The 111,897-nt window shown below is 61.4% G+C and carries 109 protein-coding genes and 1 tRNA gene (2 of these 110 cut by a window edge); 43 read left to right on the forward strand and 67 right to left on the reverse strand.

Annotation, left to right across the window (positions count from 1 at the left end; genetic code table 11):
* From RLCC275e_RS05405 to RLCC275e_RS05420, 4 genes are all read left to right on the forward strand, one after another.
* Positions 1-271, forward strand: the end of a protein-coding gene (locus RLCC275e_RS05405) for a response regulator transcription factor (RefSeq protein WP_017993454.1). The gene continues 485 nt to the left of window position 1, outside the view; only the last 271 of its 756 coding nucleotides appear in the window; its start codon lies beyond the left edge, outside the window; the stop codon is at positions 269-271.
* Positions 268-1,677, forward strand: coding sequence for a sensor histidine kinase (locus tag RLCC275e_RS05410; protein WP_003557949.1), 1,410 nt, complete (start codon positions 268-270; stop codon positions 1,675-1,677). The genes RLCC275e_RS05405 and RLCC275e_RS05410 overlap by 4 nt, the downstream gene beginning before the upstream one ends.
* Positions 1,678-1,912: 235 nt before the next feature.
* Positions 1,913-4,870, forward strand: coding sequence for a bifunctional [glutamine synthetase] adenylyltransferase/[glutamine synthetase]-adenylyl-L-tyrosine phosphorylase (locus tag RLCC275e_RS05415; RefSeq protein WP_033180525.1), 2,958 nt, complete (start codon positions 1,913-1,915; stop codon positions 4,868-4,870).
* Positions 4,871-4,965: 95 nt separating this feature from the next.
* Positions 4,966-5,616, forward strand: a complete 651-nt coding sequence (locus RLCC275e_RS05420) for a glutathione S-transferase family protein (RefSeq protein ID WP_033180524.1) — start codon at positions 4,966-4,968, stop codon at positions 5,614-5,616.
* A 12-nt stretch (positions 5,617-5,628) separates the two neighbouring features.
* Here the strand turns inward: RLCC275e_RS05420 and RLCC275e_RS05425 are convergent, their stop codons facing one another.
* The 3 genes from RLCC275e_RS05425 to RLCC275e_RS34595 form a co-directional block, all read right to left on the reverse strand.
* A complete protein-coding gene (locus tag RLCC275e_RS05425) occupies positions 5,629-7,938 on the reverse strand; it encodes a PAS domain-containing sensor histidine kinase (protein WP_003557955.1) in 2,310 nt (769 codons plus the stop codon).
* A gap of 192 nt (positions 7,939-8,130) precedes the next feature.
* A complete protein-coding gene (pepN, locus tag RLCC275e_RS05430; RefSeq protein ID WP_033180523.1) occupies positions 8,131-10,779 on the reverse strand; it encodes an aminopeptidase N in 2,649 nt (882 codons plus the stop codon).
* A 188-nt stretch (positions 10,780-10,967) separates the two neighbouring features.
* Positions 10,968-12,074, reverse strand: a complete 1,107-nt coding sequence (locus RLCC275e_RS34595) for a methyl-accepting chemotaxis protein (RefSeq protein ID WP_033180522.1) — start codon at positions 12,072-12,074, stop codon at positions 10,968-10,970.
* A 345-nt stretch (positions 12,075-12,419) separates the two neighbouring features.
* Here RLCC275e_RS34595 and RLCC275e_RS05440 point away from each other — a divergent pair, with 345 nt between their 5' ends.
* A complete protein-coding gene (locus tag RLCC275e_RS05440) occupies positions 12,420-13,358 on the forward strand; it encodes a DMT family transporter (RefSeq protein WP_033180521.1) in 939 nt (312 codons plus the stop codon).
* Between the two features lie 245 nt (positions 13,359-13,603).
* Positions 13,604-14,476, forward strand: coding sequence for a hypothetical protein (locus tag RLCC275e_RS05445; protein ID WP_033180520.1), 873 nt, complete (start codon positions 13,604-13,606; stop codon positions 14,474-14,476).
* Here RLCC275e_RS05445 and RLCC275e_RS05450 read toward each other — a convergent pair whose 3' ends face one another.
* From RLCC275e_RS05450 to RLCC275e_RS05475, 6 genes are all read right to left on the reverse strand, one after another.
* Positions 14,477-14,635 carry a hypothetical protein gene (locus RLCC275e_RS05450; protein WP_003557965.1) on the reverse strand — a complete coding sequence of 53 codons (159 nt, stop codon included), beginning with the start codon at positions 14,633-14,635 and terminating at the stop codon, positions 14,477-14,479.
* Positions 14,636-14,681: 46 nt separating this feature from the next.
* Complete coding sequence (locus RLCC275e_RS05455) at positions 14,682-14,873, reverse strand: hypothetical protein (RefSeq protein ID WP_003557967.1); 192 nt, start codon at positions 14,871-14,873, stop codon at positions 14,682-14,684.
* Positions 14,874-15,004: 131 nt separating this feature from the next.
* Complete coding sequence (locus RLCC275e_RS05460) at positions 15,005-15,904, reverse strand: uracil-DNA glycosylase (protein ID WP_033180519.1); 900 nt, start codon at positions 15,902-15,904, stop codon at positions 15,005-15,007.
* A gap of 70 nt (positions 15,905-15,974) precedes the next feature.
* On the reverse strand, positions 15,975-17,267 hold the full coding sequence (locus RLCC275e_RS05465; protein ID WP_033180518.1) for an Hsp70 family protein: 1,293 nt from the start codon (positions 17,265-17,267) through the stop codon (positions 15,975-15,977).
* Positions 17,268-17,485: 218 nt separating this feature from the next.
* On the reverse strand, positions 17,486-20,602 hold the full coding sequence (locus RLCC275e_RS05470) for an efflux RND transporter permease subunit (protein WP_033180517.1): 3,117 nt from the start codon (positions 20,600-20,602) through the stop codon (positions 17,486-17,488).
* Positions 20,599-21,909, reverse strand: coding sequence for an efflux RND transporter periplasmic adaptor subunit (locus RLCC275e_RS05475; RefSeq protein WP_033180516.1), 1,311 nt, complete (start codon positions 21,907-21,909; stop codon positions 20,599-20,601). The genes RLCC275e_RS05470 and RLCC275e_RS05475 overlap by 4 nt, the downstream gene beginning before the upstream one ends.
* 295 nt (positions 21,910-22,204) lie before the next feature.
* Here RLCC275e_RS05475 and RLCC275e_RS05480 point away from each other — a divergent pair, with 295 nt between their 5' ends.
* A complete protein-coding gene (locus RLCC275e_RS05480; RefSeq protein WP_033180515.1) occupies positions 22,205-23,083 on the forward strand; it encodes a phosphotransferase family protein in 879 nt (292 codons plus the stop codon).
* A gap of 10 nt (positions 23,084-23,093) precedes the next feature.
* Here RLCC275e_RS05480 and RLCC275e_RS05485 read toward each other — a convergent pair whose 3' ends face one another.
* Positions 23,094-23,882 carry an SDR family oxidoreductase gene (locus RLCC275e_RS05485; RefSeq protein WP_033180514.1) on the reverse strand — a complete coding sequence of 263 codons (789 nt, stop codon included), beginning with the start codon at positions 23,880-23,882 and terminating at the stop codon, positions 23,094-23,096.
* Positions 23,883-24,134: 252 nt separating this feature from the next.
* Here RLCC275e_RS05485 and RLCC275e_RS05490 point away from each other — a divergent pair, with 252 nt between their 5' ends.
* Positions 24,135-25,799, forward strand: a complete 1,665-nt coding sequence (locus tag RLCC275e_RS05490; RefSeq protein ID WP_033180513.1) for an electron transfer flavoprotein-ubiquinone oxidoreductase — start codon at positions 24,135-24,137, stop codon at positions 25,797-25,799.
* 135 nt (positions 25,800-25,934) lie between these two features.
* Positions 25,935-26,549, forward strand: a complete 615-nt coding sequence (locus RLCC275e_RS05495) for a L,D-transpeptidase (RefSeq protein ID WP_033180512.1) — start codon at positions 25,935-25,937, stop codon at positions 26,547-26,549.
* Positions 26,550-26,631: 82 nt separating this feature from the next.
* Here the strand turns inward: RLCC275e_RS05495 and RLCC275e_RS05500 are convergent, their stop codons facing one another.
* Positions 26,632-27,537: a DMT family transporter gene (locus RLCC275e_RS05500; protein ID WP_033180511.1), complete on the reverse strand. Its 906-nt coding sequence runs from the start codon at positions 27,535-27,537 to the stop codon at positions 26,632-26,634.
* 96 nt (positions 27,538-27,633) lie between these two features.
* Between RLCC275e_RS05500 and RLCC275e_RS05505 the strand changes: the two genes are divergently transcribed.
* A complete protein-coding gene (locus RLCC275e_RS05505) occupies positions 27,634-28,155 on the forward strand; it encodes an Lrp/AsnC family transcriptional regulator (protein ID WP_171816905.1) in 522 nt (173 codons plus the stop codon).
* A 24-nt stretch (positions 28,156-28,179) separates the two neighbouring features.
* Here the strand turns inward: RLCC275e_RS05505 and mgtE are convergent, their stop codons facing one another.
* A complete protein-coding gene (gene mgtE / locus RLCC275e_RS05510) occupies positions 28,180-29,553 on the reverse strand; it encodes a magnesium transporter (RefSeq protein ID WP_033180510.1) in 1,374 nt (457 codons plus the stop codon).
* Positions 29,554-29,864: 311 nt separating this feature from the next.
* On the reverse strand, positions 29,865-30,878 hold the full coding sequence (locus RLCC275e_RS05515; protein WP_033180509.1) for a zinc-binding alcohol dehydrogenase family protein: 1,014 nt from the start codon (positions 30,876-30,878) through the stop codon (positions 29,865-29,867).
* 103 nt (positions 30,879-30,981) lie between these two features.
* Here RLCC275e_RS05515 and RLCC275e_RS05520 point away from each other — a divergent pair, with 103 nt between their 5' ends.
* Positions 30,982-31,386, forward strand: a complete 405-nt coding sequence (locus RLCC275e_RS05520; protein ID WP_003557995.1) for a winged helix-turn-helix transcriptional regulator — start codon at positions 30,982-30,984, stop codon at positions 31,384-31,386.
* On the opposite strand, the gene RLCC275e_RS05525 is transcribed toward RLCC275e_RS05520, so the two are convergent.
* A complete protein-coding gene (locus tag RLCC275e_RS05525; protein WP_130707420.1) occupies positions 31,345-32,571 on the reverse strand; it encodes an MFS transporter in 1,227 nt (408 codons plus the stop codon). The genes RLCC275e_RS05520 and RLCC275e_RS05525 overlap by 42 nt on opposite strands.
* 292 nt (positions 32,572-32,863) lie before the next feature.
* Between RLCC275e_RS05525 and RLCC275e_RS05530 the strand changes: the two genes are divergently transcribed.
* Complete coding sequence (locus tag RLCC275e_RS05530) at positions 32,864-33,808, forward strand: diacylglycerol/lipid kinase family protein (RefSeq protein ID WP_033180507.1); 945 nt, start codon at positions 32,864-32,866, stop codon at positions 33,806-33,808.
* Between the two features lie 18 nt (positions 33,809-33,826).
* Here RLCC275e_RS05530 and RLCC275e_RS05535 read toward each other — a convergent pair whose 3' ends face one another.
* Positions 33,827-35,179, reverse strand: coding sequence for a glutamine synthetase family protein (locus RLCC275e_RS05535; RefSeq protein ID WP_033180506.1), 1,353 nt, complete (start codon positions 35,177-35,179; stop codon positions 33,827-33,829).
* Positions 35,180-35,262: 83 nt separating this feature from the next.
* Between RLCC275e_RS05535 and RLCC275e_RS05540 the strand changes: the two genes are divergently transcribed.
* On the forward strand, positions 35,263-36,630 hold the full coding sequence (locus tag RLCC275e_RS05540) for an aspartate aminotransferase family protein (protein ID WP_033180505.1): 1,368 nt from the start codon (positions 35,263-35,265) through the stop codon (positions 36,628-36,630).
* A gap of 69 nt (positions 36,631-36,699) precedes the next feature.
* Here RLCC275e_RS05540 and RLCC275e_RS05545 read toward each other — a convergent pair whose 3' ends face one another.
* The 6 genes from RLCC275e_RS05545 to RLCC275e_RS05570 all read right to left on the reverse strand — a co-directional run bounded on the left by RLCC275e_RS05545 (position 36,700) and on the right by RLCC275e_RS05570 (position 43,132).
* The gene (locus tag RLCC275e_RS05545; protein WP_082229728.1) at positions 36,700-37,002 is read right to left on the reverse strand and encodes a type II toxin-antitoxin system RelE/ParE family toxin; all 303 of its coding nucleotides are present in this window, start codon (positions 37,000-37,002) and stop codon (positions 36,700-36,702) included.
* 4 nt (positions 37,003-37,006) lie between these two features.
* Positions 37,007-37,258 carry a ribbon-helix-helix domain-containing protein gene (locus RLCC275e_RS05550; protein ID WP_018071003.1) on the reverse strand — a complete coding sequence of 84 codons (252 nt, stop codon included), beginning with the start codon at positions 37,256-37,258 and terminating at the stop codon, positions 37,007-37,009.
* A gap of 225 nt (positions 37,259-37,483) precedes the next feature.
* Positions 37,484-38,971 (reverse strand): ArnT family glycosyltransferase, encoded by a 1,488-nt coding sequence (locus RLCC275e_RS05555; protein ID WP_033180503.1) that lies wholly within the window; start codon positions 38,969-38,971, stop codon positions 37,484-37,486.
* A gap of 1 nt (position 38,972) precedes the next feature.
* Entirely contained in the window at positions 38,973-40,472 is a 1,500-nt protein-coding gene (locus RLCC275e_RS05560; RefSeq protein WP_033180502.1) for a glycosyltransferase family 39 protein, read from the reverse strand.
* Positions 40,473-40,484: 12 nt separating this feature from the next.
* Positions 40,485-41,501: a glycosyltransferase family 2 protein gene (locus RLCC275e_RS05565; RefSeq protein ID WP_003558009.1), complete on the reverse strand. Its 1,017-nt coding sequence runs from the start codon at positions 41,499-41,501 to the stop codon at positions 40,485-40,487.
* Between the two features lie 137 nt (positions 41,502-41,638).
* Positions 41,639-43,132 (reverse strand): ArnT family glycosyltransferase, encoded by a 1,494-nt coding sequence (locus tag RLCC275e_RS05570; protein ID WP_033180501.1) that lies wholly within the window; start codon positions 43,130-43,132, stop codon positions 41,639-41,641.
* 198 nt (positions 43,133-43,330) lie between these two features.
* Between RLCC275e_RS05570 and RLCC275e_RS05575 the strand changes: the two genes are divergently transcribed.
* Positions 43,331-44,293 carry a lysylphosphatidylglycerol synthase domain-containing protein gene (locus RLCC275e_RS05575; RefSeq protein ID WP_033180500.1) on the forward strand — a complete coding sequence of 321 codons (963 nt, stop codon included), beginning with the start codon at positions 43,331-43,333 and terminating at the stop codon, positions 44,291-44,293.
* On the opposite strand, the gene RLCC275e_RS05580 is transcribed toward RLCC275e_RS05575, so the two are convergent.
* From RLCC275e_RS05580 to RLCC275e_RS05595, 4 genes are read right to left on the reverse strand one after another with little or no spacing between them, the layout of a single operon-like run.
* Positions 44,261-45,502 (reverse strand): RNA polymerase sigma factor, encoded by a 1,242-nt coding sequence (locus tag RLCC275e_RS05580; RefSeq protein WP_033180499.1) that lies wholly within the window; start codon positions 45,500-45,502, stop codon positions 44,261-44,263. The two genes, RLCC275e_RS05575 and RLCC275e_RS05580, sit on opposite strands and share 33 nt — an antisense overlap.
* Positions 45,503-45,511: 9 nt before the next feature.
* Complete coding sequence (locus RLCC275e_RS05585; RefSeq protein WP_033180498.1) at positions 45,512-45,871, reverse strand: YciI family protein; 360 nt, start codon at positions 45,869-45,871, stop codon at positions 45,512-45,514.
* A gap of 2 nt (positions 45,872-45,873) precedes the next feature.
* Positions 45,874-46,233, reverse strand: coding sequence for a YciI family protein (locus tag RLCC275e_RS05590; protein ID WP_033180497.1), 360 nt, complete (start codon positions 46,231-46,233; stop codon positions 45,874-45,876).
* A gap of 10 nt (positions 46,234-46,243) precedes the next feature.
* Positions 46,244-46,600 (reverse strand): YciI family protein, encoded by a 357-nt coding sequence (locus RLCC275e_RS05595; protein WP_033180496.1) that lies wholly within the window; start codon positions 46,598-46,600, stop codon positions 46,244-46,246.
* Between the two features lie 155 nt (positions 46,601-46,755).
* On the opposite strand from RLCC275e_RS05595, the gene RLCC275e_RS05600 reads away from it, so the two are divergent.
* Complete coding sequence (locus RLCC275e_RS05600) at positions 46,756-46,971, forward strand: hypothetical protein (protein WP_245483459.1); 216 nt, start codon at positions 46,756-46,758, stop codon at positions 46,969-46,971.
* 9 nt (positions 46,972-46,980) lie between these two features.
* On the opposite strand, the gene RLCC275e_RS05605 is transcribed toward RLCC275e_RS05600, so the two are convergent.
* From RLCC275e_RS05605 to RLCC275e_RS05615, 3 genes are all read right to left on the reverse strand, one after another.
* Positions 46,981-48,483 carry an AMP nucleosidase gene (locus RLCC275e_RS05605; RefSeq protein WP_033180494.1) on the reverse strand — a complete coding sequence of 501 codons (1,503 nt, stop codon included), beginning with the start codon at positions 48,481-48,483 and terminating at the stop codon, positions 46,981-46,983.
* Between the two features lie 184 nt (positions 48,484-48,667).
* Positions 48,668-48,847: a hypothetical protein gene (locus RLCC275e_RS05610; protein ID WP_012756756.1), complete on the reverse strand. Its 180-nt coding sequence runs from the start codon at positions 48,845-48,847 to the stop codon at positions 48,668-48,670.
* Positions 48,848-49,119: 272 nt separating this feature from the next.
* Positions 49,120-49,458, reverse strand: a complete 339-nt coding sequence (locus RLCC275e_RS05615) for a DUF2147 domain-containing protein (RefSeq protein ID WP_033180493.1) — start codon at positions 49,456-49,458, stop codon at positions 49,120-49,122.
* A 442-nt stretch (positions 49,459-49,900) separates the two neighbouring features.
* Here RLCC275e_RS05615 and RLCC275e_RS05620 point away from each other — a divergent pair, with 442 nt between their 5' ends.
* Entirely contained in the window at positions 49,901-50,170 is a 270-nt protein-coding gene (locus RLCC275e_RS05620) for an SEL1-like repeat protein (protein WP_033180492.1), read from the forward strand.
* Between the two features lie 136 nt (positions 50,171-50,306).
* Here RLCC275e_RS05620 and RLCC275e_RS05625 read toward each other — a convergent pair whose 3' ends face one another.
* From RLCC275e_RS05625 to RLCC275e_RS05635, 3 genes are all read right to left on the reverse strand, one after another.
* The gene (locus RLCC275e_RS05625) at positions 50,307-51,422 is read right to left on the reverse strand and encodes a pyridoxal phosphate-dependent aminotransferase (protein WP_033180491.1); all 1,116 of its coding nucleotides are present in this window, start codon (positions 51,420-51,422) and stop codon (positions 50,307-50,309) included.
* Between the two features lie 98 nt (positions 51,423-51,520).
* On the reverse strand, positions 51,521-51,922 hold the full coding sequence (locus tag RLCC275e_RS05630) for a pilus protein PilZ (RefSeq protein WP_003558031.1): 402 nt from the start codon (positions 51,920-51,922) through the stop codon (positions 51,521-51,523).
* A gap of 320 nt (positions 51,923-52,242) precedes the next feature.
* The gene (locus RLCC275e_RS05635) at positions 52,243-52,644 is read right to left on the reverse strand and encodes a DUF2177 family protein (protein WP_033180490.1); all 402 of its coding nucleotides are present in this window, start codon (positions 52,642-52,644) and stop codon (positions 52,243-52,245) included.
* Between the two features lie 162 nt (positions 52,645-52,806).
* Between RLCC275e_RS05635 and RLCC275e_RS05640 the strand changes: the two genes are divergently transcribed.
* Complete coding sequence (locus tag RLCC275e_RS05640; RefSeq protein WP_033180697.1) at positions 52,807-53,253, forward strand: baeRF12 domain-containing protein; 447 nt, start codon at positions 52,807-52,809, stop codon at positions 53,251-53,253.
* 65 nt (positions 53,254-53,318) lie between these two features.
* Here RLCC275e_RS05640 and RLCC275e_RS05645 read toward each other — a convergent pair whose 3' ends face one another.
* Positions 53,319-54,185: a LysR family transcriptional regulator gene (locus RLCC275e_RS05645; protein WP_033180489.1), complete on the reverse strand. Its 867-nt coding sequence runs from the start codon at positions 54,183-54,185 to the stop codon at positions 53,319-53,321.
* Between the two features lie 91 nt (positions 54,186-54,276).
* Between RLCC275e_RS05645 and RLCC275e_RS34200 the strand changes: the two genes are divergently transcribed.
* A complete protein-coding gene (locus tag RLCC275e_RS34200) occupies positions 54,277-54,540 on the forward strand; it encodes a hypothetical protein (protein WP_033180696.1) in 264 nt (87 codons plus the stop codon).
* Here the strand turns inward: RLCC275e_RS34200 and RLCC275e_RS05650 are convergent.
* A complete protein-coding gene (locus tag RLCC275e_RS05650) occupies positions 54,491-54,823 on the reverse strand; it encodes a hypothetical protein (RefSeq protein WP_003558042.1) in 333 nt (110 codons plus the stop codon). The genes RLCC275e_RS34200 and RLCC275e_RS05650 overlap by 50 nt on opposite strands.
* 355 nt (positions 54,824-55,178) lie before the next feature.
* On the opposite strand from RLCC275e_RS05650, the gene RLCC275e_RS05655 reads away from it, so the two are divergent.
* The gene (locus RLCC275e_RS05655; RefSeq protein ID WP_033180487.1) at positions 55,179-55,619 is read left to right on the forward strand and encodes a glyoxalase superfamily protein; all 441 of its coding nucleotides are present in this window, start codon (positions 55,179-55,181) and stop codon (positions 55,617-55,619) included.
* Positions 55,620-55,703: 84 nt separating this feature from the next.
* On the forward strand, positions 55,704-57,071 hold the full coding sequence (locus tag RLCC275e_RS05660) for an MATE family efflux transporter (protein ID WP_033180486.1): 1,368 nt from the start codon (positions 55,704-55,706) through the stop codon (positions 57,069-57,071).
* Between the two features lie 43 nt (positions 57,072-57,114).
* On the opposite strand, the gene RLCC275e_RS05665 is transcribed toward RLCC275e_RS05660, so the two are convergent.
* The 8 genes from RLCC275e_RS05665 to RLCC275e_RS05700 all read right to left on the reverse strand — a co-directional run bounded on the left by RLCC275e_RS05665 (position 57,115) and on the right by RLCC275e_RS05700 (position 65,632).
* Positions 57,115-57,276 (reverse strand): hypothetical protein, encoded by a 162-nt coding sequence (locus tag RLCC275e_RS05665; RefSeq protein ID WP_165418912.1) that lies wholly within the window; start codon positions 57,274-57,276, stop codon positions 57,115-57,117.
* 102 nt (positions 57,277-57,378) lie between these two features.
* Positions 57,379-58,215 carry a helix-turn-helix transcriptional regulator gene (locus tag RLCC275e_RS05670; protein WP_033180485.1) on the reverse strand — a complete coding sequence of 279 codons (837 nt, stop codon included), beginning with the start codon at positions 58,213-58,215 and terminating at the stop codon, positions 57,379-57,381.
* A gap of 66 nt (positions 58,216-58,281) precedes the next feature.
* A complete protein-coding gene (locus RLCC275e_RS05675) occupies positions 58,282-58,491 on the reverse strand; it encodes a DUF1127 domain-containing protein (RefSeq protein WP_033180484.1) in 210 nt (69 codons plus the stop codon).
* A gap of 89 nt (positions 58,492-58,580) precedes the next feature.
* On the reverse strand, positions 58,581-59,378 hold the full coding sequence (gene iolB / locus RLCC275e_RS05680) for a 5-deoxy-glucuronate isomerase (protein ID WP_033180483.1): 798 nt from the start codon (positions 59,376-59,378) through the stop codon (positions 58,581-58,583).
* 210 nt (positions 59,379-59,588) lie between these two features.
* On the reverse strand, positions 59,589-60,509 hold the full coding sequence (iolE, locus tag RLCC275e_RS05685; RefSeq protein ID WP_033180482.1) for a myo-inosose-2 dehydratase: 921 nt from the start codon (positions 60,507-60,509) through the stop codon (positions 59,589-59,591).
* 168 nt (positions 60,510-60,677) lie between these two features.
* The gene (iolD, locus tag RLCC275e_RS05690) at positions 60,678-62,528 is read right to left on the reverse strand and encodes a 3D-(3,5/4)-trihydroxycyclohexane-1,2-dione acylhydrolase (decyclizing) (protein ID WP_033180481.1); all 1,851 of its coding nucleotides are present in this window, start codon (positions 62,526-62,528) and stop codon (positions 60,678-60,680) included.
* 201 nt (positions 62,529-62,729) lie between these two features.
* Positions 62,730-64,664, reverse strand: a complete 1,935-nt coding sequence (locus RLCC275e_RS05695; protein ID WP_130707421.1) for a bifunctional 5-dehydro-2-deoxygluconokinase/5-dehydro-2-deoxyphosphogluconate aldolase — start codon at positions 64,662-64,664, stop codon at positions 62,730-62,732.
* Positions 64,665-64,756: 92 nt separating this feature from the next.
* Positions 64,757-65,632: a MurR/RpiR family transcriptional regulator gene (locus tag RLCC275e_RS05700; RefSeq protein ID WP_033180479.1), complete on the reverse strand. Its 876-nt coding sequence runs from the start codon at positions 65,630-65,632 to the stop codon at positions 64,757-64,759.
* A gap of 206 nt (positions 65,633-65,838) precedes the next feature.
* Between RLCC275e_RS05700 and RLCC275e_RS05705 the strand changes: the two genes are divergently transcribed.
* The 4 genes from RLCC275e_RS05705 (at position 65,839) to RLCC275e_RS05720 (ending at position 70,179) form a co-directional block, all read left to right on the forward strand.
* On the forward strand, positions 65,839-66,954 hold the full coding sequence (locus tag RLCC275e_RS05705) for a Gfo/Idh/MocA family protein (RefSeq protein WP_033180478.1): 1,116 nt from the start codon (positions 65,839-65,841) through the stop codon (positions 66,952-66,954).
* Between the two features lie 184 nt (positions 66,955-67,138).
* On the forward strand, positions 67,139-68,356 hold the full coding sequence (locus tag RLCC275e_RS05710) for an NAD(P)/FAD-dependent oxidoreductase (RefSeq protein ID WP_033180695.1): 1,218 nt from the start codon (positions 67,139-67,141) through the stop codon (positions 68,354-68,356).
* Positions 68,357-68,525: 169 nt separating this feature from the next.
* Positions 68,526-68,616 (forward strand) — tRNA-Ser (locus RLCC275e_RS05715).
* A gap of 555 nt (positions 68,617-69,171) precedes the next feature.
* Positions 69,172-70,179, forward strand: coding sequence for a porin (locus tag RLCC275e_RS05720; RefSeq protein ID WP_033180477.1), 1,008 nt, complete (start codon positions 69,172-69,174; stop codon positions 70,177-70,179).
* Between the two features lie 101 nt (positions 70,180-70,280).
* On the opposite strand, the gene RLCC275e_RS05725 is transcribed toward RLCC275e_RS05720, so the two are convergent.
* The gene (locus tag RLCC275e_RS05725) at positions 70,281-71,177 is read right to left on the reverse strand and encodes an alpha/beta fold hydrolase (protein WP_033180476.1); all 897 of its coding nucleotides are present in this window, start codon (positions 71,175-71,177) and stop codon (positions 70,281-70,283) included.
* A 65-nt stretch (positions 71,178-71,242) separates the two neighbouring features.
* On the reverse strand, positions 71,243-73,318 hold the full coding sequence (locus tag RLCC275e_RS05730) for a lytic transglycosylase domain-containing protein (protein ID WP_033180475.1): 2,076 nt from the start codon (positions 73,316-73,318) through the stop codon (positions 71,243-71,245).
* A gap of 214 nt (positions 73,319-73,532) precedes the next feature.
* On the opposite strand from RLCC275e_RS05730, the gene dapA reads away from it, so the two are divergent.
* Both dapA and smpB read left to right on the forward strand, forming a co-directional pair.
* Positions 73,533-74,417 carry a 4-hydroxy-tetrahydrodipicolinate synthase gene (dapA, locus tag RLCC275e_RS05735; RefSeq protein WP_033180474.1) on the forward strand — a complete coding sequence of 295 codons (885 nt, stop codon included), beginning with the start codon at positions 73,533-73,535 and terminating at the stop codon, positions 74,415-74,417.
* A gap of 212 nt (positions 74,418-74,629) precedes the next feature.
* Positions 74,630-75,109, forward strand: a complete 480-nt coding sequence (gene smpB / locus RLCC275e_RS05740) for an SsrA-binding protein SmpB (RefSeq protein ID WP_003558077.1) — start codon at positions 74,630-74,632, stop codon at positions 75,107-75,109.
* 68 nt (positions 75,110-75,177) lie between these two features.
* Here smpB and RLCC275e_RS05745 read toward each other — a convergent pair whose 3' ends face one another.
* Positions 75,178-75,759, reverse strand: coding sequence for a LabA-like NYN domain-containing protein (locus RLCC275e_RS05745; protein WP_003558079.1), 582 nt, complete (start codon positions 75,757-75,759; stop codon positions 75,178-75,180).
* Between the two features lie 297 nt (positions 75,760-76,056).
* On the opposite strand from RLCC275e_RS05745, the gene rpoZ reads away from it, so the two are divergent.
* The 12 genes from rpoZ to RLCC275e_RS05805 all read left to right on the forward strand — a co-directional run bounded on the left by rpoZ (position 76,057) and on the right by RLCC275e_RS05805 (position 86,571).
* On the forward strand, positions 76,057-76,461 hold the full coding sequence (rpoZ, locus tag RLCC275e_RS05750; RefSeq protein WP_003558080.1) for a DNA-directed RNA polymerase subunit omega: 405 nt from the start codon (positions 76,057-76,059) through the stop codon (positions 76,459-76,461).
* A 202-nt stretch (positions 76,462-76,663) separates the two neighbouring features.
* Positions 76,664-78,898, forward strand: a complete 2,235-nt coding sequence (locus RLCC275e_RS05755) for a RelA/SpoT family protein (RefSeq protein WP_033180472.1) — start codon at positions 76,664-76,666, stop codon at positions 78,896-78,898.
* A 194-nt stretch (positions 78,899-79,092) separates the two neighbouring features.
* Positions 79,093-79,242 (forward strand): DUF3563 family protein, encoded by a 150-nt coding sequence (locus RLCC275e_RS05760; RefSeq protein ID WP_071414341.1) that lies wholly within the window; start codon positions 79,093-79,095, stop codon positions 79,240-79,242.
* A 161-nt stretch (positions 79,243-79,403) separates the two neighbouring features.
* Positions 79,404-79,994 carry a DUF2062 domain-containing protein gene (locus RLCC275e_RS05765; protein ID WP_033180471.1) on the forward strand — a complete coding sequence of 197 codons (591 nt, stop codon included), beginning with the start codon at positions 79,404-79,406 and terminating at the stop codon, positions 79,992-79,994.
* Between the two features lie 38 nt (positions 79,995-80,032).
* Positions 80,033-80,437 (forward strand): holo-ACP synthase, encoded by a 405-nt coding sequence (acpS, locus tag RLCC275e_RS05770; protein WP_033180470.1) that lies wholly within the window; start codon positions 80,033-80,035, stop codon positions 80,435-80,437.
* Positions 80,438-80,573: 136 nt separating this feature from the next.
* On the forward strand, positions 80,574-81,317 hold the full coding sequence (gene lepB / locus RLCC275e_RS05775) for a signal peptidase I (RefSeq protein WP_003558090.1): 744 nt from the start codon (positions 80,574-80,576) through the stop codon (positions 81,315-81,317).
* Positions 81,314-82,033: a ribonuclease III gene (rnc, locus tag RLCC275e_RS05780; RefSeq protein ID WP_003558092.1), complete on the forward strand. Its 720-nt coding sequence runs from the start codon at positions 81,314-81,316 to the stop codon at positions 82,031-82,033. Before lepB ends, rnc begins: the two co-directional genes overlap by 4 nt.
* 7 nt (positions 82,034-82,040) lie before the next feature.
* On the forward strand, positions 82,041-82,982 hold the full coding sequence (gene era, locus RLCC275e_RS05785; protein ID WP_003558094.1) for a GTPase Era: 942 nt from the start codon (positions 82,041-82,043) through the stop codon (positions 82,980-82,982).
* 150 nt (positions 82,983-83,132) lie between these two features.
* On the forward strand, positions 83,133-83,885 hold the full coding sequence (locus RLCC275e_RS05790; RefSeq protein ID WP_003558095.1) for a Crp/Fnr family transcriptional regulator: 753 nt from the start codon (positions 83,133-83,135) through the stop codon (positions 83,883-83,885).
* 208 nt (positions 83,886-84,093) lie between these two features.
* On the forward strand, positions 84,094-84,579 hold the full coding sequence (locus tag RLCC275e_RS05795; RefSeq protein WP_033180469.1) for a response regulator: 486 nt from the start codon (positions 84,094-84,096) through the stop codon (positions 84,577-84,579).
* Between the two features lie 123 nt (positions 84,580-84,702).
* Positions 84,703-85,473, forward strand: coding sequence for a DNA repair protein RecO (gene recO / locus RLCC275e_RS05800; RefSeq protein ID WP_033180468.1), 771 nt, complete (start codon positions 84,703-84,705; stop codon positions 85,471-85,473).
* Positions 85,474-85,575: 102 nt separating this feature from the next.
* Complete coding sequence (locus RLCC275e_RS05805) at positions 85,576-86,571, forward strand: aldo/keto reductase (RefSeq protein ID WP_033180694.1); 996 nt, start codon at positions 85,576-85,578, stop codon at positions 86,569-86,571.
* Between the two features lie 65 nt (positions 86,572-86,636).
* Here the strand turns inward: RLCC275e_RS05805 and RLCC275e_RS05810 are convergent, their stop codons facing one another.
* The 3 genes from RLCC275e_RS05810 to RLCC275e_RS05820 all read right to left on the reverse strand — a co-directional run bounded on the left by RLCC275e_RS05810 (position 86,637) and on the right by RLCC275e_RS05820 (position 90,202).
* Positions 86,637-87,494 (reverse strand): MOSC domain-containing protein, encoded by an 858-nt coding sequence (locus tag RLCC275e_RS05810; protein ID WP_033180467.1) that lies wholly within the window; start codon positions 87,492-87,494, stop codon positions 86,637-86,639.
* A 9-nt stretch (positions 87,495-87,503) separates the two neighbouring features.
* Positions 87,504-88,163 carry an HD domain-containing protein gene (locus RLCC275e_RS05815; RefSeq protein ID WP_171816904.1) on the reverse strand — a complete coding sequence of 220 codons (660 nt, stop codon included), beginning with the start codon at positions 88,161-88,163 and terminating at the stop codon, positions 87,504-87,506.
* Between the two features lie 137 nt (positions 88,164-88,300).
* Positions 88,301-90,202: a putative bifunctional diguanylate cyclase/phosphodiesterase gene (locus RLCC275e_RS05820; RefSeq protein ID WP_033180465.1), complete on the reverse strand. Its 1,902-nt coding sequence runs from the start codon at positions 90,200-90,202 to the stop codon at positions 88,301-88,303.
* 425 nt (positions 90,203-90,627) lie between these two features.
* On the opposite strand from RLCC275e_RS05820, the gene RLCC275e_RS05825 reads away from it, so the two are divergent.
* Both RLCC275e_RS05825 and RLCC275e_RS05830 read left to right on the forward strand, forming a co-directional pair.
* Entirely contained in the window at positions 90,628-90,981 is a 354-nt protein-coding gene (locus RLCC275e_RS05825) for a hypothetical protein (RefSeq protein WP_020397447.1), read from the forward strand.
* 139 nt (positions 90,982-91,120) lie between these two features.
* Positions 91,121-91,636, forward strand: a complete 516-nt coding sequence (locus RLCC275e_RS05830) for a superoxide dismutase family protein (protein WP_033180464.1) — start codon at positions 91,121-91,123, stop codon at positions 91,634-91,636.
* A 102-nt stretch (positions 91,637-91,738) separates the two neighbouring features.
* Here RLCC275e_RS05830 and RLCC275e_RS05835 read toward each other — a convergent pair whose 3' ends face one another.
* The 8 genes from RLCC275e_RS05835 to RLCC275e_RS05870 all read right to left on the reverse strand — a co-directional run bounded on the left by RLCC275e_RS05835 (position 91,739) and on the right by RLCC275e_RS05870 (position 96,813).
* Positions 91,739-92,623 (reverse strand): mechanosensitive ion channel family protein, encoded by an 885-nt coding sequence (locus RLCC275e_RS05835; protein WP_033180463.1) that lies wholly within the window; start codon positions 92,621-92,623, stop codon positions 91,739-91,741.
* Positions 92,624-92,681: 58 nt separating this feature from the next.
* On the reverse strand, positions 92,682-93,212 hold the full coding sequence (locus tag RLCC275e_RS05840; RefSeq protein ID WP_033180462.1) for a tyrosine phosphatase family protein: 531 nt from the start codon (positions 93,210-93,212) through the stop codon (positions 92,682-92,684).
* Positions 93,209-93,817, reverse strand: coding sequence for an HD domain-containing protein (locus RLCC275e_RS05845; protein ID WP_011651215.1), 609 nt, complete (start codon positions 93,815-93,817; stop codon positions 93,209-93,211). Before RLCC275e_RS05845 ends, RLCC275e_RS05840 begins: the two co-directional genes overlap by 4 nt.
* Positions 93,814-94,686, reverse strand: coding sequence for a CAF17-like 4Fe-4S cluster assembly/insertion protein YgfZ (gene ygfZ / locus RLCC275e_RS05850; protein ID WP_033180693.1), 873 nt, complete (start codon positions 94,684-94,686; stop codon positions 93,814-93,816). Before ygfZ ends, RLCC275e_RS05845 begins: the two co-directional genes overlap by 4 nt.
* Positions 94,687-94,783: 97 nt before the next feature.
* A complete protein-coding gene (locus RLCC275e_RS05855; protein WP_033180461.1) occupies positions 94,784-95,536 on the reverse strand; it encodes a hypothetical protein in 753 nt (250 codons plus the stop codon).
* Between the two features lie 18 nt (positions 95,537-95,554).
* Positions 95,555-95,812, reverse strand: a complete 258-nt coding sequence (locus RLCC275e_RS05860) for a hypothetical protein (protein WP_003546972.1) — start codon at positions 95,810-95,812, stop codon at positions 95,555-95,557.
* Positions 95,813-95,915: 103 nt separating this feature from the next.
* Complete coding sequence (locus RLCC275e_RS05865; protein WP_033180460.1) at positions 95,916-96,338, reverse strand: TIGR02301 family protein; 423 nt, start codon at positions 96,336-96,338, stop codon at positions 95,916-95,918.
* A 58-nt stretch (positions 96,339-96,396) separates the two neighbouring features.
* Positions 96,397-96,813: an NUDIX hydrolase gene (locus RLCC275e_RS05870; protein ID WP_033180459.1), complete on the reverse strand. Its 417-nt coding sequence runs from the start codon at positions 96,811-96,813 to the stop codon at positions 96,397-96,399.
* Between the two features lie 71 nt (positions 96,814-96,884).
* On the opposite strand from RLCC275e_RS05870, the gene RLCC275e_RS05875 reads away from it, so the two are divergent.
* Both RLCC275e_RS05875 and RLCC275e_RS05880 read left to right on the forward strand, forming a co-directional pair.
* The gene (locus RLCC275e_RS05875) at positions 96,885-97,205 is read left to right on the forward strand and encodes a YnfA family protein (protein WP_003558128.1); all 321 of its coding nucleotides are present in this window, start codon (positions 96,885-96,887) and stop codon (positions 97,203-97,205) included.
* A 41-nt stretch (positions 97,206-97,246) separates the two neighbouring features.
* Positions 97,247-98,011, forward strand: coding sequence for an SOS response-associated peptidase (locus tag RLCC275e_RS05880; protein WP_033180458.1), 765 nt, complete (start codon positions 97,247-97,249; stop codon positions 98,009-98,011).
* A gap of 224 nt (positions 98,012-98,235) precedes the next feature.
* Here the strand turns inward: RLCC275e_RS05880 and RLCC275e_RS05885 are convergent, their stop codons facing one another.
* From RLCC275e_RS05885 to RLCC275e_RS05905, 5 genes are all read right to left on the reverse strand, one after another.
* Positions 98,236-98,382 (reverse strand): hypothetical protein, encoded by a 147-nt coding sequence (locus RLCC275e_RS05885; RefSeq protein ID WP_003558132.1) that lies wholly within the window; start codon positions 98,380-98,382, stop codon positions 98,236-98,238.
* 311 nt (positions 98,383-98,693) lie between these two features.
* Positions 98,694-99,539 (reverse strand): CDP-diacylglycerol--serine O-phosphatidyltransferase, encoded by an 846-nt coding sequence (gene pssA / locus RLCC275e_RS05890; RefSeq protein WP_033180457.1) that lies wholly within the window; start codon positions 99,537-99,539, stop codon positions 98,694-98,696.
* A gap of 79 nt (positions 99,540-99,618) precedes the next feature.
* A complete protein-coding gene (locus RLCC275e_RS05895) occupies positions 99,619-100,317 on the reverse strand; it encodes a phosphatidylserine decarboxylase (protein ID WP_017963685.1) in 699 nt (232 codons plus the stop codon).
* A gap of 133 nt (positions 100,318-100,450) precedes the next feature.
* Positions 100,451-102,328, reverse strand: coding sequence for an ABCB family ABC transporter ATP-binding protein/permease (locus RLCC275e_RS05900; RefSeq protein WP_033180456.1), 1,878 nt, complete (start codon positions 102,326-102,328; stop codon positions 100,451-100,453).
* Between the two features lie 202 nt (positions 102,329-102,530).
* Positions 102,531-104,561, reverse strand: a complete 2,031-nt coding sequence (locus RLCC275e_RS05905) for a LysM peptidoglycan-binding domain-containing protein (RefSeq protein ID WP_033180455.1) — start codon at positions 104,559-104,561, stop codon at positions 102,531-102,533.
* Between the two features lie 155 nt (positions 104,562-104,716).
* Here RLCC275e_RS05905 and RLCC275e_RS05910 point away from each other — a divergent pair, with 155 nt between their 5' ends.
* Positions 104,717-105,340 (forward strand): LOG family protein, encoded by a 624-nt coding sequence (locus RLCC275e_RS05910; protein WP_082229727.1) that lies wholly within the window; start codon positions 104,717-104,719, stop codon positions 105,338-105,340.
* Positions 105,341-105,452: 112 nt separating this feature from the next.
* Here the strand turns inward: RLCC275e_RS05910 and rarD are convergent, their stop codons facing one another.
* The 7 genes from rarD to cysS all read right to left on the reverse strand — a co-directional run.
* Positions 105,453-106,367 carry an EamA family transporter RarD gene (rarD, locus tag RLCC275e_RS05915; protein ID WP_033180453.1) on the reverse strand — a complete coding sequence of 305 codons (915 nt, stop codon included), beginning with the start codon at positions 106,365-106,367 and terminating at the stop codon, positions 105,453-105,455.
* A gap of 219 nt (positions 106,368-106,586) precedes the next feature.
* Entirely contained in the window at positions 106,587-108,200 is a 1,614-nt protein-coding gene (gene cimA / locus RLCC275e_RS05920; RefSeq protein ID WP_033180452.1) for a citramalate synthase, read from the reverse strand.
* A gap of 165 nt (positions 108,201-108,365) precedes the next feature.
* Positions 108,366-109,325: a prolyl aminopeptidase gene (gene pip / locus RLCC275e_RS05925; protein ID WP_033180451.1), complete on the reverse strand. Its 960-nt coding sequence runs from the start codon at positions 109,323-109,325 to the stop codon at positions 108,366-108,368.
* Positions 109,322-109,798, reverse strand: a complete 477-nt coding sequence (locus RLCC275e_RS05930; RefSeq protein ID WP_033180450.1) for a GFA family protein — start codon at positions 109,796-109,798, stop codon at positions 109,322-109,324. The genes pip and RLCC275e_RS05930 overlap by 4 nt, the downstream gene beginning before the upstream one ends.
* A complete protein-coding gene (locus RLCC275e_RS05935) occupies positions 109,795-110,283 on the reverse strand; it encodes a GFA family protein (protein ID WP_033180449.1) in 489 nt (162 codons plus the stop codon). Before RLCC275e_RS05935 ends, RLCC275e_RS05930 begins: the two co-directional genes overlap by 4 nt.
* Complete coding sequence (locus RLCC275e_RS05940; RefSeq protein ID WP_033180448.1) at positions 110,280-110,756, reverse strand: GFA family protein; 477 nt, start codon at positions 110,754-110,756, stop codon at positions 110,280-110,282. The genes RLCC275e_RS05935 and RLCC275e_RS05940 overlap by 4 nt, the downstream gene beginning before the upstream one ends.
* A protein-coding gene (gene cysS, locus RLCC275e_RS05945; RefSeq protein ID WP_033180447.1) for a cysteine--tRNA ligase crosses the window boundary here: on the reverse strand, positions 110,753-111,897 show its 3' portion. Its footprint extends 247 nt past the window's final position; only the last 1,145 of its 1,392 coding nucleotides appear in the window; its start codon lies off the right edge, out of view; the stop codon is at positions 110,753-110,755. The genes RLCC275e_RS05940 and cysS overlap by 4 nt, the downstream gene beginning before the upstream one ends.

The raw sequence follows: 111,897 nt of genomic DNA on the forward strand, positions 1-111,897 counted from the left end.
CCGGCTCTCCCACGAGGTGCGCCGCGGCGGCAAGGAGATCCCGCTGCAGCCGCGCGAATTCCGCCTGCTGGAATATCTGATGAAGAATGCCGGTCAGGTGGTGACCCGCACCATGCTGCTCGAAAATGTCTGGGACTATCACTTCGACCCGCAGACCAACGTCATCGACGTCCATGTCTCGCGTCTGCGCTCGAAGATCGAGAAGGACTACAGCCAGCCGCTCCTGAAGACCATTCGCGGCGCGGGGTACATGATCAAGGACGAGGGATGAGCCGTTTCAAGGTTCTCTTCAAGTCCACCGCAGTCCGCCTTTCGGCACTCTACATCCTGCTTTTCGCCATCTGCGCCGCGACGCTCGTCTTCTATGTGACGGCGATGTCGGAGCGGCTGCTGACAGGCCAGATCCGCGACGCCGTCAGGCAGGAGGTGGAGCAGGTGCAGCGCGCCTTTGACACCGGCGGCATGAACCTTCTGCTGCGCACGATGGAGCGACGTGCCCGCCAGCCGGGCGCCAACCTCTACATCATCGCCGGTCCCTCGGGCGATATTCTCGCCGGCAACGTCGCCTCGGTGCAGCCGGGTGTCTTCGAGGAGATCGGCTGGACCTCCGCGCCCTTCGGCTACCAGCGTTATACCGACAGCGGCGTCGAGCGCCGCCACAGGGCGATTGCCAATATCTTCGTGCTCGACAATGGTCTCAGAATCCTGATCGGCCGTGACCTCGGCGATCCCGAGCGTTTCCGTCTGCTGGTGCGCCAGGCGCTGATGGTGGCCCTGGCGATCATGGGGCTCGGCGCCGTCATCATCTGGTTCGCCATCGGCCGCAACGCGCTGAAACGCATCGACCGCATGTCGGATGCGAGCAAGAAGATCATGGCCGGCGACCTGTCACAGCGCCTGCCGGTGGGCGGATCCGGCGATGAATTCGACCGGTTGTCGATGTCTTTGAATACCATGCTGGAGCGCATCGAGAAGCTGAACGAGGGCCTGCGTCAGGTCTCCGACAACATCGCCCACGATCTCAAAACGCCGCTGACGCGGCTGCGCAACAAGGCGGCCGATGCGCTCGATATCGCCGATGGCGAGACGCGGCGCACCGCGCTCGAAGGGATCATTTCCGAATCGGACCAGCTGATCCGCACCTTCAACGCCCTGTTGATGATCTCCCGCGTCGAGGCCGGATCGGTCGCAGCCGAGATGTCGCCGGTGGAGCTTTCGGCCATCGTCTCCGATAGCGCCGAGCTTTACGAGCCGGCGGCGGAGGAGGCAGGGCTCGGCCTGAGCTTCAGCATCGAGCCCGATGTCGAGGTGCAGGGCAATCGCGAGCTGATCGGCCAGGCAATCTTCAACCTGCTCGACAATGCCATCAAATATTCCTCCGATACCGAAGGGGCGGGCAAGGTGTCGCTGAAGCTTTCCCGCCGCCCGGATGGCATCTGCCTCTCGGTCGCCGACCATGGGCCCGGCGTTCCGGCCGACAGGCGCGACGACGTGGTGAAGCGCTTCGTCCGCCTCGATGAAAGCCGGTCGAAGCCGGGAACGGGGCTCGGGCTTTCGCTGGTGGAAGCGGTGATGGAGTTGCACAACGGCCGGTTGGAACTCTCCGACACCGATCCCGACAAACCCGAAAAGCGCGGATTGACCGTCAGCATGATCTTCCCCGCCAAGGCTGCCTGATTGCCGAGACCGATGATCGGCTGAATCGCGTATTGGCGGTTTTCCACCAAGACCCTAGTTTAATGCTGATCGAAGGAGGCGTTCCCGCGATTCTGCGTGGTCGTTTCCCTCGAGCATGTCGCGCAAAACTGTGCAGCGGTTTTGCGATAACGGCATGCGTAAAACAAAGGCTTAAAGCGCAAGGAGCGAATCTGAAAGATCGCGATGCGCTTTAGGTGCTAAAGCAGGAGAGCGCATGCTGACGAAATCGACGCATGGTCTGAAGGATGTCGCTGAAGGGCTGCTGCGTCCGCTGAACCAGACGGAGCTGAAGCTGGCGCTGGCCGACCTTCAGGAGGCCGGCGGACACGAGCCGTCGGTGGCTGCGATGCTGAAGACGGAAGGGCCGCTTCGCGATTTCATCGCGGCCGTGCTGACGCTGTCGCCTTATCTGCGCGAAATCGTCAATCTCGATCCCGTCATCCTCGCTGGTGCCATCACCCAACCGTTGGAGCCGCAGATCGAGGCGCTGGTTGCCGAGGCGCGGCGCTGCTGGCAACGGGACGGCGAGGGGGCGGCGCCTTCGGAATCCGTGGTGATGAGCAGGCTGCGTATCATCAAGCGCAAGGTGGCCTTCCTGGTCGCTCTCGCCGATCTCGCGCGCATTTTCGACGGGCGGGCGACGACGGCCTGGCTGAGCGAGCTGGCCGAAGCTTCGGTTGCCGCCGCGATCGACCATTTGCTGCTTTCGGCGCATGAGGGTGGAAAGCTGCGGCTGCGGGATGTGGCGGCGCCGAGCGATGGCTCCGGGCTGATCGTGCTCGGCATGGGCAAACTCGGCGCATCCGAACTCAACTATTCCTCCGATATCGATCTCGTCGTCGTGTTCGACGAACAGGCTGGCATCGTGCCTGACCCCGATGACGCGATCGAGATCTTCCCCAGGATGATGCGGCGGCTGGTGCGCATCCTGCAGGAGCGGACAGCGGACGGCTACGTTTTCCGCACCGATCTCAGATTGCGCCCCGATCCCGGCTCGACGCCGCTGGCGATCCCGGTCGATGCGGCGATGATCTATTATGAGGGCAGGGGCCAGAACTGGGAACGGGCGGCCTTCATCAAGGCGCGCGCCGTTGCCGGCGACTTGACCGCGGGCGGAGATTTCCTGCGCGGGCTCGCCCCTTTCGTCTTCCGCAAATATCTCGACTACGCGGCGATTGCCGATATCCATTCGATCAAGCGGCAGATCCATGCGCATAAGGGCCACGGTGCCATTGCGGTCAAAGGCCATAACGTCAAGCTCGGCCGTGGCGGCATTCGCGAGATCGAATTCTTCGTCCAGACGCAGCAGCTGATCGCCGGCGGCCGCATGCCGGCCTTGCGCGGCCGGGCGACCGAGGAAACGCTCGGTGAACTCACCAAGGCGAAATGGATCGATGCGGAGACCCGTGACGAACTGACGGAGGCCTACTGGTTCCTGCGCGATGTCGAGCATCGCATTCAGATGGTGCGCGACGAGCAGACCCACCTGCTGCCTGAGACGGATGCCGACCTGAAGCGCATCGCCTTCATGATGGGCTTTTCCGACACGCCGAGCTTCTCCGAACGGCTGGTCGGCGTGCTGAAGACGGTCGAGCGGCGTTATGCCCATCTTTTCGAGCAGGAGAGCAGGCTTTCCACAGACACCGGAAATCTCGTCTTCACGGGCCAGGGCGACGACCCGGACACGCTGGAGACGCTAAAGAAACTCGGTTTTACCAGACCGTCGGATATTTCCCGCATCATCCGCACCTGGCACTACGGCCGCTACCGGGCGACGCAATCGGTCGAGGCGCGTGAAAGGCTGACGGAGCTGGCGCCGCAGCTCCTGCGGGTCTTCGGCGAAAGCAAACGCGCCGACGAGGCGCTGTTGCGCTTCGACAGCTTCATCTCGGGCCTTCCCTCCGGCATCCAGCTGTTCTCGCTGCTCGGCAGCAACCCGGCGCTGCTGTCGCTGATCGTCAACATCATGTCCTCGGCACCCCGGCTTGCCGAGGTGATCGCCGCCAAGCCGCATGTCTTCGACGGCATGCTCGATCCCGGCCTGATGGCCGAGCTGCCGACGCGCGATTATCTCGGCGAGCGGCTGAAGGGCTCGCTTGCCCAGGCCCGCCACTACGAAGAGGTGCTCGACCGGCTGCGCATCTTCGCCGCCGAGCAGCGCTTCCTGATCGGCATCCGCCTGCTCACAGGCGTGATCAACGGCGTGATGGCGGCACGCGCCTTCACCCATCTCGCCGACCTCATCATTGCGGCGGCACTCGATGCCGTGGTCGGCGAGATGCGGGCCGCGCACGGCGACTATCCCGGCGGGCGTATCGCGGTCGCCGGCATGGGCAAGCTCGGCAGCTTCGAGCTGACGGCCGGTTCCGACATCGATCTGATCCTGCTCTATGATTATGACGATGCGGCCTCGGAATCCGATGGGCCGAAGCCGCTCGATGCGACGCGTTACTTCACCCGCATCACCCAGAGGCTGATGGCCGCCTTGTCGGCGCCGACCGCCGAAGGCGTGCTCTACGAGGTCGACATGCGGCTGCGCCCATCCGGCAACAAAGGGCCGGTCGCCACCCGCATCAATGCCTTCGGCAAATATCAGCGCGAAGAGGCATGGACCTGGGAGCATATGGCGCTCAGCCGCGCCCGGCTGATTTGCGGTAATGAGAGCCTGATCGCCGAGGCGGAACATATCGTCCGCGAGGTGCTGTCGGCCGATCGCGATATTGCCAAGGTGGCGCATGATGTCGCCGAGATGCGCGAACTGATCGACAAGGAAAAGCCGCCCTCCGGCCCGTGGGACCTGAAGCTCATTCCCGGCGGCGTCATCGATCTCGAATTCATCGCCCAATATCTCGCGCTGATCGCGCCGACCAGGGGCGTCGGCATTGCCGTCAATGGGATGAGTACAGGCGAGGCCCTGAAACTGCTGGGCGACCGGCTGATGGCAACAGTCGATCTCGACATATGCCTCGAGGCTTTCGCGCTTTATACCGGCCTTTCGCAACTGATCCGCCTCTCCATCGACGGCCTGTTCGATCCGCAGGAGGCGCCGGCGGGCCTCGTCGAACTCGTCTGCCGCGCCGGCGACTGCCCTGACATCAAGACGCTGGAAGCGGAGGTGAAGCGGCTTTCGAGAGCAGTTCGGAAAATATTCCTGAATGTCGTGAAGGCCTAGCAATTCCAGCGACTGCGAGGATTATCTCGAGCATGGCCTGTCGGATTCGCCTTCGGCCAGTCGTCTTCAGGACAGGCAAGCTAGGGAGAACGACAATGACGATTACCATTACCGCCTTTGAACGGTCGCCCGATCGCGGCAGGGGTTTGGCGCGCGACATGCGCATTCGCTGGGCGCTCGAAGAAGTGGATCAACCTTACGACGTTCGTCTTGTTTCGTTCAAGACGATGAGAGAACCCGCGCATCTGGCACTTCAGCCTTTCGGGCAGATCCCGACCTATGAAGAAGGCGATCTCGCTTTATTCGAGTCCGGCGCCATCGTCTTCCATATCGGCGAGCGCCATGCGGGCCTGCTGCCGGACGACGCGAATGCCCGGGCACGCGCGCTCACATGGATGTTTGCCGCGCTCAACACGGTGGAACCACCGATCTTCGACCGCGCTCTCGTCATGATCCTCGAGCGCGACAAGCCTTGGTACGAGCATCGCCTTTCCGCCCTTGAGGACAGCATCCGGAAGCGGCTGATCGACCTCTCCCGCCGTCTTGGCGATGCCGACTGGCTCGATGGTGCGTTCAGCGCCGGCGACCTGCTGATGGTGTCGGTGCTGCTCAGGTTGAAGGGATCTGCCATACTGGAGGAATATTCGAACCTCTCCGCCTATGTCGCCCGGGCCGAAGCGCGGCCGGCATATAAGCGTGCTTTCGCCGCTCAGCTGGCGGTTTTCACCGCCGCATCGGCCGGCTAAATGAGGTCGGCTCTAGATATCATCCGGAATGCGCAGCGAGATCACGGTGCCGACCGCTTCGCGTGAGCGGATCTTCATGCGGCCGCCATGCAGCGAGGTCAGGGAGCGCGAGATGGCGAGCCCGAGGCCGGAGCCGCCCTTGCTCTTGGCATATTGGCTCTGCACCTGCTCGAAGGGCTGGCCGATCTTCGACAGCGCCGAGCGTGGAATGCCGATGCCGGTATCGGCAATGGTGACGAAGACGGCGCCGTCGACGCGGCGTGTACGCAACGCAATGCGTCCGCCATTGTCGGTGAACTTCACCGCATTGGAGAGCAGGTTGAGCAGCACCTGTTTCATTGCCCGGCGGTCGGCCATCAGCGTCAGGCCGGAGCAGATGCGCTGTTCGATGACGATGTTCTTTTCAGCTGCGGGCATGGCGGTGAAGCGCAGGCTTTCCTCGATCAGCGGCACAAGATCGATGCGCTCGCAATGCAGCCTGACATGGCCGGCTTCGATCTTCGACATGTCGAGAATGTCGTTGATGACGTTGAGCAGATGTTTGCCGCTGTCATGGATATCGCGGGCATATTCGTCGTATTTCAGCGAGCCGAGCGGCCCGAACATCTGGTTCTGCAAGATTTCCGAGAAGCCGAGGATAGCGTTGAGCGGCGTGCGCAGCTCGTGCGACATATTGGCGAGGAATTCCGATTTCGCCTTGTTGGCGGCCTCGGCGCGTTCCTTCTCCGCCTGGTAGTTGGCGTTGGCCGTCGAAAGTTCGGATTTCTGGATCTCCAGCGTCTGGCGCGAGGCGGAAAGATCGCCGATCGTCGCCATCAGCCGGCGCTCGGATTCGCGCAACCGCTCCTGATGGCGCTTCATCAGCGTGATGTCGGTTCCGACCGAGACCCTGCCGCCGTCGCGGGTGCGCCGCTCATTGATCTGCAGCCAGCGTTCGTCGGCAAGCTGCACTTCCGTCGTGCGCGAATAGCCGGAGCCGTCGGCATCGGAAATCCGCCGCTCGATGACAGGCCGGGCGGCGGCGGCATTGACGGTCGAGCGCTCGGTGCCGGGCACGAGTACGCTGTCCGGCAGGCCATAGGCCTGCTGGAAATGCGTGTTGCACATGACCAGCCGATCGTTCTTGTCCCAGAGCACGAAGGCTTCCGACGTGCATTCGATGGCGTCGGCCAAGCGTTGGTCGGCTTCGGCGTAACGCTGGGCGAGCCGATGCTGTTCGGTCACGTCCATGGCGATGCCGATCAGGTGCATACGGCCGGAATTGCTGCGGATCACCTGGGCACGCGCCCGCATCCAGACATAGTGGCCGCCGGCATGGCGCATGCGGAAGATCTGATCGACCTGGCCGGAAGCGCCCTTGCCGATGGCGCGCGCGATCTCGTAGAGCCCGCCGTCATCGGGATGCATCAGCCGAGCGGCTTCGCCGAAACCCATCGTCTTGTCGGAACCCGGCAGGCCGAGCATGTCGTACATTGAGCGCGACCAGAAGAATTCGCGGTTCTCGAAATCGAAGTCCCAGAGGCCGCAGCGGCCGCGCGACAGCGCCGTCTCGACGCGCAGGTTCGATTCCAGGAAGATGTCGTCGGCGTCGCGGGCACGCTTCACCTGCGTGTAATAGGCATAGAGGATGACGAGCAGGATCGAGGAGATGCCGGCAAACAGCGTGACGTTGAGCGCCAGTTCCTCGCGCCAGAGCCGGCCGATCTCGTCGAGCGAGGTGGCGGCGACGATATAACCGCCGGCATTTCCCATCAGCGTGATCTCGGCATAATGCGGCACGCCGCCGATCGTCGTTTCGATGACGCCGGCGCGATCGCCGAAGCGGCGGATCGCCGAGACTTCAGGGAAGAAGTCGCCGACATTGCTGCCCACATGCGAAAGCCCGGCGGTGGTCGCCGCGAACACCTTGCCGCTTGCCTGCACGAGCAGCACGAAAGCGCCGCTGTCCAGCCGGTCCTGCGGCAGGTATTTGGCGAGGCGGGCCTGCGCCTCGGTGATATCGCCGCTGTCGAAGATGTCGGACGCATCGGCAAACACCGCAGAGGCGGTCGCCGCCGAAAGTGCGGTGGCATGGCGCGCCGAGGCCTCCAGACGGCCGTATTCGCTCATCATGCCGAAGAAATGCGAGGCGGCGACGACGGAGAGGAAGGCGACGATCAGCGCCGGAATGGCCCGCTTCAAGACGAGCTCGGCCTTCGGCAGATAACGCAGAAGTGGTTCCGATGTCGCATGGCCGGAAAGGCTGTCGCGCCAGGCGTTGAGCCCGTCAAAATCGACACGCAGCCGTCCTCCGGCCACGGTTGCCCGCCGCACGTCCATCATCTCTTCGCCTTGTCCCTCATGTGATTCGCGCGCCGCTCGCTCGAACCTGACCTAGAGAATCATGGGTGATTCGCCTTGTCCAGAGGCAAAGGTAAAAATCCGTTAACTATTTATAATTTCGGGCTTTTCCAGGTGATTCGAGATGCTGGGCGACCGGCCGCCGAATTTCTCGTGATGGCCGGTCGAAGCAAATTACCCTTTAAGCGTGCGCTCGACGATATCGCGCACGTCGGTCGAAAGATCGGCGGCTCGCTCGATCTCGATCAGCGCCGAGCGGGCGTGATCGGCTCGCACGGGTTCGAGCGACCGCCAGGAGCGCATCGAGGTGAGAATGCGGGCGGCAAGCTGCGGATTGCGCCCGTCGATATCGAGAATCTGATCCGCGAGGAAACGATAGCCTTCGCCGTCGGCGCGGCCGAATCCGGTCGGGTTGGCAAAGGCGAAGGTGCCGACCAGCGATCGCATCCGGTTCGGATTGGTGCGCTTGAAGAGTGGATCGTCCATCAGGGCGCGGACCCGTCCCAGGGTTTCTGCGCCCGGAATGCCGGCCTGGATCGCGAACCATTTGTCGATGACGAGCGCGTTTTCCGCGAAGCGGTCACGGAAGGTGGCGAGCGCCTCGCTCGTCTCCGCGCTGTCGGGGAAGCGATGGGCGAGGATCATCAGCGCATGGCTGAGATCGGTCATGTTGTTGGCCGCATCGAAGGCAGCCTTGGCGCGCGCCGGCGTCTGTTCGGCATGCGAGAGGTAGGTGAGGGCGCTATTGCGCAGCGCCCGCAGGCCGGCGCTCTTCGCATCCGGGTTGAAATCGCCTGATGTCGTCATCGCTGCGTAGAGGCCGGCAAAGACATCCTTTCCGGCATCGGCGATCTGTTTCAGGACCGCCTGCCGGCCGGCATGGATGGCATCGGGATCGTTGTTGCCGCCAAGTTCCCGGGCGATATCGGATTCGCTCGGCAGAGCCAGCGCCTGGGCACGGAAGGCAGGCTCGAGGCTCTCGTCGGCGGCGGCGGCAATCAGCGTCTCGACGAAGGTCGCCTCGCAGGCGACTGGCTTGCCCTCGCGGGCGTCGCGTGCCGCTTTCAGCAGGTTCGGCAGCGCCAGATCGGTTAGCGCCTGCCAGCGGGCGAAATGATCGGTCTCATGGCGGGCGAGATGGGCAAGATCGGCCGGGCTCTGATCGAAATGCAGGTTGATCGGCGCCGAGAAGCTGCGGTTGATCGAAACGACCGGCCGCGAGCCAATGCCATGGAACACGGCCGTCTGCGTGCGGCCGGTGAGATGCAGCACCTCGCCGGCATATTCCGCGCCGTCGACCGAGGTCGGCTCGATCTTGCCGCCGTTTTCGCCAAACAGCGCGAGGCTGAGCGGAATATGCATCGGCTCCTTGCTCGCCTGGCCGGGCGTTGCCGGGATCATCTGTTCGAGCGACAGGGTGAAGCTCGCGGCCGCCGCATCATAGCTGCCCGATGCGGTGACGAGCGGCGTGCCGGCCTGATGGTACCAGAGCGAAAATTGCGTGAGGTCGCGTCCGCTTGCATCCTCGAAGCATTTGACGAAATCCTCGATCGTCACGGCCTCACCGTCATGGCGGTCGAAATAGAGGTCCATGCCTTTCTTGAAGCCGTCCTTGCCGAGCAGCGTCGCGATCATGCGCGTGACTTCGCTGCCCTTTTCGTAGACGGTCGTCGTGTAGAAATTGTTGATCTCGCGATATGTCGTCGGCCGCACCGGGTGGGCGAGCGGGCCGCCATCTTCCGGGAACTGCTCCGATTTCAGGTGGCGCACTTCGGCGATGCGCTTGACGGCGCGCGAGCGTTGGTCGGAAGAGAATTCGTGGTCGCGATAGACCGTCAGGCCCTCCTTGAGGCACAGCTGGAACCAGTCCCGGCAGGTGATGCGGTTGCCGGTCCAGTTGTGGAAATATTCATGCGCGATGATTGTCTCGATATTGGCATAGTCGGCATCGGTGGCGATCTCTGGATCGGCAAGGACGTATTTGTCGTTGAAGACGTTGAGGCCCTTGTTCTCCATCGCGCCCATGTTGAAGTCGGAGACGGCGACGATCATGAAGATGTCGAGATCGTATTCGCGGCCGAACCTCTCTTCGTCCCACTTCATCGAGCGTTTCAGCGCGTCCATGGCATAGGCTGCGCGCGGCTCCTTGCCGTGCTCGACATAGATCTTCAGCACGACTTCGCGGCCGGACATGGTTGTGAACGTGTCTTCGACGACGCCGAGATCGCCGGCGACGAGCGCAAAGAGATAGCTCGGCTTCGGATGCGGATCGAACCAGGCGGCGAAATGTTTGCCGGGGCCGTAGCCGGCGCCGCCGAGGAAGTTGCCGTTCGACAAAAGCAGCGGGTTGGCGTCCTTGTCGGCGATGATGTTGACCGTGAACGGCGCAAGCACGTCGGGCCGGTCGGGGAAATAGGTGATGCGGCGGAAACCCTCCGCCTCGCACTGCGTGCAGTAGATGCCGCCGGTGCGGTAAAGACCCATCAGCTTGGTGTTGGCCTCAGGGTTGATGACGGTGGTGATCGTCAGTTCGAACGGCGCACTCTCCGGCAGATCGCGCACCGTCAGGTTTTCCGGTGCTGCGTCGTAACGCGAAGGGTCCAGCTCCACCTGGTCGAGCAGCAGCCCCGACAGCGTCAGTTCGTCGCCGTCGAGAACGATCGGCGCTGCCGGATCGGCGCCCGGGCGACGATGAAAGATCAGACGCGCCTCGACCTTTGTCTCCGTCGGGTCGAGTTCGAAGGTCAGGTCCACACGTTCCAGCACGAAGTCGGTGGGACGGTAATCTGCCAGATGAATGACCTGGCCGGTATCTGTTCGCATGGTGTTTCCTGAAGACCGTTATTTGACAACCGCGGAATACAGAGGCGGGCGCACTCTGCCATAAATTTTGCGGGGAATGATTACATTAAAGTCTGAACTAAAGTTAAAGCAAATTGCCCGCGAACACCAAGTTAGCGGGCAAAATATCTTATTGGAAACGAATGAACGCAGCTGAGGGGAGAAGATCTCTACTTCAGATTGAGCGCAGCCTTGATCGTCGCGTCATTTTCCGTCTGCTGCACGACGACACCGTACCAGCCGAGCCCGTCGTAATCCTCGTAGCCGAGGGTGCGCGCGAAGGCGACGATCGAGCCGTTATTGTCGTAGTAGCTGCCTTTCGCCTGACCGGACGGATTGGCGAGCGCGAAATGGGAAAAGAGCAAGGCGGGATTGGTGGTGGCGATGACCCGGCTTTTGCCGTCGAGCAGCATGACCGTCGTTCTTTCCGCCAGCTGCGGCGGCAGGTTGGCCTCTTTCTCGACGATCGCCTGGCCCTGGTTCTGCCAGTCGAAATAGACGCCGAGCGTGCCGACCAGCCGACCGTCGAGCTTGCCCTCTTCGCGGATGCCTGTGGCATAGACGAGCGCATGCCTGGCGTCGTGGAGGGGGCTCGCTTTGACGTCATCGACGATATAAGCGTCGCCGGAGGAGCAGGTCGACGCCGCGCGGAACCACGGATCGCCGGCAAGGCTCGTGCCTGCGATCTTGCGCTGGAACTTGGGATTGGCGGAAGCGATCACCTTGCCCGAGAGATCGGTCATGACGAGATCGAGATAGACGGTGTAGAAGCGGTTGATGGCGCCGAGACGCTCCGCCGCAAAGGCGACGGTTTCGCGGGCCGGGTTCTGCAGCGCCTGCCAGAGCGCCGGATCCGTCGCCCACCAGCGCACATCCGCCGTACGCTCGAAAAGATTGCGGACGATGAGCTGTACCAGCGTCTGTGCCAGATCGGTAAGGCGAACGCCCTCCATCTCCTCGACCAGCGAATCGGCCATGGCGCGGCTGAGGCCGATGCGGCCGAGCACATTGCTCTCGAACCTGCCGGTGATGTCGGTCGCGATCTGCGCCAGCCGCTGCACCTCGTTGGCAACGACCGCAAAGCCCTTTCCGGTCTCGCCGGCTCTGGCCGCTTCGATCAGTGCATTGATCGCCAGCAGCTTGATCTGCTTGACGATATGGGTGTTGTCGGCGCTGAAGCGCTCGAGGTCGGTGCTGATGCCGTCGGTGACGACGCGCATGGAGCGCGGTGTCGCATTCTGCGACTGCGCAATGGTTTCGGCGCTAAGCGGCTTCATCAAATGGGATCCTGGAAGGAGCGGGCAATTGTTCGTGTGGTGAAGAAAATTTCGAGATCAGCGATAAAAACGATGCTTGCCTATGGTTTTCAATTGGTTAACGCCGAGCGCCGCGAGACGAACATTTTCGGGGTGAATGGCTCAAAAAGGGAAATTTCACAGCCGTGGCGCATAAGCAGCACGGTTGAGCCTGCCGCCGAGGCGATTCGGCGATTCTCTGATGTTGCTTGCGGTTTTTTCGCCAATCGGATTTTTCTTTCGCTACGATGGATGACGTCACCCGCTGCGTTCCCGAGTCGAACGCGTCTCCCCGTTCCGGTTAAGTCAGTATCAAGAGCCAGGATCATGCACTCGGTTCTCAGAAACCCGATGAGAGGCATTGCGCTGAAAGTCTCGTCGGTCGTGGTCTTCCTGGCCATGCAGACCTTCATCAAGCTGGCGGGCTCAGACATCCCGCCGGGTCAGGTCACCTTCTGCAGGTCGTTCTTCGCGCTCTTCCCGATCATGGCCTATCTCGCCTATAACAGGCAGCTGCGCGCCGCCTTCTACACGGCCAATCCAATCGGCCACCTGAAGCGCGGCACGATCGGCATCTTGTCGATGGCTTTCGGTTTCTACGGCCTCCTGCATCTGCCGCTGCCGGAGGCGATCGCACTCGGATACGCGTTGCCGCTCGTCGCCGTCATCTTCGCCGCCGTTTTTCTCGGCGAGACCGTGCGCGTCTATCGCTGGAGCGCCGTCCTGGTCGGCATCGTCGGCGTCGCCATCGTTTCCTGGCCGAAACTCACGCTGTTTCGCGATGGCGGCATGGAAGCAGACCAGGCCGTCGGCGCGCTCTGCGTGTTGTTCTCGGCCGTTCTCGGCGGCGTGGCGATGATCCAGGTGCGCCGCCTCGTCGAGGAAGAGAAGACGGCGACGATCGTGCTCTATTTCTCGATCACCGCCTCGGTCTTCTCGCTGGCTTCTCTTCCTTTTGGCTGGCTCATCCTGGCATGGCCAACGGCGCTCTATCTGATCGCCGCCGGCTTTTGCGGCGGCGTCGCGCAGATCCTGCTGACGGAAAGTTACCGCCATGCCGACGTCTCCACCATCGCGCCGTTCGAATATACCTCGATCCTGCTCGGCGGCATCGTCGCCTACCTCGTCTTCGGCGATGTGCCGAGCGTTTCCATGCTGATCGGCACCGTCATCGTCATCGCCGCCGGCATCTTCATCATCTATCGCGAGCATCAGCTGGGCATCGAACAGAGAGAGGCGCGCAAGGCCACGACGCCGCAAGCCTGACGCCTGCAAGCGCATATTTATCAAGGTTTTAACGCAGAGATTGCGGCGCTTTGAAACTTGCGCTCAGAGAGTGAAAAGAATGGTGAATTCTTGGGATATCGCGGAACTGGGGAATATGGTTGTTGAACATGAGAGAGTATCATTTATTCCAAGCTGTGCATGTCTGAATGGCCGCTGATGCCGGAGGAGCTCTGGGTGTCGTTGCTCCGAACGCTGGCCGGCGAGCGGAGGTGGAGAAAAGCATAATGGCATTCACAGCGGAGCAATTGGTGGGGAACTCTTCCTTTCTGATGAGCATTCGCTTTTTGGCTGGGCAGATGCGCGGCATGTTCGACGCCGGTCCGCGGCTGGCGCGACTGCTTGCCTCGCATCAACGCTGGCTTCTGACCCAGACTGCCTATGCTCTCCACCTGGAATATGATCCGCGCGACCCGACGTCGGGATTCACCGCCGTGCGGCTGACCGGGCGCATCACCGCGCACAAGGTGGCGAGCCGCAACACCGTGCTCGCCTTTATCGAAGAACTCTATACCTACCGCTTCATCACCCACACGCCCGGCGACGAGCGGCGGCGGCCACGTCATTTCGAACCGGCCGACGTCAGCCATCAGGGGATGTTTGCCTGGATTCACTCTAATCTCGGCGCGCTCGACCTGCTCGACGGCGGTGAAAGGGCAGCCTTTTTCCAGGCAAATCCATCACTGATGCGGCTCATTCAGCCCCGTATTGCCCGCCATTGCCTCGAAGATGCCGCCTGGCGCGAACCGCCGGATCAGGTGGCGTTGTTCCTCTGGACGGAGGCCGGCGGCCTCGTCGTCGACAACTTCATAGGCCGGATGGATATGGAAAGTAGCGAGCCGGGGCGGCTGTCCGTCGGCCGTGTCGAAACCCGCACGCTTGCGGCCGATTTCATGATGTCGCGCACCCATCTGCAGCGGCTGCTGGCAAAAGCGGCGCAACGCGGCTGCGTCGGCTGGTATGACGAGCCGCGCAAGGCGCACCTATGGATATCGCGGGATTTCGTCGAGGAATATTGCGCCTGGCAGGCGGTCAAGTTCGCCTATGTCGACGAAGCCTTCGAATGGGCGAAAGCCCGGATCGAGGAAATGGCCGTTTGATCAGAGAACGATCGCCGCTGTACCTGCGCCATTGCACGTGGCGACATCGACTGGCTTGACCGAAAGCTCGCGCTCATATTCCCGCGCGGCGCAGACCGCGACGCGGATATGTTCGAAGGTTTCGATGTTGCGCAGAAGCGATATCAGGATCGTCGACATGTTGGGTACTCGTGAAACGAAAGGGCAGGCGAAGTGTGCCTGCCGCTTAATATTGCTGGAAGTCCGAAAAAATGGCGTTCGGGCGCGCCGTACGGCTGTTGATGCCGGTGCCCCGGGCAATCATCTGTTCGTTCGTGGCAAAGCCGAAACGACTGTAGCCCTGAGTCGAACGAACTTGATCGCCGGCGAGGCGAAGGGTTTCAAACCCGCAATGGATAGTACGAAAACGCTTGTTCATGGCCTTGGTTCCTGTGATTCCTCCCAAGACACAGCTGATATTGCGATGCAGCATAGATTCCGCAATGCGTCACGACGGGATGCAGCCATGCGAAAAACGCATGGATTGATTCACAAAATATTCAACCTTGGCTAATTTCTAAGCAAAGAGAGGGACTTAAGCTTCGCTTGAAAGGCGAGCAGGTCGTTCCAGGCCAGCCGCTTGTTTACAGGTGCGGTTAACAGATCCTGCGGATGCAGGCTGGCTATGGCAGGAATGACACAGTCCGCAGCCGCAATCTCCTTCCAACGGCCGCGTAGGCCATGAATCGTATCGTTTTCGCCGAAGAAGAAACGCGCCGAAAAATTGCCGAGCAGCAGGATCGCCTTCGGTTCGGCAAGCGCGATCTGCCGCTCGATGAAGGGTCGGCAGATGTCCATTTCCGCCGCCGAGGGCGCACGATTGCCAGGTGGTCGCCAGGGGATGACCTGCGTCAACAGAATGGCTGAGCGCGTCAGTCCGATTGCCGCCAGCATCTTGTCGAACAACTGGCCGGATTTTCCGGAGAAGGGCAAACCCTCGCGATCGTCTTCGGCGCTCGGCGCCGAGCCGATCACCATGATGCCGCTTTCGGCATCGCCGCTGGCAAAGATGGTCGAGCGGGCGCTGTGTTTGAGGTTGCAGCCGTTGAAGGTTTCGATTGCGGTCTTGAGTTCGGCTAACGATCGCGCAGTTTCGGCGACGAAGCGCGCCTGCTGCACCGCCTCGCCATCCGGGATAGCCGGTTGCGGACCGGACGCCGCGCGTTCGGCAGGTGCTGGGCGCGCCGCTGCATTCGGGCGCGCCGGTGACTGACCTGGGGCAGGGCGCTCCCCAGCGGCGGGACGTTGCTGCTGCGCCTGTGCCGCCGGGCGGCGGGCGGCCTTCATTGCCTCGAATTCGGCGAAGCGGTCGATCGCCTCTTCCTCCAGCAGCCAATCCACGCCAGCATCGGCATGGAAATGCAGAAGCGCTGCGAGCTCGGCTGGGGAAAGGTCGTTGGCGGAGATCATGTGGGTAAGCTTAACGGAGTGACAGGGGCATTGAAAGGGCGGGCGGCAGATTGCCCGTCCTTGTCTGCCTCTATTGCACTGTCCATTGCGCGATGTCGTCGCGTTCGCCGATCAGCGCTAGGCCATGGGCGATCGACAGCAGTTCGCCGCCGCTTTCGATCCGGTCGCGCTCGAAGCGTTCGGTGAAGATGCGACGCACCGCCGGCACGAAGGAGGTGCCGCCGGTCAAGAACACCTTGTCGATCTCCGACGGTTTCGTCTCGGTCTTGTCGAGTACGTCGTCGAGCGCGCCTTCGATTCGAGCGAGATCATCGGCGATCCAGCCTTCGAAGTCGCTGCGCTTGATGCTGCGATGTCCACCGCGGCCAAGCGGCGCGAAATCGAAAGGCGCCTCCTCGGATGCCGAGAGCGCCATCTTCGTCGCCGACACCGCCTGATAAAGCGGGTAGCCCTCGTCGTGGTCGATGAGGTCGACGAAGGTTTCGAGCTTTTCCGGCTCCAGGCTGGTGCGCACCAGCTTCTTCAGATCCTCGAATTCGCGCGTCGTCTTGAAAATCGACAGCTGGTTCCAGCGGCCGAAGCTGGAATAGTAGTTGGACGGCACTTCGAGGATCTTGTCGAAGCTTTTGAAATGGCTGCCCTTGCCGATCAGCGGCGCGACGATGTTGTCGATCATTCGGTAGTCGAAATGGTCGCCAGCGACACCGACGCCGGAATGGCCGATCGGCGTTGCCGTCAGCTTGCCGGCGACGGTCTCGAAGCGGATCAGCGAATAGTCGGTCGTGCCGCCGCCGAAATCGGCGACCAGCACGGTGGCATCCCGCTTCAGGTTCTGCGCGAAATAGAAGGCGGCGGCGACCGGCTCGTAGACATAGTGGATTTCGGGAAAGCCGAAGCGCGACAGCGCCTCATTATAGCGCTCGGTCGCCAGCGCCGGATCGGGGCTGGCGCCGGCAAAATGCACCGGCCGACCGGTGACGATGCGGCTGACATCGGAAGGCCAATTGTCGCCGGCATAGTTGCGCAGCCGCCGCACGAAGACCTCCATCAGATCCTCGAAATTATGGCGCTTGGCGAAGATCAGCGTGCCCTGGAACAGCGCGCTCGCCGCAAAGGTCTTGATCGACTGCAGGAACCGACATTCGCCGGGATTGTCGATGAATTGGCGGATCGCCGCATGGCCCGCTTCCACCTTCAGCGCCGAAGCGCCGAGCTGGGCATCCTTCATGAAGGAAAGCGCCGTGCGCATGCTGTCGGCCGTACCCTCCGTGCTCGTGAACGCCATCGAGCGCGTCGCCCCGCCATCCGCCATGGCGAGAACCGTGTTCGTCGTGCCGAAGTCGAAACCCAGCGCCTGAGCCATGCCCGCACCTCTTCATGCCGATTGTCATTGGAGACGGAGCATCGCTCCGCGAAAGGGCGTAAGCACGCCCCGGAATCAGGAGGGCGGGTGATGCCACAGGGGCGTGACACATTCAAGAGGATTGAAGGCGCATATGTCGCGCAGACATCCTTCTCCTCCCGCCAGGGAGAAGAAGGATGCCGCACGCATATCAGCCACGAAGGTTCAACAGTCCGCCGTTATTCGGCGGCCATCGCCCTTGCCTCTTGCAGCTCCGGCTCCTCGACCTTCTTGTGGCCGATCAGGCGGCCGAGGAAATTGCCGAAGCGGTCCATCTCGACGAAGATGACCGGGGTGATGAAGAGCGTCAGCATCTGCGAGACGATCAGGCCGCCGACGACGGCGATGCCGAGCGGTTGACGCAGCTCCGAGCTTGCGCCGGTGCCGAGCGCGATCGGCAGGGCACCAAGCAGGGCACAGAAGGTCGTCATCATGATCGGCCGGAAGCGTCGCACGCAGGCTTCGTGGATCGCCGCCGTCGCCTTCTCGCCCGTCGTTCGCATGGTCTCCACCGCCACGTCGATCATCATGATCGCGTTCTTCTTGACGATGCCGATCAGCATCAAGAGGCCGATCAGGGCGATGATCGACAGGTCGAAGCCCATGATCTTCAATGCCAGCAGCGCACCGAATGCCGCCGCAGGCAAACCGGAGAGAATGGTGAGCGGGTGGATGAAGCTTTCATAGAGCACGCCGAGCACGACATAGATGGTCAGCACCGCCGCCAGGATCAGATAGGGCGTATTGCCCTGCGACTGCTCGAAGATCTGCGCCGTACCGCCATAGGAGGTGAACACGTCGGCCGGCACGCTGATGTCCTTTTTGATCTGGTCGATCGCTGCCGTGGCGTCGCTGAGCGAGACGCCTTCCGGCAGGTTGAAGGAAACGGTGGTCGAGACCAGCTGGCCCGTCTGGTTGATGGTAACCGGGCCTGTGGTGCGTTGGACATGCGCGAAGTTCGAAAGCGGCACCAGGCTGCCATTGGCCGAGGCGACACGGATCTCCGAGAGCTTTTGGTCGTCCCAGGGTTTGCTGGTGTCGTATTCGACGATGACGTCGTAGCTGTCGCCGGTCGACTGGATTTCCGCAGCGGAATATCCGCTGAAGGATTCCTGCAGCGTCGTGCGCAGCGTGTCGTTGTCGATCCCGTAGGCGGCTGCCCGTTCGGTATCGATGACGATATTGGCCTGCAGGGCGTTGTTCTGGGCGTCCGACGTCACGTCGGTGAACAGCCGGTCCTTGCGCATCGCCGCCTGGATCTTGCCGGCCCAGAGGTTGGTCTGGTCGACGTTCAGCGCCTGCACCACCAGCTGATATTGGCTGGCAGTCTGGCGGCCGCCGAAGCGCAGGCTCTGGTTCGGCGTCACGAAGGCCTGCAAGCCGGGGATCTTGTTGATCGCCGTGCGCAGTTCGCGCAGCGTCTGGTCAAGCGGCGCACGCTGTTTCTTGTCCTTGAGTTCGACGAACATCGAGCCATTGTTCTGCGGCTTGTTGGGGTTGCCGCCGATCGTCGACATCACATGGTTGACTGCCGGGTTCGCTTTCACGACGGCTGCCGCCTGCTGCTGCAGCGCCGACATTGCGGAATAGGAAATGTCCTGCCGGGCCTGCGTGCTGATCGTCAGGCGGCCGATATCCTCCTGTGGGAAGAAGCTCGTCGGCAGCGTCATGAAGAAATAGATCGTCAGCGCGACCGAGGCGAGGAAAACGCCGAGGATCGTGGGGCGGTGGCGAAGGCACCAGCCGACAGCCCTGTCGTAGCCGCGCAGCGTCCGTTCGAAGCCGGCATCAAAGATGCGGATGATGAGCGGCGGGCGGCTCTGGTGGTTGGACAGGCGCGAGGCGAGCATCGGCGTCACGGTCAGCGAGACGATTGCCGAGGAGATGATCGCGATGGCGACCACCATGCCGAATTCGTTGAACACGCGGCCGACGACGCCACCCATCAGCAGGATCGGGATGAAGACCGCGATCAGCGAAACCGACATGGAAATGATGGTGTAGCTGACTTCGCCCGCACCCTTGATCGCCGCTTCCCGCACCGGCATGCCTTCCTCGACATGGCGCAGGATGTTCTCGAGCATGACGATGGCGTCATCCACTACGAGCCCCACCGCCAGCGTTAGCCCGAGCAGCGAGATGTTGTCGATACTGTATCCAAGCACATACATCATGCCGAAAGTCGAGATCAGCGACAGAGGAACGGCAAGCCCGGGAATGATCGTTGCGGTCGCATGGCCGGTGAAGAGGTAAATGACGAGAACGACGAGGCCGATCGTCAGGAGCAGCGTGAATTTCACATCGGAGATGGCATCGCGAATCGGCTTTGCGGCGTCGTTCATGACGACCGTGTTGACCGAGGGCGGGATTTCGGCGTGAAGCTGCGGCAGCTTGGCGTTGATCGCATCGACGACATCGACCGTATTGGCATCCGGCTGGCGCTGAATGGCGAGGATGATGCCACGCTGGCCGTCATACCAGCTGCCGGTATACTGGTTCTCGACGCTGTCCTGCACATCGGCAATATCGCCAAGGTGGATCGGCGCGCCGTTCGGATTGGCAATGACCAGCGAACGGAATTGCTCGGCGCTGGTGCGCTGCGTGTTCGCCGTTATGGTCATGCTCTGCGAATTGTTCTGCAGCGTTCCCACAGGTTGCTGGCTGTTGGCGGCAGCAAGCGCCTTGTTGACGGTGTCGATGCCGATGCCGCGGGTGAGCAGCTTGTTGGGATCGACCTCGACGCGTACGGCATAGGTCTGCGCACCGTAGACGCTGACCTGGGCGACGCCTGGAAGCGTCGAAAGCGACGGCGAGATGATGTTCTCGGCGATGTCGTCAAGCTTGCTGCGCGGCATGGTGTTGCTCTGCACGGAGAGCAGCATGACGGGCGCATCGGCCGGGTTCGTCTTGCGATAACTCGGCGGCGTCGTCAGATTGTCGGGCAGTTGTCGGGTGGCATGCGAGATCGCCGCCTGCACGTCGGCTGCGGCCGCATCGATATTGCGACTGAGGTCGAACTGCAGCACGATGCTGGTGCTGCCGAGCGAGCTGGAGGCGCTGATTTCGGTGATCCCGGGAATGGTCTCGAACTGTTTGATCAGCGGTGTCGAAACCGAGGTCGCCATCGTCTGCGGCGAGGCGCCGCTCAACTGCGCCGAAACGTTGATGGTGGGAAAATCGACCTGCGGCAGGGCCGCGACCGGCACGAGTTGATAACCGGCAAGACCGGCCAGAATGACGCCGATGGCAAGCAGCGTCGTCGCGACGGGACGCTGGATACAGAAATTCGGGATCATTGCTGAGCTCCCACCGCGATCGTCTCGGACGGCTGCTGTTGCCGAGGCTCTTCGGCGGAGGCGACATCAAGCGCCTTTTCGTCGAATTGCTCGTTGATCGCCTGCTGGTCGCTGAGCTGGCCCTGGCCCTCGACGACGACGTGATCGCCTGGCTGAAGACCCGATTCTATGGCGGTGAAGCCGCCATTTGCGCGGGCAATGGTGACGGGCGTCAGATGCGATTTGCCGTCCTTGGCGACGAAGGCGAAGAAACCCTCCGGACCAGGGCTGACGGCAACCGTCGGCACCACCACCTGCTGTTCGTCATTGTTGAAATGCACGACGATGTTGACTGACTGGCCGGGCCAGAGCGCGCCGGAGGCATTCTCGAATTTCGCCTTGGCGAGGATCGTGCCCGAGGCCGTATCGACCGTGTTGTCGTAGAAGCTGATCTCGCCCTTTCGCACCTGTCCCTTGGTGGAATTCGGGGCGGTGCTGACCTCGACTGGACCGCTTTCCAGAGCGCTCTTCAGCTCCCGCAGATATCGTTCCTGCAGGTGGAATTTCACATAGATCGGATCGTATTTCGCGATGGTGACGATTGCCGCCCCGGCACTGAGGAAAGCCCCCTTGCTGACAACGATATCGCCGAGCCGGCCGTCGAAGGGAGCGCGGATATCGGTGTGCTCGAGCAAGATCTGATCGGAGGCCAGCGACGCCTTGTCGGCGTCGACAGTGGCTGCAGCGGTATCGCGGGCAGCGACCGCTTGGTCGAGGCTCTGCTGGGTGCCGGCCTTCTGGTTGAAGAGGTCCTGCGCGCGCGTCAATGCGGTCGCGGCTTCCGAAAGGGTTGCCGCGTCGCGCACGATCATCGCGTTGTCCTTGTCGACGGTCGCCTTGGCCGTCCGATCGTCCAGCTTGGCGATCAGGTCGCCGGCTTTGACGGTCGCCCCGTCCTGCGCATCGATGCTGACGATCAGGCCCTGTTCCTGTGCGGCAATGGTCGTATTGTCATCGGCATCGGCCCAGCCGGTCGCCGTCACGTCCATCGGCAGCGTCGTTTTCACGGCTGCGACTGTTTTGACGACGGTCGGGCCGCCGCCACCGCGTCTGCGCCCGCCGCCCTGATGTTGCCCACCATCCTGCCCCTGATTGGCCTGCCCCTGATCGGCCTGTGCCTGCTGCCCGCCGCCATCGCCGCCGGGCGGCTGCTTGATGAACTGCGAGAGGTAGGGAATGCGAGAGGCATAAGGGACCAGATTCCCGAATTGCCAGACGCCGATGGCGGCAATTGCGATAACGCTGACGGTGATCCAAAATTTCTTCATGGGCGATACCGGTCTTTGGGCAAGGTTGCGGGGGCAAGGTTGCGAATTTTATGCCCCGATTGAGCCACTTATATTGCGGCGCAAAAAAGACATAATTCCCGGCGGGTAATCACTAAGTGGTTATAATGGCTTAAATTTTTGTAATGAATATTCCGTAATATTCAAACTATACTAATATAGAGCCAGTGTAGCCGGTGCCGTCTGACGGCGGCGGCGAGGGTGGTTCGCAGGGCGACGATTTCGGCCCGTAAGCCGACCATCGCCCGGGAGGAAAAACTAGAGAAGGCAGGTCGTCATGACTGAGTTGGACGCCAGCGAATTTCGCTCTCTCATAACAAGCGTGTTTCCTGAACTCACGGCCTCCGTCTTCAAGCTGGCGGCAAAAGGCTGGGATTCGCTTGCCGTCGACGTCGATGACACGCTGATCTTCAAGTTTCCCCGCAATCTCGGCGCAGAAAGAGCGCTTGAGAAGGAAGCCGCCTTGCTCGAGATCGTTCGGCCGTCGCTGTCGATGGCGGTTCCCGACATGCGTATTCACGACGGGCCGCCGATCTTCTCCAGCCATGCCAAGCTCGACGGCGAACATCTCATTGTCGAAGATTACGATGCGCTTGGCGAAAGCGATCGTCAGCGCCTCGCGGAAGATCTCGCGCGTTTTTACGCCGAGCTGCATGTGCTCGATGCCGATCGCATACGATCGGCCGGTGCCGGGACTATCCAGCCATGGCAATCGCCCGAGACGGTACGAATAAAGGGTTTGCCGCTGCTGCCGCCGGACATCAGGAGTTTTGCGGAGGCCATTATTTCGGATTTCGAAGCCTTGCCTGCCGATCCTTACGGCAACATCTACGGCTTCTTCGACGGTCATGGCTGGAATATGGCCTTCGACCATGCGCAAAGGAGGCTCAACGGCATCTATGATTTTGCCGATTCCGGCTTTGGCCCGTTGCACCAGGAATTCATATACTCGAACTTCATCTCGCCCGATCTGACCGCACGCATCGTATCGGCCTATGAAATGCTGACCGGACGCAGGCTCGACCGGCGCCGCATTGCGATCCTGACGGGTTTCCATCGTCTGTCCGAGCTCGCCGAACTTGCGGACGATCCGGCGAACGTCGAACAGATGATCCGAAGTGTGGCGACATGGGCGGCGGGGGCCCGCGTCGGCTGAGAGGGAATGCTCAGACGGATCGTGCCGCGCCGCCGTCGCAGCGGATGAGCGAGCCGGTGATGTAGCTTGCCGGCTGGCTGCACAGGAAGGCCGCGGTTGCGGCGAATTCCTCGACCCTGCCGTAGCGGCCGACCGGAATACGCGCTTCCTTGTCGGTACGGATCTCCTCGAGGCTCTTGCCGGTCCGCTTTGCCGCAGCGCCGTCGAGATCGTCGAGCCGTGCCGTCAGGATGCTGCCCGGCAAGAGCAGGTTGGTGGTGACGCCGAAGCCCGCCACTTCGGAGGCAAGCGTCTTGCTCCAGCCGGCAAGGGCCGGGCGCAGCGTATTCGACAGCGCCAGGTTGGCGATAGGTTCGATCACGCCGGATGAGGCAACCGTCAGGATGCGGCCCCAGCCCTGCGCCTTCATGCCGGGCAGCAGCGCATTGGTGAGCGTGATCACGCGCGCGACCATAGAGAGGAAATAGATTTCGAGCTTTTCGCCCGTCATGTCCTCCGTCGTGCCGGGTGTCGGCCCGCCGGTATTGTTGACCAGGATATCGAGCCCGCCGAACTTTTCCTTTACCGCCGTCGTCACCATCTCGACGAAGCGTTCGTCCCCGAGATCGGCCCAGATCCAGTCGGCCCGGCCGTTGCCTTCGCCATTGATCGCCTTGCAATTGGCCTCCAGCTGGTCGCCGCTGCGCCCGCAGAGCAGCACGTTTGCGCCCTCACGCGCCAGCGCCACGGCGATGCCGAGGCCGAGGCCGCGCGAGGAGGCGAGGACGAGTGCTCGTTTGCCCTTGATGCCGAGATCCATGATTATCCTCCGATAGCTTTGAGCGATGTATAAGGCGCAAGCGGCGGAAAAGGAAAGGGCATGTCAGCGGTTTGATGGCACTTGAAAATTGACGTTGACGTAAACGATATGTAATTCTGCCGCGCGAGGCGTTATCATTGTGCGAATCGGAAGATTGGCTGTCGTATCCCGGCTCGACAATGCTTTCTCGTTTTGACAAGAAAGTGCCATGACGGGGATGACGGCCGCGTGCCGCCAAGCGGAGACGAGTGAATGACCGAGACGACTGAGCTGCCCGAACGCGAGAGCATGGAATTCGACGTTGTGATCGTCGGCGCCGGTCCTGCCGGTCTTGCGGCGGCGATCCGGCTGAAGCAGGTCAATCCGGAACTCTCGGTCGTCGTGCTGGAGAAGGGCGCTGAAGTCGGCGCGCATATCCTCTCGGGCGCCGTGGTCGATCCGATCGGCATCGACCGGCTGCTGCCCGGCTGGCGCGATGAGGCCGATCATCCGTTCAAGACCAAGGTCACCGCCGACCACTTCCTGCTGCTCGGCCCGGCCGGCTCCGTTCGCCTGCCGAATGCGCTGATGCCGCCGCTGATGAACAATCATGGCAACTACATCGTCTCGCTCGGGCTCGTCTGTCGTTGGCTGGCGACCAAGGCCGAAGAACTCGGCGTCGAGATCTATCCGGGTTTTGCCGCAACCGAGGTGCTCTACAATGACGAGGGTGCCGTCATCGGTGTCGCCACCGGCGACATGGGCATCGAGAAGAACGGCGAGCCCGGCCCGAACTATACCCGCGGCATGGAACTGCTCGGCAAATATGTGCTGATCGGCGAGGGGGTGCGTGGCTCGCTCGCCAAACAGCTGATTGCCAAGTTTGATCTGCAGAAAGACCGTGAACCGCAAAAGTTCGGCATCGGCATCAAGGAGCTCTGGCAGGTCAAGCCGGAGAACCACAGGCCGGGCCTGGTGCAGCACTCCTTCGGCTGGCCGCTTGGCATGAAGACCGGCGGCGGCTCCTTCCTCTATCACCTGGAAGACAATCTGGTGGCCGTCGGCTTCGTCGTCCACCTCAATTACAAGAACCCCTATCTCTATCCCTTCGAGGAATTCCAGCGCTTCAAGACCCATCCGGCGATCCGCACCACCTTCGAGGGCGGCAAGCGGCTGTCCTATGGGGCGCGTGCCATCACCGAGGGCGGCTACCAGTCGGTGCCGAAGCTTTCCTTCCCCGGCGGGGCGCTGATCGGCTGTTCGGCCGGTCTCGTCAACGTGCCGCGCATCAAGGGCAGCCACAATGCGGTGCTGTCGGGCATGCTGGCGGCCGAGAAGATCGCCGCCGCGATCGAAGCCGGCCGCAGTCATGATGAAGTGATCGAGATCGAGAATGAATGGCGCAAGGGCGACATCGGCAAGGATCTGAAGCGGGTCCGCAACGTCAAGCCGCTCTGGTCGAAGTTCGGCACGGCACTCGGCGTGGCGCTCGGCGGCTTCGACATGTGGACCAACACGCTGTTCGGCTTTTCCGTCTTCGGCACGCTGAAGCATGGCAAGACCGATGCTGAGAGCCTGGAGCCGGCGTCGCAGCACAAGCCAATCGCCTATCCGAAGCCCGATGGCGTCTTGACCTTCGACCGGCTGTCCTCGGTGTTCCTGTCGAACACCAATCATGAGGAAGACCAGCCGGTGCATCTTCAGGTCAAGGACATGGCGCTGCAGAAGAGTTCGGAACACGACATCTATGCCGGTCCGTCGACGCGCTACTGTCCGGCCGGCGTCTATGAATGGGTGGAGAAGGATGGCAAGGACGTCTTCGTCATCAACGCCCAGAACTGCGTGCACTGCAAGACCTGCGACATCAAGGATCCCAACCAGAACATCAACTGGGTGCCGCCGCAGGGCGGCGAGGGGCCTGTTTATCCGAATATGTGAGGCGGATTATCCCCACCGCTACAATTCTTGCGTGCTGACGCCTTCGTGATCGCCTTCTGCCCGAGGCCGTTAGCCGTTCGTTAACCATAATTTCCTTAGCTTGCGACATCAAGTTGACGCACTAAGGACACATTCATGACGATCTCCCGCCGGGGCTTTCTGATCGCTCTGCCGCTTTTCGTGGCCGGCTGCTCTTCGACCGGTCTGAACAGCCAGACCAATTATGCCGCACTTCCGGACGAAAAATTCCCGTTGAAGCAGGTGCCGATCGACAAGATCAAGCCGGAGCTCCGCCGCCAGGAAGTGGCCTACGAAACCACGCATGCTGCCGGCACCGTGATCGTCGATACACCCACGCGCCGCGCCTATTACGTCCTCGGCGACGGCAGAGCCGTGCGTTATGGCGTCGGTGTCGGTCGCGAGGGGCTGGCCTTTGCCGGCAATGCCTATATCGGCCGCAAGGCGGAATGGCCGAGCTGGACGCCGACCGAAAACATGCAGCGCCGCGAAGAGCGCTATCGCAAGCTTGCCGGCGGCATGCCGGGCGGCCCGAACAACCCGCTCGGCGCGCGGGCGATGTATCTCTATCGCGGTGGCGACGATACGCATTTCCGCATCCATGGCACCAACCAGCCGCAATCGATTGGTCTTGCCATGTCGAGCGGCTGTGTCCGCATGATGAACCACGACGTGATCGACCTCTATAGCCGCGTCGAGGTCGGCGCCAGGGTCGTTGTCATTCAGGCTTAAGCTATAGAGAGACGGCATTTCTCACGAAAAAGCCGCCATAGCGATCGCTGCCGGCGGCTTTCGAATTGTCGGTCCTAGCTGGTTAGCGGCGCGGTGCAGCAATACCGGTCGAAAGCGCCACGCCGATGCCGGTGATCACGGCGGCGCTGATCTCGGTCATGCCGATCGCTTCGCCAAGCAGGAAGCCGCCGCCGAGAGTTGCGAGCACCGGCGTCAGCGCCGTGAAGGCGGCAGCCTGTGTTCCGCCGAGTGTTCTGACGGCGGTGCCGTAGGCGACCATGGCGACGAGGCCGGAAAGAACGCCCTGGCTCAGCACCTGCAGGCCGATCTCGTGAAGAGGAACCTCTGGCAGCGAGATGCCGAAGATGAGGGCCAGCGTGCCCATGATCAGGAAGGACCAGACGGCGATCAGGGCGCTCGCCTGCACGGCGGTCAGACCGGAGCGGCGGAAGGCATGCGTATAGCTTGCCCAGAGGATGGCGCCGGCCGGCAGCAGGACGAAGCTTGTCCATGGCAGCGAGGCGTCGGCAAGGCTGCGCGTGAGCAGGATCAGCACGCCGGCGACGATCGCGACCAGCCCCGCGATGCGCGTACCGTCGGGTCTTTCGCGAAACAGCGCAATCCCGATCAGCGCCGCGGCGAGCGGCATCGAGCCGCCGAGCAGAATCCCCGAAGAGGCAGCCGGCGTGGAATGGATTGCCAGCGTGGTCAGCAGGAAAAAGACGGCGCCCGAACCGGACACCATGATCGCCAGCAGGTGAAGCGGCAGGCCCTTTGGCAGTAGTCCGGTCTTCAGCCAGACAGGCGAAAGCACCAGCGCCGGAATTCCGAAGCGGATCAGCCCGATATCGATCGAGCCGAGCGGCGTTGCGGCGCTGTGGCGGGTGACAAGAAACCATGTCGCCCAGATCAGCACGGTAATAGTGCCGCCGGCATAACCCAGTACCTGCGACGGCGACTTGTCGTTCGTGAAAGCAATGGTGGTCATCGTCCTGTCCTTTCTTTCATCCGGAGCCTGTCCGGTTGAAGAGAAGACTAGCGCCAGAGGCCAGGGCATGTCCTTGCTATCTCTAGCTCAGAAATCATGCTATGCGCAATCTTCTGCCAATTGACGCCGACAGGGATCGCGAAAATGCCAAATCTCGATAAATTCGATATTGCCATCCTGAAGTGCCTGCAGGAGGATGCACGGGCCACCAATGTCGAGATCGCCGAGAAGGTGAACCTTTCGCCGTCGCCCTGCCTGCGCCGCATCCGCAATCTCGAACGCTCCGGCATCATCCGCGGTTATACCGCGGACATCGACCGCAAGGAGGTCGGTCTCGGCCTCACCGTCTTCGTCGAATTCAAGGTCGTCCAGCACAGCCGCGAAAATTCCGAGGCGCAGCAGAAGGCGCTGCTCGCCATCCCCGAGATCGTCTCCTGCTTCCTGATCTCAGGCACGGCCGATTTCCTCGCCGAAGTGGTGGTGGAGGATCTCGCCGCCTACGAACGGCTTCTGACGGAAACGCTGTTGACCCTGCCGAATGTCAGCGACATCCGCTCGAACTTCGCCATCCGCAGCATGAAGACGCATGGGCCGTTGAAGTTGCCCGAGGGAAAATAATTCCCCTCGGGGCTTGCTTGCGGGTTAGAGCAGCGTCCCGCTGAGGATGAGCAGCGCCACCGAGAAGTAGATGACGAGCCCGGTGACATCGACCAGCGTGGCGACGAAGGGGGCCGAGGCGCTGGCCGGATCGAGCCGGAGCTTCTGCAGCACGAAGGGCAGCATCGAACCGCAGATCGAACCGAAGGTGACGATCCCGATCAGGGCGGCAAACACCGTAACGGCGACCATCTGCCAGTGCGGGCCGTAATCGTAAAGCCCGGCCGACTGCCAGAAGACAATGCGGATGAAGCCGACGAGGCCGAGGATCGCGCCGAGCACGACGCCGGTCGGCAGTTCGCGCAAGAGCACCTTCCACCAGTCCGAGAGCTTCAGCTCGCCGAGCGCCAGCGCCCGGATGATCAGCGACGTCGCCTGCGAACCGGAATTGCCGCCCGAGCTCATGATCAGCGGGATGAATAGCGTCAGCACCACGGCCTTTTCCAGCTCGCCTTCGAAATGCTGCATGGCGCTTGCCGTCAGCATCTCGCCGAGGAACAGGGCGGCGAGCCAGCCGGCGCGCTTGCGGATCATGCCGGCGAAGCTGATCTTCATGTAGGGCTGGCCGAGCGCCTCCATGCCGCCGAACCTCTGAGCCGCTTCCGTCGTGTCCGATATCATCGTGTCGATCACGTCGTCGACGGTGACGATGCCGAGAATCTGCCCCTGTTCGTCGGTGACGGGCAGGGCGAGCAGGTCGTGTTTGCGGATCAGCCTGGCGACATCCTCCTGCTTCATCAGCGGATCGGCCGAAACCGGCGCGCCCTTTTGCGCCACTGAGAGGATTGAAGCCTCCGGCTCGCCGGTGATGAGGCGACGCAGCGTCACCACATGCAGCAGCGCATGGCTGACCTCGTCCAGCACATAGATGGCGTAGACGGTCTCGCGCGAGCGTTCGACCTGGCGCACATGGTCGAGTGTGCGGGCGACGGTCCAGCTGTCAGGCACGCTGACGAACTCCGTCGTCATGATGCCGCCGGCCGTGCGCGGCGGATAGCCCATCAGGTGCTGGATCGCGATGCGCACCGGTTCGTCGAGGCTGGAGAACAGCCGGGCGCGGGTCTCGCCGTCGAGTTCGAGCAGCACGTCGGCGACGCGGTCGTTCGACATGCCGTGCAGAAGCCGAGCGGCGTCCTCGGCGCTGATCAGCGCAAGGATCTGTGCGGCGTTGCGAAGCTCCGGCCGGTCGAGAATGTTGACGGCATAGTCGAGCGGCATGCCGGTCAGCACCCGCCCGGCGTCCTGGATGCTCAGCGCATTCAATGATTCGACGCGTTCGGCGATCGTTGCGCCGCGGCTGTTGTTGATGAAGGCACGGGCGGCATGGCCTGCCCGAAGAGGGAAGCGATTGATATTCATTTGAGGCTCGCCTTTCCGTCGATCCGCCGTAGCGTCCGATCGGGCGAGCCGACAGGAGTCGGTCAGCGCACGAGGGCCGCGTACGGCAAAGGCAATCGACTGCTACTGTCGCTTGGCATCGCTATGATGGCTCCGTTAAAATCCGTGGCTGACGAGTGTCATTCACGTGTTGTGCTAGGTGGTCCCGAACGCGGAAAAAGTCAAGCGGGGTAGATGCTTAACGCCAGAATGTCGCACCCTGCGATGCGGCATTCCAGACAGGTATGGTTTATACGACCTTGCGGGAAACACCGGGCCTACTGGCTGCGATCTCAGAATCCTGCAAGCACAGCCTTGCCCTTCATCCTGCCGCTTTCGACCATGGCATGCGCCGTCTTGAGATTCGCAGCATTGATCGGCCCGACGATCTCTGAAAGCGTCGTGCGGATCTTTCCGGCGTCGACGAGTTCGGAAACCCTGTTCAACAGCTTGTGCTGCTCGATCATGTCAGGCGTGCCGTAGAGCGGGCGGGTGAACATCAGCTCCCAATGAACGGAGACGGCCTTGCGCTTGAAGGGCATGATGTCGAGCGCCTTCGGATCGTCGATCAGCGCGAAGCGGCCTTGCGGCGCAATCGCTTCGACGATGTCGTCAATATGACTGTCGGAATTGGTGGTCGAGAATATGAATCCCGGCGCGCCAATGCCGAGCGCTGCCACCTGCGGCGCGATCGGTTTGGAATGGTCGACGACGTGATGCGCGCCGAGTTCCTTCACCCAGTCCTGCGTTTCCGGCCGGGAGGCCGTGGCGATCACGGTCAGGTCGGTCAATGCCCGGGCGATCTGAATGGTGATCGAGCCGACGCCGCCGGCGCCGCCGATGATCAGGATGGAGCGTCCCGCTCCCGAAACCGCGTCCTGCACCTTCAGCCGGTCGAACAGCGCCTCGTAGGCCGTAATCGAGGTTAGCGGCAGGGCAGCTGCGGCCGCGAAATCGAGGCTCTTCGGTTTGGTGCCGACGATGCGCTCGTCGACGAGGTGGAATTCGGCATTGCTGCCCGGGCGGCTGATGACCCCGGAGTAGAACACCTCGTCGCCCGGCCTGAACAGGGTGACGTCAGCGCCGACGGCCTTGACGACGCCGGCGGCATCCCAGCCGAGCACCTTGAGCTCGTCCGCGGGCGGTGCGGAATGGGCGCGCACCTTGACGTCGACGGGATTGACCGAAACGGCTTTGATCTCGACGAGCAGATCGTGACCCTTGGCCTCCGGCATCGGCAGTTCGACATCGATCAGCGAGGTCTCGGCGGAGATCGGTTGGGGCGTTTTATAGGCGACGGCGCGCATGGGAAACTCCTGTGTTCGTTGCACGGAAGCTAGATGCGCACTATGTTCTGACAACGCAAGAATGCACAAATTCTGTACGTAGTTCCCAAAAGGATACTGTAAAATGTCGTTGCCGCGCGCCAAGCTCGTCAAGAATTTCCCCGGCTGCCCGGTCGAAGCGACGCTGACCTACCTCGACGGGAAGTGGAAAGGCGTGATCCTCTTTCATCTGATGGAGGGAACCCTGCGCTTCAACGAATTGCGCCGTAAGCTCCCGGCCGTGACCCAGCGCATGCTGACCAAGCAGCTGCGTGAACTGGAAGAGTCCGGCCTTGTATCACGCACCGTCTATCCGGTCGTGCCGCCGAGGGTCGAATATGCAATGACGCCGCTCGGCTTGACGCTCAAGCCCGTGATCCAGGCGTTGGCCGCCTGGGGTGACGATTATGTCTTCTGCAGCCCGGAAGGCCGCGAGCTGCGCTTGGCCTCAGACGGCCTGCGCGCTCCGGTCGCGGCGCTCGAGGCGTAGCGAGGCTGCAAAGACGAACAGGCCGAGGAAGGACAGCGCCGCGCCGACATAACCGGTCGCCGCAAAACCGTAGCCCCCGGCGATGACGAGACCGCCGAGCCAGGCGCCGATCGCATTGGCGATGTTGAAGGCGGAATGGTTGGAAGCGGCCGCTAACGTCTGCGCGTCGGCGGCGACATCCATCAGCCGCGTCTGCAGCGCCGGGCCGGCGGCAAAACCGCAGCCGACGAGGAAGACGGAGAGACCGAGCATATAGGGATTGGCGGCGGTCAGCGAGAAGATGGTCAGCACGACGATATTATAGACGAGCGACCCGCCGATCGTGCCGAGCAGCGATTTGTCGGCGAGCCAAGAGCCGATGAAATTGCCCGCATTCATGCCGACGCCGAAGAGGACCAGCATGATCGGAACGGCCGTCTCCGGCAGCATCGCCACCTCAGTCGTCGTCGAGGCGATATAGCTGAACATCGCGAACATGCCGCCGTAACCGACAGCGGCAATGCCGAGCGTCAGCCACACCTGCGGCCGGCGGAAGGCGCCGAGTTCGCGCAGGAAACCCGCTTCCGCGGAAACCCTGTCCTTCGGAACGTAGAACCAGATCAGTGCCACCGTCAGCAGGCCGAGCACGCCGACCGAGAAAAACGCCACCTGCCAGTCGAGCGACTGGCCGAAGAAGGTTGTCAACGGCGTGCCGAGAAGTGTCGCGACGGTCAGGCCGAGCATGACGCGGCCGACGGCACGGGCGCGGCGATGCACCGGCACCATCGAGGCGGCGACAAGGGCCGCGACGCCGAAATAGGCGCCGTGCGGCAGGCCGCTAACGAAGCGCAGCAGCGTGAAGCTTTCGAAGGTCGGCGCCATGGCGCTTGATATATTGCCGGCGGCAAAGATCAGCATCAGCGTCAAAAGCAGCGTGCGGCGCGCCATCTTCGCGGCGAGCACGGCAATAACCGGTGCGCCGACGACGACGCCGAGCGCATAGGCGCTGATGACGTAGCCGGCTTGTGGCGTCGTGACCGAGAAGGTCTCGGCGACATTGGGCAGCAATCCCATGATCGCGAATTCGCCGGTGCCGATGCCGAAGCCGCCGCAGGCGAGCGCCAGCTGGACCAGCACCACGGTCATTGCCGACGGCAGCTCTTCATCCTGGCTATCGATGGAAATATTGGCGGCAATCTCACTCACGAGAGCTCCTCGAGGCGGTTTCTGCTTGGCAATGGCCCCTGGCGCAGGCGCAGCCGATCGGTGGAAATGGCGGGAGGTGGAGACGATGTCTCCGATAGACCATCTATCCGTGAGCTCTCGGCTGCCGTCGAGTGCATTTTTTGCAGTGCAGCGTCCTGCTATGTGCATACGTCTATTGCAATTTTTGCACTTCTGTCCTTTGTCAGGAAAGAAGGCTGCGCTTGAAATCGGCGATACCGCAACCATCTCAGGGCAAGGCAGGAGCATTTCCGCGCCAGAGACGGGAGCTCTTATGAAGCTTGTAGGCTTTTTCAATCGCGACGGCGGGACCTTCAAGACCACCGACATGCTGGCCTATGAAAAAAGGGCGGAGGCGGCTTTCCGCGAAGCGGGGCACGATTTTGACGCCATCGTCTTCTCAGGAAAGGAAATCGTTCCCGCCATGGAGCGGGCTGCCAAGCGCGACGATATCGACGGTATCGTTGCCGGCGGTGGTGACGGCACGATTTCGGCGGCGGCATCGATTGCCTGGAAAAACGGCATTGCGCTCGGCGTCGTGCCGGCCGGCACGATGAACCTCTTTGCCCGCTCGCTGCGTGTGCCGCTCGATATCTGGCAGGCGCTCGATGTGCTTGCCTCTGGCGAGGTCGACAATGTCGATATCGCCAGCGCCAACGGCCGGCCCTTCATCCACCAGTTTTCCGCCGGCCTGCATGCCCGCATGGTGCGTTACCGCAACGCCTACAGCTATCGTTCCCGGCTGGGCAAGATCCGGGCGAGTACGAAGGCTGCCTTGGGCGTCATCTTCAACCCGCCGGAATTCGAGGTCGAGTTCGAAGCGATCGGCATGCGCGAGCGCCGCAGGGTGTCGGCGATATCAGTCTCCAACAATCCCTTCGGAGAGAACGCGCTGCTTTACGCCGATAATTTGAGAAGCGGCGAACTCGGCTTTTACACGGCAAATCCGCTGAAGCCGCTTGGTGTCGCCCGCCTCGCCATCGACATGCTGCGCGGCAAGGTCCGCGAGAATGCCGATGTCATGGTGATGCACCCGGCCGAAGTGCACCTGCATTTCCCGAAACTGCGCTCCAAGGCCAATTGCGTCATGGACGGCGAGTTGCTGCCGCTCGAACGCGACGTCTCGATCCGGCTGCATCCGGGCGAATTGAAGGTCCTCGTCAAGCAGGGTCTTGCGGCGCAGGTGGACGCCAGCGAACGCCGCGAGCCGGCTGCCTAAATCGGCCCTGCATTGTCTTCAGAGCCGCGGCAGATAAGTGCGGTAGTCGAAATCCGAAACCGTGCGCAGATGCGCGAGCGCTTCCTTGCGCTTGGTATCGCCATAGAGCGCCTGGTAGCGCGCGCCGAAGATATCGGCGATGAAAGGCGAGGTGCGGAAGGTCTCGACGGCGCTGAGGAAATCATGCGTCAGTCGCGTCGTATTCACCGGCGTGTGCGAGGGCGTCGCCTCTTCGCCGGGGTCGAGTTCGCCGCCGAGACCGGTGAGCATGCCGCCGAGGATCGCTGCGAGCAGCAGATAGGGATTGGCGTCGGCGCCGGCGACGCGGTGTTCGATGCGTGCGGCCGGCCCATCCTTGTCGGGTATGCGGATCGCCGTGCCGCGATGACCGCTGCCCCAGGTCAGATCGACAGGCGCAAACGAGCCCGGCTGGAAGCGCCGGTAGGAATTGGCGAAGGGAGCGAAGATCAGCTGCGCCGCGCGCATGGTGTTAAGCAGGCCCGCTGTCACTGATTTGAGCAGCTTCGGCTCGCCGCCCTTGGCATCGAGGATGTTGCGGCCTTGTCCGTCGATGATGCTCGCATGCACATGCAGGCCGGAGCCGGCATGTTCGGAATAGGGCTTGGCCATGCAGGTCGATTTCAGCCCGTGCCGGCGCGCCGCCTGTTCGGCGATGCGCTTGAGATAGAGGCAATCGTCGGCGGCTGCCAGCGCATCCGGGCGGTGCAGCAGGTTGACCTCGAACTGGCCCGGACCGAATTCCGCCGTCGTCGCATCCGCCGGCAGGTCCTGCGCTCTCGCATAGGCCCTCAGCGTCTGCAAATAGCCGTCGAGCGCGTCGACGGCGCTCATGTCGTAGAGCTGGAAACCGTTCGGTTGGCCGCGATAGGTGAGGCTTTCCGGCGGGGAGGGGCGTCCGGTCTCGCGCCAGTCTCCCGACATCACATAGAATTCCAGCTCGGTGGCGACGACGGGCGTCAGTCCGCGCGCCGAATAGCGCTCGACCACCGAAGCAAGGATGGCGCGTGGATCCATGAAGCTCGGGCTGCCGTCGAATTCGTGCATGGTGGCGAGCACCTGCATCGAGCCCTCGGGCGCCCAGGGCATCGGCGCCAGGCTGCGCCGGTCGGGGATGACCTTGCCGTCGGGATCGCCGATCGTCAGCGATAGGCCGGTGATATCGTCATTGTCGTCGCCCCAGATGTCGAGCGATTGCGTCGAGGTCGGCAGGCGGATGTCACCGGCCCAGACCTTGTCTTCGGTACCAGGTGGAAGCTGCTTGCCACGCAGGTCGCCATTCATGCCGACGATCAGGATCTCGAAGCGCGGATCGCCGCCGTCGGCCTTGCCGTCCATCCTGTCGCTCGCCATGACCTTGAAAATCCTCCGGGACAAGGCCAAGCTCCTATCTCATCGACATCAGCCTTTCAATCCGCGAGGGTCTTTTACCAGTCATGCCCGATACTTACCCACCCTCGAATCTTGCCGCGATCGACGCTGCGCACCACCTGCATCCCTTCGCCGACATGAAGAAGCTGAATGCCGAGGGCGCGCGTATCATCCAACGCGGCGAGGGCGTCTACATCTTCGACAATCACGGCAGGAAATATCTCGATGGCTTCGCCGGCCTCTGGTGCGTCAATATCGGCTATGGCCGCCGGGAGATCGCCGATGCCGCCACCAGGCAGATGAATGAGCTGCCCTATTACAACACCTTCTTCGGCACGACCTCGACGCCGGCGACGCTGCTTGCGCAGAAGGTCACCTCCCATGCCGGGGAGCGGTTCAACCACATCTTCTTCACCGGCTCCGGCTCGGAGGCGAACGACACCTGGTTCCGCATGGCGCGCGTCTATTGGAGCGCCATCGGCAAGCCGTCGAAGAAGATCGTCATATCGAGAAAGAACGGCTATCACGGTTCGACCGTTGCCGGCGCCAGCCTCGGCGGCATGAAATACATGCATGAGCAGGGCGACTTGCCGATCCCCGGCATCGTCCACATCGGCCAGCCCTATTGGTACGGCGAGGGCGGCGATCTCTCACCCGCCGAATTCGGTCTCAAGGTTGCCCGAGAGCTCGAAGCGAAGATCGACGAACTCGGTGAGGAGAATGTCGCCGCCTTCGTCGCCGAGCCGGTGCAGGGCGCTGCCGGCGTCATCATCCCGCCCGAGACCTACTGGCCGGAGATCGACCGCATCTGCAAGGCGCGCAATATCCTGCTGGTGACCGACGAGGTGATCTGCGGCTTCGGCCGTCTGGGCGCCTGGTTCGGCCACCAGTATTTCGGCGTCGAGCCCGATCTGGCGCCGATCGCCAAGGGGCTTTCCTCAGGCTACCTGCCGATCGGCGGCGTGCTCGTCAGTGACCGCATCGCCGATGTGCTGATCAACGATGTCGGCGACTTCAATCATGGTTTCACCTACTCCGGCCACCCGGTCTGCGCCGCCGCCGCCCTCGAGAACCTGCGCATCATCGAGGAGGAAAGACTGGTTGAACGCGTGCGCGACGATATCGGCCCCTATTTCGGCAGGCTCTGGGCAGCGCTGGCAGACCATGATCTGGTCGGCGAAGCCGTCAGCATCGGCCTGATGGGCGGCCTGCAGCTTGCCGCGGAGAAGAGCACACGCACCCGCTATGCCAAGCCCGATCAGGTCGGTGCGCTGGTGCGCAACCACGCGCTGGCGAACGGTCTGGTGCTGCGCGCCACCGGCGACCGCATGCTCGCCTCGCCGCCGCTCATCATCAGCCATGAGGAGGTGGACGAGATGGCGAGGATTACCAAGCTGGCGCTGGATTTGGCCTGGAAGGATCTGAAGTCTTGATTGCTCTCAGCCCATTTTGCTGAGCCAGCCACAGGCAAAGCCTTATCTGTCTAGCGAAAGCCTTCGGGCCTAAAGCTCAAAATCCTGCGGCTTGATATCTTCGGCGCCGTGTTTCACGCGTAGGACCACGATGCGGTCACGATAGGAGCGGAAATAGATGCAGCGGTTCCGATAGGGCAGGCCGCGCAGGCCTTCCGCAATGTGGTCGCGGGGAGATCCGGTAAAGTCCACTTCGGCGATCCAAGCGATCTTCGCGGTCAGATCGGCCAGGAACTCCTGCGCGTAGTGGGGGCTGCTCTCGGCGATATAGCGCCGAATATTCCGCAGATCCTCAATGGCGGATGGAGCGATAATCAGGCGTTTCGGTTTGATGGCCTTAGCTTTCGTTCATGACGTCTTTGAGGAGATCCGCGCCGGTAGCGTACTCCTTGCCGAGGCCGGCTTCGATCTCGGCGTCCGCCGCCTGAATGTCCCTACGCAGCGCCTGTATTTTCAGCTCGTGGTCGGCGAGCATACGGATGCCTGCCCGCACGGCCTCGGTTTCGGTGCCGAACCGGCCATTGCGGACAAGATCCGATAGGATCCCGTCATAGGTATCGCCAAGGGAAAAGGTCTTTGCTCGTGCCATGTAAATTTACTCCCGGCTTTTTACTATATGACAAATACAATACTTTTACAATATTCGACCGTGATGGATAGGCTAACGAACCGATGGTTCAGCTCGTCCGAGCACAGTAGACCGCATGCTGGCCTCGTCATCGCCGGTCATCAGCGACACTGATGTAAATGAGATAGCGAGGATCACGAAACTAGCGCTGGATGTGGCCTGAAGGAGTTGAAATCCTGATGCCGCTTAGCCCGGCTGATTGACCCAGGCGTAGCCGAAACGGTAGCTGTCGCCGCCGCGCCGATAGAAATAAGGCACGTCGATCACCGATGCCTCGGGTGCGGCAACGCCGAGGTTGGCCTGCAACCATTCAGCCATATCAGGCGGAAGCGCTTGGCTTCCCCCCTTCTGCGGGAGGAGCCATACCAGGAGAAGTGGCCGCCGGCTGGAGAGATCCGGGTTGAAGCCGGGATAATCCACGGAGAGGATCGGCACGCCGGGAATATCCTGCCTGAGATTGCCGGCAAGCAGGCTGTCGCCGGCAAGGATCGCCGCCGGTTCGAACTGTTTGCGCAGGATTTCCAGCATGCCGGCATAGGGCCTGTTCAGCCGCTCGTAATGGCCGGTGAAGCGTGCCGTCGCGACGCTGCCGTAGAGGGCCGACGGCACGCCGATCATGATGACGGCGACGATGGGCATGAAACGCCGGAACGCCCTGTCTGTCGCGACGCCCACTGCCTCGATCTTCAGGCAGAAATAGAGCGGCAGGATGAAGAGCATCGGCACCAGCCAGCGATCCTTGATGCCGGCAGCACCCCCGAAGACGATCAGAAGCAGAATGCCGGCCAGGAAGACGAGCATCATCCGCTCGAGCAGCCGCGTCCATTCCGAACCGGAGCCGAGTGCCGGACGAAGGCTCTTGACGAAGACGAGCGCGAATACCGCCACAGTCAATCCGGCAAAGCTGATGGTGGCGAGAGCCAGTGAACTGACGCCCATGGCCACCTGCGTGAGATAGCTCGCATGGCCGCTCGCGGTCATCTTCTCCAGGGTGCGTGCGGTGGCGAAATCGAGATTGTCCTTCAGCCAGAAGAGATGCGGCAGGGTGATGACGAGCGCCACCGCCGCCGTCAGCACCAGCCGCCAGTCGAAGATCCGTGGCCGCAGGCGCGCATCCGAAAGCGCGGCAATCAGGGCTGCCGCCGGCAGGATCGCGAAATTATATTTGGCAAGCAGGCCGAAACCGATGCCGATGCCTGCAATCAGATAGGAGGCAAGGCTCGGCTGCTTCAGGCTGCGGATGAAGCCGTAGAAGAAGATGCTGGCCGAGAAGAACACGGCGACCGTGTGCGTCAGGTCGCGCTGCATCTCGAAAGCCATCTGCGGGATCGTCAGCAGCCCGAGCGTGGCGATCGCCACCAGCGCCTTGTCGCGCAGGATAAGCCGCGCGGTCAGGCCGTAGAGCACGTAGGAGCTGAACAGCAGCAGGTTCTTCACCACCGAAAGCGCGGTTAGCGAGACGCCGGAAAACTGGAAGACGGTATATTGCAGCCAGTTGTAGAAGGGCGGCTGCGGACCGTAGCCGGCGGCAAGCCATTGCGAGCGGAATGCCTGTTCGGCCTCGTCGAGATCGAGCGAATGCGAGGTTGCGAGCCGCACGCCGACCTGAAGCACGAAATAAGCGGCCAGCAGCACAAAGATCCAACTGATGTCGCGACGGTTGCTTTCGGTCATTCTATCTGGCCCCCGGCTGAACCCAGGCGTAGCCGAGCGCGAAATTGTCGCCCCGGCGGCCGAAATAATAAGGAAGCGACAGCGAGCCGATCTCCTGCAGCGCGATATCAGCCGTCGTCAGCGCCGAGGAAAACCGCTCCGGCATGACCGCATCGGCAGCCGTCGCCGTCCTCTTGCCGCGCCAGACGATCAGCACCGGCCCCTTGGCCTCGGCATAGGACGGAATGCCGGGTGCCGGAAAATCCGGAATCACGACCGGCACATCGGGAAATTGCAACCGCATGTTTCCGCCGATATAGGTGTCGGAAGCGATCACCAGCGCCGGTTTCGCCTGTCGGGTCATCTCGCGCGAAAAACCCGCCATCGGCACATTCGGCCGGCTGTAAGTGCCGATCAGCCCGGCGCCGACGACGCGAAAGCCGAGTGCGATCAGCACGCAGGCCATCAGCACCGGCAGCACCGGCCGGAAGCGGCGCAGCCCGGCGGAAAGGTCGAGCCCGGCAGCCTGCATTTTCGCCAGGAAATAGATCGGCAGCACCAGCAGGAACGGGTCGAGCCAGCGCTCGCGCACCGTGGTGGAGCCGGTGAACAGCACGATCAGAACGATGCCGGCAAGACTTGCGAGCATCATCCGCTCCATCATCCCAGTCCAGCGGTTGCCGGCCGAAAGCGCCCGGATAAAATCCCGGCGGAAGGTGGCGGCGAAGATCGCGACCGGCAACGCCGCAAAGGCGATGATGGCGACGAGAAAGGCGAGAAGGCCTTTGCCGATCCGGCCGGCGCCGGCGGGTTCGCTGCCGGCGGCCATCTTGACCAGAGTGTCGGAGGAGGCGAATGCGAGATTTCCCTGCAGCCAGATCGCGTGTGGCAGGACGATGACAAGCGCGACAGTGATCGCCGCCAGCATGCGCCAGTCGAGCGCCCTGCGCCGCCATTCGGCATCGGGCAGGATGGCGATTAAGGCGACGACTGGCATCAGCGCGAAATTATATTTCGAGATCAGCCCGACGCCGGTCGCAAGCCCAAGCAGCAGGTAGCTCGCCATATCCGGCCGGTCGAGCGTGCGGAAGAAGCCGTAGAGAAACAGCGAGCTGGCAAAGAGCAGCGCCGTCGTGTGGGTCAGATCCTGCTGGGCCATGTAGGAGACCTGGGGCAGGGTGATCAGCGCCAGCATGCCGATAGCGGCAAGCGCCTCGTCCTTCAGCGCGCGCCGCCCGGCAAGGCCATAGAAGAGATAGGACAGGAAGAGCAGGATGTTCTTTGGAACGATCAGCGCGCCGATCGACATGCCCGTCACCGAAACGACGGCATATTGCATCCAGTTGTAGAAGGGCGGCTGCGGGCCGTAGCCCGCCAGCAGATATTGCGAGAAGAAGGATTGCTCGGCCTCGTCGAGTTCCAGCGAATGCGGAAGCACGATGCGCAGCACGATGTTGAGCACGAAGTAGGCTGCAAGCAGCAGGCCCGCGGTTCTGATCGTCCTCGTCGCGCGCTCCAGCATCGTGCTGCCGGCTTAGGCTTGGCTTTGATCGTCGAAGATCTGCCGCACGATATAATTCGGAGAGGCATCGTCGCGGTAATAGGTGCGCGCGATCATTTCCGCCAGGATGCCGGTGGTGATCATCTGTACCGACGACAGCAGCAGCACGACGCCGACCATCAGCATCGGTCGCGTGCCGATGTCGTTGCCCAGGATGAATTTGTCGAAGCCGAGATAGAGCAGGATCAGCATGGCGAGCGCGCCGAGGCCAAGACCCAGCGAACCGAAGAAATGCCCCGGCCGCGCCTTGTAGCGCATGAAGAACATCACCGACAGCAGATCGAGGATGACGCGGAAGGTGCGCGAAATGCCGTATTTCGATTGGCCGTGCTCGCGGGCATGGTGGGTGACGGCCATCTCGCCGATGCGCGAGCTCGGGACGACACCGGCGACCCAGGCGGGGATGAAGCGGTGCATCTCGCCCATCAGCTTCACCTGCTTGATGATCGAGGCACGGTAGATCTTCAGGCTGCAGCCATAATCATGCAGCTTGACGCCGGTGATGCGGCCGATCAGGGAGTTGGCGCACCAGGAGGGGATCTTGCGCAGGAACAGACCGTCCTTGCGGTTCTTGCGCCAGCCGACCAGGAGGTCGAGTTCACGCCGTTCCAGCTCGGAGACCATCGAAGGAATGTCCTTCGGGTCGTTCTGCAGGTCGCCGTCCATCGTCGCGATCAGACGCCCGCGGGCGGTATCGATGCCGGCCTGCATGGCGGCAGTCTGGCCAAAGTTGCGCTGCAGCTCGACGATCCTAAGCGCCAGCCCCTCGCCTCCGACGTATTTGCGGGCGTTGACCAGCGTCGCATCCGTGCTGCCGTCATCGACGAGGATCAGCTCCCAGCGATGGGGGTAGCTAACCATCGCAGCCACGACACGCTCGATAAGCGGGCCGACGCTTTCCTCTTCGTTGAAAATGGGCACGACCAGCGACAGTTCGAGCGATTGTACCGGATCATTCGTACCGCGAATGGGCTCTACGGTTGTCTGCAACTTTCATCTCCAAAAGGCCGGACGGCCGAGCAAGCCTTACTGCTGCCGCCGCACTTGCGGAAGGCTACTACATGAAGTGTCCGCCGGTTGCCAGCCGGCAATGGCGGTTTCCCGTAATCGGCTGATCTGCCGCGGCGCTATTTGGCGCCGCCTTCCACCCAGGAGTAACCTATGGAGAAGCTGCGTTTGCCGTCACCGAAGAGATAGGGCAGCGTCAGCGTCTTCAACTCCTGCAGATGAATGCCCGATCTCACGAGGTCATTGGCGAAACCGGGGGAAATTGTCGGGTCATCTGCGGTCTCGCCGCGCCAGATAACCAGGACCGGTCCCTTCGCGTTCGCATATTCGGGAACCCCGGCATCCGGAAAGAACGGGATCACGACGGGAATGTCGGGAAACTCCAACCGCATGTTGCCTGCCACGAACTTGGTTCCCGCCACGATGAGAACCGGCTTGCGGGTCGCGGTCAATTCAGTCACGTAGCCGGAAAAGGGTACGTTCGTTCTCGTATAAGTGCCGATGTATTGAATGCCGACGATCCGGAAAAGAAGGATCGACAAGATGACGACCATGAAGACCGGCAACACGGGCCGGAAGCGCGCAAGACCAGCGGAAAGATCAAGGTCTGCGGTTTCCAGTTTCAGTAACAGATAGATCAGCAGGACGAGCAGGCATGGGTCGAGCCAGCGCTCGTGGATATCGCTGGCGCCCGCAAAGAAGACCACGCCGACGAAGGCGAGCAGGCTGATGACCATCATCCGCTCGATCACCCGGATCATCGGGCTGGAAGAGGAGAGCGCGCGAAAGAAGTCGCGCCGGAAGGCGGCCGCGATGAGAACGATCGGCAATGCGACGAAGCCGAGGACGGCGATGATGAGAGACAGCAGTCCTTGCGTGATGCGGGGGAGGCCGGCCGGGGCCAGGTGTTCGGCGGTCATCCGCTCAAGCGTCGGCGCAGAGGCGCTGGCGAGATTGTCAGGCAGCCAGAGCGCATGCGGCAGCACGATCAAAATGGCAATGACGGCCGCCGGCAGCAAACGCCAGTCGATGAGACGGCTGCGCCATTCCCGCTCCGGCAGCACGGCGATCAGGGCTGCAAATGGCAGGATGGCGAAATTATACTTCGAGATGAGCCCGATGCCGGTGGCGATGCCGATGAGGAGATAGCTCCCGATCGTCGGCTGGCGCAGCGTGCGGAAAAAACCGAAGAGGAAGAGCGAGGTCGCAAACAGCAGGGCAACCGTATGGGTCAGTTCGCGCTGCGCCATCAGTCCGACCTGCGGCAGGGTAATCAGGCTGAGCATGGCGACGGCTGCGAGCGAACGGCTCTTCAGCACCTCGCGGGCAGCAAGCCCGTAGAAGATATAACAGCCGAAGAGAATGATGTTCTTGGGCACCGAGAGCACCCACATCGATATGCCGGTCACCGAAACGATGGCATATTGGATCCAGTTGTAGAAGGGCGGCTGCGGTCCATAGCCGGCAAGCAGATATTGCGAGTAGAAGGATTGCTCCGCCTCGTCGAGATCGAGCGTATGCGGCAAGGCGATGCGAAGCGCGATGTTCAGCAGGAAATAGCCTGCCAGAAAGATGCTTGCGCTAGTAATGCTTCTGGTAATCCGCTCCAACATCGATCTCCACGTCAAGCCGGCAAGGCGCCATCATGTACCGGTCGGCCGCTCCGATCGTCGGCGTGGAGGCGTTTTCACCGCCATCGCCATCACTCCGCCGTTGTGCGCAACCTTCATTTCTCTTAAAAGGCCTGGTCTCTTAAAAGGCTTGGCGACGGGACCGGGCCCATGCCGACCCAAGCGAGGAATGCCTACTACATGAAGAGTTCGATCGTTGAAAGCCGGCAATCCTGGTTTATGCGCAATCGCATGACCGTTCTGACGGTCGTCATCGTCGCAGCCTATGGTCTCTTCATCCAATGGTTCTGGGGTTGGCCTGTTATCATCAGGCAGTGGGCCGATGTCGGCGCGGGTCCTGTCATTGGTGCGCTGGTGCTGCTGACGAGCACCTATTTCCTGCGCACCTGGCGCATCTATGATTATTTCCCGAAGGAAACGGCTGGCCGGTTCGCGGTCCTCTTCCGCGTCACGCAGATCCACAACCTGCTGAACATCATGCTGCCCTTCCGCACCGGCGAGACCAGCTTTCCGCTGCTGATGCGCAGCGAATTCGGCATTCCGCTGACGCGCGGAACCTCGGCGCTGTTCGTCATGCGGCTGCTTGATCTGCACGCCCTTCTGGCCGCCGCCGGCATCGGTTTTGCCGTCGCTTCAGCCGATGCGGCTGTTGCCTGGTCGCTCTGGACGGTCTTCCTGTTGCTGCCGGTCGCGGCTTTCGCCGCCCGCAAGCCGCTGCTGCGCCTGGCCGCCAGACTGCTGCCGAAAAAGGCGCAGAGATTCGTCGCCGAGATCGAAAACGGCTTGCCGCTCGATGCCATCGCCTTTGCGCGCGCCTGGGCGATGACCATCGTCAACTGGCTGGTGAAGGTGATGGTGCTGGCCTGGGCGCTCGGCCTGATGGGTGTGCTGCCGATGGCCGCAAGTTTCGGCGGCGCGCTCGGCGGCGAGCTCTCCTCCGTGCTGCCGATGCATGCGCCAGGCGGCGTCGGCACTTATCCAGCCGGCATCACCGCCGGCGCCATCGCCTTGGGCGCCTCAAGCGAGCGGCTGGCCCTGGCCGCGCTGGCGCAGGCAAGCGTCAATGCCCACCTGCTGATCATCGTCTCGGCACTGACAGGCACGGCGATTTCACTGCCGCTCGGGCGTCGCGGCAAGCTCTGAAATCCGTTTTCTCAAAAACGCCTGCTCCGGCTCCTGCCGGCAGAGAGACAGCGCCGTTTCATAGGCCGCGATCGCCTCATCGGTCCGGCCCAGACGGCGCAGGAAATCGGCGCGCGCCGAATGGGCGAGGTGATAGGCCTGCAGCTCCCGGCGTCCCAGAATGCTATCGACCAGATCCAGCCCCTTTGCCGGCCCTTCCGCCATCGCAATCGCCACGGCGCGGTTGAGCTCGACGATCGGGGAGGGCTGCGCCGCCAGAAGCAGATCGTAATAGAAAGCGATCCGCCGCCAGTCGGTCTCTTCGGCAGCCGGCGCTCGGGCATGCTCGGCAGCGATCGCCGCTTGCAGCGTATAGGTGCCGATCTCTCCCGCCTGCATCGCTTCCGTGAGCAGCGCGAGGCCTTCGGTAATCTTTGCATGATCCCAGAGCGAGCGGTCCTGATCGGCAAGCAGCACCAGCGATCCCTGCTCGCCGCGGCGGGCGGTGCGGCGGGAATCCTGCAACAGCATCAGCGCCAGCAGGCCGCAGACGTCGGGATGCGGCAGCAGCGTCAGTAGCAGCCGCGCCAGCCGAATCGCTTCCGCCGTCAGATCGGCGCGGACCACCTCCTCGCCCGAGGAGGCCGAATAACCTTCATTGAAAACGAGATAGATGACGTGCAGCACCCGGTCTAGCCGCGGCGGCAGCGCCTCGCGGCCGGGCACCTCGTAGGGGATCTTTGCCGCCCGGATCCTGCTCTTGGCGCGCACGATCCGCTGGGCGACCGTCGGCGCTGGAATGAGGAAGGCATGGGCGATCTCTTCGGTGGTCAGCCCGCAGATTTCCCGGAGCGCCATCGCCATCTGCGCATCGGCGGGAATAACAGGATGGCAGCAGGTGAAGATCAGCCGCAGCATGTCGTCCTCGATCGGTTCCATGTCGCCGATCTCCGTTGCATCGGGTGAGTAGAGGCTGTCCTCGATGTGATGCTGCGAAGCATCGAAACGCGCCCGCCGCCGGATCGTGTCGATCGCCTTGAAACGGCCCGTGGAAACGAGCCAGGCGAAGGGATTGCCGGGAATACCGTCCGTTGGCCATGTCCGCGCGGCCGCGGCAAAGGCGTCGTGAAGCGCTTCCTCCGCCCGGTCGAAATTGCCGAGCAGGCGGATCAGCGTCGCCAGCACCCGGCGCGATTGCGTTCGGTAGATCTCCTCGATGACGCGTTCCAAAGGGGCACCTCAGTCCGGCAGGCTCAGCATTCGCATGGGCCTCAGTTCGACCGCGCCGAAACGTGCCGAAGGGATCCGCCCGGCAATCTCCCTGACTTTCACCATGTCAGGCGCCTCGATGACGTAGAAGCCGGCCAGATGCTCCTTCGTCTCGACATAGGGGCCGTCGGTAGCTGACAGGCAGTTGTCTCGAACACGCAGCACGGTTGCCTTGTCGGGCATCTCAAGCGCATCGGCATGGATCATGATACCGTCGCGGCGCAGTTCCTCGTCGAAGGCGAAATGCGCTTTGATGAGTTCATCGGTCTCTTCCGATGTCAGCGTGCCGTCGGTGTCGGCGCTGTTATAAATCATGCAGATGTAGCGCATGGCTATTTCCCATCCTGGATGGCGTAAGTCGGGCGCACTTCGATTGAGCAATATTTGAGGATCGGAAAACTCGACACGATCGTCTTCGCCTCCTCGATATTCTCGGCTTCGATCAGCACAAAACCGCCGAGGTGCTCTTTGATTTCGGCAAATGGGCCATCGGTCGAAAAGGCGTCGCCATTGCGCAGGTGGACCGTGATCGCCGTTGACGGTTCATGCAAGGCGAGCGCCACCAGCAGATGACCGCTCTCGCGCCAGCGATTGTCGCTGGTGATGCACTCCTGTGTGAGCGCATCCCATTCGGTCTGAGGGACCAGCTTGCTTTTTTCCGTGTCGAACCAGATCTGGCATAGAAATTTCATTGGTCTCTCCTCATTTAGCTCCGAATTCGTGGATTGGCCGCACTTCGATCGCGCCGAGTCTGGCGAGCGGGATGCCTGACGCAATGCGGATCGCTTCGTTGAGATCCTTTGCCTCGATCAGGATGAAGCCCCCGAGCGCCTCCTTCGTCTCGGCGAAGGGACCGTCCGTCACCGACATCTCGCCGTTGCGCACTCGGACAGTCACCGCCGATTTCGGCGGCTGCAGTGCCTGGGCGACGATCATATGCCCGCTTTCGACGAGGTCCTTGTCATAATTCAAGGAATTGGTGTCGAGTTCGGTCTTCTCCTCTTTCGTCATGGCGTCGAGTACCCCGCCATCGAACCAGACCTGACAGAGATATTTCATCGCGGCAGCCTCCTCGTGAGCATTTCAATAACCCTGGACGACCGAACTCCACGCATTTCGACACCGGTGGAAAAAAATCTTTGTGCCGGCCGGCTGTCGAAATCGCAAGGCAGCACTCGACAAGGCTTCATCGAAACCTGTCGAGGAGAACGGAAATGAGCATTCTTGAAATCGCCCTGGCAAGCCATATCTGGGCACGCCGTCGTGAAAAGCGTCAGCTGGTACCCGACGATACCGATGCGCTGAGGGTTCTTCTGCGCATCGTTTTCGTCGTCGTCGCCTTCACCCTGCTGATATCAGGGCTGAACCTTGCCGCCGGCAGGCCGCAGATGCTGGCCGAGGGGTCGGCGCCCGTCGTGACGGGCAGATGATAAAACGGCCTATTGGAAGGCCGTTTCGAAGAAGCTGCGCAGCTTGCGTGAATGCAGCGCTTCCTTCGGCATGGCGGCCAGCTTCTGGACGGCGCGAATGCCGATCTGCAGATGCTGGTTGACCTGCGTGCGGTAGAAGGCCGTCGCCATGCCCGGCAGTTTCAATTCGCCGTGCAATGGTTTGTCGGAGACGCAGAGCAGCGTGCCGTAGGGCACGCGGAAGCGGAAGCCGTTGGCGGCGATCGTTGCCGATTCCATGTCGAGCGCGATCGCGCGCGCCTGGGAGAGCCGCTTCACCGGCCCGCGCTGGTCGCGCAGTTCCCAGTTGCGGTTGTCGATCGTGCCGACGGTGCCGGTGCGCATGATGCGCTTCAGCTCGAAACCCTCATAACCGGTGATTTCGGCAACGGCAGCTTCCAGCGCCACCTGCACTTCGGCCAGCGCCGGGATCGGCACCCAGACCGGCAGGTCGTCGTCGAGGACATGGTCCTCGCGCATATAGGCATGGGCGAGTACATAGTCGCCGAGCCGCTGGCTGTTGCGAAGACCGGCGCAATGGCCGAGCATCAGCCAGGCATGCGGGCGCAGCACGGCAACATGGTCGGTAATCGTCTTGGCGTTGGAGGGGCCGACGCCGATATTGATCATGGTGATCCCGGCATGGCCCTTCTTCTTCAGATGGTAGGCTGGCATCTGTGGCAGGCGGGTAAGGGCGGAATCCGTTTCCGGTGCGTTCGAGCCGGGCAGGGTGACGACATTGCCGGGCTCGACGAAGGCAGTATAGCCGTCGCCGTCCTCCGCCATCAGCTTGCGCGCCCAGCTGCAGAATTCGTCGATATAGAACTGGTAATTCGTAAACAGCACGAAATTCTGGAAATGCTCGGCATGCGTCGCCGTATAATGCGACAGTCGGGCGAGCGAGTAGTCGATGCGTTGCGCGGTAAATGGCGCAAGCGGCGAGGGCTCTCCCGGCGGCGGGATATATTCGCCGTTGGCAATCTCGTCGTCGGTGGTGTTGAGATCTGGTGTGTCGAAGATATCGCGCATCGGAACGTCGATGAAGGCGTTGGTCGATGCTTCCACATGCGCACCCTCGCCGAAGGCGAAGTGCAAGGGGATCGGCGTCGTCGATTCCGAGACGATGACAGGCACATTGTGGCTCTTCATCAAGAGCGCCAGCTGCTCTTTCAGGTAATGCTTGAAGAGCTTCGGCCGGGTGACGGTCGTCGTATAGATGCCGGGTGCCGTGACATGACCATAGGAAAGCCGCGAATCGACATGGCCGAAGCTTGTCGTCTCGATGCTGACCTGCGGATAAAAAGCGCGGTAGCGCGAGGAGATCGGCGCGCCCTGTGCGAGTTCGGCGAAGCTCTGGATGAGAAACGCCGTATTGCGCTCGTAAAGCGCCGTCAGCGCCTCGACCGCCTTGGCGGGATCATCGAAACTCTCAGGCTGGAAAGGCGGTGGAGAGGAAATGTCGAGGGGCAACAAAGGGGGGATTCGTTTGTTCATGACACATTATAGAGAGTTGTTCTTGACAAGCAAACGACGCGCGCCGGCGGATTCCGATTTTTTATCCTGCTGCCTGTCCGATGCGATGTCGCCCAAAAGTGTGCAGCAGTTTTGTATGATGATCTGAATAAATCAAAGACTTAAAGCAAATTGCATGAATTCGGTTCGATGCGATGCGCTTTAGTCACCGCACCGCAGGCGCGCAGAAGGTGCCGTTTCTCTCCAGGCAGGTATAGCTCGCCCCGAAATGCGACTGCGCCCCGCCGCCGCCTTCGTGCACCACGACTGCCGAAAACGTGATCGCGAAGATCGCCGCAAACAGCGTGATGATGCTAAAACGTCTTGCCAGAATATAGATGTTCATCCCCTTATCCCCGATACGCAACTCTATCGTGACAAGAGTTTTGGCATGCGATGGCTGAACGAGTGCTGAGATGCCGGTTCATCAGCCGTTCAGCTTGCAGGAGAGGCTCGGCCAGGTTGCGGAGAGGATCAGGAAGGATTCGCCGGGCGAGTTCGACATCATTCGACTTCGCCTGCTGGCGTAGCGGAGGAGACCGCAAAGGGCTCCGAAGATGCCGGCGCGTCGGCATGCTTCAGCGTTTGGGGTAATCGCTGCGCTGGCGCCTTATGGCCTCAGAGCCGCGTCCAGGTCTGCGACTTGCAGAGGATCTTCATCACGCAGCCCTGCATCCTTAGCGAATTGCCGGAAACCTTGCCCGCGCCGCTATAGGTCTTCTCGGCGGCCGGGTCGGTGATCTCGCCGGCGTAGCTGCCGCCGGTTCCCGCGAGTGTGCCGATCTTCCGGCCGGCATATTTACCGGTCTTCAGCGTCACGCAATAACTGCCGCCGCAGGATGAGATCACCGCCGTATCGCCGGCGGCCGTCCTCCAGTTGCCGACGATCGGCTCCTCGGCATGCGCGATACCCGCGATGACTGCTATGAAGCCGGCGAGAACGAAGCTGCGGATCATCTTTTCCTCCATGATGTCCTTGGGTCCCGCGAAAATAACTGACGCGAACGTAAAGGTAAACAGGGTCAATCGCTGTCATGCTGGCCGGCTGAAAAACGCGAGAAAAGCCGTGCGGCGAGCTTTCAAAGATATCGCCTGCTGATTTCATGATGAACAATCCGTTTATTTCCAAATCTGAATATTTCGTAGAATCCACGCGAAAATCCTTAATTCGTAAGGGATCCGATGTTTAACAAAAATCCAATTTTACCAAGCGTTTGCACTTTGTTTGTCTCAAATTAATCATGCATTTTAGGCGTTTTTTGAAAGCCGTTTGGCATAGTGAACCCATCAAACGAGCGGGGCAAACCCGCCGGACCGAAAGGGCCGCAAGCCGCAACAGACGGCAAGGCCCCGAGGTAAAACAGGGTCAGTCATAAACAGGCTAACAGGGATAAAACCGATGGCACGCTTTGAAATGCACAATGCTGAAACGGCCACCATGGGTGGCGACAACAACAGCGCCGATGTCTTCTGCGAAATGGGTCTGATGTATGCGACCGGCCGCGGCTGCGAAGTCGATCTCGTCTCAGCCCACAAGTGGCTGAACATTGCCGCAATCAAGGGCAACGATCGCGCCGCCGAGCTTCGTGCCGACGTGGCCGCCGCCATGGACAAGATGCAGCTCGCAGCAGCGCTGCGCGCCGCCCGCGAGTGGATGACGGTCCACTAAGACCGTCTCCGATCAGGAATTCGACAAGAGCAGCAATAACAACCTCAAAAGAGGGGGCTGGCGGGGCGCTTGGACGGGGCCGACGCCGGGAGAACGGAACCGCGACCGGATCCTCCACCGGCCGCGGTTCTTCGCTTTATCGGCTGATCTGTTTCAGCACCTGCGGCAGCGTCTCTTCGAGCAGCGCCATATCCGCCTCCGGCCCGACGCTGATGCGGATGCAGCGATTGAGCGGCGCCACGCCAGGCATACGGATGAAAACCCCGTGCTCCATCAGCCCGTCAACGATCGCCCTGGCATAAGCACCGTCGCGGCCGGCATCGATCGCCACGAAATTCGTCGCCGAGGGCAGGGGCTCTAGACCGTTCGCCCGGGCGATACCGCCGATCCGCTCCCGCGCCGCATGGATTTTCCCGGCCACCTCGACGAGATAGGTCTGGTCCTTGAGGGCGGCGAGCGCTGCAGCCGTTGCCAGCCGGTTCATGCCGAAATGATTGCGGATCTTGTCGAAGGCCTGCGCCGTGCCTGCTGTCGAGATCACGTAGCCGGTGCGTGAGCCGGCAAGTCCGTAGGCCTTGGAGAAGGTGCGGGTGCGAACGACGTTCGGCAGCTCGATGAGCGAGGAGATCGACGGCAGCGAACCTGCCGGCCCCGTCTCGCTATAGGCTTCGTCGAGCACCATCAGCGTCGTCTCGGGCAGCGCCCGGGCGAAAGCGACGATGCTGTCGGCATCCCACCAGCTTCCCATCGGATTGTCGGGATTGGCGAAATAGACGAGCGGCGCATTCTCGCGTTTCACCGCATCGAGCAGCCCGTCGAGATCCTCGCGGTCGTTTGCGTAGGGAACGGTCACCAGCCGGCCGCCGAAACCGGCGACATGGAAATTGAAGGTCGGATAGGCGCCGAGGGACGTGACGACGGGCGCGCCCGGCTCGATCACCAGCCGGACGATCTGGCCGAGCAATTCGTCAATACCGGCGCCGATGGCGATATTGGCGGCCGAGACGCCGAGATGGGCGGCAAGCGCTTCCCGGAGCGCGAAATTCTCAGGATCATTGTATTTCCAGATATTGCCGGCCTCCTCGCGCATCGCTGCAAACACGGAAGCGGCTGGGCCGAAGCCGTTCTCATTGGCGCCGATGCGCGCCGAAACGGCAAGCCCGCGCTGGCGCTCGATCGCCTCGGGGCCCACGAAAGGAACTGTGGAAGGCAGGGCGCTGGCAAGAGGTGTGAAGCGCGAAAAGGCGGACATGCGACGACAGTTTCCCGGGAGATAATGACAACTGGCGAAACAATAGGCCCGGGCACGGCCAACGCAAGCAAGATTATTTCCGCAACGACTCGGCCTGTTCAGGCGCGGAAGATCGGCGCACGCCGAGCGGCAATTGCTTCCATGTTGCCGACGAGGAAATCGGTGCGGACGACGCGGCGCAGAACCTCGGGGTCCATGATGTTGATGAACCGCACCCCGATGCGTTCCTTATGGCGATAGACCTCGGCGCAGCCGATCCGATAGGCGAGGCCAAGAATGTTGAGATAATAGTGCTTCGGCAGGCCGGCCGTGGTCGAGACGATGAAGGTCGCGCCCCCCTGGGAGATATCGATGATCTCGGCGCTTCGCATGGAGACGCCTGTGAGGCACGGCCGGACGGCGACGATGCGGGCTGGCCGTTTGACGCTGAATTCTTCCCAGCGCAGGTCGTAGACAGCGGATTTGACCGTGGCAAGGTGTGTAGCGCGGAGCATAGTCATTCACATTCTCCGTCAGACAGGGCACATTTGGGGTCTTGATCGCGAGCAAGCTGGCCTTGATCTCATTCAAGCTGGGGTCTTCCTCGAACCAAGGTCACATGAATGTTTTGCACATTCGTCAAATATAAAATTACAATTTTAACGAGTTCAAATTTTGTTCCCAAGCGGGACGCCCAGATGTTCATTATTGGGACGCGGCTTTCATCTCCTACAGCGCCGCCGTCTTTTCGAGAGCCGCAAAGCATACTGTAATGGTTTGAACTGCTGCATAATTCCTGAATTCCATTCCGGTTTAAGGAATTATACAGGAGGCTCCCGTCTCAGCCGAAAAATCTGACTACGAGATATCCGCCGGCGGCGGTCAGCGCCGTCAGAGCCGTGCCCCAGACCATGTCGACCAGGCTCATGGCGAGCGGCCAGTTGCGAAGCGTGGCGAGATTGGTGATGTCATAAGTGCCATAGGCCGCCAGTCCAAGAATGGCACCGTGAAGAAACGCGGTGGCGATCGAGCCCGCCGACAGCGCCGGCAGCACGGCAAGCACAACCACCGCGACGGCGAAGAACAGGTAGAACAGAGCGGCGACCGCCAGATTGGGCGAGGGCAGCATCAGCGCTCCCAGTTGGTCGCGATAGAAGTTGCGGGCGATGAGGCCGAGCCATATCCCGTCGCAGACGAGAAGGGTGAGAAAGGTGCCGGCATAGGCGAGCAGTGATGTCTTCATCGTCAATCTCCCGAACTTGGCTTTTCTACGCAGCAAAGGCCGGCCGGATCGCCGCCCCGTTCGATTTCGGCGCAATTTTCCCGAACTCTTTCAATGGCCGAGCGTTGTGCCTTGATCGATGAAGCACGGCGCGCTTCGAATGACGACAGCGAGGAGTTGAAGATGACTGATGTAAAAATCCCTTGGGAATCATGGGTCGTGGTCTGCGATGGAGCCAAGGCTCTGATCATGCAGAATGCCGGCGATGCCCAACTGGTGAATCTGAAGGTGCTGGAAACTCTTACACAGCCGAGCGCGCCGGATCGCGAGATTGGCGCCGATAAGCCTGGCCGAACCCATGCTGCAGACGGACTGAGCGGCAGCGCTGTCGAGGAGACCAGTTGGCAGGATCAGGCCGAAGCCGAATTTCTGAAACAGGTGGCGGGAAAGCTCGACGAGTTAGTGCAGGAAAAGAAGGCCCGTCGTATCGTCCTCGTTGCACCGCCGAAGGCGCTTGGCGCGCTGCGACCGGCACTCCGCGCCGATACGCAGGCGGTGATCACCGCGGAAGTGGCGAAAGACTATACCAATATGCCGGTCGGCGAGATCGAGCGGCATCTCGCCGCCTGAGCCGGCAAGAGCCTACCTATTAGTGAACGCGGGTCGAATGGCCCGCGTTTTCTCATGCCGGCGCGTCAAGCGGACGGTTTCTGCCCGGCAAACAGCTCTTCATGATCGGCAAAGAGCGCCGCCAGGCGGTCGATGACGATCCTGACCTCCGGCCGTTGCCGTTCGTCGTCATGCGCAACGATCCACATCTCGTAAGTCAGCTCCTCGATCACAGGCCCGGCGCGGACGAGCCTGCGCTCCTGATCGCCGATGAAACAGGGGAGCACGCCGCGGCCGGCACCGCCGCGGATGAGGTAAAACAGCATATGTGGCGTGTTCGTCCAGCTGGTGATCCAATAATCCGGCTGTTCGAAAGTCCATTTGTCGGCCGGCGTGATCGCGGTATCGGTGCCGAGCGAGATCCAGTTGCAATTCGTCTCGTCATAGCCGGCTGCCTGGTAGGCCGCATGCGCCACCTTGACCGACCGGCGGATCGCGACGTTGCCGCTCTCCGGCCGGCTGTGGCGAATGGCGATATGCGCCTCGCGATAGGTGAAATCGACGCTCGCGTCGCAGGTCTTGTAGCACATGCGGAAGATGTCCTTCGGCGTCCAGACGCTGGCCAGATGGTCGGCGACGAAGCGCGAGGTCCAGCTATCGGCGGCCGTCGAGACGATCGGCAGTGTCAGCACCTCGCCGCGCCAGTCGGAGATCGCACGCGCCGCATCCTGCATCAGCCGGACGCGATCGAGCAGCTCCTGCCCGTCCTTGGCCAGCAGATAGCCGGTGGGGCCGCGGCTGAACAGCGATCGGCCCGTCACCCGTTCGAGTGCCAGCATGCGCCGGCCGATCGTCGGCGCGCTGAGCCCGGTGCGGCCCGCCGCCGCCGAAAGCCCGCCGCCGGTCGCGACATGGAAGAAAAGTTGTAGGTCGTCCCAGCTCGCATCTTTCATGGATGAAAACCCCCTTTCCTCAGCGCCTCTACATCGGAAGGGCGCGAAGGCTTAGCTCAAGTGCTCCAGGAAATAGATGGAGGATGAAGCAATGGATCTCAACTGGGTTGTTCTTTTCAGGGAAATCGAAATGCGCAATCGGCGGATCCGCCGCGGTCCCTTGGCCGACCCGCTTGCCGACCCGCTTGATCGTCCGGAATGGCGCGGATTTCTCTGGGCCGTTCCGATCATCGCGCGCCTCGCCGCAAGACGGAGCGGCGAAACAAAGGCGACATGCCGCGATGATTCGCGGATCGGAAAAAGCCTCAGGTTTCGAAGTTCAATCGCAACACGTGGTGCAGGAATTCCGGATTGATCAGCATGTTGAAGCTGATCGTCACCAGTTCGCCTTCACGTTTGACCACGGTCGCGCCGATCTCGTCATGGATGCCGAGGATTTCGAGGAAGAAATGGCTCGGCATTTCCAGGTTCGGGCTGACTTCGAGCAATGCGCCGGCAAGCGTGATCGTGCGGATCAGGCAGCGCACCTGCGTTCCGGTGCTGAGGTGATGGCCGACGAAGATGATGTTGCCGGGCCTGTCGAGATTGAATTCCCTGTAAGCACGTTCCGGCTTGGGGTGTTCTGTGTCGAGGTGCATCTGAAAGGCCCTTTTAGCCTCCGCTTGTTATACGACAGGATATTAGCGGAAGAATACTGACACTTGCTGAAGAACGTCGTTAAGATTGAATGCTTCTGTGAAATCTGCGGGAAAATCGCACCGATTTCGCGCAGTTTTGCCCCAAAGTTGCGCATTCCCCAGCGCATCTGCGCCATTCTTGACATGTCGGCGGCGTTCGCGCATACAAAGGCTGGTTCGAGGCACCGGCCGCTCGCGGATGAAAATCCATGGTGAAGTCCTCGCGATCATGGTCACGGCCCCTTGTGCATGCTGACTGGCGGCAATGCGAGCTCCCATCCGCAGTCGACGCGCATGCCTTGCGAAGGCTCACTCCATGACGACCACCTATCCTGCCATTGACGAATTGAAGGCTCAGGCCAGGCGCCTGCGCCAGGCGTTGAACGAGCGCGGCACCCCGCTCACCCACAGTGCTGCTCTGGAAATGATTGCCCGCCAGCATGGCGCGCGCGATTGGAATACGCTTGCAGCCCTTGCGGCAAAGCCCAATGCTAGCCCGAAGACGCCGCTCTTCGTCGGCGCGCATATTCGCGGCCGTTATCTCAATCAGCCGTTCACCGGCGAAGTTTTGGCGCTTTCGGCCCTGCCGGGCGGCGATCTGCACAGGATCACCATCCATTTCGACGAGCCGGTGGATGTCGTCACCTTCGAGAGCTTTTCCGCCTTTCGCCAGCGTGTGAACGCGCAGATCGATGCCGACGGCATCTCGCCGAGGACGACCTCGAACGGCGTGCCGCATCTGGTGCTCGATCTCTAAATTGCTTTCCATCCCTTTGAGGCGTCTCGATCCGGATGATTTCAAGCCGGATCAGGCTCTGCCTCACATCGCACGGATTTCTCCATGACCGATCTTTCCGAAGGCAATGCCTTTCTCACCGGCTGGCTGCCGGGCGTTTTCATCAAAACGGCGGCACCGATCGTCGCGATCACCACCGTCAACGGCTTGTTCACCGTCGTCGACGCCTATTTCCTCGGCGCCTATGTCGGCCCGGACGCGCTCTCTGCCGTCAGCCTGATTTTCCCCGGGCTGATGCTGCTGGTCGCTCTGCAATCGCTGGTCTCGAACGGCATGGCGAGCATCCTCGCCCGCCGGCTGGGCGCCGGCAATCGCGTTGGGGCACGTCGGGTGTTTGCCGGCGCGCATGCGCTGGCGCTCGCCGTTACCCTCATCCTCAATCTGGTCTACTGGACGGTGGGCCGGCAGGTCATCGGTGCCGGTGCTGCCGGCAATGCCGCCGTAACCGACAGCGCCATGCTGTTCATGGGCGCGATGATCGCCTTTGCGCCGGTCAGCTTCTTCCTGTCGCTGCATCTCGATGGATTGCGCTGCGAAGGCAAGATCGGCTTCATGACGCTGGTGACACTGTCGGCCTCGCTGCTCAACATCCTTGCCAACTGGCTGTTCATGGCGGTGATGCATTGGGGCGTGCTCGGTTCGGCGATCGGCTCCATCGCATCGCAATTCGTCTGTCTCGCGGCCGTGCTCGCCTATCGTTGGCGTCGGCCGGCGGCACTTAGGCCTTCCCGAGGGCTGGCTCTTGCCGAATGGCGCGGCATCGTCGCCTTCGGCGCGCCGATGAGCCTCGGCTTCATCGGCATATCGTTGGCCTCGGCCGCCATTCTGATCAATGTCTCGCTCTGGAGCATGCATGACTACGTCGCGACGGTGGCCGCCTACGGCATCATCACGAGGATCATGACCTTCACCTATCTGCCGCTGCTTGGACTGAGCATCGCCCTGCAGACGATCGCCGGCAACAATCACGGTGCCGGCCTCGGGCTCCGCGTCGGCCGCAGCCTTAAGATCGCCATGTTCGCTGCACTCGTCTATTGCACCCTGGTGGAGATCACCGTCGAATTGCTGGCTAGCCGCCTCGGTGCGGTCTTCGTCACCGATCCTGTCATCATAGCCGAGGTCAGGCGAATTCTGCCCTGGACGATCGGCGCCTATTTTCTCTTCGGGCAGATGCTGATCCTGTCGTCCTATTTCCAGTCGATCGGCGATGCGCCGCGCGCGGCGATCTTCGGCCTGTCGCGACCCTATCTGCTTACCTTGCCGCTCACCTTCCTGCTGCCCTTCGTGTTCGGCGAGCAGGGGATCTGGATGGTGCCGGTCTTTGCCGAAGCAGGCATGTTCATCCTTGCCTTCCTGGTGCTGTCGCAGAACGCCAAACGCCGCGGCTGGCGCTACGGGCTTCTATCGACCTGAGACGGCAAAGCCGCGCCGGGAGCGCGGCTTTGCCTGATGTCGTCTATTCCTTGCCGTGCGAAGCGGCCGATGTCGCGGCTTCCGCCTCATTCAGCGCCTCGGCGCATTCCTGGCAGCAGACCTCGACAGTCTTGCCGCCGAGCTTGACGGTGATGGTTTCCGCACCGAGTTCGCAGTCGCAGGCGGCGCATGTGGTCTTCTTCATCTGGTGATCCTCCGGTTGATCGTCCCGCGATCGGGACAGGCTGATAAGATCATCGAAGACCGCATTGCCGCTGTCGAAATCTTTAGCGATCGATGACGACTTCTACCCGTGCCGCAGTTGCGCCGCCCGTTGGAATTCGGCCGGAGTCTGCCCGAAGGACTGCTTGAAGGAAGCGCTGAAATGGCTGTGGCTGGAAAAGCCGAGATCGAGACTGAGCGCGGTCAGATCCTCGTACTGGCCGAGCAGATCGAGCGCGCGGGCAAGCCGCAGCCGCAGCTGGTAGCGGTAAAGTGGCGTCGCCTCGACCTGCTGGAAGACCTGGGTGAGATAAACGGGCGAGACGCCCACTTCGGTGGCGATTTCCGATAGTGTCCAGCGCCGCGCGAGATCGGAGGAAAGCACCAGCTTTGCCCGGTCGACGAGTTTCTGCCGGCCGGCGCTGGCGCCCGCCGCATGCGATGTGCGCTCGCCGAGCGAGCGGCGCACCAGCGTCAGCGCCAATATCTCCGCCTCCAGCGTCTCGGCGACGTTGCGCCGCAGACCATGACGCAGGAGCGCGACCAGCGCCTGCGCGCGCGGATCGATCCGCCGGCGCTGACGGCGGAAGGAAAAGGGCGGGCCGGGCTGCGCCTGCTCCTTCGGCGTGAGCTCTTCGAGCATCGATTCGTCGATCGCCAGATCGATGCAGGCATCGCCGCCCTCGATAGGGTGGCTGATCCGATATCCCTGGCCGGCATTGAAGAACAAGACTTGATTGGCTTCGGCCACCGTATCATTGCGGCCGACATGCCGCATGAAGACGCCGCGATAGGGATAGACGAGGCTTGTCCTGTGAGCGCATTCCTCGTCGCTCTTGTGGCGGCATTCGCCATTGCAGACGATGTCACGAATGGTGACCGTCTTCGTTTTCAGGAGCGGCGCTGTTGAAAACTGCGACATTGCATCTTCCGGGTCAGACAGGTCGCCCGATGAGGCGACCTAGCAGCACAATATCACGCTTAAGTTTCAGTAGCGACTGTAGACATGGACGTCGCTTTCGGTCTGCCCCCTGGAAAGGCCGATATCCTTCAACTGCTCGTCGGACAGCTCCATCAGCGCATTGCAGTTGCGCCGTTCGTTTATTTTGCGCGCCAGCCACTGTGCTGCGGTGACTATAGCAAGGAACAGGCCGGGCCGCATAATGCGGGCCGAGATTGTGGAATTCGAGCTGTGCATGGTGATCCTCCATCCGTGTTTGGATGGAGGCAGTGAACCATCAGCGGCGGTTTCGCGCTGTCAGATTATTTAGCGATCGAACACGACGCTTACGCTTTCAGCAGCCACTCGTGTTCGGCGGCGTTGTGGAATTTCCAGATCCGCTGCGGTCCGGCCATGACGTTGAGGTAATAGAGGTCGTAACCATGGCAGGCGGCGCAGGGGTGATAGCCTTTCGGCACCAGCGTCACGTCGCCGTCCTCGAGCGCCATCGCCTCGTCGAGCGAGCGATCGTCGGTGTAGACGCGCTGGAAAGCGAAGCCCTGCGGCGGGTTGAGGCGATGGTAATAGGTCTCTTCCAGGAAGCTCTCGTTCGGCAGGTCGTCCTGGTCGTGTTTGTGCGGTGGATAGGAGGAGGTGTGGCCGCCTGGCGTAATAACCTCAACGACCAGCAGCGAATGCGCCGAGCTGTCGTCTTCCGGCATGATATTGTTGACATAGCGCACATTCGTGCCCTTGCCGCGCGTCACCTGCGGATGCGTGCCGGGCGGGATTTCCTTCGCCTGATAGGTGCCGCCGCCGGGTGCGGAGCAGACCGCGAGCTCCAGATCGGTCTCCGCCGTCACCGACCATGTCGATTCCATCGGGATGTAGAGCGCATGCGGGGCGCCCTCGAACGGGTTGATCCGGCCGCCGAGCGTGCCGAAATCCTTGGTGCCGGCAGACGCCTTGCCCTTGCCGGTCACCCAGACGAGGCAGACTTCGCGGTCGCCCGTCTCTCCCGAGACGGTTTCGCCCGGCTTCATCCGATGCAGATCGAAGCCGACATAGGTCCATCCGGCATTTTCCGGGGTGACATGCGTGACGCGGCCGTGCGTGCCTGATGGTTTCACCTTGAGATTTGGCATTGGTGTTTTTCCTCGTAAGTTGGTGGACGCGGCCCCCTCATCCGGCTGCCGCCACCTTCTCCCCGAGGGGAGAAGGGACATGCTGCGCCGTTTCCATTCCCCTTCTCCCCGCCGGGGAGAAGGTGCCCGTAGGGCGGATGAGGGGCTTCTCGCTCCAGCAGTCCGGAAAGACGAACTCCTTGTGGAAAGAATCTCCGGACAAACAGTTTTTTACGACCCCTTGGGGAAGCCTTCCGTTTCCACGCTATAGCCCGCAGCCGTCATGACGCGCATCAACTCGGCGTGACCGATCTCGGCCATTTTCTGCGGCGGGGCCTTGCGCGGATCCTGTTCGGCCTCGACGACGAACCAGCCTTCATAGCCGTGATCGGCCAGCCGCTGGACGATGGCACCGAAATCGAGCGAGCCGTCACCCGGCACCGTGAAGGCACCAAGCGCCACCGCATCGAGGAAGGACTGCCGGCTCCGGTCCAGCCCATCCACGACAGGCTTGCGGATATCCTTGACGTGAACATGGTTGATGCGGGCGTGGTGGTTGTCGATGGCGCGCAGCACGTCGCCGCCGGCAAAAGCGAGATGGCCCGCATCGAGCAGCAGCGGGATGCCTTCGCCCGAATGGCGCATGAAGGCGTCGAGTTCCGGCTCGGTTTCGACGACGGCCGCCATGTGATGGTGGTAGGAGAGCGGCATGCCCTGCTCGGCGCACCATTCCCCGAACTGGGTGAGGCGGCGCCCATAGGTCTTCATCTCGTCATCGGAAAGGCGCGGCTTGGTCGTGAGCGGCTTGGAGCGGTCGCCCTGGATGGAACGGCCGACTTCGCCATAAACGATGCAGGGCGCGGCGACGGCCTTGAACAGTTCGATCATCGGCGCGATGCGGTCCTTGTTGGCGGCAAGTTCCTCATCGACCAGCGTACCCGAGAACCAACCGCCGCACAGCGTGACGTCGGCTGCACGGAGAATGGGCAGCATCACCTTTGGATCGTCGGGGAAGCGACGGCCCTTTTCCATGCCGGTAAAGCCGGCACCGCGCGATTGCCGCAGGCATTCCTCCAGGGACACGTCATCGCTGAGCTCACGAAGATCGTCGTTCCACCAGGCGATGGGCGACATGCCGAGTTTAGCCTTCATCAACATTCTCCTTAAAAGCATTGCGGAAGAGCCGGGACGCTCTTCCGAGAAATGGTAGCACCACAGCGCCGCGCGTCTTTTCAGACGCGCAAAGGACGCTGTAGCACTTCGAATTGCTGCATAATTTTGTCCTTAAATCGATCCCGATTTAAGGAATTATGCAGCAGATCAGCCGATACGCTGGGCGGCGCGTGCTTCGACATAGCCCTTGCGCGCTTCGTTGACCTCTTCGCGCGGGCTGACCTCGGGCACCGCGACATCCCACCAGTGGCCGCCGGCCTCCGTGGTGACAAGCGGATCGGTATCGATGACGAAGACCGAGGTGCGGTCGTTCTTCTTCGAGTCGGCGATTGCCTGCTCCAACTCGGCGATCGAGGCGACCTTGACGGCGATGGCGCCCATGCTTTCGGCATGCGCCCGGAAATCGATCTCCGGCATCACCTCGTGGTAGGAGTCCTTGAGCAGATTGTTGAAGTTGGCGCCGCCGGTTCCCATCTGCAGCCGGTTGATGCAGCCATAGCCGCGATTGTCGAGCACGACGATGTTGAGCTTGAGGCCGAGCATGACCGAGGTGGCGATCTCGGAATTCATCATCATGTAGGAACCGTCGCCGACCATGACGACGACGTCCCGTTCCGGATGCGCCATCTTGGCGCCGAGCCCACCGGCGATCTCGTAGCCCATGCAGGAAAAGCCGTATTCCATGTGATAGCTGCCCGGCGCCGTCGTCGGCCAGAGCTTGTGCAATTCGCCGGGAAGGCCGCCCGCAGCGCAAAGCACCGTCGTATTCTCGCCGCCGATCGTACGCGCCACCGCGCCGATCACCTGCGCATCGGAGGGCAGGGCGGCATTGGTCGTCGCCATCGCCCTGGCCGCGGCCTCCATCCAGACCTTCTTCTCCGCAGCCGCCTTCTCGGCGAGGGCTGCCGGCGCCTTCCAGCCCGAAAGTCCGGCCGAAAGCGCCTTCAGCCCTTCGCGGGCGTCTGTCACCAACGGATGGCTGTCGTGCTTCACCGCGTCATAGGCGGCGATATTGAGGCCGATCATCCTGAGGCTGTCGTTCTTGAACAGTGCCCAGGAGCCAGTGGTGAAATCCTGGCAGCGCGTGCCGACGGCGATGACGAGGTCTGTCTCTTCGGCGATCGCATTCGCCGCTGACGTGCCGGTGACGCCGACCGAGCCGAGCGCCAGCGGATGGGTCTCGTTGATCGCAGACTTGCCGGCCTGGGTGACGACGACGGGAATGCCGTGGGCCTCGGCAAAGGCAGCAAGCTCCTTCGTCGCCTGCGAATAAAGCACGCCGCCGCCGGCAACGATCACCGGCTTCTGCGACGCCTTGATCAGCGCGATGACATTCGCCAGCTCGTCCGCATCCGGCTGCGGCCGGCGGGTCGTCCAGACTTTTTCGTCGAACAGGCTTTCCGGATAATCGAAGGCTTCTGCCTGAACGTCCTGGCAGAGCGACAATGTCACCGGGCCGCAATCCAGGGGATCGGTCAGGACCTGCATGGCGCGCTTCAGCGCCGTGATGATCTGCTCGGGTCGGGTGATGCGGTCGAAATAGCGCGAAACCGAACGGAAGGCATCATTGGCCGAAACCGTGCCGTCGCCGAAATCCTCGATCTGCTGCAGCACCGGATCCGGCGCGCGGTTGGCGAAGACGTCGCCCGGCAGGAAGAGAACGGGAATACGATTGACATGCGCCACGCCGGCGGCCGTCACCATGTTAAGCGCGCCGGGGCCGATCGAACTGGTACAGGCCATGAAACGCGTGCGGAAATTCGCCTTGGCATAGGCGATCGCGGCATGCGCCATGCCCTGTTCGTTGTGGGCGCGATAGGTCGTCAATTCCCCGCGCACCTGATAGAGCGCCTCGCCGATGCCGGCGACGTTGCCGTGACCGAAGATCGCCCAGACGCCGCCGAAGATCGGCACTTTCTTGCCGTCGACGATCGTCATCTGTACTTTGAGGAAATGCGCGACGGCCTGCGCCATCGTCAACCGTATCGTCTTGCCCATCGGGTCCTCCCGCAATCTTTCTTTTCGCGTTTTTCTCTCCCCAACCCTCCCCACAAGGGGAGGGGTTAACCTGCCGGGCTGCCTTCATTCTCGCCGCAACGTCTTCTCCAGAGGGAAGCTTGCTGATGGGATGAGGCGGTGCTCCGGGTTAAGTCCCTCCCCCTTGTGGGGAGGGGTTGGGGAGGGGTCTTAATTCTAAGTCTACTGATGTCCGCGCGTCTTCAGCCACGCCTCTGTCAGTTGCCGGAAGCGGCCGGCCATGTCGGTGATCGCTTCCTCGTCGTTCATTTCTCCCGAAAGCCAGGCGCGCGCCGGATCGGCAAAGATCGTCCGCCCGACAGCAAAGCCCTTCACGGAGGGGGCAGCCAGCGTCGCCTCGAAGCAGGAGATCAGCTCGTCGGCGGGCGCCTCGAGCCCCAGGAGCACGATACCGCGGCACCATGGATCATTTTTGGCGATCACCGCATCGATCTTTTTCCAGGCCTCACGGGATGCCTGCGGCTCCAGCTTCCACCAGTCCGGCTTGATGCCGAGCGCATAAAGCTCTTCCAGAGCGGTCGCGATGGTATCGTCGGTCAGCGGCCCGTTCTTGCCTGCGATGATCTCCACCAGCAGCTCGCGGCCAACCTTGCGGGAGGCCTCGAACAGAGTGCGCAGCTTCTCCTGCTGCTCCGTCTTCAATTCAGCCGGATCATCAGGATGATAGAAGCACAGGCACTTGATGCAATGACTGAGCGGCCATTCGACGAGTTGCGAGCCGATATCCTGGCTGAATTCGAAGCGCAGCGGCTTCGAGCCCGGCAATTCCACCGGCCGGCCGATCCAGGAGAAATTCTTCGTCGCCGCATCGAAGAAAGCGTCGCGGCCGAAGCGTTCGTCGATCAGCATGCCGTAGCCGTCGCGGCCGTTCGAAACCCGCGCCGCTGCCGCCACCGCCAGCCGTTTGAAGGCGACGATCTTCTCATGGCCGACGCCGAGCTCATCGGCGACGCTGACGAGCTGCGAACGGTGGTCGATCGCCAGCGCCATCAAAAGCGGGATTTCGCCACGCCGGGTCGATGCCCAGTGGATATGGTTGAGCGCCTCGTCCTTGCGCAGCGCCCGGTGCTTGCTGCCGGTCGTCAGGAAGAAATCGAGTTCTGCCCAGGTCGGATATTCCGGCGAGCAGAGCAGGCGGGAGACGGCGAAGGCGCCGCAGGCATTGGCCCAGGTGGCGCAGGTCTTCAGCGGCTCGTCGCGCAGAAAGCCGCGCAGGAAGCCGGACATGAAGGCATCGCCGGCGCCGAGCACGTTGAAGACCTCGATCGGGAAACCCTGGCCGATGATGCCGGCCTCGAGATCGTCGGCGATCGGCCCGTCATAGACGATGCAGCCCATGGCGCCGCGCTTGAGCACGATCGTCGCCGGCGACAGCCGACGGATCTCCTTCAGCGCGCCGAGCACGTCGTCGGCGCCGGACGCGATCAGGATTTCTTCTTCGGTGCCGACGATGAGATCGCAGTCGGGCAGCGTCTCCTTCATCTTCGAGGAGACCCGGTCGGATTTCACATAGCGCTCGAAGCCTTCCGCATGCCCGGCAAGGCCCCAGAGGTTCGGTCGGTAATCGATGTCGAAGATCACCTTGCGGCCGTTCGCCTTGGCGATGCGGATAGCCTTGCGCTGCGCGGCCTCGGTATTCGGCCGTGAGAAATGTGTGCCGGAAACGAGAACGGCGCGCGACGATCTGATGAAATCCTCGTCGATATCACCTTCATCGAGCGCCATGTCGGCGCAGTCCGACCGATAGAAGATCATCGGCGACACGCCCTCGGCCTCGACCGCCAGCAGCACCAGCGCCGTCAGCCGCTCCTTGTCGGTGACGATGCCGTCTGTCGCCACACCTTCGCGCGCCGACTGCTCGCGGATGAAGCGTCCCATCTGCTCGTCGCCGACGCGGGTGATGAGGCCGGATTTGAGGCCGAGCCGCGCCGTGCCGATGGCGATATTGGCGGGGCAGCCGCCGACGGACTTGGCGAAGGAGCCGATATTCTCCAGCCGCGAACCGATCTGCTGGCCGTAAAGATCGACCGAAGAGCGGCCGATGGTGATCACATCAAGCGCCGGCTCCGGCTGTGAGCCCGGATTCGATTGTACCATGATGTCCTCCCGCTAGATTTTGCGCGGCTTCCAGTGCCTGCGAATTTTCAATAATGAAACATCGGTTCCGATATTTTGTCAATTCGGAATGTTTATTCCATTTTGCCTTTTGCAGATTTTGACGGCTGACCCTTGCGCCGCCGTTCGGCGATTGCAACCGGCAATGCCATGGTGAGCGCCATCGAGGCCGAAAGCGAGCGGAAGCCGGCGAAATCGGCCTCCGCCACCTCGAACCAGTGCGTGGCGCAGGCGGCAAGCGGCGAGAAGGCCGAATCGGTGATCGCAATGACGGGGACGCCGCGATCGGCAAGCTCCTGGCTCTGGCTGAGGCTGTCGGCCGCATAGGGGGAGAAGCTCGCCGCGATTGCCGCATCCTTCGGTGTTGCGAACTGCACCATTTCAGGGTCGACGCCGTTCGGCGAGGCGACGATCTGGTGGCGGATGTTGAGCTTGGAAAAAGCGTAGGTCATGTGCGCCGTCAGCGGGTAGGAGCGCCGTTTGGCGATCAGGTAGATCGTCTCGGCGCTGGCAAGGATATTTACCGCTTTGGTGAAAGTATCGCTCTGCACCGTCGCCGCCAGCCGGTTGACCGACTGGTTTGCCGCGGCAATGAAGCCGGAGAGCAGATTGGCGTCCTCATCGTCGCCGCTCGATTGTTCCAGCGTGACGAGGCGCTCTTCGTAGCTCAGCGTCCGGTCCCGCAATCTTTCGCGAAAGATGCTCTGCAGGTCGGAAAAGCCTCCGTAACCCAGATGATGCGCCAGGCGCACCAGCGTCGAGGGCTGGACGTCGGAGGCGGCCGCGATGCTCGCCGTCGTTCCGAAGGCGATTTCGTCGGGATTGCCGAGCGCGAAGGCGGCGACCTGCGCCAGCCGCTTCGGCATGTTCGCCTTGCGCTCGATGATGGTGCTGCGCAGGCTTTCGAAATCGCGCGGCACACGCGCGTGCCTCTGGGGATCGTTATCCATGCTTACGGCTCACGAGATGAAACAAACATTCCATATTATCGAACATAAACGATTTCAAACGACACGGCTAATTGTTTTTAATCCCCTGTAATTGAAGGCTTTTAGACAATCTGCTCGGGACGGGCGCAGAAATGCCTGCCAGCAGGTCCTTGTCAAAATGATCCAAATATTCCAAAAATCCGCGCGCAGCTCTGGAGGAGACGGAAATGAAGCCACTCGGCATCGGTTTGATCGGCACGGGTTATATGGGCAAGTGCCATGCATTGGCGTGGAATGCAGTAAAGACTGTGTTCGGCGATGTCGAGCGTCCGCGTCTCGTGCATCTGGCCGAAGCCAATGCCGGGCTTGCTGAGGCTCGTGCCGGTGAATTCGGCTTCGAGAAGGCAACGGCCGACTGGCGGGCGTTGATCGCTGACCCCGAGGTTGACGTGGTCTCCGTCACCACGCCCAATCAGTTTCACCCCGAGATGGCGATTGCAGCCCTGGAGGCCGGCAAACATGTCTGGTGCGAAAAGCCGATGGCGCCGGCCTATGCCGATGCCGAGCGCATGCTGGAAACGGCGAAGCGATCCGGCAAGGTTGCCGCCCTTGGCTATAATTACATTCAGAATCCCGTCATGCGGCATATCAGGACGCTGATTGGCGAGGGCGCTATCGGCACGGTCAATCATATCCGCGTCGAGATGGATGAGGACTTCATGGCCGATCCCGATGTCTTCTTTTATTGGAAGAGCGAGCTCTCCGCCGGCTACGGCGCGCTCGATGATTTCGCCGTCCACCCGCTGTCGTTGCTCTGGTATCTCTTCGGCCATGTCGAGGCCGTCATAACGGATATGGTGAGGCCCTATGCCGATCGCCCGCTGAGCGAGGGTGGTCGCCGTGCCGTCGAAAACCACGATGCTGCCAACGTGCTGATGCGGCTCGGCGGCGGCATCTCCGCCGTGTTGATGGCGAATCGCGCCGCCTGGGGTCGCAAGGGCCGCATCGCCCTGCAGATTTTCGGCTCGAAAGGCTCGATCGTCTACGACCAGGAGCGCATGAACGAATTCGAACTCTATCAGGCCGACGGCCGCGGCTCCGAACAGGGCTTCCGCAAGATACTGGCGGCACCAGCCCATCGGCCTTATGATCGGTTCATTCCGGCACCAGGCCACGGCCTCGGCTTCAACGATCTGAAGATCATCGAATGCCGTGAGCTGATCCGGGCAATTTCAGGCGAGCCGTCGTCGATCGTGACATTCGAAGACGGTCTCAGGATAGAGAAGTCGGTGCATGCCATGGCACAGTCCTTCCACGAGCGCCGCTGGATCGAGATCGGCTGAATGTAAGAGGCCGCTTTCCGTTGACGGCGCACGGGCTACTGCATAATCCCTGAAATCGGGATCGATTTCAGGGATTATGCAGAAACTCAAAATGCGACAGCGTCCTTTGCGTGTCTGAAAGATGCGCGGCGCTTAGGGGACAGGCCTTGGCGTGGTTGTCGGGCGCAGCTTCAGGAGTGAGATCGTGACGGATAGACTGGTGATCATCGGCGCGGGACAAGCCGGTTTCGCATTGGCGGCCAAGCTGCGTGCTTTGAAGGATACGCGCCCGATCACCCTCCTCGGCGCCGAGGACGTCGCTCCCTATCAGCGTCCGCCGCTTTCAAAGAAATACCTGCTCGGCGAAATGGCTTTCGACCGCCTGCTGTTCCGCGCCGAGCACTGGTATGCGGACAATGATGTCGATCTTCGCCTTTCGACCTGGGCCGAGCAGATCAAGCCGGACAGCAAGCAGGTTCTGCTGCAGGACGGCTCCGTTCTCGACTACGGTACGCTGGCGCTCGCCACCGGCTCGACGCCGCGCCGGCTGCCGGCCGCGATCGGCGGCGATCTCGAGGGCGTCTATGTCGCCCGCGACAAGCGCGATGCCGATCTGCTGGCCGAGGAGATGCGCCCCGGCCGCCGTGTTCTGATCATCGGTGGCGGTTATATCGGCCTCGAGGCGGCGGCCGTTGCCCGCCATCGCGGCCTGGAAGTCACCGTCATCGAGATGGCCGACCGCATCCTGCAACGCGTCGCGGCGAAGGAGACCGCCGACATCATGCGCGTGATCCACGAGACACATGACGTGGTGATCCGCGAGAAGACAGGGCTCAAGCATCTGATCGGCAAGGATGGCCGTGTCATTGGTGCCGCGCTTTCAGACGGATCGGTCATCGATATCGATTTCGCCGTCGTCGGCATCGGCGTCGCGCCGAACGACCAGCTCGCCAAGGAAGCTGGCCTCGAAGTCGCCAACGGCATTGTCGTCGACGAATTCGCGCGCACCTCCGATCCGGCGATCTTTGCCGCTGGTGATTGCGCCGCACTTCCCTGGCAGGGCGGCCGCATCAGGCTCGAATCGGTGCAGAACGCCGTCGACCAGGCCGAAGCTGCGGCAGCCGTCATCGCCGGCGGCAGCGAACCTTATGCGCCGAAGCCGTGGTTCTGGTCCGACCAGTATGACGTCAAGCTGCAGATCGCCGGCTTCAATCTTGGTTATGACGAGACGCTGCTGCGCCCCGGCGCCCGCGAAGGCGCCCATTCGGTCTGGTACTTCAGGGAAGGCCGGCTGATTGCCGTCGATGCGATCAACGATGCGAAGGCCTATGTGACCGGCAAAAAACTGCTGGAATCCGGGACCAATCCCGATAAATCGATTCTCGCCGACCCTTCTGCCGACCTCAAGAGCCTGCTTGGCTGAGTTCGGCTTCTTCATCGAAGAGAACGAAGCACGATCAAATTCCGCGGATTTTGCCAGGAAATGCGGTTTGTTTGCGTAACCGGCTGAATTGCAGCTCGCTGCATTTCTTCTGGTGAAAACTCAAAAAACCCTTGCATTCACAGACCGGTCGCCATAGTTAGGCCAAACCGGAGAGGTGGCCGAGTGGTCGAAGGCGCTCCCCTGCTAAGGGAGTATACGTCAAAAGCGTATCGTGGGTTCGAATCCCATCTTCTCCGCCATTCCGATTTCCTGAGCACGCGTCGATCGTTTTTCTGGCAGGGAATCATATTCGCTTAGTCGGCCAGGCCGGGCGACAGAAAATCTCTCTGCCTCAAGCGAGAGAATCGCCGGCGGGAATCACCTCCCGCGCTCAAGCCACCGGCAGGGGCGAAAGCGGATCGGTGCATCTCGGGTTACGCTTCCAGCAATCGTGAATCCCCAGCAAGTGCCGCATTTTGTCAAAAAAGCGTCATGAAAGTGTCGTTAGGCGCATGTCCAATTCTTTGTTGGGCCGACCTAAGCCTCCGCAAAATCAGGGTTTTCTTAACAAAGCATAAAGGAAATCGAGGCCAGCTGCCCGACTTGTGTCCTTTCAGCAACAGAATGTCGGGAAGGCTTCCTCAAATGCTCCATCTACACAAGTTGGTGATTGCGTGACGGCTTCCGTCTTGTATTTTCAACCTCGGAAGCAAGGGCGACTGATCGTCCACTTCTTGAAACACGGGGATGGGGCAGGGAACGCTGCTCAGCGAAAGATCCCAAACCCGATCGAAACTTTGAATTGGAGGTCATTTATGAACATCAAGAGCCTACTTCTCGGCTCCGCTGCTGCTCTCGCAGTAGTTTCCGGTGCTCAGGCTGCTGACGCTATCGTTGCTGCCGAGCCGGAACCGGTTGAATATGTTCGCGTCTGCGACGCTTACGGCACCGGCTACTTCTACATCCCGGGCACCGAAACCTGCCTGAAGATCAACGGCTACATCCGTTTCCAGGTCAACGTTGGCGAAGACATCGGCGGCGATTCTGACTGGGATGCAACGACCCGCGGCCAGGTTCAGTTCACGGCCAAGAGCGACACCGAGTATGGTCCGCTGACCGGTGTCATCGTCATGCAGTTCAATGCTGACAACGCCACCGATCAGGCTGCCAAGCTCGACTCCGCTTACCTCGACATCGCGGGCTTCCGCGCTGGTCTGTTCTACAGCTGGTGGGACGATGGCCTCTCCGGCGAAACCGACGACATCGGCTCGCCGGTCACGCTGCATAACTCCATCCGTTATCAGTACGAAACCGACTCCTTCTACGCTGGTATCAGCGTCGATGAACTCGAAGACGGCTTCTACAAGACAGACGAAGAAGCCAACAACGTTGGTGTTGCAGTCGGTCTCGGCGGCAAGGCTGGTGCATTCAGCTACCAGATCACTGCTGGCTACGACGTCGACAACGAAGACGGTGCTGTTCGTGCAATGGGCACGGTTGACATCGGTCCTGGTACGCTCGGCCTCGCTGCCGTATACGCTACCGGCCCGAGCTCCTACTACACTAAGGCCGAGTGGGCTGTCGCTGCCGAATACGCTATCAAGGCAACCGACAAGCTCAAGATCACCCCTGGTGTTCAGTACTACAGCAACTACTACGTTGCTGGCGACGACTTCAGCGACAACGAAGCATGGAAGGTCGGTCTGACGGTCGATTACCAGATCGTCGACAACTTCTACGCAAAGGCTTCGGTTCAGTACCTCGATCCGGAAGATGCTGACGACTCCACGACGGGCTACTTCCGCCTGCAGCGTTCGTTCTAATCTGATCTGACTTCGGTCAATCAGGAAAGCCCGGCTCTCGAGCCGGGCTTTTTGTATTTGGACGAATGGCCCATTGTGCCAGCTGACCAGTGTCGATCAGGTTATCGGCAGGTCGCGAGAAAAGCTCGAAGTGCTGTGGGGATATTGCCGAGATGCAGGAGCGGGGCATGTCCTTGTCCTTCGGCAGCATGAAGGATCAGCCGCGAATGCCGCCGGGCCATTTCGCAGGCGCTTTCCTGTGAAAGCAGCGACGTATTTTCACCGCGGATCAGCATCAGCGGCAACCGGCTCAGGCTTTCGAATTGCCCCCAGAGATCAGGCAGTGGCTGGCTGAAGTCGATCGATTTCAGTGCCGCTGCGATCGCCGGGTCGAAATCGGCGACCGGCCTTCCACCGATATCACGATAAAGGGCAAGCGCCATCTCGCGCCAGTCTTGCTCTGCAAGCGCGGTAAACGACGCGCCATGATTTTCCTTCAATATAACGACCGCCTCGTTCCAGTCCGCCGGCTTCCTGCTGCTGCTGAGGTAATCGCGGATCCGTGCCAGCCCCCCAGCCTCAAGCACAGGCCCGATATCGTTGAGGATGACGGCTTCGAGAAGATCCGGCCGTGTCGCCGCGATCAGGTGCAGGATCAGCCCGCCCCGCGACGTGCCGATGAAGATCGCCCGCTCGATGCCGAGTGCTGCGCAGGCGGCAAGGACGTCGCCGGCCTCGATGGCGAGATTGTAATTCGCCTTGTTCTCATCCCATGCCGAGTTTCCCCGTCCGCGCGAATCGAGCGCAATCACCCTGCGAGGCATTGTTGTGTCCCGGGAGAGAAGCAGCGCAAGCGGATGAAAATCCCGGGTATTGCGAGTCAGGCCGGGCAGGCAGATCACCGGCAGCCGTCCTGCGGTAGCCGCCTGGTCGGACAGGTAGTCGCGGGCATAAAGCCTCAGCCCATCAGAAGAAGTGAAAAATCGTTCTTGGAAACCGCCTGCATCCGTATCCGGCATCGCATCCCTCGAGACCTGTTTGATCCCGAAGATGTAGCTTGCTTTTCAAGCCGCGCCAAACGGCTTCAGGAGGCGCTGCGTCCGCCGATCAGGTCGCGCTCGATATCGGTGGCTTGGCCGAGGCGGGCTTTATAAACTTCGTAATTCTCCATCACCCGCTGTACGTAGTTGCGCGTTTCGGGGAAGGGGATGCGTTCGATCCAGTCGACGATCTCGTCGATCGGCCTGCCGCGCGGATCGCCGTAACGGCCGATCCATTCCGGCACCCGCTTCGGCCCGGCATTATAGGCGATGAAGGTGAGGATATAGGAGCCGCCGAAGGCATCGATCTGCTCGCCGAGATAATGCGCGCCGAGTGTCGCGTTATAGCCGGCATCGGCCGTCAGCTTGTCCTTGGAAAAGGCGATGTTGTGGCGCTTGGCCACCGCCTGGGCTGTTCCCGGCAGAAGCTGCAGCAGGCCGCGCGCGTTCGCCGCCGAAACGGCGGCCGGGTTGAAGGCGCTTTCCTGCCGGGCGATGGCATAGGCGAGTGCCTTGCCGGAACCTGTTATATTGGCGTTCGCCGGGATCACGCCAACCGGAAAGGCAAGCGCTGCGACATCGATGCCGCGCCCATAGGCGATCTTGCCGATCTGCAGCGAGAGGTGATGATCGCCGGATTGCTCGGCCCGCGCTGCAAGGACGGCCAATTCGCCGGGGCTTTGCAGTTGATCGGCGAGCGCGAGATAGAGAATGGCGGCCCGCCATCCGTGGCCGGCGGCCTCCAGCCGGGCGATCGCCTGCACGGCTTCGCGTGCCTGGAAACGTTGGCGGTCGTCCGTGCTCGGTGCGGGATAGGTGACATCAAGCGTCTTTCGTCCCAGCCTTTCGGCCGCGAGCTGGCCATAGAAGGTGCCGGGAAAATTTGCGGCCTTCGCATAGAATTCGCTGGATTTGCCAGGCCCCCCAGCCTCCGCTGCGCGTCCCAGCCAATACCAGGCGCGTGAGACCGAGATCGGCCCGTTTGAGGTCTGGAGGATCTTGCGGAAGTGTTTTTCCGCCGTTGTTGGGTCCTGCAGGCCGCGAAGCGCGTACCATCCGGCGTGGAATTCAGCCTCGACGATATCCGTCGGGCTCGTTGCGGCATAGTTTGCGACGATGCGATAGGCCGGCTTGAATTGTCCCTGGTCGACGAGACCACGGCTGACGATGCGTTGCTCGTTCCACCATTCGCCGGAATTGACGAGTTCGCTGCGCTCGGGCGGCATCTGCTCTAGAAGTGCTGCCGCCTCGGCATATTTGTCCTGCTTGCGCAGATATTCGATCCGCGCAAACAGCAGGCCGGCATCGCCCCGCCATTTCGCATCGACGGCGTTGAGCAGCGCGCCGGCATTGCCGGATTTGGCATCGACGGCAGCCCAGGCCTTGTAGAGCGACTGGGCCTGGCCCATGTCGCCGAAGCGCTTGGCCTGCGCCACCCGGCCGCGATACATCAGATAGTCCATCCGCGCCTTGTGGTCGGCAGGCGTCAACAGCGCGGAAAACTCGACGAGGATCTTGTCCTCGGTCGCCTTGTCGAGAGCCTCTCCGCGCCAGACCTTGCGGATATATTTTGCCGCCTGCGCCTGCTTGCCCGATGCAACCAGCGCCCGGCCGAGGATAACGGCGCCCTGCATCGTCTCAGGCGCGGTATCGCCGAAGGCGGCGAGCACGGCGGAAGGGGCGGGATTTTCGTCATAGATCGCGCGTTCGGAATAGGAACGCAGCCGCGAAAGACCCGGCCAGCCCTTGAGTTCCTGTGTGGCGCTGGCGATTTCATAGGAGGGAACACCCTTCAATCCGGAAACGGCGATCGCCCAGGTGAGGATATGGCGGTCGAGCGTCCCGTCGCGCATTTTGTCGCGGATCGAAAGCGCCAGCTGCGGATCTTTGTCGGAAAGCGCATCGAGGCCGGCTTTCAGGTCGCCGTTGACAGGGGCGACTGCAGGATTGCGCGGAATTGCGCCTGTTGTGATCGATTCCGGTATGGCTGTCTCGGGAATGAATCCGAGCGGCTTGACGGCAGGCATGGAAACGCTCTCGCCGGGAAGCGGCGACGCAACACTGCTCCACGCGGCGGCAATGAAGCCGAAGGCGGACAGAATCAGGACAGCTTTCTTCATCCGGGATCTCGCAACGAAAACACGCCCTGCCATTTGGCTAGAGGTATCTTAACGAAACCTTACCGTACCAGGTAAAATTCATTCACATCTGCTATCGGAATTTGCCCTAAACCGAACTCTACGCGCTTGTCGCGATGATTTCGGCGCTCTATGGTGCGCAACTCTTATTCATGGAATGCGGCCGAAGCAAGGATTTGGTCGTGAGGAGCTTTGCATGTTCAATGGGTCCATTCCCGCCCTCGTCACCCCCTTCACGGATGCCGGACTGATCGACCAAGACAGCTTCGCCGCTCATGTCGACTGGCAGATCAAGGAAGGCAGCGGTGGTCTCGTTCCAGTCGGCACGACAGGCGAATCCCCGACGCTGTCGCATGCCGAGCACAAACGGGTGGTGGAACTCTGCATCGAAGTTGCCGCAAAACGCGTTCCCGTCATGGCTGGCGCCGGCTCGAACAATACGCGTGAGGCGATCGAGCTTGCCCAGCATGCCGAAAAGGTCGGTGCGAACGCCGTTCTGGTCGTCACGCCCTATTACAACAAGCCGACGCAGAAGGGTTTGATCGCGCATTTTTCGGCGATCGCCGAGGCCGTCGATCTGCCGATCTATATCTATAACATCCCCGGCCGCTCGGTGGTCGACATGGCGCCGGAAACGATGGGTGCGCTTGCCAAGGCGCACAAAAATATCGTCGGCGTCAAGGATGCGACGGGCAAGATCGAGCGCGTCTCCGAACAGCGCATCACCTGCGGCGCGGATTTCAGACAATTATCCGGCGAGGATGCGACGGCGCTCGGCTTCAACGCCCATGGCGGTGTCGGCTGTATTTCGGTAACGGCCAATGTCGCCCCGCGCCTTTGCGCCGACTTCCAGGCGGCAACGCTGGCAGGCGACTATGCCCGTGCTCTGGAATATCAGGATCGGCTGATGCCGCTCCACAAGGCGATCTTCCTTGAGCCGGGTCTTTGCGGCGCCAAATACGGGCTCTCCCGGCTTGGCCGGATGAGCCGCAACGTTCGCTCGCCGCTGCTTTCGACGCTGGAGCCGGCAACCGAATCGGCGATTGACGCCGCCATGCGTCATGCAGGCCTGTTGAATTGACGAGACCGGCCGTCTTCACAAGACGGGGTCTCTCCCTTACATAAAGGGCAAGGAATGAGGGCGCGGCTTTTCGCGCCATAGATCCGGATGATTTTAGGCCTGACTGGCCTGAAATCTGAATCCGGATCTACATCAAAGAAATAGAGCATGATGGCACCCGAAAACCGCTCACACTTTTCGGCATCATGCTCGGAAGCAATTGGAATATCGTCATGGCCCCCAAAGGCAGCCAGCGCGTGGTGAACAAGATCGTGGCCGAAAACCGCAAGGCCCGCTTCAACTACGAGATCATCGATACTTACGAGGCGGGCATCGTGCTGATGGGCACGGAGGTCAAGTCGCTGCGCGAAGGCAAGGCCAATATCGCCGAATCCTACGCCTCGGATGAGGGCGGCGAGATCTGGCTGATCAATTCCTATCTGCCGGAATATCTGCAGGCCAACCGCTTCAATCACGAGCCGCGCCGGCGCCGCAAACTGCTGCTGTCGGGCCGTGAAATCCATCGCCTGCGCTCTGCCATCAACCGCGAAGGCATGACGCTTATCCCGCTGAAGATCTATTTCAACGATCGCGGTCGGGCGAAAATGGAACTGGCGCTCGCCAAGGGTAAGAAATTGCACGACAAGCGCGAATCCGAGAAGGAGCGCGATTGGAACCGGCAGAAGAGCCGCCTGCTGAAGGCTCATGGCTGATCGCGCTGCCGTGGTTGATGATCACGCCCTGATCGTCGCGGCCACTCCTGTTCGGGATGATGGAGAGATCAATCCTCGAGATCGCTGACCGGCGCAACTTCGGCCGGGCGTGGCGCCCGCTCGGAGGGATCACGACCGATTTCAGCCTTTAGAGATAAGAGATCGATGAAATGATCGGCCTGCCGGCGCAGGTCGTCGGCGATCATCGGCGGCTGGGTCGCCATGGTCGAGATCACCGAGACCTTGCGGCCCCTGCGCTGCAACGCCTCGACCAGGTTCGTGAAATCACCATCGCCCGAGAAGATGACGAGATGATCAACCGTTTCGGACTGTTCCATGGCGTCGATGGCAAGCTCGATATCCATGTTGCCCTTGATCTTTCGGCGGCCCATGGAATCCGTGAATTCCTTTGCGGGCTTGGTGACGACTTTGTAGCCATTGTAGTCGAGCCAGTCGATCAGAGGCCGGATCGATGAATATTCCTGATCTTCGATCAGAGCGGTATAATAATACGCGCGCAGCAGATATCCGCGTTTCTGGAACGCTTTCAACAGCTTGCGGTAATCTATGTCAAAGCCGAGGCTCTTGGATGCAGCGTAGAGATTGGCGCCGTCAATGAAGAGTGCAATTTTTTCGCGTGGGTCAAACATCGCTTACCAATCCAATGAGAGCAATCGAAATCCGCATGGGCCAAACTTAAATAAAAACAATAGCTTGTGTTTCGATTTCGATCCGGCCCTTACTTTATGAATTATTCATATATGAAAGATTTAGGGCACGATTCGACATATTCCAAGCAACCTTCGGTGGAATTATGACATTCTCCATGGGAATCTAGCTCAGCCGCGGATAAAGACGAGGGGAGCCGGAATGAAAAACTTGTATTTGCCCGGTTTTAATTGTATCGGGCGTGTTAATCCCGAAATGACGACCGTAAAGGACAGGCAATGGCCCGTGTCACAGTTGAAGATTGCATCGACAAGGTGGAGAACCGCTTCGAGCTGGTTCTGCTCGCCAGCCACCGCGCCCGGCTGATTTCCCAGGGTGCCTCGATCACCATCGATCGCGACAACGACAAGAATCCTGTGGTGGCCCTGCGCGAAATTGCCGATGAGACGCTTTCGCCCGATGACCTCAAGGAAGATTTGATCCATTCGCTGCAGAAGCATGTCGAAGTCGACGAGCCTGAGCCCGATCCGGCAAGCATGATCGCTGCCGGCGGTGTCGCCGCAGCCGACAGCGAAGAGCAGGACGACGTGCCGGAGACGATCACTTTCGACCAGATGTCGGAAGAAGAGCTGCTCGCCGGCATCGAAGGCCTGGTGCCGCCGGAAAAGAGCGACGACTACTAAGCGCGTCTGCCGGATCCCTGTCGCATCGGTTGAATGCGATCCCCGGTCGCACTGATGCGATCCGGAAAAAGCTGCGTGCGATGCAAAAGAGCGACGATTACCAATCGTCAATCTTGCACCTTTATTGCTTAGGCATATTATTGCCCATGTGTGCGCCAATCGTTGATTGGCGCGCTTTTATTTTTATCGGAGTGGCTTTGGAATGATGCGGCAGTACGAGCTCGTGGAGCGGGTTCAGCAATACAAGCCCGATGCCAATGAAGCACTGCTGAACAAAGCCTATGTTTATGCCATGCAGAAACATGGCCAGCAAAAGCGCGCGAGCGGCGATCCCTATATTTCCCATCCGCTCGAGGTCGCCGCCATCCTCACCGACATGCACCTCGATGAATCGACGATCGCGGTCGCCCTTCTGCACGATACCATCGAGGATACGACGGCGACGCGCGCCGAAATCGATGAACTGTTCGGCGAGGATATCGGCCGCCTGGTCGAGGGTCTGACGAAGATCAAGAAGCTCGATCTCGTCACCAAGAAGGCAAAGCAAGCGGAGAACCTGCGCAAGCTGCTGCTCGCCATTTCCGACGATGTGCGCGTGCTGCTCGTCAAGCTTGCCGATCGTCTTCACAATATGCGCACCCTCGATCACATGTCGGCCGACAAGCGTGCCCGCATCTCCGAGGAGACGATGGAAATCTATGCGCCGCTCGCCGGCCGCATGGGCATGCAGGACATGCGCGAGGAACTCGAGGAGCTCTCCTTCCGGCATATGAACCCGGAAGCCTACGAGACCGTCACCAAAAGGCTGGAAGAGCTTTCTAAGCGCAACGAGGGCATCGTCAAGAAGATCGAGGCCGAGCTACGCGACCTTTTGGTCGCAAGCGGCCTGACCAGCGCCTACGTCAAGGGCCGGCAAAAGAAGCCCTATTCGGTCTTCCGCAAGATGCAGTCGAAGTCGCTTTCGTTCGAGCAGCTTTCCGATGTCTACGGCTTCCGCCTGATCGTCGAGGATATCCCTTCCTGTTATCGGGCGCTTGGCATCGTCCACACGCGCTGGCGCGTCGTGCCCGGCCGCTTCAAGGACTATATCTCGACGCCGAAGCAGAACGATTACCGTTCGCTGCACACCACCATCGTCGGTCCTTCCAGCCAGCGCATCGAACTGCAGATCCGCACCAAGCGCATGCACGAGATCGCCGAATTCGGCATCGCCGCCCACACGCTCTATAAGGACGGCGCCACCAATGCCGATGGCGACATCCTTTCTCGCGAATCCAATGCCTATTCCTGGCTGCGCCATACGATCGAGGCGCTCGCCGAGGGTGACAGCCCGGAAGAATTCCTCGAGCACACCAAGCTCGAGCTGTTCCAGGACCAGGTCTTCTGCTTCACGCCGAAGGGCAAGCTGATTGCCTTGCCGCGTGGCGCCACCCCGATCGATTTCGCCTATGCGGTGCACACCAATATCGGCGATACCACGGTGGGCGCCAAGATCAACGGCCGCATCATGCCGCTGGTGACGCGGCTTGCAAATGGCGACGAGGTCGAGATCATCCGGTCCGGCGTGCAGGTTCCGCCGGCCGCCTGGGAGGAGATTGTCGTGACCGGCAAGGCGCGCGCCGCCATCCGCCGGGCCACCCGCATGGCGATCCGCAAGCAATATGCCGGCCTCGGCCACCGCATTCTCGAGCGCACCTTCAATAGGGCCGGCAAGATCTTCTCGCGCGAGGCGATGAAGCCGGCGCTGCACCGTCTCGGCCAGAAGGATGTCGAGGATGCGATCGCCGCTGTCGGCCGAGGCGAAATGTCTTCGCTAGACGTGCTGCGCGCCGTCTATCCCGATCATCAGGACGAGCGCGTCACCGTGAAGCCCTCCGGCGACGACGGTTGGTTCAACGTCCGCAGCGCCGCCGGCATGATCTTCAAGATCCCCGGCAAGACCAAGGCAGGGCACGATGGCGGCCATTCGGAAATCGACACTGACGCCGATATCGGGCCTATCCGCGGCCTGTCCGGCAATGTCGACGTCAAGTTCGCGCCGACCGGCGCCGTGCCCGGCGATCGCATCGTCGGCATCATGGACCAAGGTAAGGGCATCACCATCTATCCGATTCAGTCGCCGAGTCTGCAGCGTTTCGACGATCAGCCCAACCGCTGGATCGACGTGCGCTGGGATCTCGACGAAGCCAATAAGTCGCGTTTCATGGCGCGTATCATGGTGAATGGGCTGAATGAACCGGGCACGCTTGCCAAGGTCGCCCAGACGGTCGCAGGCCTCGACGTCAATATCCGTTTGCTGAATACTGTGCGGGTGGCGGCCGATTTCACCGAAATGATGCTCGAGGTCGAGGTCTGGGACCTGCGTCAGCTCAACCAGTTGCTCGCCCAGATGAAGGAACTGGATTGCATCGCCACGGTCCGCCGGCTCTACGAGTAAGTTTTTGTTAAACCCCTCAGAGGCTTGAGTGGAAAATTGCACATTTTATGATCGTTTTAGGATCAAAATGACGCAGCAAAAAGGCAAGCAATGCATTGAGTGCATGGCTGTCTCCATGTTGCGGTGGTGGTAATTAACCTCTGCCAAGCCTATCTTCTGGTTATCGAAACGCAAACAGAAGATGAGACAAGATAATGTTTGGCCCTATCAAGAAATTCGCTCGTGCCTTTCGCGCTCCGACCACGCAGGAACGTGAAATGGCATATTTGGATGGCTCGTTCGATCGTATCGACCTCGAGTTTCGTCAGCGCCAGGTCGATCGCGGTCTGTTCCGCAATCGCTGATTACTCAACTTTATACTTGAGACGAGTGAGGGACGTTATGCATAACGGACGCCCCTCGGCATGAAGACGCTCCTTTCGCAGAGAGAACTGAGGGGCGGTTTTTCGAGCGGTATCATTTGCCGCTCTTGTCATGGCGGTGTGCACTGCACTAAATACCGGCCATGTTGTTTCGCCGTCGAAAGCCTGCGGGATTTAAGGAAAAGATGCGGGAGCTTTTATGGCCTCGCAAAGGTTTCCTTCGCCCGATCCGTTACCTGACAATGCGCGTCCTGCGCTTGAGCGCTTCGCCGCATGCGGTTGCCGCCGGCGTTGCTGCGGGTGTCTTCGTCTCGTGGACGCCTTTCATCGGCGTGCATTTTGTCATGGCTTTCGTCATCACCTATTTCCTCTCCGGCAGCATGGTGGCCGCCGCTCTTGGTTGCGCCGCCTTCGGCAATCCGCTGACCTATCCCTTCATCTGGGGGATCACCTGGGAGATCGGACATCTGCTGTTGAGCCGCGAGGATCACCTGGCCGGTCAGACGGTGGATCTCGCCGCCCTTTTTCACAAGCTGAACTTCACTGAGCTATGGAAACCGGTGCTGGAGCCGATGCTGGTCGGCGCCATTCCGCCGGCGACCGTCACCTCCGTTGCGCTCTATGCGTTGACGTTCTACACCGTCAAGGGGTTTCAGACGCGCCGCCATATACGACTGCTGGAGCGGGCGCGTCTGCGTCTTGCCGTTCCAGCCGGCGACATGCCGAGCATATGAACCCGACCAAGAATTCTTAAGCGACGGAAGGTTCCGGCATGATCATCGGCATTGGCAGCGATCTGATCGACATTCGCCGTGTCGAGAAATCCATCGAGCGCTTCGGCGAGCGCTTCACCCATCGCTGCTTCACCGAAATCGAGCGCGCCCGTTCAGATAAGCGGGCAAACCGTGCCGCATCCTATGCCAAGCGTTTCGCCGCCAAGGAGGCCTGTTCCAAGGCGCTCGGCACCGGCATAGCGCAGGGCGTCTTTTGGAAAGACATGGGCGTCGTCAACCTGCCGAGCGGCAAGCCGACCATGATTTTATCGGGCGCCGCCGCGCTGATCCTCGAATCGCTGCTGCCCGCGGGCCACAGGCCCGCCATTCATTTGACAATAACGGATGATTATCCCTTGGCGCAGGCCTTCGTCATTATTGAGGCGTTGCCCGAGAGCCTCTGATCGCGACCTCGGGCGCTGTTGATCGCGACCTCTCGTCGCTTTTGATGTTGTCGCCATTGCCGCAACCGGCCGAAGCCGCTAGAGAGAACGACAGAAAGAATTGCGCCGCCGCGGCGTCTTGAAGGAATAAGACTGCGTGTCCGAAAAAGTCGAAGCCAAGCCGAACGCCCTCTGGGAAAATATCAAAGTCATCATCCAGGCGCTGATTTTGGCGATGGTGATCCGAACGGTGCTATTCCAGCCCTTTACCATTCCATCCGGTTCGATGATGCCGACGCTGCTCGTCGGCGACTACATCTTCGTGAACAAGTTCGCTTACGGCTATTCGAAATATTCGCTGCCCTTCTCGCCTGATGTCTTCAGCGGCCGCCTGTTCGGCGCCGATCCGAAGCGTGGCGACATCGTCGTCTTCCGCTTCCCGCCAAACCCCGAGATCGACTACATCAAGCGCTGCATCGGCCTGCCGGGCGACCATATCCAGGTTACCGACGGCGTGCTCTACGTCAACGGCAAGCCGGTTCCGAAGGTGGCGGACGGCAGCTTCACCTCGGATTACAAGCTTGATCCGGGCGCGGATGTGCCGGTGTTCCGCGAAACGCTCGACAGCGGCAAGACCTACGACACGCTTGATCAGTCTCCGGTGTCGCGCGGCGATAACACTCGCGAATTCATCGTGCCGGAAGGCCATTATTTCATGATGGGCGATAACCGGGACAACTCGCTCGACAGCCGCTTCGACGTCGGCTTCGTGCCTGCCGAAAATCTTGTCGGCCGCGCCAGCGTCATCTTCTTTTCGCTCGGCAACGATACCTCCTTCCGCGAAATTTGGAAGTGGCCGACGAACATGCGTTGGGACCGCCTCTTCAAGGTTGTTGAATGAGCAAGGCGCAGACGCTTTCTGCGGCGGACCGCGCAAAGCTTGAAGGCCTGATCGGTCATGACTTCGCTGAAAAGGAACGCCTGGATCGCGCGCTGACCCATGCCAGCGCCCGCACCGAAAAGGGCGGCAATTACGAACGGCTGGAATTCCTCGGCGACAGGGTCCTTGGGCTCTGCATCGCCGAACTTCTGTTTCGCACCTTCGGAACGGCGGGAGAAGGCGAGCTCTCGGTTCGCCTCAACCAGCTCGTCAGCGCTGAAACCTGCGCCGCGGTCGCCGACGAACTCAATCTTCACCTCTATATCCGCACCGGCGCCGATGTGAAGAAATTGACCGGCAAGCGGATGATGAACGTGCGCGCCGACGTCGTCGAAAGCCTGATCGCCGCGATCTATCTCGACGGCGGCCTCGAAGTTGCCCGCCGGTTCATTCTGCGTTACTGGCAGGGCAGGGCAGTGCGGGCCGATGGCGCCAAGCGCGACGCCAAGACCGAGCTGCAGGAATGGTCGCACGCGAAATTCGGCGTCACGCCGATCTACCGGGTTGATGAACGCAGCGGACCGGATCATGATCCGCGCTTCAAGGTGACGGTGGAAGTTGCTGGCATTAAGCCTGAAACCGGCGTAGAGCGGTCGAAGCGTGCCGCCGAACAGGTCGCGGCAACGAAGATGCTCGAGCGCGAAGGCATTTGGCAGCAATCGTCTGCCGGAAACTGACGGGACAATGACACAAGAAGAAGATATCGCGGCCGAAGCTGCCGCAGAAACCAATGGTCCGACGCATTCGGGCTTCGTCGCGTTGATCGGACCGACCAATGCCGGCAAGTCGACCCTGGTGAACCGCCTCGTCGGCGCCAAGGTCTCGATCGTCAGCCATAAGGTGCAGACGACGCGGGCCATCGTCCGCGGTATTGCGATCCACGACAATGCCCAGATCGTCTTCATGGATACGCCTGGTATCTTCAAGCCGCGGCGCCGGCTTGACCGCGCCATGGTGACCTCGGCCTGGGGCGGTGCGAGGGATGCCGATCTGATCGTACTGCTGATCGACAGCGAGCGCGGCCTGCGCGGCGATGCCGAAGCCATCCTCGAAGGCCTCAAGGAAGTCCGGCAGCCGAAGATCCTGCTGCTCAACAAGATCGACCGCGTCAACCGCGAGGATCTGCTGGCACTGGCCGCTGCCGCTAATGAGAAGATCGCTTTCGAGCGCACCTTCATGATATCAGCCGAAAACGGCTCCGGCTGCGACGACCTCATGGACTATCTGGCGAAAACGCTCCCGGAGGGGCCGTGGTACTATCCGGAAGACCAGATCTCCGATCTGCCGATGCGCCAACTCGCCGCCGAGATCACCCGCGAGAAACTGTTTCTGCGCCTGCACCAGGAGCTTCCCTATGCCTCGCATGTCGAAACAGAGACGTGGGAAGAGCGCAAGGACGGCTCGGTGCGGATCGAGCAGGTGATCTATCTCGAGCGCGACAGCCAGAAGAAGATCGCGCTCGGCAAGGGTGGTGAAACCATCAAGGCGATCTCGACTGCGTCGCGCAAGGAATTGTCGCAGATCCTCGAACAGCCGGTCCATCTCTTCCTGTTCGTCAAGGTTCGCGAGAATTGGGGGGATGATCCCGAGCGGTTCCGCGAAATGGGTCTCGATTTCCCGAAATAAGCATGGCAAGGATTTCGTCGGGTTGGCGCCAGCCCTTTGTTTCCGCACAAAAAATTTGCCTCGCTCATGGAACAAATCCATGCCTTGTGCATTCCTTAATGAACGGCGCGCCACTGTTGGCGCGCCGATTTTGCGACGGCAAGGGCAAACATGGCGACGCCGAGACCCATCAATTCTTTCAAGACCCCTTGCGAGCAATGTCCCTTGCGGCCTCTGCCGCATTTCAGGGAGTTCAGCCGTGACGAGCTGGAGTTCGTCTCGAGCTTCAAGAGGGGTGAGCTTGCCGTCGATGCCGGCTCGACGATCCTCGTCGAGGGCGCACATAGCGCTCATCTCTTCACGGTGCTCGCCGGCTGGGGCTTCCGCTACAAGATGCTGGAGGACGGGCGCCGTCAGATTCTGAATTATATCATGCCGGGCGACCTGGTCGGCCTGCAGGGAACGATTGCCGGTGAGATGCAGCATTCAGTCGAAGCGCTTTCGCCCGTGTCCCTTTGTGTCTTCGAGCGCGACAGGCTGATGACGCTCTACAACAAGCACGCCTCGCTCGCCTTCGACATCACCTGGATCGCCGCGCGCGAGGAGCGCATCCTGGATGAGCATCTCTTGAGCATCGGCCGCCGCACGGCGCTGGAACGAGCAGCCTACCTGATCGCTTTCCTGTTCGAGCGCGGCCGGAAGCTCAATATCTTCAACGGCCGCAAATTCATCCCCATCACCCAGCAGCACATTGCCGACACGCTCGGTCTTTCCATCGTTCATACCAACAAGACTTTGAAAAAGCTCAGCGAACGTGGATTGATCCGCTGGCAGGAGCGCGGCTGCGAGGTGCTGAACGGCGAGGAATTGATGGCGATATCAGGCTGGGAAGGGCTCGGAGAGGGCAAACGCCCCTTCATCTAAAGCGCGTCGCGATCTTTCAGATTCGCTCCTCGCGCTTTAGGTCTTTGTTTTAAGCATGTCGTTGTCGCAACACCGCTGCGCACTTTTGCGCGACATGCTTAGCCAAGCAGCCCGGCTATGTCTTTTTTAAATGCAGATTAGCAGCAAGGAAAATAAGGTCAGCCGACGTCGTTCCTCCGATTTTGATTCTTATCGACCGGGCAGAAAAATGGTTTATTCACAAAAGGTGGCGGAATTCACCGATAGCGTGCCATGCGGGGCACCGGAGGGCAATGATGTTGGCGAAACGGCCGGGGCGCTGCGACAGGCGCCCGACGAGGGGCATCGAATCATGAGCGCAATCCGTGTTCTGGTTCTTGAAGACAGTTTGATCATCGCGATGGAGGCGGAGGATATTCTGCGCCTGGCCGGCGTCGAGAGCATCGATATCGTCGGCAGTTTGGAACAGGCGAGGGCTGCCATCGCTGCGGAGAGATATGATTTCGCCCTTCTCGACGTCAATCTTGGCGAGGGCATGAGTTTCGGATTTGCCCGCCATCTTCTCGATATCGGCATCCCTTTCGGCTTCGTCAGCGGCTATTCCGATACCGGCGATTTCCCGCCCGACCTGCAGCACATACCGCTTCTGGTGAAGCCGTTCGACGAAACGGCGATGGGGGAATTCCTGCAGAGGCTTTTCCCGGCTGTCGCCTGAAGGGGTCCATGACGGAAGCCAGACCTTGCATTGCAGCGCGGTTTTCAGGCGCGTAAAGGACGCTGTAACGCGTTGAATTATGCAGTAGGATGGATGATTCGTCAGCCGTAAGGACTTCTTTCGATGCAGTGGCAGGACCATGCGATCATCCTGGGCGTCAAGCGCCACGGGGAGACGAGCGTCATCGTCGAGGTGATGACGCGTGATCGCGGCCGCCATCTCGGCCTGGTGCGCTCTGGACGCTCGCGCGCCATGCAGCCGGTGTTGCAGGCGGGCAATGCCGTGGAAGTCATCTGGCGTGCCCGGCTCGATGAGCATCTCGGCGAATTCCGCGTCGAGCCGCTGACGCTGCGCGCTGCCCGGCTGATGGAAACGGCGACCGCCGTCTACGGTGTCCAGGCGATGGGGGCGCTGCTGCGGCTACTGCCGGAGCGTGACCCGCATCCGCACCTCTTCGATGCGCTTGAGGTCATCCTCGATCACCTGCACAACCCGGCCGATGCCGGCGAACTCTTCGTGCGTTTCGAGCTTGCGGTGCTGAATGATCTCGGCTTCGGCCTCGATCTTGCCGAATGCGCCGCGACCGGCACCCGTTCCGATCTCGTCTATGTCTCGCCGAAATCCGGCCGCGCCGTCAGCCGCGCCGCTGGTGCGCCCTGGGCGGACAAGATGCTGCTCCTGCCGCCGTTCCTCAGCATCGAAGGCAATCATGCGGCCGACTTCGAAAGTCTCTCAGCCGCATTCCGTCTGACAGGGTTCTTTCTGCATCGCCATGTCTACGAGCCGCGCGGCATCGAATCTGTAGCTGCCCGCGACGGCTTCGTTCAGGCGGCACTCAAGGCGCTTAATCCAACTCCACGGACGCTTTCAGGTCCGAACAGTGTTTCCGCCTGACCTCCGTTTTTTACCGGTGCAAAACATCCTCCGGATTTGGCGGTTTACCCGCTCATGAGCGCCTCCTATGTCTTCACAGGACTGCCAATCAAGGAGGATCTCATGCTGACCAAGCCCGCATCATCGACAACGATGACGCTCTGGAACGGCCGCGAAATTCCGCGTCTCGGCATGGGATGCTGGGCGATCGGTGGTCCCTTCTTCGCCGGCGACACGCCGCTAGGCTGGGGTGATGTCGACGACGATGAATCCGTGGAAGCGATCCACCGTGCCATCGAACTCGGCATCCGCTTCTTCGACACGGCCTCGAACTACGGCGCTGGCCACTCGGAGGAAGTGCTCGGTCGGGCGATCGGCAATCGTGACGATATCATCATCGCCACCAAGTTCGGCTTCGCCACCGATCCGGAAACCAAGCAGGCAACCGGCGCCTTTGCCGATGAGGCCTTTATTCGCCGTTCGGTCGAGACCTCGCTGCGCCGCCTCAAGCGCGATCGCCTCGATCTCCTGCAGTTCCACCTCAATGATTTTCCGCTGGAACAGTCTGATGCCGTCTTCGATACGCTGGAGGCGCTGCGCGCCGAAGGCAAGATCGATGCGTTCGGCTGGAGTACCGATTTTCCCGATCGTGCCGCCCGCCATGCCGGCCGCCAGGGCTACGTCTCGATCCAGCATACGATGAACGTTTTCGAACCGGTGCCGGAGATGATCTCGGTGATCGAGGGGAAGGGCCTGATGTCAATCAATCGTGGTCCGCTGGCGATGGGGCTGCTGACCGGCAAGTTCACCGCCGACAAGGCAGTGGGCGCCAAGGATGTCCGTGGGGCGGCCCTCGACTGGATGGTCTATTTCAAGGACGGGCGTATTGCCCCGGAATTCGCCGCACGGCTCGATGCCGTCCGCGATCTGCTGACATCAGGCGGCCGCACGCTGACGCAGGGCGCGCTTGCGTGGCTCTGGGCACGCTCGCCGCGCACTCTTCCCATTCCGGGCTTCCGTACCGTTGCCCAGGTCGAGGAAAATGCCGGCGCGCTGGAGAAGGGACCACTGCCCACCGATGTCATGGCAGGCATCGATGCCGCACTCGCGCGCACGTGACGCTCTAACTGTTTGTTTTCACGCTATTCCGGACGGAACCGCTTCGCACTTTTCCTGGAATTGCTTTATGCTGCGGCGCGACGCTTGAGCGCCCAGCCTTCCGGCCTCTCTTCAACGATGTTGACGGTGTCACCGATCGTGATCCTGCCGCTGCCGCGCGGCGTGACGTTCCAACCGAAGAGCGGGCCTGGCACGCGCCGGTCGGCCGACATGCGGATGCGGCCCATGGCCGGCATCGGGTTTGGTCCCTCGCGTGACCCGGTCAACTGGTCCTGAGTCGTCATGATGCAGCGGGAGCAGGGTTTGACGAGATCGAAGCGGATGCCGGCGATCTCGATCGCCGCCCAGCGGTCCTCCGGCCAGGCCTCGTCGGTATCGACGACGATGTTCGGACGAAAGCGTTCCATGCCGACACTGCCTTCGCCATGGGCGGCGAGATCGGCATTCAACGCCTTCAGCGAGCCTGTCGTCGTTACTAGGATCTGATAGCCGTCGGTAAAGGTCACGGGCGTAGCTTCGCCAGCCCATTCGGCATTTGCCGTCCGCCGTGCCTGCCCGTCGAAAAAGACCAGGCGCACCTCGCGGCCGAGCCATTCGGAAAGCTGCCGGTTGCTCTCCGGATCGGCGACGGCGGCGCTGACGACAGATTTCCATACGGTCACATCGATGCGGGTTTCAGGCCGAGGCGGCGCTACCGATATGTCCGTTTTCCCCTGCATCAGCAGCCGAAAGGCGCTCGCTTCCGGTCGCACTTCGATGCGCGCGAGGTCGGGCAACTCGCGCTGGGTGATGAAGTGTCCTTGCGCATCGGTGATCATTGCCCGCCTGTCGCCGGGAAGCCCATAGGCGTCGATGTCGGCGGCCGGCAGCGCAATGCCGCGGGCGCTCTTGAGCGGGTAGATGAAGAGGTCGCTGACACGCACGTTGTACTCCTAGATTTCGTCCATGAAGGCCGAGAGGAAGTCGCGCAGGCTTTTATCGCGCGCGGCCGCCAGCCTGCGGCCGGTCTCGGTCTGGAACCCTTCCGCCAGTTTGAACAGCTTCGTCTGGAAATGGTCAATGGCATAACGCTTGTCATCGAGCGGGCGGTCCGCCGCCGCCGGGTCGAACGGATCGTAGAGCCCGGATCCCAGTCGCCCGGCGATATAGAAGCAGCGGGCGACGCCGACCATGCCGATCGCATCCAGCCGGTCGGCATCCTGCAGGATCTTCGCTTCCAGCGTCTGCGGCGTCACCCCGGCCGAGAAACTATGCGCGGTGATTGCGTGGGCTGCTGCTTCAATATCCGCCTCGCTCCAGCCGAGTTCTGCCAGAATCGCCGATGCTTTCTCCGCCGCCAAAGCCGATGCTCTTGCCCGCAGCGGCGAATTCTTCTCGACGGCGACGCAGTCATGCAGCAGCACGGAAGCGGCAAGAACCCGCGCGTCGCCGCCTTCTTCCGCATGGATGCGCATGGCATTCCTGAAGACGCGCAGAATATGGGCAAGGTCGTGCGAGCCGTCGTCGCCGTCGGCCGCATGCGCAATCAGCGCCGCGGCAAGCGTTTCGTGTGGGGAGAAGACTTCAGCCGCGAACATAGCGCCACCTGTCATGATGAAGATCGTTTTCCGCCGATAGGGCATCGGCGCGGAATTGAATGCGGGCGGTAAAAGGATGCGACAACGAAGATCTCAGGAATCGCAGCCGATTTTGTAGCGGCTTGCCGTGCGAGTCGCAATCGAGGGGTCTCTCAGTGCTTGGCTTCAGGAAGATGCGTCACGCCGCCGTTCGGCGGCAGGGAGAGAAGATGGGGCACGTCACGCGCCGGTCGCGGCGGACTGATGTGATAGCCTTGGATCTCGTCGCATTCCTCGCATTCGAGCAGCGCCAGCTGCGCGGCCGTCTCGACGCCCTCGACGGTGACGCGCATGCCGAGCGCATCGCCGAGCAGGATGATCGCGTGCATGATGGCATGCGCTTCCTTGTTGTCGACGATGTCGTTGACGAAGGACTTGTCGATCTTGATCTTGTCGAAGGGGAAGCTCGAGAGATAGCTCAGTGAGGAATAGCCGGTTCCGAAATCGTCCATCGAGATACGGATGCCGCGCTCCTTCAGCGCATGCAGGATCGGCAGCACGTCGCTGAGATTTTCCATCAGCACGCTCTCGGTGATTTCGAGTTCAAGCCGCGACGGCGACAGCGCCGCGGCGGCAAGCGCCTCGCTGACATCTCGCGTCAGGTCGCTGCTGCTGAATTGGATTGCCGAAACGTTGACGGCGATCTTGATGCCCTCCGGCCATTGCGCTGCATCGTTGCAGGCCCGGTGCAAAACCCAACGGCCGATATCGACGACAAGGCCGACCTCTTCGGCAAGCGGAATAAAATCCATCGGCGGAACGCGGCCTCGAACCGGGTGGTTCCAACGGATCAACGCTTCGAAGCCACAGATGCGCCGCTGCACGAGGTCATAAAGCGGCTGGTAGTGCAGCTCGAATTCTTCATTCTCAACGGCTGCTCTGAGGTCCGCCTCCAGTGCGTGGCGCAGCTGGATCTGCGCTTCCATCTCGCTGGCGAAGAAACGTTCGCGTTTGCGGCCGTCCGCCTTGGCATGTGACAGCGCCACGCCGGCATTTTTCAACAGGATATCGGTTTCCTCGCCATCCTCAGGGGCGATTGCGATGCCCATGGAGACGCTGAGTTCCACCTGTTTTTCGCCGTGGGGGAATGGTTTTGAAAGCTCCCGGCGGATCCGCTCGGCAAGCGCCGTCACGTTCCGGGGCTGCTGCTTGCCCGTCTGCAGGATGGCGAATTCGTCCGAGCCGAGGCGCGCCAGGGTGTTTTCCGAACCGGCCGAGGCTCGGATGCGCTCGGCGACCTGCAGCAGGATCTTGTCGCCGGCCGAAACGCCCATCGTGTTGTTGATCGATTTGAACCGGTCGAGATTGAGGTGAACGAGGGCAATCTGCTGATCTGGCCTGCGCTCTGTGAGCGTCGCATCCACCTGCTCGCGGAAATGGATGCGATTCGGAAGGCCGGTCAGCGGGTCGTGGTGGGCGAGATAGGTGATGCGCTCGGCCGCCCTTCGATCCTCGGTAATATCGGCATGAATGGAAATGTTGCTGCCGTCGAAAAGGATGGTCACCATGCTCTGGATGATGCGGCCATCGTCCATCAACCATTCGCGCCGACGGAGACTACTGCTCCTTGCGGTTGCGGAGGAATGTCGCCCGGTCCGCCGGCCGGGCTTGGCGCTGGCGCTCTCCGTGCCGCGCATTTTGGCCGTGAGATCGGCGATTGTCGCGCCGGCAATGACATCTTCGTCCGTCAGGTCGAAGAGCTGGCGGAAGCGGGTGTTGGAAAGCGTCAGCCGCTGGTCGGAGTCGAAGACGCTGAGACCGAGCGGCAGGTTGTTGAGGATGATTTCGAAGAGTTTTTTCTGTCCGTCGAACGCTTGGCTGAGGGCGGAAATATTGCCTCTCAGCGCATGGTTTTCCCTTAGCAGCGTTTCCGCGCTTCTCTCGATTTCGTCATAGTCGATTTCATGGACGCGATAGGTCGCGATCACAAGATCCATCAAGCGCTGCGCATCGATCGATCCGTCGGCGGTGACGGCCTCGGTGCACTGACGCCAGAAGAGCGCTTCAGCTTTCATGTGCATGCGTCTCGCGGGACGACAGCGGAGGGAAGCGTCGTCGTTTGATGAACGTGCCTCATTTCGCCGGACATGAAAGACCTTTCTAAGATGAATACAGAGATTGATTTTGATAAGCTGGACGCCTGCTGGATGCGTGAATGCCCATTTTGTATGGGCCGGATTAATATTCGGTTGCAGTGCAGCAGAGACCTCGCTGCGTTAGACGTTTGTTTTATATGTGAAAAATAACTGAAATACGGAGAAAAGCGGCCCTCTGATGCCGGCAGAGGCCCGCGCTCAGGCATTCCGTTAACTTTTGTCAATCATCGTTAATGAGAAGTTAACAACTTATTGACGCACTGCGCAAATCAGTTTAACCACCGAGTCAACAATGATTTTCCACGTTCGTATTGCGTACAAACACCACCGGCAAAAGGCGGTGAATGGAGGTTTGTATGACCAGCACCACATCCGTTTCTGACACCTCATATGCATATCTGGCGACGCTTTCGCGTCTCGATGCCAATGGCGATGGCGTCCTCAGCCGCGGCGAACGGGCGGCCGATGAGAAGCCCGGCATCATCAAGGAGCTCCTGGACGAGGACAAGAACAGCGACACGCAGCCGAAATTTTCCGGCAGCCTAATCGCGCTGATGATGGACACGCGTGACAGTGCCACGGCAAGCAGCATCGCCGTTTCCTATCCATTGCAGCAGACCGCGCCGGCGACAGGCGATCAGCCCGAGGATCTCTACCGCAAGACCTACGGCCAGTTCGATTTCGACGCGGTCGCCTGAACGGCGTCCCGATTCGGGCGATCAAGCCGGCCGTTTGGCCGGCTTTTCTCGTTCCGTCTTCTTCGTTCGATCTTCCTCGGTCAGGAACACCTTCCGGTTTGACACGTTCAGAAGGACAACCGGACGGAAGGAGATCCCCATGAAAGCCATGCGCATTATCGCCGCCCTGAGCCTGCTTGCGGTTGCATTGCCGGCGGGCGCTCAGGACAAGCAGACGGCGGTCGCCAATTTCGTCGGCAAGGACGGCAAGGAGGACGGTCGCGCGCAACTGACGGCTGCCGCCACTGGTGGCGTCCTTATCGAAGTCGAGATATCGGGACTGCCTGTGAATAAATGGGTCGCCTTCCATGTTCATGAGACCGGCCGCTGCGACGCCGCGACCCATCACGAATCGGCGGGCGGTCATTTCAATCCTGAGAAGGCGGAGCACGGCATTCTTGCCGCCAAGGGGCCGCACGCCGGCGATATGCCCAATCAATATGTCGGGCAGGACGGCATATTGCGGGCACAGGTCTTCGACAGCATGGTCACGCTCGACGGCAAGACCGACGGCATTCGCGGCCGTGCATTGATGGTGCACGCCAATTCGGATGATTATCGCAGCCAGCCTTCGGGTGATGCCGGCGAAAGACTCTCTTGCGGCGTCATTCAATAGGCTATGGCGCAATTCTCAGATCGGCATCGAATAAGAACAAAATTAGGAATTTAAAGTGCACAGCGCCGCGGGTCTTAAAACGACCTCCGACGCTGCAATGTCTTACTGCCGCGTCGACGTCGGTTTTTCGGCCGTCGCCTTGCCGTTGGACGTTTTTGCCGGCGCGGCATCTGAAGCATCCGGCGCAGCGTCAGGATTGTCGTCGAAGGCGAGTTTCACGCGCTTCACCATGTCACGGCTGACCAGCCACCAGTCACCGGTCTTTGCCCAGTAGCGCAGCGCTACGGAGATCGTGCCGTCACCAAGGCTGTCGATGAAGACGCTGGGTGCTGGTGACGTCAGCACCCTCGGATCGGCTTTGGCAAGGTTCATGAGCCTCTCCATCGCCAGATCGATGTCATCCTCATAGGCGACGCTGATTTTCAGCTCGTTCCGCCGCGTGGGTTCGCGGCTGAAATTGGTAATCGGCGTGTTCCAGAGCGTCGAATTCGGCGCCAGCCGGTAAAGCCCGTCGCCGGTTTTGAGTTCGGTTGCAAACAATCCGATTTCGCGCACCGTGCCGGCCACGCTGCTGGTCTCTATATATTCGCCGACGCGGAACGGCCTGAGGATCAGCAGCATGATGCCGGCGGCGATATTCTGCAGCGTGCCTTGCAGCGCCAGTCCGATCGCCAGGCCTGCCGCGCCGAGGGTGGCGATGATCGAGGCGGTCTGGACGCCGAATTGACCGAGCACGGTGATGAACACCAGGATGAGCAGGGCATAGCGCAGTACATTGGTGAAGAAACGCGCTAGCGTCTCGTCGATGCCATGAACGCGCGACAGGCCTTCATAGGCCCAACTACTGGTAAAACCGGCCAGCGCCCAGCCAAGAACGAGCAGGATCACCGCCCCGAGGACAGAGAAGGAATATTGCACGGCAAGCGCGCTTGCCTGGCTGAGCGCCGTTTGCGTGGCGAGGAGGACATCGGCTGCCTGTTGTTCCATGATCGGGCCCTGTCGATTGTGCATGATCGGGGCCTAGATGGAGCGGCTAGCGGTAGCGTCAACCGCAAGCGGCGTCCCGGATCGCAAGCACGAAGGGCGCGTTGCCGTCGGCATCGGCGCCACGTCCGATTGCCCGCACCGCCGCAACCAGCCGACCGCTGCGGCCGAGCAGCGCGTCACCGATCTCGATCAGCCGGGCGTTCGGTGTGGCGAAAGGTGAGGCGGCCCGTAGCCGGCGGGCAAGCGTTTCCTCGCTTTGATCGGGTGCCAGCGACAGCGCGGCGATGAGGGCTGCGGCCGGCGATCGCGACACGCCCATCCAGCAATGGATGAGCAGCGGCGTCTCCTGCCGCCACGAAGCGGCAAAGTCGACAATCCCGCGTACATGCGTCTCGTCAGGCGCCACGAGATCACCGGTGCCCTTGAAGACAATGTCGTTCATAGCAAGTGTCAGATGACGTTCGGCCGCGATCACGCCCGGCCGGTGAAAGGCCTGCTCCTTGGCGATCAGGCTGATCATGTCACGCGCCTTGTGGCGCACCGCCATTTCCGCGATGCGCGACAGCGGCGAGACGACGATGAAGGTCACGATACCATCTCCCGCTCGACCTCAATCGCGGCGAAGCGCTCGCAGAACAACCGCTGTGCTTCGATCGCCGGCAAGGGCTCGATCATCAGCATGTCCTTGCTGATGCCGCGCGGCTGGCCGAAGAATTTCTGTGCCTCGGCAGGTGTGAAACCGGCAAGCACGGTCGCTTCGAAATAGGCGGCGATCGTATCGGCCTTTTTGATTCGGTCCTTGAGGTCGCGCGAGGGATGCGGCGGCAGGCCGAAGCGCAGGTGCACGGCGGCCTCCAGCCGCTTTTCCACCGTCTTGTAGCCGCCGCCGACCACCGATTTGAACGGCGAGATCATGTCGCCGATCACATATTCGGGCGCATCGTGCAGTAGCGCCATCAGGCACTCCTGCGGCCGCGCGTCGTTGAAGCGACGGAAGATATCCTCGACGACGAGACTGTGCTGGGCCACCGAGAAAGCATGATCTCCGGAGGTCTGGCCGTTCCAGCGGGCCACACGCGCAAGCCCATGAGCGATGTCGATCAGTTCGACATCGAGCGGCGAGGGGTCGAGCAGGTCGAGCCTGCGCCCGGACAGCATGCGCTGCCAGGCACGCGGAGCTTTCGGTGTTGTCACGCGCTGGCCTCGTCGGCGCTGGCGGGAAAGACGAGACCGGACCATGCCGGCAGGACGAGGGAAACAGGCGTGTCGCCGGCCAGCAGCGGCGTGCCTGCCGCCATCGCCGCGCCGGCACGGTCGATGCGCACGATCGCAAGCCCGTGGTCGCCGTCGACCGAACCGAGGGTGCCGACCGGCTTGCCGGCGGCGGTGATCTCCGTCCCTGTCTCCGGCAGCGCCGTGCCGGCGGACACAGTCACGACGCGCCGGCGCGCAGTGCCGCGATGCTGCATGCGCGAGACGACCTCCTGGCCGACATAACAGCCTTTCCTGAAGGAGAGGCCGCCGTTGAAATCCATCAGCACGTCATGCGGGAAGGCGTCCTGCAGGGCAAAGTCAGATCCTGATGTGACGATGCCGTGGCTGATGCGTAGCGCGTCGTAGAGCGCTTCTGCACCATCGCCGTGTCTTCCTGCCCGACGGGTGAGCGTGACGCCCGCCTTGGCGAAGCGGCTATCCCGGGCGCCATGGCTGCCCCGGGCGCCCTGCTTATCCCCGACGTCCTCGGCATCCCCGCCCCAGGAAACGGTAACGCCCTCTTCGGTGCTTGGAGAAAGTGTGACGGCGGCGCGCAGCTTGTACATCGTCAGCCGCTTCAACAGGCCATCGCGTTGGCCGGCATCGGTTTCGATCATGTAGCCGTCGCCGTCCTGCCAGATCATGAAGTCGAACAGGATCTTGCCTTGCGGCGTCAGCAATGCCCCGGGCCGCGCCTCATCAGGCCCAAGCGCGGTGATATCGGTGGTGATCAGGTTCTGCAGGAAGGATTGGGCTTCCGCGCCGCTGACGAAGAGCAATGAGCGGTCTTTCAGGAATACGGCTGGCATGGCGGAACCTGTCGCGTTGGTCATCGCTCAGAGGTATGTCTTCATGAGGTGGATCGCAAGCGCCATGCGAACGTGAAAAGCGCAGCCAAGACGGGCATCAATCGCCCGCTGTGAAGAATTTCCATTTACCCTGAGGCGTAATGCCGAGGCGGTAGAAATTATATCCGCCGAATTCCTGCATGTCGGAGAGATCGCCGGCGGTGACGATGCGCAGCAGTTCGACACGCTCCGGCGGCGTCAGCGTCTTCAGGTCCTTCTCGGCAAAATAGGGCCAGACATACATGTCCTCTGCTGTACCCTGGCCGACATGTACGAAGCCGGTCGAGACGATGTCGAGCATGATGGCAAGGATCTCGTCACCGTCAGGATCGCCCGACAGATCCTTCAGCGTGCCGATCGGATCGTCGGTCGGTTCGCCCACAGTCACCTGCGTCTGGTCGGCACCAGTGCCCATCAGCGGCCGCAACCGCTCGAGATCGCCAGAGGCGGCCGCCTCGACGATCTGCTCGCGCATCTTGCGAACCGGCTCTGGCACTTTGCTGATGTCGTAGATCACCTCGACGGGCTTTGAATTGTCCTGAGCGCCCGGCGTCTTGTCGACACCCTGATTGTTCTGGCTGTTGACCAGCGGCTCGGCCATGGGAACGCCGGGAGTGGTCTGCGGCTGGCTCTGTCCTTGAGCGCTTCCCTGTGCGGGTGGCGTCTCGTTGGCCGCTTGGCCGGGGATCTTGTGCAGTTCGGAAAGCGCGTAGGCTGCCGGCGCAAGGAAAACATTGCCGGCGGCGAGGCTGAACGCAAGTAGCACCGGCGCGAGGGAAATTCGCGAAACTTTCTCTTTACCGGTGTGCATCAAACTCTCTGATAACAATTATTGCAGGGTGCGGTTCGCGGAGAATTCGCCGGCAAGCATGCGCTCACGCAGCGAATCCAGCAGGGCTTCGGCGCTCTTTTCCCCATGCAATCTGATCGTCTCGCGCAGCGCATGTGCAATGGCGGCATCAGCGATGATTTCAGGCTCGATCCCGTCGGCCATGCCGTCGGCCCAAGCTTCGTTCTGGTACTCCAGAGCTGCCTGCATCTTTTCGTGGACGATCATGTCGTCGATGTCGTTGAGGCTTGCTTCCATTGTCTTTTCCTCAGAACTTCTCATGTCTTACTGCACAGTTAACAACACTAACAGCCTTTTCCCAAAACGACACGTCCGCTTGCGAAAACAGGTTAATTAAACGTCAATTTCCAAAGCGCGAGGTAATTTCTGTGGCAAGTGTTGCACCTTCGTTACGGTAGCGCTCTTCTGCCACGATGGCCGCCGGGGTGCAATCCGTATAGACCGAGGCGAAGGCGCGATAGCCGCGATTGAAGGCTGCTGTCAGCTTTTCCTTGCGCTGCGGCTCGTTGCCGGTCTCCGAATCGAGCAGCTGCTGCATGCTGTTTCGCCACTCGTCGCCGCCAGGCGCCTTGCAGAGCGTTCTCAGATAATGCACCGAACCCAGCACCTCGGCGAATCGCGTCAGCTTGTCGTCATAGGGCACGATCACAGCAGGTGGCGGTGCAATTTCCTCCTGCCGTGGAGGCGGTGTATTCTTGCCCTGCGCCATCGTGGGGCCGGCGAGCACGAGCAGGGACAGGAAAACGCGTCGAACGGGAATCATGCTCCCAGTTGATACGTTGAGCGTGACGGCAACAAGGCGTGCCTGAAAGTTTCCACGTCTATTCGCCGCCCCCCAGCCGCTCCGCGCATTCGAGCACGCTCTGCGGCACGGGCAATCGCCGGATTTCCTCCACCGTGTACCAGCCGAGCGCTGCCGCATCGTCGGCGGCTTCCGCCACCGCATCCCCATCCGCATCGACGCGAAAGACCGACAGGAAGAAGTGGCTGCTGACACTGCCGTCGGCCGCATGCGTCTTTAGGTCGTAGGTCGAAAACAGCCGCGGATTACGGGCTGAAATGCCGGTCTCTTCGCGGAATTCGCGCAATGCCGTTTGCTCCGGCGTTTCTCCCGGCTCGGCTCGCCCGCCGGGAAAGGCATACATATCGGCGGAAGGCGGGTTGCGGCGCAACACCAGAAGGAATCGTCCGTCGCGTTCGAGAATGGCGGAGGAGGCGGCTTTGGCGGTGGAGGTCATCGGGACTGCTCTTGCTGTGATGGCCCATCTTATCGAATGAATAGTGCGACGGGGATTCGAAAGGTGCTTCCGTGACCTACATCATTTTTGCGTTTGCTGCCCTCTTCGAGATCGCCGGCTGCTTTGCCTTCTGGGCATGGCTGAAGCTCGAAAAACCCATCTGGTGGCTGGCGCCGGGCATGGTCTCTTTGGCGCTTTTCGCCTGGCTTCTGACGCTGGTGCCGAGCGAGGCCGCCGGCCGCACCTTCGCAGCCTATGGCGGCATCTACATCCTCGCTTCGCTGCTCTGGCTGTGGCTGGTCGAAGCCCGCGTGCCTGATCGTTACGATATCGGCGGTGCGCTGATCTGCCTTGCCGGCGCCAGCCTCATCCTCTTCGCGCCAAGAGGCTGAGGCGTCTTGACGGAGCACCAGCCGGGTGCAAAGACAAGCCGATGTGTGGACGTTTCGCCCTGACAGTCTCCAGCGTCGACCTGCGCGACGTCTTCTCCGGTCTCGATTTCGACGATTTTCCGGCGCGCTACAACATCGCGCCGACGCAACCGATCCTCGTCGTCATATCAGGCGAGGGCAGGGAGCAGGGCAGCAACTTGACCGACCGGCGCGCCGTGCTCGTGCGCTGGGGCCTGACGCCGGGCTGGGTCAAGGATCCGAAGGATTTCCCACTGCTGATCAACGCGCGCTCCGAAACCGCGATCGGCAAGGCTTCCTTCCGCGCCGCCATGCGTCATCGCCGTGTGCTCATTCCGGCCTCCGGTTTCTATGAATGGCATCGCCCGTCCAAGGAAAGCGGCGAGCGGCCGCAGGCCTATTGGATCAGGCCGCGCCGGGGGGGCGTCATCGCCTTTGCCGGGTTGATGGAGACATGGTCCTCGGCCGACGGCTCTGAGGTCGATACCGGCGCGATCCTGACGACATCAGCCACTTCAGCCATATCATCGATCCACGATCGCATGCCCGTCGTCATCAAACCCGAGGATTTCACGCGCTGGCTGGATTGCAAGACGCAGGAACCGCGCGAAGTGGTCGACTTGATGCAGCCGGTTCAGGATGATTTCTTCGAAGCCGTACCGGTCTCCGACAAGGTAAACAAGGTTGCCAATATGGGTCCCGACCTGCAGCAGCCGGTCGCCATCGAAAAGCCGTTGAAGGCGCCCGACAAGCAAAAGCCTGACGACGGCCAGCTCAGCTTCTTCTGAACACTATCCGCCATACCTACAGGCCCGTCGGCGACCTATCGGCGCCGACGTCTCACATAAGCGGCGGCGATGCATCGCTTCGTCCATCAGGTTTTTCGGGTTGTGCTTAGTCGCCAGAGCGTTGTCAGGAGATTTCCGACGATCGCCTCGTCATTCACTTCGTCAGCGGTGCCTAACGCATGCAACCCGAAAGCACACATGGTTCCAATTTGAAGCCTTCCGCTTCAAGCGGATTTTTTGACGCTGGTTGGCTTATGCTTCGCCATCAGCGATGCTGCGGCAACAGCCTTCAGGCCGACGGGGCGATAGTTGGCGGCGAGGTCTGGCTTGGCCGCTTGCTGTTCGCCGGTACTGCTCTTCTTCGAAGTCACGATACTCTCCTTGCGTGGTTCTTCCCTGGGTATTTTATGGTTTGATGTTTCATCACGAATAGCGACAAAACGGGGGCGTCGGTTATCAGGATTTGTAAACGCGCACCATAATTCGCGAGGCTTAACTGAAGCCTACGTTGGTTAATACTTACTGAAGAGAGCCGTTCCAATAAAAGTCCGAAAGCGGTTTTCCGGGGAAACGCGCAGAACGGTTTCCACCCGGATAAAGCGCATGCTTTTCCCGGGGATACGTCAGAACGAAGGGAGAGAAGCATTTCCGTCATTCGAAGAGATCCGGAAATGCTAGGAGATCAGATGTGCCGGCCGATATCGTCGTCGCCGATGCCCGGCTCCTCGATCGTCAGCGTCCCGTATTTCCGCCGCCATTTCCGCGCGCCGAAGGGAAGCGAGATGAGGTAGGCGGCCACGGTGAAGACCATCACCTCCCAGGTGTAGCTCATCAGCAGAGCCACATAGAGCACGACGCCGAGCATCATCGGCAACACGAGGTCGCGCCGCAAGCGGTTGCCTTCCGATTTGCCCGACCAGACCGGCAGCCGGCTGATCAGCAGGAAGGCGATGAGCACGGTGTAGATCGACGAGATATAGGCGAAGGTCCGATCCGTCGCCAGCCCGAGGAAGCCGAGATAGACCGGCAGCAGCACCAGCATGGCGCCGGCCGGCGCCGGCACGCCGACGAAATATTCCGATTGCCAGCTCGCCTTGTTCTCACGTTCGGCCATGACATTGAAGCGGGCAAGGCGAAGCCCGGCGGCGATGGCATAGATCAGGGCGGCGATCCAGCCGAGCGAGCGCGCCTGGTCGAGCGCGAAGACATAGACGACGAGGGCGGGTGCGACGCCGAAATTGACGATGTCGGCAAGCGAATCCATCTGCGCGCCGAACTTCGAGGTCGCCTTCATCAGCCGTGCTACGCGCCCGTCGATACCGTCGAGGAAGGCGGCGAGCAGCACCATGGAGACGGCGAGCTCGTAACGATTCTCGAAAGCCAGCCGGATGCCGGTCAGCCCGGCGCAGATCGCCAGAATGGTGATGAGGTTCGGAAAGACGAGCCGGAGCGGGATTTCGCGCAGACGCGGGCCGCGGGCGGAATCATCCGGCCCATTGGGCTCGAAAGGCGGAAAAGGCGTTTCCATATCGCGTTCCAATCGTTCCTAAGGCAATTCCAGCAACAGTGCGTAGCGCTTCTGCACTTCCGTGAAAAGCTCACCCGCTCTAGCTGCGGCGGCTGATGACGGGACCCTTGGCGGAGGCGAATTCGGCGATGACGGTTTCTCCCGCAACCGCCGTCTGGCCGAGCGAGACGCGCGGCGCAGCGCCGGCGGGCAGGAATACGTCGAGCCGCGAGCCGAAACGGATCAGCCCGAAGCGCTCGCCCGCATCCACCGGCTCGTTGGGGTTTGCCCAGCAGAGGATGCGCCGCGCCACAAGGCCGGCGATTTGCACGACGCCGATCTGACCGTGGCGGGTTTCGATCACCAGCCCGTTGCGCTCATTGTCCTCGCTCGCCTTGTCGAGCTCGGCGTTGACGAAGCTGCCGGAGCGGTAGTTGATGCTGACGATGCGGCCGCGCATCGGCGCCCGGTTCACATGGCAATTGAAGACGTTCATGAAGACCGAGATGCGCAGCATCGGCTCGGATCCGAGGTTAAGCTCTGCCGGAGGGGTCACCATTTGGATCGCCGAGACCTTGCCGTCGGCGGGAGAGATCACCAGGTCGTCGTCCTGCGGGGTCACGCGCTCGGGATCGCGGAAGAAATAGGCGCACCAGAGCGTGAAGATCATGCCGATCCAGAAGAGTGGCTTGAAGATCCATCCCAAGACCAGCGATGCGACGAAGAAGGCGGCAACGAAGGGATAACCCTCCTTGTGCACGGGGACGATCGTGTTGCGAACCGTGTTGAACAGGCTCATGGCTGCCGGTCTCCTTGCGTTTTCATTTTTGCTGGTTAGCGAAAAACCGTCTCCGGGGCAATGCTGCGGCATCGGCCCTGGTTCCCGCGCCGGGTTTCTGAACAACAAAAGCCGGCCGGCGTCGATTCCCTTGTCAGCTTGCCGGAGCAAGCCGCGTTATCACACCGAGGTCGTCGCTTTCGCGCACCTGCTTCAGATGTTCCTCCGCCTGTGTCGCCTCGCGCTGGCGGTTCCACATCGAGGCATAAAGGCCGTTCCTTTCGAGCAGGGCGGCATGTGTTCCGCGCTCGGCGATCTCGCCGCTTTTGAGCACGATGATTTCGTCGGCGCTGATGACAGTCGAAAGCCGGTGGGCGATAACCAGCGTCGTGCGGTTCTTCGAAACCAGGTCGAGTGCTTCCTGGATTTCTCGTTCCGTCGTCGTGTCGAGCGCCGACGTAGCCTCGTCGAGGATCAGGATTGGTGGCGCCTTGAGGATGGTGCGGGCGATCGCCACCCGCTGCTTCTCGCCGCCCGAAAGCTTCAGCCCGCGCTCGCCGACCTTGGTTTCGAAACCCTCGGGCAGCGTTTCGATGAAATGTGCGATCTGCGCCACCTCGGCCGCTGCAAAGACCTCGCCGTCGCTGGCCGATGTGCGGCCGTAGCGGATGTTGTAGGCGACCGTGTCGTTGAAGAGCACGGTATCCTGCGGCACCATGCCGATTGCCGTACGCAGGCTCTTCTGCGTCACCGTGCGGATATCCTGGCCGTCGACGCTGATCGCGCCGCTCTGGATATCGTAAAAACGATAGAGCAGGCGCGACAGCGTCGATTTGCCGGCACCCGACGGACCGACGACGGCGACCGTCTTGCCGGCCGGCACCTCGAAGGAAATGCCCTTCAGGATCGGACGGGCCGCGTCGTAGGCGAAATGCACATCCTTGAAGGAGATCGCGCCCTGGCCGATCCGAAGTTCGGTCGCATCGGGCGCGTCTTTGACTTCGGTCTGCACCTCAAGCAAATCGAACATCTGCTCGATATCGGTCAGCCCCTGGCGGATTTCGCGGTAGACGAAGCCGATGAAGTTGAGCGGTACGGAAAGCTGCAGCAGCATCGAATTGACGAAAACGAAATCGCCGACCGTCTGCTCGCCGCGCTGCACGGCCAGCGCCGACAGCACCAGCATGATGGTCGTGCCGATGCCGAAGATGACGCCCTGGCCGAAGTTCAGCCAGCCGAGCGAGGTCCAGACATCGGTCGCCGCCTTCTCGTAGCGTTCCATCGATTTGTCGAAACGCTTTGCCTCCATCTCCTCATTGCCGAAATATTTGACGGTCTCGAAATTGAGGAGAGAGTCGATCGCCTTGGTATTGGCGTCGGTATCGCTGTCGTTCATCGACCGGCGGATGGCGATGCGCCAGTCGGATGCGCGGATCGTGAACCAGATATAGGCCCAGACGGTGAAGGCGGTAACGGCGAGATAGGAGAAGCCATAGCCCCACCAGAAGATCACCGCCGTCAGCAGGAATTCGATGACGGTCGGGACTGAATTGAGGATCGTGAAGCGCACGATCGTCTCGATGCCCTTGGTGCCGCGCTCGATGATGCGCGACAGCCCGCCGGTCTTGCGCTCCAGATGGAAGCGCAGCGACAGCTCGTGCATGTGCACGAAGGTCCTGTAGGCGAGCTGGCGCACCGCATGTTGTCCGACGCTGGCAAAGAGCGCGTCGCGCAGCTGGTTGAGGCCAAGCTGGATCAGCCGAGTGATGTTATAGGCGATGACCAGCGCGATGGCGCCGGCCAGCAGCGGCGGCACTGAGCCGGCAAGATCCATCCTGCCGTTCAGCGCATCGGTCGACCATTTGAAGAAATAGGGAACGAGCAGCAATACGAATTTGGAGATTAGCAGAAAGACAGAGGCCCAGACGACGCGCATCTTGAGGTCGGGCCGGCCGGCCGGCCACATATAGGGCCAGAGGTTGAGAAGCGTCTGCGGGAGGTTGGATTCCGAGACTGTCTTGCCGTTTGCCATGATTGTCTCCAGCCCGGATGGGCTTGCCGCGATTCGATGCCGGCAAGCGAGCGGAACCGGGACGTGCCTGAAAGCGCGTCCCACAACCCGCAGCCGCCATCGCCAGATAGGGTGCCGGCGGACGAATACAACAATTGCTGGGGTAAGGAAACGACGAGGCCGGGCGCTTATCCCGCCCGGCCTCGTAGTGTTGTTTTGCAGCTTAGAGGTGCTGGCCGGACATGCGCTTGCGATGCAGCTCTTCGGCATTCGGCAACACATCCTTCGGCAGGCCGAAAATCTGGCCAGGGCGGATGCGATCGGGATTGATGATCTTGTCCTCGTTGGCGATGTAGATTGTCGTGTAGCGAACGCCGAGGCCATAGGTGCGGCGCGAGATCTGCCACAGCGTGTCGCCGCGGCGAATGATGACCGCCGCGTTGTTCGCCGTCAGCGGCGCCTGTTCGATCGTCTTCGGCTGGTTGCTTCCGACCTCGTTTGCATACGGCGTTGCCGGCGCGGGTGCGGCGGTGAGCTCGGCAATCATCCCGCCCAGCTTGTCGAGTGCGGCGCCGACGGACTTCGCATCCCCGGGCAGGCCCTGCAGCAGCTTCAGCGCATTGCCGGCGACCTGCGAGGAGGAACCTGACGCTTGCTTGAAGACATCAGGCGCATCGGCGGCCGGGCGGAAGTCGGCGACGGAGCGCAGCGCAAACTCCGTTGCCGAGCGTGCTGCCGCAAGCTGTTCGGCGCCGGGCAACTTGCCATCGGCAAAAAGCCCCTTCAGCAGGCCGAAAGCCTTGCCGACTTCGGCTTTGAGTTTGCGGAGCTCGCCTTCGTCAAGCGGAACCATCGAGGAAGCACCGTTCGCATCTGCGGGGGCCGATTGCGCGGCGACCCTCACCTGATCGCCGGCCGGGCGATTGAAATTCACCGACGCACGCACGATCACCTTGCCTGCGGGATCGACGACATCGACGCGGATCTTGTGGTCGCCGACCGAAAGCGCCACCACACCGTCGATGATGAAATGGCCGTCGGAGCCGGCGGTATCCTGGCCGACGAGGCTGTCGTCGGCATAACCGATGACCTTGGCATTGGAGCGGGTCGTGCCGGCAATGAAGATCTTGTTGCCTTCGATCTCGACGGCATTGACCATCACGTCGGGTACATTCGTCTTATCCGGTGCGGCAGTGCCGGGAATGGCCGGTGTCGTATCAGCGCCGCCGGAGGGTGTGTCGGTGAGGTTCGGCGTCTGCAGCGCCAGCTCGCCGGTTGGTGCAGCCGAGCTTTCACCGGTTGCCGGCTTGTCCGCAGGCGGTGCCATCGGATTGGAGGCATCGGCAACTTCGGTTCCGGCCTTCGGCGCGGTGATGATTCGGCTCGCCGCGCCGGGTTTGGAAACCATGGCGAGCAGATTGGCGCCATTGCCATCCTTGGGCACGGAAATGGTCGCGACTTCTTCGGAAAGCGTGCTTTTGCCGTCCTTGCCCGTGAATTTCAGCACCAGCTGGTGGTCGCCGGCCGGAAGCGGATCGTCGAGAACGGCAGCAAAATCGCCACTCGCATCGACATTGGCCGTCGTCACCACCTTGTCGCCGTCGAGCACCTCGAGCTTGCCGTTCGGTTCGGCGGAACCGGCAATCACCGTCGATCCGTCGGGCTCGACGCGCAATACGTCGAAGGCCGGAAGCTTCGGGCCGGTATTTTCCGCTGCCGTATTCGCCCCAGGGGCGGTCTCCGGCGCACCGGTCAGCGCAACCTCGGCCTTGGCGATCGCGGCAAGCGCATCGGCGATGTTCTCGGGCAGCGACTGGACGATGGCGAGTGCCTTCGCGCCGCCGTCCTTGGCCTTGGCGGCAAGGGTCTGGGTCGCGGGATCGAGGCCCTCGGGAATAGTGAAGCCGGCAAGTGCGGTCAGCGCGTTGACGGCCTTGGTCTTGGCGGCAGTGAAAACATCGATGGTCGGGCCTTTGCCGTCGGCAAACAGCGCCTTGAGCTCGCTGAGCGACACGCCGGCATCGGCCGAAAGGCGACCGACCTGATCGGCGACCGCAGCCGCATCGCCCACAGCGGAGCGCGATGTCTTTGACGCCTCGTTAACCGTGTTCTTGAGCTCCGTGCTCGCCTGGTTGATGGCGTCGCCGACCTTGGTTGCATCGCCGCCGATACGCGGCATGACGACAAACACCATCAGTAGGATTGCGATTGCGAGGACTGCAAGAGCCAGCAAGCCGGCACGGTTCTTCATCATTATGTCTCCCAGAGCGGCAATTTGCCGTAATACCCAAAATTGCTAGCGATTCCCGTTGCTTTCCACAAGCATTCAAAGCAATTAGGCAAGCTAGGCACGCTGCTTTTCAGTCAATTTTCTTGACTGCATTGAAATGGAATAGTTGTTTTGCCCTCATGACCGAACAATCTGTATCGATTCGATCCATCTGCGTTTACTGCGGCTCCAGGCCGGGACGCGATCCTTCCCACATGGCGGCCGGGCGTGCTCTCGGAAGAGAGATCGCCGAATACGGCCTGCGCCTCGTCTATGGCGGGGGTACCAAAGGCATCATGGGCGCGGTTGCCAGCGGCGTGCTTTCAGGCGGCGGTCAGGTCACGGGCATCATTCCCGAATTCCTGATCGATATGGAAGCGACTCGCCACTCGCTCGGTCAGCTGAACGAACTCATTGTAACCCCTGACATGCATGCGCGCAAACACACCATGTTCGAGCGCTCCGATGCCTTCGTCGCGCTGCCCGGCGGCATCGGTACGCTGGAGGAGATCGTCGAGATCATGACCTGGGCGCAGCTCGGCCGCCACGAAAAGCCGATGGTCTTTGCCAACGTCAACGGTTTCTGGGATCCGATGATGGAACTGATGCGTCATATGACCGAAGAAGGCTTCCTGCACACCGCTCATCGGGTGCAGCCGCTCGTCGTCGACGAGATCTCCGGCATCATTCCGGCGATCATGGCCCAGGCAGTCCAGCTCGCCGCCGATCGTGACGGCGAGGACGAAGTGATTTCGAAGATGTAGGCGGGCGCGCCTTTGGAGCGGTTCGGCTTTTCACTGAAGCGCAGAACCGCTCCAAGCTTTTGTTTACGCAATCCCGGACGCAAAACCGCTGCGCACTTTTGCAGGAAAGGCTCTAGCGCCCGCGGCTTCCCTTCAGCATCGACCAGCTATAGAGGAACAGCCCCGCCCAGATCAGCGGGAAGGCGATCATCCGCGCCATGCCGAATGGCTCATGGAAGATGAAGACCGCGATCAGGAAGATCATCGTCGGCGCGATATACTGCATGATGCCGATCGTCGAGAGTTTCAGCAGCTTGGCGCCGTTTGCATAGATCATCAGCGGCACGGCGGTGATGACGCCGCAGCCGAGCAACAGGGTCGTGTCGGCAAGACCGGTGCGGTAGAGGTGGCCCTGGCCGCTGCCGAATTCCAGATAGAGGATATAGAGGAGGGCCGGCCCGCTGAGGATCAGCACTTCCAGGAAGAAGCCCTGGTTCGGCCCGAGCGGCAGCGTCTTGCGCAACAGGGCGTAGAACCCCCAGCTGATCGCCAGCGTCAGCGCCACCCACGGGATGCCGCCGCTGTCCAGCGCGAGAATGGCGACGGCAAGCGCCGCAAGCACGATCGCCGCAATCTGCAGTGGTTGGAGCTTTTCCTTGAGGAAAACCGCGCCGAGGAAGATGCTGAACAGCGGATTGATGAAATAGCCAAGTGCTGCATCGAGCGAATGGCCGGCACCGATCGCCCAGACATAGGTACCCCAGTTGACCGTAATCAGCGACGCCGTCAGCGCCGCCATCGCCAGCATGCGCGGCGAGCTGAGTGCTGCGCGGATGTCCTGTGTGCGCCCGAGCACGATCAGCACGATGCCCGCCAACGGCAGCGACCAGACGATACGATGAGCGATCACCTCGGCCGGCGAGATATGCGCCACCGCCTTCATGTAAATCGGCAGAAAGCCCCAGAGCAGATAGGCTGTCAGCGCGAAGGCGAACCCGCGCGGACTGTCTTCGTTCTTGGCCAACGGAACGGATGCATCGGTCGACATCGGTGTTTCCATCTTTGTTCTTCTTCTGATCCGGCCTAGCTTAAGCGCCGTGAATAGGCCAATTCATTTCGTTGAATGAAGGGTGAGAGGATTTGAACCCGGAGACGACGCGATGGACGAGAATATATCCGACGCCCTTCGCTGGAAGACGAAGTCCGAAGGATGCGAATGGGATTCGGGCGAGGGCTGGGGTCTCGTCGCCGGACCGGCGGAATAGGTTTATTCCGCCGCGATCTTGCCCGCCAGCTGCCGGTTCTTCATCAGCTTGTAGATGACGGAATCCATCAACGCCTGGAACGAAGCGTCGATGATGTTCTCCGAGACGCCGACCGTCCACCAGCGCACACCGTCGCTGTCGGTGGATTCGATCAGCACGCGGGTGATCGCCTCCGTGCCGCCATTGAGGATACGCACCTTGAAATCGGCGAGCACCAGATCGTCGATTTCGTGCTGGTACTTGCCGAAATCCTTGCGTAGCGCGAGGTCGAGCGCGTTGACCGGGCCTTCGGCATCGGCAACCGACATCAGCGTCTGGCCGTCGATGGTGATCTTGACCACCGCCTCCGAGACGATCTTCACGCGCCCGAGACTGTCGAAGCGGCGCTCGATCATCACCCGGAAGCCTTCGATGGTGAAGAATTCCGGGATCGTGCCGAGCGTGCGGCGCGCCAGCAGCTCGAAGCTCGCATCCGCGCCCTCATAGGCATAGCCGATGGATTCACGTTCCTTGACGATCGAGATCAGCAGGTCGAGCTTCGGATCGTCCTTGGCGACCTCGATGCCGCGCCGTTTCAGCGCATTGATGAAGTTCGCCTTTCCGCCCTGGTCGGAGACCATGACCTTGCGGAAGTTGCCGACGGTTTCCGGCGGCACGTGTTCATAGGTCCGCGGATCCTTGAGCAGGGCCGATGCATGGATGCCGGCCTTGGTGGCAAAGGCGGAGGCGCCGACATAGGGCATCTGGTGGTCGGGCGAACGGTTGAGCAGTTCGTCGAAGGCATGCGAGAGCCGGGTGAGGTTGAGCAGCCGATCCTCGTCGATCGTCGTTTCGAAACGTGTGTTGTAGGCGCTCTTCAGTGCCAGCGTCGGGATCAGCGTCACCAGATTGGCATTGCCGCAGCGCTCGCCGATGCCGTTCAGCGTGCCCTGGATCTGCCGGACGCCGGCGTCGACGGCTGCAAGCGAATTGGCGACCGCCTGGCCAGTGTCGTTATGCGCATGGATGCCAAGACAGTGCCCGGGAACGCCTGAGGCGATCACCGCCTCGACCATGGCGCGCACCTCCGGCGGCTGCGTGCCGCCATTGGTGTCGCAGAGCACGACCCAGCGCGCGCCGCTCTCATAGGCCGTCTTGGCGCAGGCGACCGCATAGGCCGGATTGGCCTTGAAGCCGTCGAAGAAATGCTCGCAATCGACGATCGCCTCCTTGCCTGCGCCAACCGCCGCCTTGACGCTTTCGGCGATGCATTCGAGGTTTTCCTCGTTGGTGCAGCCAAGCGCCACCGCGACATGATAATCCCAGCTCTTGGCGACGAAACAGATAGCGTCGGATTTCGCCTGCAGCAGCCCGGCAATGCCAGGATCGTTGGAGACCGAAACGCCCGCCCGCTTCGTCATGCCGAAGGCGACGAAGCTGGCCTGGCTGGTGCGCTTCTCGCTGAAGAAGGCCGTATCCGTCGGATTGGCGCCGGGAAATCCGCCCTCGACGTAATCGAGACCGAACTCGTCCAGCATGGCGGCGATCGCAATCTTGTCCTCGACGGAGAAATCGATGCCGGGCGTCTGCTGCCCGTCCCGGAGCGTCGTGTCGAAGAGGTAGATGCGTTCTTTCATGTCGTTTCCTCCCGCCAAGCGGGTGTTGTTTTCTGTTGTGCGGAAGCCCCCCTCATCCGCCCTACGGGCACCTTCTCCCCGAAGGGAGAAGGGTAGCCGCGTCGTTCGCCTTGTCCCCTCTCCCCTCGGGGAGAGGGTTAGGGTGAGGGGGCCTCACGGTACAGCTTATACCTTCCCGGCAAACTTATCCGTCGCCCGGATCAGCCGATCGAGAATCCCCGGCTCCGAATAGGCATGGCCCGCACCCTCGATCAGGTGGAATTCCGCCTTCGGCCAGGCCTTGTGCAGCAGCCAGGCATATTTGGCCGGGCAGGGCATGTCGTAGCGTCCGTGCGCGATGACGCCGGGAATATCCCTGAGCCTGCCGGCATCGCGGATCAGCTGTCCCTCATCCATCCAGCCGGCATGGACGAAGAAATGGTTTTCGATACGCGCAAATGCATAGGCGAATTCCGGCTCTTCGAACTTGCCGCTCGTCGAAGGTTCCGGCAGCAGCGTGATCGTTTCGCCTTCCCAGATGCTCCAGGCCTGCGCCGCTCCGAGGCGGATGTTCCTGTTCTCATGCGTCAGGCGGCGATGATAGGCATGCATCATTTCATGCCGCTCTTCCGGCGGAATGGGGGCGATGAAGCGCTCCCACTTGTCAGGGAACATCTCCGAGACGCCGAATTGATAATACCAGTCGAGTTCGGCCTTGGTCAGCGTATAGATGCCGCGCAGGATGAGCTCGGAGACATGCTCTGGATGCGTCTCGGCATAGGCCAGCGCCAGCGTCGAGCCCCAGGAGCCGCCGAACACCTGCCAGCTGTCGACGCCGGCCATCTCGCGCAGCCGCTCGATATCGGCAACGAGGTGCCAGGTCGTGTTGGCATGGAGTTCCGCATGCGGCGTCGACCTGCCGCAACCGCGCTGGTCAAACAGCATGACGTCGTAGAGAGCAGGATCGAAAAGCCGGCGATGGGCAGGCGAGATGCCGCCGCCGGGGCCGCCATGCAGGAAGACGGCGGGCTTGGCGCCAGGTGTTCCCGAGCGCTCCCAATAGATCACATGGCCGTCGCCGACATCGAGATGGCCGGAGGCATAGGGTTCGATTTCGGGATAGAGCGTGCGCAGTATCTCGGTCATATCTTCACGCCTTTCGCGGGCCAGACTTCTGTGTCGTGATCGGGATGCTGGAAGGAGATGATCGCTTCCTGTCGTGCGTAGAAATCCTGATCCTTCAGCACCGGCGCCTCGAAGATTTCCTCGACCCAGGGCAGGCGGGCCTCGTAGTTGACCTGGATCAGCGGTGCGAGGTCGCTGCGGTCGTCGAAGGTGCCGATCGCAAGCTCCAGCCCGCCCGGATGACGATAGGTCATCGGCGTGCCGCAATTGCTGCAGAAGCCGCGTTCGATATTGACCGAGGACTGAAAGTAGCTCGGCTCGCCGCGCGTCCATTCCATCCCTTCCTCAGGCGCGGTCACGAGCGCCGAGAAGAAGCCGCCGAACTGCTTCTGGCACATGCGGCAATGGCAGATCGAGGGTCGCCCCAGCCTGCCTGAGATGCGGAAGCGCACGGCGCCGCACTGGCATCCGCCTGTCTTTATCGTGTCCGTCATGAGCTTTCTCCGAGGGGCCAATTTTGCGTGTCGTGGTCGGGGTGTTGATGGTTGCTTGCCGCGATCGCATTTTCGCGGTCGGGCGTTTCAGGCTGTGGTTCCAGCGGCAGGCCGTCTAGCGCGTGAAACCAGGACATCTTGCCGCCGGTGTTCGATTGCATCACCGGCTTGACCGCATCGGGATCATCAAGCGAGCCGAGCGTGATGTTGATGAATTCCGCTTCCGGAATGTCGTAGAACAGCGGCGTGCCGCAATCGCCGCAGAAGCCGCGCCGCACCAGATCCGAGGACTGAAACCATTTCGGCGCGCCGCGCGTCAGGGCAAAATCGCTGCGCATCGCGGCGCCAAGCGGCATGAAATAATTGCCGGCCGCCTTCTGGCACATGCGGCAATGGCAAAGATGGGGATAGCCGAGTTCGCCTTTGGCGCGGTAGCGCACCGCCCCGCACTGACACCCGCCGCTTCTGTCTGATTCCGCCGTCATCCGAGCTCCTTCGGTGGCCATGCCTGCGTCTCATGATCGGGGTGCTGGCAGGAGACAAGCTCAAGCAGGAAGGGGGCGGCTTGCGCATCCTCCTCCGTCCGGTGCCCCGGCAATTCGTGCAGATGATCGACGAAACCGATCTTACCCTCGATGCCGAATTGGATCACCGGCGGAAACGCCGAAGGGTCGTCAAACGCGCCGGCGGCAATCGCCATTCCATCCGGCGCCTCGTAGGTCAGTGGCGTGCCGCAATCGCCGCAGAAGCCGCGCTCGACGAAATTGGAAGAGCGGAATCTTTTCCGCTCTCCGCGTGTCCATTCGAAATCGGCGCCGCGCACCGAGACCAGCGGCGCATAATAGGCCCCGAACGCCTTCTGACACATGCGGCAATGACAGATCGACGAATCCTTGACGTCGCCGATAACGCGGAAGCGGATCGCTCCACATTGGCACCCGCCGGTATAGGTGGTCATCTCTTGACCTCCCACGTCGTCACGCGCTCGCCCGTCACCGGATCCTTGCCGTCCTTCAACTGGATGCCCTTCGCCGCCAGTTCGTCGCGGATCTTGTCGGCCTCAGTGAAGTTCTTCGCCTTCAGCATTTCGAGACGCATCGCGACCAGCGCATCGACCGCTGATGCGACGGCTTCGTCGATCTCCATCTTTTTCGGCAGCAGGCCCAGAAGGTCGGCCGTTGCGGCAAAAGTGGCGCCCACGGCGGGATCCGTGTGGGCAGCCTGCGCCAGCGCATGCAATGCCTGCACGGCCGCCACCGTATTAAGATCGTCCGAAAGCGCGTTCAGCACGCTTTCATCGGGCGCCGCATCGCCGGCATCTGTTGCCGGCCATTTGGCGAGCAGACGTTCGGCTTCTTCCAGTCGCTTGATCGAGAAATCGATCGGCTCGCGGTAATGCGTCATCAGCATGGCAAGGCGCAGCACCTGGCCCGGCCATCTGCGGCCGCCGAAGGTTTCCGTCTGCAGCAACTCGTTGATGGTGACGAAATTGCCTTCGGATTTCGACATCTTGCGGCCTTCGACCTGCAGGAAGCCGTTATGCATCCAGACATTCGCCATCACCTCGGTGCCGTGGGCGCAGCGCGACTGGGCGATCTCGTTTTCATGATGCGGGAAGATCAGGTCCAGCCCGCCGCCGTGAATGTCGAAGACATCGCCGAGATAACGCTTGCTCATCGCGGAGCATTCGATGTGCCAACCGGGCCGGCCGCGGCCCCATGGGCTCTCCCAGCCGGGCTCGTTATGGCTCGACAGCTTCCAGAGAACGAAATCACCCGGGTTCTTCTTGTGCGCGTCAACAGCGATGCGGGCACCCGCTTGCTGCTCGTCGAGCGGGCGCTTCGAAAGCTGACCGTAATCCGCCATGGATTTGGTGTCGAACAGCACTTCGCCCGATGCAACATAGGCATGGCCGTTGCCGATCAGCTTCTCGATGATCTCGGTCATCTCAACAATGTTGTCGGTGGCGCGCGGCTCGAAGTCCGGCTCCAGGCAACCGAGTTCGGCGACGTCGGCGTGAAATTGCGTCTCGGTCTTTTCGGTGACCGCACGGATCGCGTCGTTGAGCGGCAGACCCGGATGGTCCCGAAGTGCGCGCG

The sequence above is a fragment of the Rhizobium brockwellii genome, from assembly GCF_000769405.2.
In the GTDB taxonomy this organism is placed as follows: Bacteria; Pseudomonadota; Alphaproteobacteria; order Rhizobiales; family Rhizobiaceae; genus Rhizobium; species Rhizobium brockwellii.

Bases quoted from the DNA above. Each gene is read 5' to 3' on its own strand.
- RLCC275e_RS05640 (WP_033180697.1), top strand. From the start codon at position 52,807: ATGACTGATGTAAAAATCCCTTGGGAATCATGGGTCGTGGTCTGCGAT.
- RLCC275e_RS05660 (WP_033180486.1), top strand. From the start codon at position 55,704: ATGACCGATCTTTCCGAAGGCAATGCCTTTCTCACCGGCTGGCTGCCG.
- RLCC275e_RS05590 (WP_033180497.1), bottom strand. From the start codon at position 46,233: ATGAAATTTCTATGCCAGATCTGGTTCGACACGGAAAAAAGCAAGCTG.
- RLCC275e_RS05550 (WP_018071003.1), bottom strand. From the start codon at position 37,258: ATGGCACGAGCAAAGACCTTTTCCCTTGGCGATACCTATGACGGGATC.
- dapA (WP_033180474.1), top strand. From the start codon at position 73,533: ATGTTCAATGGGTCCATTCCCGCCCTCGTCACCCCCTTCACGGATGCC.
- acpS (WP_033180470.1), top strand. From the start codon at position 80,033: ATGATCATCGGCATTGGCAGCGATCTGATCGACATTCGCCGTGTCGAG.
- RLCC275e_RS05650 (WP_003558042.1), bottom strand. From the start codon at position 54,823: ATGCACCTCGACACAGAACACCCCAAGCCGGAACGTGCTTACAGGGAA.
- RLCC275e_RS05595 (WP_033180496.1), bottom strand. From the start codon at position 46,600: ATGAAATATCTCTGTCAGGTCTGGTTCGATGGCGGGGTACTCGACGCC.
- RLCC275e_RS05620 (WP_033180492.1), top strand. From the start codon at position 49,901: ATGGCACGCTTTGAAATGCACAATGCTGAAACGGCCACCATGGGTGGC.
- RLCC275e_RS05465 (WP_033180518.1), bottom strand. From the start codon at position 17,267: ATGGCTCAGGCGCTGGGTTTCGACTTCGGCACGACGAACACGGTTCTC.
- RLCC275e_RS05670 (WP_033180485.1), bottom strand. From the start codon at position 58,215: ATGTCGCAGTTTTCAACAGCGCCGCTCCTGAAAACGAAGACGGTCACC.
- pssA (WP_033180457.1), bottom strand. From the start codon at position 99,539: ATGGAAACGCCTTTTCCGCCTTTCGAGCCCAATGGGCCGGATGATTCC.
- RLCC275e_RS05855 (WP_033180461.1), bottom strand. From the start codon at position 95,536: ATGCACACCGGTAAAGAGAAAGTTTCGCGAATTTCCCTCGCGCCGGTG.
- RLCC275e_RS05530 (WP_033180507.1), top strand. From the start codon at position 32,864: ATGAAGCTTGTAGGCTTTTTCAATCGCGACGGCGGGACCTTCAAGACC.
- RLCC275e_RS05470 (WP_033180517.1), bottom strand. From the start codon at position 20,602: ATGATCCCGAATTTCTGTATCCAGCGTCCCGTCGCGACGACGCTGCTT.
- RLCC275e_RS05485 (WP_033180514.1), bottom strand. From the start codon at position 23,882: ATGGATCTCGGCATCAAGGGCAAACGAGCACTCGTCCTCGCCTCCTCG.
- RLCC275e_RS05505 (WP_171816905.1), top strand. From the start codon at position 27,634: ATGCTATGCGCAATCTTCTGCCAATTGACGCCGACAGGGATCGCGAAA.
- RLCC275e_RS05600 (WP_245483459.1), top strand. From the start codon at position 46,756: ATGAGCATTCTTGAAATCGCCCTGGCAAGCCATATCTGGGCACGCCGT.
- RLCC275e_RS05540 (WP_033180505.1), top strand. From the start codon at position 35,263: ATGCCCGATACTTACCCACCCTCGAATCTTGCCGCGATCGACGCTGCG.
- ygfZ (WP_033180693.1), bottom strand. From the start codon at position 94,686: ATGCCAGCCGTATTCCTGAAAGACCGCTCATTGCTCTTCGTCAGCGGC.
- RLCC275e_RS05420 (WP_033180524.1), top strand. From the start codon at position 4,966: ATGACGATTACCATTACCGCCTTTGAACGGTCGCCCGATCGCGGCAGG.
- rpoZ (WP_003558080.1), top strand. From the start codon at position 76,057: ATGGCCCGTGTCACAGTTGAAGATTGCATCGACAAGGTGGAGAACCGC.
- mgtE (WP_033180510.1), bottom strand. From the start codon at position 29,553: ATGAATATCAATCGCTTCCCTCTTCGGGCAGGCCATGCCGCCCGTGCC.
- RLCC275e_RS05805 (WP_033180694.1), top strand. From the start codon at position 85,576: ATGCTGACCAAGCCCGCATCATCGACAACGATGACGCTCTGGAACGGC.
- RLCC275e_RS05730 (WP_033180475.1), bottom strand. From the start codon at position 73,318: ATGAAGAAAGCTGTCCTGATTCTGTCCGCCTTCGGCTTCATTGCCGCC.
- RLCC275e_RS05825 (WP_020397447.1), top strand. From the start codon at position 90,628: ATGGAGGTTTGTATGACCAGCACCACATCCGTTTCTGACACCTCATAT.
- RLCC275e_RS34595 (WP_033180522.1), bottom strand. From the start codon at position 12,074: ATGAAGCCGCTTAGCGCCGAAACCATTGCGCAGTCGCAGAATGCGACA.
- RLCC275e_RS05820 (WP_033180465.1), bottom strand. From the start codon at position 90,202: ATGAAAGCTGAAGCGCTCTTCTGGCGTCAGTGCACCGAGGCCGTCACC.
- cimA (WP_033180452.1), bottom strand. From the start codon at position 108,200: ATGAAAGAACGCATCTACCTCTTCGACACGACGCTCCGGGACGGGCAG.
- RLCC275e_RS05500 (WP_033180511.1), bottom strand. From the start codon at position 27,537: ATGACCACCATTGCTTTCACGAACGACAAGTCGCCGTCGCAGGTACTG.
- smpB (WP_003558077.1), top strand. From the start codon at position 74,630: ATGGCCCCCAAAGGCAGCCAGCGCGTGGTGAACAAGATCGTGGCCGAA.
- RLCC275e_RS05440 (WP_033180521.1), top strand. From the start codon at position 12,420: ATGCACTCGGTTCTCAGAAACCCGATGAGAGGCATTGCGCTGAAAGTC.
- RLCC275e_RS05720 (WP_033180477.1), top strand. From the start codon at position 69,172: ATGAACATCAAGAGCCTACTTCTCGGCTCCGCTGCTGCTCTCGCAGTA.
- RLCC275e_RS05940 (WP_033180448.1), bottom strand. From the start codon at position 110,756: ATGACCACCTATACCGGCGGGTGCCAATGTGGAGCGATCCGCTTCCGC.
- RLCC275e_RS05575 (WP_033180500.1), top strand. From the start codon at position 43,331: ATGAAGAGTTCGATCGTTGAAAGCCGGCAATCCTGGTTTATGCGCAAT.
- RLCC275e_RS05520 (WP_003557995.1), top strand. From the start codon at position 30,982: ATGTCGTTGCCGCGCGCCAAGCTCGTCAAGAATTTCCCCGGCTGCCCG.
- RLCC275e_RS05450 (WP_003557965.1), bottom strand. From the start codon at position 14,635: ATGTCGACGATCCTGATATCGCTTCTGCGCAACATCGAAACCTTCGAA.
- RLCC275e_RS05695 (WP_130707421.1), bottom strand. From the start codon at position 64,664: ATGGTACAATCGAATCCGGGCTCACAGCCGGAGCCGGCGCTTGATGTG.
- rnc (WP_003558092.1), top strand. From the start codon at position 81,314: ATGAGCAAGGCGCAGACGCTTTCTGCGGCGGACCGCGCAAAGCTTGAA.
- RLCC275e_RS05560 (WP_033180502.1), bottom strand. From the start codon at position 40,472: ATGCTGGAGCGCGCGACGAGGACGATCAGAACCGCGGGCCTGCTGCTT.
- RLCC275e_RS05425 (WP_003557955.1), bottom strand. From the start codon at position 7,938: ATGATGGACGTGCGGCGGGCAACCGTGGCCGGAGGACGGCTGCGTGTC.
- iolE (WP_033180482.1), bottom strand. From the start codon at position 60,509: ATGAAGGCTAAACTCGGCATGTCGCCCATCGCCTGGTGGAACGACGAT.
- recO (WP_033180468.1), top strand. From the start codon at position 84,703: ATGCAGTGGCAGGACCATGCGATCATCCTGGGCGTCAAGCGCCACGGG.
- RLCC275e_RS05630 (WP_003558031.1), bottom strand. From the start codon at position 51,922: ATGACTATGCTCCGCGCTACACACCTTGCCACGGTCAAATCCGCTGTC.
- RLCC275e_RS05765 (WP_033180471.1), top strand. From the start codon at position 79,404: ATGTTGTTTCGCCGTCGAAAGCCTGCGGGATTTAAGGAAAAGATGCGG.
- RLCC275e_RS05910 (WP_082229727.1), top strand. From the start codon at position 104,717: ATGACCGAACAATCTGTATCGATTCGATCCATCTGCGTTTACTGCGGC.
- RLCC275e_RS05455 (WP_003557967.1), bottom strand. From the start codon at position 14,873: ATGAACAAGCGTTTTCGTACTATCCATTGCGGGTTTGAAACCCTTCGC.
- RLCC275e_RS05865 (WP_033180460.1), bottom strand. From the start codon at position 96,338: ATGATTCCCGTTCGACGCGTTTTCCTGTCCCTGCTCGTGCTCGCCGGC.
- RLCC275e_RS05895 (WP_017963685.1), bottom strand. From the start codon at position 100,317: ATGAGCCTGTTCAACACGGTTCGCAACACGATCGTCCCCGTGCACAAG.
- RLCC275e_RS05860 (WP_003546972.1), bottom strand. From the start codon at position 95,812: ATGGAAGCAAGCCTCAACGACATCGACGACATGATCGTCCACGAAAAG.
- RLCC275e_RS05745 (WP_003558079.1), bottom strand. From the start codon at position 75,759: ATGTTTGACCCACGCGAAAAAATTGCACTCTTCATTGACGGCGCCAAT.
- RLCC275e_RS05625 (WP_033180491.1), bottom strand. From the start codon at position 51,422: ATGTCCGCCTTTTCGCGCTTCACACCTCTTGCCAGCGCCCTGCCTTCC.
- RLCC275e_RS34200 (WP_033180696.1), top strand. From the start codon at position 54,277: ATGGATCTCAACTGGGTTGTTCTTTTCAGGGAAATCGAAATGCGCAAT.
- RLCC275e_RS05535 (WP_033180506.1), bottom strand. From the start codon at position 35,179: ATGGCGAGCGACAGGATGGACGGCAAGGCCGACGGCGGCGATCCGCGC.
- RLCC275e_RS05415 (WP_033180525.1), top strand. From the start codon at position 1,913: ATGCTGACGAAATCGACGCATGGTCTGAAGGATGTCGCTGAAGGGCTG.
- RLCC275e_RS05445 (WP_033180520.1), top strand. From the start codon at position 13,604: ATGGCATTCACAGCGGAGCAATTGGTGGGGAACTCTTCCTTTCTGATG.
- RLCC275e_RS05655 (WP_033180487.1), top strand. From the start codon at position 55,179: ATGACGACCACCTATCCTGCCATTGACGAATTGAAGGCTCAGGCCAGG.
- RLCC275e_RS05605 (WP_033180494.1), bottom strand. From the start codon at position 48,483: ATGAACAAACGAATCCCCCCTTTGTTGCCCCTCGACATTTCCTCTCCA.
- RLCC275e_RS05900 (WP_033180456.1), bottom strand. From the start codon at position 102,328: ATGGCAAACGGCAAGACAGTCTCGGAATCCAACCTCCCGCAGACGCTT.
- iolD (WP_033180481.1), bottom strand. From the start codon at position 62,528: ATGGGCAAGACGATACGGTTGACGATGGCGCAGGCCGTCGCGCATTTC.
- RLCC275e_RS05795 (WP_033180469.1), top strand. From the start codon at position 84,094: ATGGTTTATTCACAAAAGGTGGCGGAATTCACCGATAGCGTGCCATGC.
- RLCC275e_RS05935 (WP_033180449.1), bottom strand. From the start codon at position 110,283: ATGACGGCGGAATCAGACAGAAGCGGCGGGTGTCAGTGCGGGGCGGTG.
- rarD (WP_033180453.1), bottom strand. From the start codon at position 106,367: ATGTCGACCGATGCATCCGTTCCGTTGGCCAAGAACGAAGACAGTCCG.
- RLCC275e_RS05615 (WP_033180493.1), bottom strand. From the start codon at position 49,458: ATGATCCGCAGCTTCGTTCTCGCCGGCTTCATAGCAGTCATCGCGGGT.
- iolB (WP_033180483.1), bottom strand. From the start codon at position 59,378: ATGCCAAATCTCAAGGTGAAACCATCAGGCACGCACGGCCGCGTCACG.
- RLCC275e_RS05725 (WP_033180476.1), bottom strand. From the start codon at position 71,177: ATGCCGGATACGGATGCAGGCGGTTTCCAAGAACGATTTTTCACTTCT.
- RLCC275e_RS05570 (WP_033180501.1), bottom strand. From the start codon at position 43,132: ATGTTGGAGCGGATTACCAGAAGCATTACTAGCGCAAGCATCTTTCTG.
- RLCC275e_RS05585 (WP_033180498.1), bottom strand. From the start codon at position 45,871: ATGCGCTACATCTGCATGATTTATAACAGCGCCGACACCGACGGCACG.
- RLCC275e_RS05755 (WP_033180472.1), top strand. From the start codon at position 76,664: ATGATGCGGCAGTACGAGCTCGTGGAGCGGGTTCAGCAATACAAGCCC.
- RLCC275e_RS05905 (WP_033180455.1), bottom strand. From the start codon at position 104,561: ATGATGAAGAACCGTGCCGGCTTGCTGGCTCTTGCAGTCCTCGCAATC.
- pepN (WP_033180523.1), bottom strand. From the start codon at position 10,779: ATGCGAACAGATACCGGCCAGGTCATTCATCTGGCAGATTACCGTCCC.
- RLCC275e_RS05610 (WP_012756756.1), bottom strand. From the start codon at position 48,847: ATGAACATCTATATTCTGGCAAGACGTTTTAGCATCATCACGCTGTTT.
- RLCC275e_RS05495 (WP_033180512.1), top strand. From the start codon at position 25,935: ATGACGATCTCCCGCCGGGGCTTTCTGATCGCTCTGCCGCTTTTCGTG.
- RLCC275e_RS05835 (WP_033180463.1), bottom strand. From the start codon at position 92,623: ATGGAACAACAGGCAGCCGATGTCCTCCTCGCCACGCAAACGGCGCTC.
- RLCC275e_RS05475 (WP_033180516.1), bottom strand. From the start codon at position 21,909: ATGAAGAAATTTTGGATCACCGTCAGCGTTATCGCAATTGCCGCCATC.
- RLCC275e_RS05790 (WP_003558095.1), top strand. From the start codon at position 83,133: ATGGCGACGCCGAGACCCATCAATTCTTTCAAGACCCCTTGCGAGCAA.
- RLCC275e_RS05760 (WP_071414341.1), top strand. From the start codon at position 79,093: ATGTTTGGCCCTATCAAGAAATTCGCTCGTGCCTTTCGCGCTCCGACC.
- RLCC275e_RS05515 (WP_033180509.1), bottom strand. From the start codon at position 30,878: ATGCGCGCCGTCGCCTATAAAACGCCCCAACCGATCTCCGCCGAGACC.
- RLCC275e_RS05490 (WP_033180513.1), top strand. From the start codon at position 24,135: ATGACCGAGACGACTGAGCTGCCCGAACGCGAGAGCATGGAATTCGAC.
- RLCC275e_RS05665 (WP_165418912.1), bottom strand. From the start codon at position 57,276: ATGAAGAAGACCACATGCGCCGCCTGCGACTGCGAACTCGGTGCGGAA.
- RLCC275e_RS05460 (WP_033180519.1), bottom strand. From the start codon at position 15,904: ATGATCTCCGCCAACGACCTTTCCCCAGCCGAGCTCGCAGCGCTTCTG.
- era (WP_003558094.1), top strand. From the start codon at position 82,041: ATGACACAAGAAGAAGATATCGCGGCCGAAGCTGCCGCAGAAACCAAT.
- RLCC275e_RS05880 (WP_033180458.1), top strand. From the start codon at position 97,247: ATGTGTGGACGTTTCGCCCTGACAGTCTCCAGCGTCGACCTGCGCGAC.
- RLCC275e_RS05675 (WP_033180484.1), bottom strand. From the start codon at position 58,491: ATGCACAGCTCGAATTCCACAATCTCGGCCCGCATTATGCGGCCCGGC.
- RLCC275e_RS05480 (WP_033180515.1), top strand. From the start codon at position 22,205: ATGACTGAGTTGGACGCCAGCGAATTTCGCTCTCTCATAACAAGCGTG.
- RLCC275e_RS05815 (WP_171816904.1), bottom strand. From the start codon at position 88,163: ATGACAGGTGGCGCTATGTTCGCGGCTGAAGTCTTCTCCCCACACGAA.
- RLCC275e_RS05930 (WP_033180450.1), bottom strand. From the start codon at position 109,798: ATGACGGACACGATAAAGACAGGCGGATGCCAGTGCGGCGCCGTGCGC.
- RLCC275e_RS05700 (WP_033180479.1), bottom strand. From the start codon at position 65,632: ATGGATAACGATCCCCAGAGGCACGCGCGTGTGCCGCGCGATTTCGAA.
- RLCC275e_RS05635 (WP_033180490.1), bottom strand. From the start codon at position 52,644: ATGAAGACATCACTGCTCGCCTATGCCGGCACCTTTCTCACCCTTCTC.
- RLCC275e_RS05830 (WP_033180464.1), top strand. From the start codon at position 91,121: ATGAAAGCCATGCGCATTATCGCCGCCCTGAGCCTGCTTGCGGTTGCA.
- RLCC275e_RS05705 (WP_033180478.1), top strand. From the start codon at position 65,839: ATGAAGCCACTCGGCATCGGTTTGATCGGCACGGGTTATATGGGCAAG.
- RLCC275e_RS05410 (WP_003557949.1), top strand. From the start codon at position 268: ATGAGCCGTTTCAAGGTTCTCTTCAAGTCCACCGCAGTCCGCCTTTCG.
- RLCC275e_RS05645 (WP_033180489.1), bottom strand. From the start codon at position 54,185: ATGAAAGATGCGAGCTGGGACGACCTACAACTTTTCTTCCATGTCGCG.
- RLCC275e_RS05555 (WP_033180503.1), bottom strand. From the start codon at position 38,971: ATGACCGAAAGCAACCGTCGCGACATCAGTTGGATCTTTGTGCTGCTG.
- pip (WP_033180451.1), bottom strand. From the start codon at position 109,325: ATGACCGAGATACTGCGCACGCTCTATCCCGAAATCGAACCCTATGCC.
- RLCC275e_RS05870 (WP_033180459.1), bottom strand. From the start codon at position 96,813: ATGACCTCCACCGCCAAAGCCGCCTCCTCCGCCATTCTCGAACGCGAC.